The organism is Halochromatium roseum (genome assembly GCF_016653315.1).
Lineage (GTDB): Bacteria > Pseudomonadota > Gammaproteobacteria > Chromatiales > Chromatiaceae > Lamprobacter > Lamprobacter roseus.
The window spans coordinates 1-115,343 of record NZ_NHSH01000049.1 but is presented as its reverse complement, the minus strand read 5'-3'; the positions used below and the strand labels follow the sequence as shown (position 1 = coordinate 115,343).

92 protein-coding genes, 1 tRNA gene and 4 pseudogenes (1 of these 97 running past the window's edge) are annotated in these 115,343 nt (G+C 62.6%); 47 read left to right on the top strand and 50 right to left on the bottom strand.

The features are described 5' to 3' along the window. The 3 genes from CCR96_RS24525 to CCR96_RS08745 form a co-directional block, all read left to right on the top strand. A protein-coding gene (locus tag CCR96_RS24525; protein ID WP_242518762.1) for a PAS domain S-box protein crosses the window boundary here: on the top strand, window positions 1-545 show its 3' portion. It extends 4,543 nt beyond the left edge of the window; 545 of the gene's 5,088 nt are visible here — the last part of the coding sequence; its start codon lies off the left edge, out of view; the stop codon is at window positions 543-545. Window position 546: 1 nt separating this feature from the next. Beyond that, window positions 547-1,482: a diguanylate cyclase domain-containing protein gene (locus tag CCR96_RS08750; RefSeq protein ID WP_201219747.1), complete on the top strand. Its 936-nt coding sequence runs from the start codon at window positions 547-549 to the stop codon at window positions 1,480-1,482. Between the two features lie 207 nt (window positions 1,483-1,689). Beyond that, on the top strand, window positions 1,690-3,963 hold the full coding sequence (locus tag CCR96_RS08745) for a putative bifunctional diguanylate cyclase/phosphodiesterase (RefSeq protein WP_201219746.1): 2,274 nt from the start codon (window positions 1,690-1,692) through the stop codon (window positions 3,961-3,963). 228 nt (window positions 3,964-4,191) lie between these two features. Here the strand turns inward: CCR96_RS08745 and hcp are convergent, their stop codons facing one another. From hcp to CCR96_RS08715, 6 genes are all read right to left on the bottom strand, one after another. Next, window positions 4,192-5,820, bottom strand: coding sequence for a hydroxylamine reductase (hcp, locus tag CCR96_RS08740; RefSeq protein WP_201219745.1), 1,629 nt, complete (start codon window positions 5,818-5,820; stop codon window positions 4,192-4,194). Window positions 5,821-5,928: 108 nt separating this feature from the next. Continuing rightward, window positions 5,929-6,237, bottom strand: a complete 309-nt coding sequence (locus tag CCR96_RS25520; protein ID WP_201219744.1) for a DUF5615 family PIN-like protein — start codon at window positions 6,235-6,237, stop codon at window positions 5,929-5,931. Next, window positions 6,234-6,467, bottom strand: coding sequence for a DUF433 domain-containing protein (locus CCR96_RS08730; RefSeq protein WP_201219743.1), 234 nt, complete (start codon window positions 6,465-6,467; stop codon window positions 6,234-6,236). The genes CCR96_RS25520 and CCR96_RS08730 overlap by 4 nt, the downstream gene beginning before the upstream one ends. Before the next feature lie 171 nt (window positions 6,468-6,638). Then, window positions 6,639-7,406: a Crp/Fnr family transcriptional regulator gene (locus tag CCR96_RS08725; protein WP_201219742.1), complete on the bottom strand. Its 768-nt coding sequence runs from the start codon at window positions 7,404-7,406 to the stop codon at window positions 6,639-6,641. Window positions 7,407-7,610: 204 nt separating this feature from the next. Beyond that, window positions 7,611-7,838, bottom strand: coding sequence for an RND transporter (locus CCR96_RS08720; RefSeq protein ID WP_201219769.1), 228 nt, complete (start codon window positions 7,836-7,838; stop codon window positions 7,611-7,613). Between the two features lie 92 nt (window positions 7,839-7,930). Continuing rightward, a complete protein-coding gene (locus tag CCR96_RS08715) occupies window positions 7,931-8,431 on the bottom strand; it encodes a hypothetical protein (RefSeq protein WP_201219741.1) in 501 nt (166 codons plus the stop codon). A 323-nt stretch (window positions 8,432-8,754) separates the two neighbouring features. Between CCR96_RS08715 and CCR96_RS08710 the strand changes: the two genes are divergently transcribed. Then, entirely contained in the window at window positions 8,755-9,540 is a 786-nt protein-coding gene (locus tag CCR96_RS08710; protein WP_242518761.1) for an HPP family protein, read from the top strand. A gap of 73 nt (window positions 9,541-9,613) precedes the next feature. Here CCR96_RS08710 and CCR96_RS08705 read toward each other — a convergent pair whose 3' ends face one another. Together CCR96_RS08705 and CCR96_RS08700 are read right to left on the bottom strand one after the other, a co-directional pair. After that, complete coding sequence (locus tag CCR96_RS08705; RefSeq protein WP_201219740.1) at window positions 9,614-10,282, bottom strand: thiopurine S-methyltransferase; 669 nt, start codon at window positions 10,280-10,282, stop codon at window positions 9,614-9,616. Window positions 10,283-10,314: 32 nt separating this feature from the next. Beyond that, entirely contained in the window at window positions 10,315-10,899 is a 585-nt protein-coding gene (locus CCR96_RS08700; RefSeq protein WP_207191923.1) for a CDP-alcohol phosphatidyltransferase family protein, read from the bottom strand. Between the two features lie 402 nt (window positions 10,900-11,301). Here CCR96_RS08700 and CCR96_RS08695 point away from each other — a divergent pair, with 402 nt between their 5' ends. Further along, a complete protein-coding gene (locus tag CCR96_RS08695) occupies window positions 11,302-11,766 on the top strand; it encodes a c-type cytochrome (RefSeq protein ID WP_201219738.1) in 465 nt (154 codons plus the stop codon). Between the two features lie 63 nt (window positions 11,767-11,829). Here the strand turns inward: CCR96_RS08695 and CCR96_RS08690 are convergent, their stop codons facing one another. Next, window positions 11,830-12,525: a cytochrome b/b6 domain-containing protein gene (locus CCR96_RS08690; RefSeq protein ID WP_201219737.1), complete on the bottom strand. Its 696-nt coding sequence runs from the start codon at window positions 12,523-12,525 to the stop codon at window positions 11,830-11,832. 218 nt (window positions 12,526-12,743) lie between these two features. Here CCR96_RS08690 and CCR96_RS08685 point away from each other — a divergent pair, with 218 nt between their 5' ends. The 5 genes from CCR96_RS08685 (at window position 12,744) to CCR96_RS08665 (ending at window position 19,218) form a co-directional block, all read left to right on the top strand. Further along, complete coding sequence (locus tag CCR96_RS08685; RefSeq protein WP_201219736.1) at window positions 12,744-13,178, top strand: BLUF domain-containing protein; 435 nt, start codon at window positions 12,744-12,746, stop codon at window positions 13,176-13,178. Window positions 13,179-13,359: 181 nt separating this feature from the next. Continuing rightward, window positions 13,360-15,600, top strand: coding sequence for a 1,4-alpha-glucan branching protein GlgB (gene glgB / locus CCR96_RS08680; RefSeq protein WP_201219735.1), 2,241 nt, complete (start codon window positions 13,360-13,362; stop codon window positions 15,598-15,600). 94 nt (window positions 15,601-15,694) lie between these two features. After that, the gene (locus tag CCR96_RS08675) at window positions 15,695-17,962 is read left to right on the top strand and encodes a glycogen synthase (RefSeq protein ID WP_201219734.1); all 2,268 of its coding nucleotides are present in this window, start codon (window positions 15,695-15,697) and stop codon (window positions 17,960-17,962) included. A gap of 141 nt (window positions 17,963-18,103) precedes the next feature. Continuing rightward, on the top strand, window positions 18,104-18,808 hold the full coding sequence (locus tag CCR96_RS08670; protein WP_338035848.1) for an Hpt domain-containing response regulator: 705 nt from the start codon (window positions 18,104-18,106) through the stop codon (window positions 18,806-18,808). Between the two features lie 11 nt (window positions 18,809-18,819). Next, window positions 18,820-19,218: a response regulator gene (locus CCR96_RS08665; RefSeq protein ID WP_274601092.1), complete on the top strand. Its 399-nt coding sequence runs from the start codon at window positions 18,820-18,822 to the stop codon at window positions 19,216-19,218. Window positions 19,219-19,246: 28 nt separating this feature from the next. Here the strand turns inward: CCR96_RS08665 and CCR96_RS08660 are convergent, their stop codons facing one another. From CCR96_RS08660 to CCR96_RS08635, 6 genes are all read right to left on the bottom strand, one after another. Further along, a complete protein-coding gene (locus tag CCR96_RS08660) occupies window positions 19,247-20,437 on the bottom strand; it encodes an iron-containing alcohol dehydrogenase (protein ID WP_201219731.1) in 1,191 nt (396 codons plus the stop codon). Beyond that, window positions 20,437-20,730, bottom strand: coding sequence for a putative quinol monooxygenase (locus CCR96_RS08655; RefSeq protein WP_201219730.1), 294 nt, complete (start codon window positions 20,728-20,730; stop codon window positions 20,437-20,439). The genes CCR96_RS08660 and CCR96_RS08655 overlap by 1 nt, the downstream gene beginning before the upstream one ends. Before the next feature lie 22 nt (window positions 20,731-20,752). After that, window positions 20,753-21,985 carry an EAL and HDOD domain-containing protein gene (locus tag CCR96_RS08650; RefSeq protein ID WP_201219729.1) on the bottom strand — a complete coding sequence of 411 codons (1,233 nt, stop codon included), beginning with the start codon at window positions 21,983-21,985 and terminating at the stop codon, window positions 20,753-20,755. Then, complete coding sequence (locus CCR96_RS08645; RefSeq protein ID WP_201219728.1) at window positions 21,982-24,723, bottom strand: response regulator; 2,742 nt, start codon at window positions 24,721-24,723, stop codon at window positions 21,982-21,984. Before CCR96_RS08645 ends, CCR96_RS08650 begins: the two co-directional genes overlap by 4 nt. An 8-nt stretch (window positions 24,724-24,731) precedes the next feature. Next, window positions 24,732-26,807 (bottom strand): two-component system response regulator, encoded by a 2,076-nt coding sequence (locus tag CCR96_RS08640; RefSeq protein WP_201219727.1) that lies wholly within the window; start codon window positions 26,805-26,807, stop codon window positions 24,732-24,734. 157 nt (window positions 26,808-26,964) lie between these two features. Beyond that, window positions 26,965-28,089 (bottom strand): FIST signal transduction protein, encoded by a 1,125-nt coding sequence (locus CCR96_RS08635; protein ID WP_201219726.1) that lies wholly within the window; start codon window positions 28,087-28,089, stop codon window positions 26,965-26,967. A gap of 288 nt (window positions 28,090-28,377) precedes the next feature. On the opposite strand from CCR96_RS08635, the gene CCR96_RS08630 reads away from it, so the two are divergent. After that, complete coding sequence (locus tag CCR96_RS08630; RefSeq protein WP_201219725.1) at window positions 28,378-28,584, top strand: hypothetical protein; 207 nt, start codon at window positions 28,378-28,380, stop codon at window positions 28,582-28,584. Continuing rightward, entirely contained in the window at window positions 28,581-29,864 is a 1,284-nt protein-coding gene (locus CCR96_RS08625; RefSeq protein WP_201219724.1) for an alpha-amylase family glycosyl hydrolase, read from the top strand. The genes CCR96_RS08630 and CCR96_RS08625 overlap by 4 nt, the downstream gene beginning before the upstream one ends. Before the next feature lie 71 nt (window positions 29,865-29,935). On the opposite strand, the gene CCR96_RS08620 is transcribed toward CCR96_RS08625, so the two are convergent. The 4 genes from CCR96_RS08620 to CCR96_RS08605 form a co-directional block, all read right to left on the bottom strand. Continuing rightward, the gene (locus CCR96_RS08620) at window positions 29,936-30,637 is read right to left on the bottom strand and encodes a DUF502 domain-containing protein (protein ID WP_201219723.1); all 702 of its coding nucleotides are present in this window, start codon (window positions 30,635-30,637) and stop codon (window positions 29,936-29,938) included. A gap of 250 nt (window positions 30,638-30,887) precedes the next feature. Further along, window positions 30,888-30,964, bottom strand: a tRNA-Met gene (locus tag CCR96_RS08615). An 80-nt stretch (window positions 30,965-31,044) separates the two neighbouring features. Next, entirely contained in the window at window positions 31,045-32,136 is a 1,092-nt protein-coding gene (ychF, locus tag CCR96_RS08610) for a redox-regulated ATPase YchF (protein ID WP_201219722.1), read from the bottom strand. A 78-nt stretch (window positions 32,137-32,214) separates the two neighbouring features. Beyond that, window positions 32,215-33,702 carry a mannose-1-phosphate guanylyltransferase/mannose-6-phosphate isomerase gene (locus CCR96_RS08605; protein WP_201219721.1) on the bottom strand — a complete coding sequence of 496 codons (1,488 nt, stop codon included), beginning with the start codon at window positions 33,700-33,702 and terminating at the stop codon, window positions 32,215-32,217. Window positions 33,703-34,344: 642 nt separating this feature from the next. On the opposite strand from CCR96_RS08605, the gene purD reads away from it, so the two are divergent. Next, a complete protein-coding gene (purD, locus tag CCR96_RS08595) occupies window positions 34,345-35,664 on the top strand; it encodes a phosphoribosylamine--glycine ligase (protein ID WP_201219720.1) in 1,320 nt (439 codons plus the stop codon). On the opposite strand, the gene CCR96_RS08590 is transcribed toward purD, so the two are convergent. Then, window positions 35,631-36,686 carry an aminoglycoside phosphotransferase family protein gene (locus CCR96_RS08590; RefSeq protein ID WP_338035847.1) on the bottom strand — a complete coding sequence of 352 codons (1,056 nt, stop codon included), beginning with the start codon at window positions 36,684-36,686 and terminating at the stop codon, window positions 35,631-35,633. The genes purD and CCR96_RS08590 overlap by 34 nt on opposite strands. Before the next feature lie 292 nt (window positions 36,687-36,978). Between CCR96_RS08590 and CCR96_RS08585 the strand changes: the two genes are divergently transcribed. From CCR96_RS08585 to pdxA, 3 genes are read left to right on the top strand one after another with little or no spacing between them, the layout of a single operon-like run. Beyond that, window positions 36,979-39,486: an LPS-assembly protein LptD gene (locus CCR96_RS08585; RefSeq protein ID WP_201219719.1), complete on the top strand. Its 2,508-nt coding sequence runs from the start codon at window positions 36,979-36,981 to the stop codon at window positions 39,484-39,486. Then, on the top strand, window positions 39,467-40,810 hold the full coding sequence (locus CCR96_RS08580) for a peptidylprolyl isomerase (protein ID WP_201219718.1): 1,344 nt from the start codon (window positions 39,467-39,469) through the stop codon (window positions 40,808-40,810). Before CCR96_RS08585 ends, CCR96_RS08580 begins: the two co-directional genes overlap by 20 nt. Further along, entirely contained in the window at window positions 40,794-41,837 is a 1,044-nt protein-coding gene (pdxA, locus tag CCR96_RS08575; RefSeq protein WP_201219717.1) for a 4-hydroxythreonine-4-phosphate dehydrogenase PdxA, read from the top strand. The genes CCR96_RS08580 and pdxA overlap by 17 nt, the downstream gene beginning before the upstream one ends. 197 nt (window positions 41,838-42,034) lie before the next feature. Here the strand turns inward: pdxA and CCR96_RS08570 are convergent, their stop codons facing one another. Next, window positions 42,035-42,997 (bottom strand): Gfo/Idh/MocA family protein, encoded by a 963-nt coding sequence (locus CCR96_RS08570; RefSeq protein WP_201219716.1) that lies wholly within the window; start codon window positions 42,995-42,997, stop codon window positions 42,035-42,037. 14 nt (window positions 42,998-43,011) lie between these two features. Beyond that, complete coding sequence (locus CCR96_RS08565; RefSeq protein WP_201219715.1) at window positions 43,012-43,179, bottom strand: hypothetical protein; 168 nt, start codon at window positions 43,177-43,179, stop codon at window positions 43,012-43,014. 232 nt (window positions 43,180-43,411) lie between these two features. Here CCR96_RS08565 and CCR96_RS08560 point away from each other — a divergent pair, with 232 nt between their 5' ends. Both CCR96_RS08560 and CCR96_RS08555 read left to right on the top strand, forming a co-directional pair. Beyond that, window positions 43,412-46,642, top strand: coding sequence for an efflux RND transporter permease subunit (locus CCR96_RS08560; RefSeq protein WP_201219714.1), 3,231 nt, complete (start codon window positions 43,412-43,414; stop codon window positions 46,640-46,642). Between the two features lie 244 nt (window positions 46,643-46,886). After that, window positions 46,887-48,698, top strand: coding sequence for an oxygen-binding di-iron domain-containing protein (locus CCR96_RS08555; RefSeq protein ID WP_201219713.1), 1,812 nt, complete (start codon window positions 46,887-46,889; stop codon window positions 48,696-48,698). Between the two features lie 33 nt (window positions 48,699-48,731). On the opposite strand, the gene CCR96_RS08550 is transcribed toward CCR96_RS08555, so the two are convergent. Further along, a complete protein-coding gene (locus tag CCR96_RS08550; RefSeq protein ID WP_201219712.1) occupies window positions 48,732-49,544 on the bottom strand; it encodes a c-type cytochrome in 813 nt (270 codons plus the stop codon). Window positions 49,545-50,108: 564 nt separating this feature from the next. Here CCR96_RS08550 and CCR96_RS08545 point away from each other — a divergent pair. The 5 genes from CCR96_RS08545 (at window position 50,109) to CCR96_RS08525 (ending at window position 56,485) form a co-directional block, all read left to right on the top strand. Next, window positions 50,109-53,084: a ribonucleoside-diphosphate reductase subunit alpha gene (locus CCR96_RS08545; RefSeq protein WP_201219711.1), complete on the top strand. Its 2,976-nt coding sequence runs from the start codon at window positions 50,109-50,111 to the stop codon at window positions 53,082-53,084. 37 nt (window positions 53,085-53,121) lie between these two features. Then, a complete protein-coding gene (locus tag CCR96_RS08540) occupies window positions 53,122-53,325 on the top strand; it encodes a type II toxin-antitoxin system HicA family toxin (RefSeq protein WP_201219710.1) in 204 nt (67 codons plus the stop codon). Between the two features lie 264 nt (window positions 53,326-53,589). After that, window positions 53,590-54,354, top strand: coding sequence for a DUF3298 domain-containing protein (locus CCR96_RS08535; RefSeq protein ID WP_201219709.1), 765 nt, complete (start codon window positions 53,590-53,592; stop codon window positions 54,352-54,354). A gap of 1 nt (window position 54,355) precedes the next feature. Then, the gene (locus CCR96_RS08530) at window positions 54,356-54,907 is read left to right on the top strand and encodes a phosphate-starvation-inducible PsiE family protein (RefSeq protein WP_242518757.1); all 552 of its coding nucleotides are present in this window, start codon (window positions 54,356-54,358) and stop codon (window positions 54,905-54,907) included. Between the two features lie 129 nt (window positions 54,908-55,036). After that, window positions 55,037-56,485, top strand: coding sequence for a ribonucleotide-diphosphate reductase subunit beta (locus CCR96_RS08525; protein ID WP_242518755.1), 1,449 nt, complete (start codon window positions 55,037-55,039; stop codon window positions 56,483-56,485). A gap of 97 nt (window positions 56,486-56,582) precedes the next feature. Here the strand turns inward: CCR96_RS08525 and CCR96_RS08520 are convergent, their stop codons facing one another. The 3 genes from CCR96_RS08520 to CCR96_RS08510 all read right to left on the bottom strand — a co-directional run bounded on the left by CCR96_RS08520 (window position 56,583) and on the right by CCR96_RS08510 (window position 59,733). Beyond that, entirely contained in the window at window positions 56,583-57,569 is a 987-nt protein-coding gene (locus CCR96_RS08520) for a PDZ domain-containing protein (RefSeq protein WP_201219707.1), read from the bottom strand. 134 nt (window positions 57,570-57,703) lie between these two features. Beyond that, window positions 57,704-58,378, bottom strand: coding sequence for a type 1 glutamine amidotransferase (locus tag CCR96_RS08515; protein WP_242518753.1), 675 nt, complete (start codon window positions 58,376-58,378; stop codon window positions 57,704-57,706). An 83-nt stretch (window positions 58,379-58,461) separates the two neighbouring features. Next, window positions 58,462-59,733, bottom strand: a complete 1,272-nt coding sequence (locus CCR96_RS08510; RefSeq protein WP_201219705.1) for an O-acetylhomoserine aminocarboxypropyltransferase/cysteine synthase family protein — start codon at window positions 59,731-59,733, stop codon at window positions 58,462-58,464. 33 nt (window positions 59,734-59,766) lie between these two features. Between CCR96_RS08510 and CCR96_RS08505 the strand changes: the two genes are divergently transcribed. After that, window positions 59,767-60,735: a pentapeptide repeat-containing protein gene (locus tag CCR96_RS08505; RefSeq protein ID WP_338035846.1), complete on the top strand. Its 969-nt coding sequence runs from the start codon at window positions 59,767-59,769 to the stop codon at window positions 60,733-60,735. A gap of 173 nt (window positions 60,736-60,908) precedes the next feature. After that, a complete protein-coding gene (locus CCR96_RS08500; protein ID WP_201219704.1) occupies window positions 60,909-61,127 on the top strand; it encodes a hypothetical protein in 219 nt (72 codons plus the stop codon). 18 nt (window positions 61,128-61,145) lie between these two features. Here the strand turns inward: CCR96_RS08500 and CCR96_RS08495 are convergent, their stop codons facing one another. Beyond that, entirely contained in the window at window positions 61,146-61,934 is a 789-nt protein-coding gene (locus tag CCR96_RS08495) for a transglycosylase SLT domain-containing protein (RefSeq protein WP_201219703.1), read from the bottom strand. A 249-nt stretch (window positions 61,935-62,183) separates the two neighbouring features. Between CCR96_RS08495 and mepK the strand changes: the two genes are divergently transcribed. Further along, window positions 62,184-62,711 carry a peptidoglycan L,D-endopeptidase MepK gene (gene mepK / locus CCR96_RS08490; protein WP_201219702.1) on the top strand — a complete coding sequence of 176 codons (528 nt, stop codon included), beginning with the start codon at window positions 62,184-62,186 and terminating at the stop codon, window positions 62,709-62,711. Between the two features lie 205 nt (window positions 62,712-62,916). Here mepK and gltX read toward each other — a convergent pair whose 3' ends face one another. Beyond that, complete coding sequence (gltX, locus tag CCR96_RS08485) at window positions 62,917-64,332, bottom strand: glutamate--tRNA ligase (RefSeq protein WP_201219701.1); 1,416 nt, start codon at window positions 64,330-64,332, stop codon at window positions 62,917-62,919. Window positions 64,333-64,555: 223 nt separating this feature from the next. Between gltX and CCR96_RS08480 the strand changes: the two genes are divergently transcribed. The 5 genes and pseudogenes from CCR96_RS08480 to CCR96_RS24515 all read left to right on the top strand — a co-directional run. After that, window positions 64,556-65,623 (top strand): ligand-binding sensor domain-containing protein, encoded by a 1,068-nt coding sequence (locus CCR96_RS08480; protein ID WP_201219700.1) that lies wholly within the window; start codon window positions 64,556-64,558, stop codon window positions 65,621-65,623. A gap of 34 nt (window positions 65,624-65,657) precedes the next feature. After that, entirely contained in the window at window positions 65,658-66,311 is a 654-nt protein-coding gene (locus CCR96_RS08475; RefSeq protein WP_201219699.1) for an SOUL family heme-binding protein, read from the top strand. A gap of 104 nt (window positions 66,312-66,415) precedes the next feature. After that, window positions 66,416-67,315, top strand: coding sequence for a sulfate adenylyltransferase subunit CysD (cysD, locus tag CCR96_RS08470; RefSeq protein WP_338035845.1), 900 nt, complete (start codon window positions 66,416-66,418; stop codon window positions 67,313-67,315). After that, the gene (gene cysN, locus CCR96_RS08465) at window positions 67,315-69,225 is read left to right on the top strand and encodes a sulfate adenylyltransferase subunit CysN (RefSeq protein WP_201219697.1); all 1,911 of its coding nucleotides are present in this window, start codon (window positions 67,315-67,317) and stop codon (window positions 69,223-69,225) included. The genes cysD and cysN overlap by 1 nt, the downstream gene beginning before the upstream one ends. A 71-nt stretch (window positions 69,226-69,296) precedes the next feature. Further along, a pseudogene (locus tag CCR96_RS24515) lies at window positions 69,297-69,416 on the top strand (type II toxin-antitoxin system HicB family antitoxin); the annotation flags it as partial. Between the two features lie 11 nt (window positions 69,417-69,427). Here the strand turns inward: CCR96_RS24515 and CCR96_RS24510 are convergent. The 3 genes from CCR96_RS24510 to CCR96_RS08450 all read right to left on the bottom strand — a co-directional run bounded on the left by CCR96_RS24510 (window position 69,428) and on the right by CCR96_RS08450 (window position 74,109). Further along, a complete protein-coding gene (locus CCR96_RS24510) occupies window positions 69,428-70,045 on the bottom strand; it encodes a Uma2 family endonuclease (RefSeq protein ID WP_242518752.1) in 618 nt (205 codons plus the stop codon). A gap of 240 nt (window positions 70,046-70,285) precedes the next feature. Continuing rightward, window positions 70,286-71,461 (bottom strand): Fic family protein, encoded by a 1,176-nt coding sequence (locus CCR96_RS08455; protein WP_201219695.1) that lies wholly within the window; start codon window positions 71,459-71,461, stop codon window positions 70,286-70,288. Window positions 71,462-71,673: 212 nt separating this feature from the next. Next, window positions 71,674-74,109 carry an FAD-dependent oxidoreductase gene (locus CCR96_RS08450; RefSeq protein WP_201219694.1) on the bottom strand — a complete coding sequence of 812 codons (2,436 nt, stop codon included), beginning with the start codon at window positions 74,107-74,109 and terminating at the stop codon, window positions 71,674-71,676. 793 nt (window positions 74,110-74,902) lie between these two features. Between CCR96_RS08450 and CCR96_RS08445 the strand changes: the two genes are divergently transcribed. Further along, on the top strand, window positions 74,903-76,936 hold the full coding sequence (locus tag CCR96_RS08445) for a malto-oligosyltrehalose trehalohydrolase (protein WP_242518751.1): 2,034 nt from the start codon (window positions 74,903-74,905) through the stop codon (window positions 76,934-76,936). 163 nt (window positions 76,937-77,099) lie between these two features. On the opposite strand, the gene CCR96_RS08440 is transcribed toward CCR96_RS08445, so the two are convergent. After that, window positions 77,100-78,920, bottom strand: a complete 1,821-nt coding sequence (locus tag CCR96_RS08440; RefSeq protein ID WP_201219693.1) for a B12-binding domain-containing radical SAM protein — start codon at window positions 78,918-78,920, stop codon at window positions 77,100-77,102. A 350-nt stretch (window positions 78,921-79,270) separates the two neighbouring features. Here CCR96_RS08440 and CCR96_RS08435 point away from each other — a divergent pair, with 350 nt between their 5' ends. After that, window positions 79,271-79,783, top strand: coding sequence for a DUF1640 domain-containing protein (locus tag CCR96_RS08435; RefSeq protein WP_201219692.1), 513 nt, complete (start codon window positions 79,271-79,273; stop codon window positions 79,781-79,783). Between the two features lie 24 nt (window positions 79,784-79,807). Here CCR96_RS08435 and CCR96_RS08430 read toward each other — a convergent pair whose 3' ends face one another. The 8 genes and pseudogenes from CCR96_RS08430 to CCR96_RS08395 form a co-directional block, all read right to left on the bottom strand. After that, a complete protein-coding gene (locus CCR96_RS08430; RefSeq protein ID WP_201219691.1) occupies window positions 79,808-81,361 on the bottom strand; it encodes an ABC transporter permease/substrate-binding protein in 1,554 nt (517 codons plus the stop codon). Window positions 81,362-81,505: 144 nt separating this feature from the next. Beyond that, window positions 81,506-83,092 carry a hypothetical protein gene (locus CCR96_RS08425; protein WP_201219690.1) on the bottom strand — a complete coding sequence of 529 codons (1,587 nt, stop codon included), beginning with the start codon at window positions 83,090-83,092 and terminating at the stop codon, window positions 81,506-81,508. Window positions 83,093-83,196: 104 nt separating this feature from the next. Next, window positions 83,197-83,502 (bottom strand): HigA family addiction module antitoxin, encoded by a 306-nt coding sequence (locus CCR96_RS08420; RefSeq protein WP_201219689.1) that lies wholly within the window; start codon window positions 83,500-83,502, stop codon window positions 83,197-83,199. A gap of 25 nt (window positions 83,503-83,527) precedes the next feature. Next, window positions 83,528-83,806 (bottom strand): annotated as a pseudogene (locus CCR96_RS08415) (type II toxin-antitoxin system RelE/ParE family toxin). A 92-nt stretch (window positions 83,807-83,898) separates the two neighbouring features. Continuing rightward, window positions 83,899-84,693 carry an ATP-binding cassette domain-containing protein gene (locus CCR96_RS08410; protein WP_201219688.1) on the bottom strand — a complete coding sequence of 265 codons (795 nt, stop codon included), beginning with the start codon at window positions 84,691-84,693 and terminating at the stop codon, window positions 83,899-83,901. Between the two features lie 212 nt (window positions 84,694-84,905). Beyond that, window positions 84,906-86,384, bottom strand: coding sequence for a coiled-coil domain-containing protein (locus CCR96_RS08405; RefSeq protein ID WP_201219687.1), 1,479 nt, complete (start codon window positions 86,382-86,384; stop codon window positions 84,906-84,908). A 177-nt stretch (window positions 86,385-86,561) separates the two neighbouring features. After that, complete coding sequence (locus CCR96_RS08400; protein ID WP_242518750.1) at window positions 86,562-87,518, bottom strand: DUF6384 family protein; 957 nt, start codon at window positions 87,516-87,518, stop codon at window positions 86,562-86,564. 234 nt (window positions 87,519-87,752) lie between these two features. Continuing rightward, a complete protein-coding gene (locus CCR96_RS08395; protein ID WP_201219686.1) occupies window positions 87,753-88,928 on the bottom strand; it encodes a cell surface protein in 1,176 nt (391 codons plus the stop codon). 521 nt (window positions 88,929-89,449) lie between these two features. Between CCR96_RS08395 and CCR96_RS08390 the strand changes: the two genes are divergently transcribed. Together CCR96_RS08390 and CCR96_RS08385 are read left to right on the top strand one after the other, a co-directional pair. Next, window positions 89,450-90,811 carry a TrpB-like pyridoxal phosphate-dependent enzyme gene (locus CCR96_RS08390; protein WP_201219685.1) on the top strand — a complete coding sequence of 454 codons (1,362 nt, stop codon included), beginning with the start codon at window positions 89,450-89,452 and terminating at the stop codon, window positions 90,809-90,811. Between the two features lie 266 nt (window positions 90,812-91,077). Further along, window positions 91,078-92,058, top strand: a complete 981-nt coding sequence (locus CCR96_RS08385; protein ID WP_201219684.1) for a LysM peptidoglycan-binding domain-containing protein — start codon at window positions 91,078-91,080, stop codon at window positions 92,056-92,058. A gap of 82 nt (window positions 92,059-92,140) precedes the next feature. On the opposite strand, the gene CCR96_RS08380 is transcribed toward CCR96_RS08385, so the two are convergent. Genes CCR96_RS08380 through CCR96_RS08370 form a run of 3 tightly spaced genes read right to left on the bottom strand, consistent with a single transcriptional unit; the run spans window position 92,141 to window position 96,123 of the window. Further along, window positions 92,141-94,216, bottom strand: coding sequence for a diguanylate cyclase domain-containing protein (locus CCR96_RS08380; protein ID WP_201219683.1), 2,076 nt, complete (start codon window positions 94,214-94,216; stop codon window positions 92,141-92,143). A 3-nt stretch (window positions 94,217-94,219) separates the two neighbouring features. Further along, window positions 94,220-95,473, bottom strand: coding sequence for a uroporphyrinogen decarboxylase family protein (locus tag CCR96_RS08375; protein ID WP_201219682.1), 1,254 nt, complete (start codon window positions 95,471-95,473; stop codon window positions 94,220-94,222). Next, window positions 95,470-96,123, bottom strand: coding sequence for a cobalamin B12-binding domain-containing protein (locus CCR96_RS08370; protein ID WP_242518749.1), 654 nt, complete (start codon window positions 96,121-96,123; stop codon window positions 95,470-95,472). Before CCR96_RS08370 ends, CCR96_RS08375 begins: the two co-directional genes overlap by 4 nt. Before the next feature lie 140 nt (window positions 96,124-96,263). On the opposite strand from CCR96_RS08370, the gene CCR96_RS08365 reads away from it, so the two are divergent. From CCR96_RS08365 to CCR96_RS08340, 7 genes and pseudogenes are all read left to right on the top strand, one after another. Beyond that, entirely contained in the window at window positions 96,264-96,617 is a 354-nt protein-coding gene (locus CCR96_RS08365) for an ArsR/SmtB family transcription factor (protein ID WP_201219680.1), read from the top strand. Between the two features lie 131 nt (window positions 96,618-96,748). After that, window positions 96,749-97,819: a phosphate ABC transporter substrate-binding protein PstS gene (gene pstS / locus CCR96_RS08360; RefSeq protein ID WP_201219679.1), complete on the top strand. Its 1,071-nt coding sequence runs from the start codon at window positions 96,749-96,751 to the stop codon at window positions 97,817-97,819. Between the two features lie 151 nt (window positions 97,820-97,970). Beyond that, window positions 97,971-99,020, top strand: coding sequence for an ArsJ-associated glyceraldehyde-3-phosphate dehydrogenase (locus CCR96_RS08355; RefSeq protein ID WP_201219678.1), 1,050 nt, complete (start codon window positions 97,971-97,973; stop codon window positions 99,018-99,020). 211 nt (window positions 99,021-99,231) lie between these two features. Continuing rightward, a pseudogene (gene arsJ / locus CCR96_RS08350) lies at window positions 99,232-100,452 on the top strand (organoarsenical effux MFS transporter ArsJ); the annotation flags it as partial. 877 nt (window positions 100,453-101,329) lie between these two features. Then, window positions 101,330-102,292 (top strand): permease, encoded by a 963-nt coding sequence (locus CCR96_RS08345; protein ID WP_201219676.1) that lies wholly within the window; start codon window positions 101,330-101,332, stop codon window positions 102,290-102,292. 44 nt (window positions 102,293-102,336) lie between these two features. Beyond that, window positions 102,337-102,531 (top strand): annotated as a pseudogene (locus CCR96_RS24500) (GDCCVxC domain-containing (seleno)protein); the annotation flags it as partial. Between the two features lie 19 nt (window positions 102,532-102,550). Continuing rightward, window positions 102,551-102,805 (top strand): thioredoxin family protein, encoded by a 255-nt coding sequence (locus CCR96_RS08340; protein ID WP_201219675.1) that lies wholly within the window; start codon window positions 102,551-102,553, stop codon window positions 102,803-102,805. 61 nt (window positions 102,806-102,866) lie between these two features. Here the strand turns inward: CCR96_RS08340 and CCR96_RS08335 are convergent, their stop codons facing one another. After that, window positions 102,867-103,832, bottom strand: a complete 966-nt coding sequence (locus tag CCR96_RS08335) for a GNAT family N-acetyltransferase (RefSeq protein ID WP_201219674.1) — start codon at window positions 103,830-103,832, stop codon at window positions 102,867-102,869. 340 nt (window positions 103,833-104,172) lie between these two features. Here CCR96_RS08335 and CCR96_RS08330 point away from each other — a divergent pair, with 340 nt between their 5' ends. The 5 genes from CCR96_RS08330 to CCR96_RS08310 all read left to right on the top strand — a co-directional run bounded on the left by CCR96_RS08330 (window position 104,173) and on the right by CCR96_RS08310 (window position 109,038). Further along, the gene (locus CCR96_RS08330; RefSeq protein ID WP_201219762.1) at window positions 104,173-105,744 is read left to right on the top strand and encodes an AAA-like domain-containing protein; all 1,572 of its coding nucleotides are present in this window, start codon (window positions 104,173-104,175) and stop codon (window positions 105,742-105,744) included. Window positions 105,745-105,858: 114 nt separating this feature from the next. Beyond that, window positions 105,859-106,038: a hypothetical protein gene (locus CCR96_RS08325; RefSeq protein ID WP_201219673.1), complete on the top strand. Its 180-nt coding sequence runs from the start codon at window positions 105,859-105,861 to the stop codon at window positions 106,036-106,038. Window positions 106,039-106,137: 99 nt separating this feature from the next. Continuing rightward, on the top strand, window positions 106,138-106,638 hold the full coding sequence (locus tag CCR96_RS08320; protein ID WP_201219672.1) for a disulfide bond formation protein B: 501 nt from the start codon (window positions 106,138-106,140) through the stop codon (window positions 106,636-106,638). Between the two features lie 231 nt (window positions 106,639-106,869). Next, window positions 106,870-107,451: a Uma2 family endonuclease gene (locus CCR96_RS08315; RefSeq protein WP_201219671.1), complete on the top strand. Its 582-nt coding sequence runs from the start codon at window positions 106,870-106,872 to the stop codon at window positions 107,449-107,451. A gap of 15 nt (window positions 107,452-107,466) precedes the next feature. Continuing rightward, a complete protein-coding gene (locus tag CCR96_RS08310) occupies window positions 107,467-109,038 on the top strand; it encodes an AAA-like domain-containing protein (RefSeq protein WP_201219670.1) in 1,572 nt (523 codons plus the stop codon). 252 nt (window positions 109,039-109,290) lie between these two features. Here CCR96_RS08310 and CCR96_RS08305 read toward each other — a convergent pair whose 3' ends face one another. The 6 genes from CCR96_RS08305 to CCR96_RS08280 all read right to left on the bottom strand — a co-directional run bounded on the left by CCR96_RS08305 (window position 109,291) and on the right by CCR96_RS08280 (window position 115,189). Then, window positions 109,291-109,917 carry a cytochrome b/b6 domain-containing protein gene (locus CCR96_RS08305; protein WP_201219669.1) on the bottom strand — a complete coding sequence of 209 codons (627 nt, stop codon included), beginning with the start codon at window positions 109,915-109,917 and terminating at the stop codon, window positions 109,291-109,293. A 102-nt stretch (window positions 109,918-110,019) separates the two neighbouring features. Beyond that, a complete protein-coding gene (locus tag CCR96_RS08300) occupies window positions 110,020-111,438 on the bottom strand; it encodes a sensor histidine kinase (protein WP_201219668.1) in 1,419 nt (472 codons plus the stop codon). Further along, entirely contained in the window at window positions 111,435-112,091 is a 657-nt protein-coding gene (locus CCR96_RS08295) for a response regulator (RefSeq protein WP_201219667.1), read from the bottom strand. Before CCR96_RS08295 ends, CCR96_RS08300 begins: the two co-directional genes overlap by 4 nt. Window positions 112,092-112,105: 14 nt before the next feature. Then, window positions 112,106-112,441 carry a PepSY domain-containing protein gene (locus CCR96_RS08290; RefSeq protein WP_201219666.1) on the bottom strand — a complete coding sequence of 112 codons (336 nt, stop codon included), beginning with the start codon at window positions 112,439-112,441 and terminating at the stop codon, window positions 112,106-112,108. Between the two features lie 247 nt (window positions 112,442-112,688). Beyond that, entirely contained in the window at window positions 112,689-113,735 is a 1,047-nt protein-coding gene (locus tag CCR96_RS08285) for a rod shape-determining protein (protein ID WP_274601090.1), read from the bottom strand. Between the two features lie 131 nt (window positions 113,736-113,866). Beyond that, window positions 113,867-115,189 (bottom strand): hypothetical protein, encoded by a 1,323-nt coding sequence (locus tag CCR96_RS08280; RefSeq protein ID WP_201219665.1) that lies wholly within the window; start codon window positions 115,187-115,189, stop codon window positions 113,867-113,869. Window positions 115,190-115,343: the final 154 nt, after the last annotated feature.

Here is a 115,343-nt window from a genome sequence, read left to right as displayed (position 1 = left end):
GTTTCGGGCAGCAGCTCGAGAGCGAATTTGCCCCCCTCGCCGAACCACTCGAGCAACCACCTAGGACCACCGAGACAAAGCGTCTGATTCATACCCTGAAAGGTCTGGCCAACACCCTCGGCGCCGAACGCCTGGCGGCGATCGCCACTGAGATCGACCTCCTCTGCCGCCGCGATGCGCCGATTCCCATCACCGCAGGTGAGGAGCTGGCCGAGGCCCTGCGCCAAGCACACACGCAACTGACCGCACTGCCCAACCGTTCCACCAATGGCCTCACAGGCAGCGGCTTCACCAGCGATCAGGCCGGTCAGCAAGAGTCAGGCGCCAGCACGGAAATCATCGACTCGATCCTGCGGGCCCTGTCTGCCGGCGAGTTGATCGACGACGCCTTGATGGATGCGCTCACCGCTCTCATCCGCCAGCATGTCGACGATGCCCTGGCCTTGGAGCTGCGCACCCACATCGAGACCTTCGACCATGATCGCGCCAGCGCGCTGCTGAAACGCGTCGCCGTGCGCATCACCACTCCACACGACGAGGCATGAGGTGACAGAACAGCGCGCCACGCTGCTGATCGTCGATGATCAGCCCGCCAACATCCACGCCCTGGCCAAGCTACTCAAGGACGATTATCGGATCATCACCGCGACCAGCGCCGCCAAGGCCTTGGAGCTGGCGCAGCGCACACCGGCGCCGGACCTGATCCTGCTCGATATCCTGATGCCAGACCAGGATGGCTACGCCACCTGCCGTGCACTCAAGGCCGATGAGGCGACCCACGCGATTCCGGTCATCTTCGTCACCGCCCTTGATCAAGCCCAGGACGAGGCCAAGGGGTTGCAGCTCGGCGCTGCTGATTACATCTCCAAGCCGTTCAATCCGGCCATCGTCCGCGCCCGGGTTCACAATCAGGTCAGCCTCAAGCTCAAGACCGATCTGCTCGAACAGATCGCACTCCAGGATGGTCTCACGGGTATCCCGAACCGGCGCTATTTCGACCGCAAGCTGGTGCAGGAGTGGAACCGGCAGTCGCGTCAACAACAACCGCTCTCGCTGCTGATGATCGACATCGATCATTTCAAAGCCTATAACGACCACTATGGTCATGGGGCGGGCGATGACTGTCTGCGCCGGGTCGCGCAAGCCTTGCAACAGGTGCCGAACCGCTCGGCGGATCTGGTCGCCCGTTATGGCGGCGAGGAGTTCGTTGCCTTGCTGCCCGAGACCGATGCCGATGGCGCTCAGGAAGTCGCCGAGGCGATGCGCGCAGCGATCCATGCCCTCGCGCTTGCACACGCCTATTCGCCGGTCAGCGATCACATCACCATCAGCCTGGGTGGCAGCACCCATCAACCACAACGGCAGCGACCAGCAACGGACGCCGAGGCCCTAAAACACAGCGCCGACCAGGCCCTCTATCAAGCCAAAGCCGAGGGACGCGACCAGATCGTCTGGCGCGATCTCGACTCGACATCGACGTGACGTTTATCAATTAAAACCAGAGCCGCCATCTAGGGCTGGAAAGGTCGAGCGTCTTGACTAGGCAGCAGCCACTCAGGCACCGGGACGAAGCCGCGCACTAGGTCGCGCACCCTACGCGCACCCTAACCGACCCGGTAATGGCAAGCGAACAGGCACCAAAGTGCTGCGTTATACTGGCGCAACGTTAACGCGGATCGTAGCTTTGGCATGCGATGGAACAGCTCCACAGCGTGGATCATCCTGGTCTATATCGCCTTCGGTAGCCTCTGGATCATCCTCTCCGATGGGTTCCTCGGCTTGGTCGCTCGGGACCCGGCTCAGCTCGTGCAATGGCAGCAGTACAAGGGCATCGCCTTTGTTGCCGCCACCGCGCTGCTGCTCTATGGGCTGTTGTCGTACCGCCAACGCCAACTGGCGCGAAGCGAGGCGCGCCAACGGCTGTTCATTCAACATGCGCCAGCAGCCTTGGCCATGCTCGATACCAGGCTACGCTTCATGCTGGTCAGCGATCGCTGGCTCAAGGACTATGGCCTCTCGGGTGAGAACCTCAGCGGCCGCGGCCATTACGAGGTCTTCCCAGAGATCCCGCAACGTTGGCGCCTGGTACATCAGCGTGCGCTGCGCGGCGAGGTGGTGCGCGCCGAGTGTGATTATTTCATCCGCCCCGACGGTCGCACCCAATGGCAACGCTGGGAGGTGCGGCCCTGGTACCGAGAGGATCAGTCGATCGGCGGTATCCTCATCTTCACCGAAGACATCACCCAGCAGAAGGAGGCCGAGCGAGAGATGCGTATCGCCGCCAAGGCCTTCGAGACCCGCCAGGCGATGATCATCACCGATGATGCGCAACGCATCCTCCGCGTCAATCGGGCCTTCTGTGAGACCACCGGCTACCAGCCAGAAGAGGTCATCGGGCAGACACCGACGCTGCTCAAGTCCGGACGCCACGATGCCGATTTCTACCGCGAACTCTGGCAACAGCTGAATCAACATGGTGAATGGCAAGGCGAGATCTGGAACCGACGCAAGAACGGACAGATCTTTCCGGAGTGGCTGCATATCTCCAACGTGATCGATGACCAGGGGCGAGTCAGCCACTATATCGGCGCCTTCGATGATATCTCCGAGCATAAGCAGGCCGAGGCGCAGATCCACAGCCTTTCCTACTTTGATGTCCTGACCAAGCTGCCGAATCGGCGCCTGTTCATCGACCGCCTGCAACAGGCCCTGCTCGGCAGCGCGCGCTCAGGGCACTGCGGCGCAGTGTTGTTTATCGACCTGGATGACTTCAGCGCCCTCAATGATACCCAAGGCCATGATGTCGGCGATCAGGTGTTGATCGAGGTCTCGCGCCAGCTGTTAGCCGCGGTCGCCAGTGACGATACCGTGGCGCGTCTCGGCAGCGATGAGTTTGTCGTCGTCATTGAGCATCTCGACAGCCGCACCGATGCCGCAATGGTGGAGGCCAATCGCGCCGGAGAGCAGCTGCTGGCCGCGATTCGCCAGCCGATTCGCATCGCTGGCAGCGATTACGTGATCACCGGCAGCATCGGCATCAGCCTGTTCAATGGCTCCACCGACCGGGTCGGCGATCTGCTCAAGCGGGCTGATGCGGCGATGGTGCAGGTGAAGAAGATCGGCCGTAACTGCCTGCACTTCTTCGACCAGGACATGCAACTGGCGTTGGAACAGCGCGTCGAGCTCGAGGCCCTATTGCGCAATGCCATCCCGGAACAGCTGCGCTTGCATTATCAACCGCAACTGGATGCTTGCGGCCAGTTGATCGGTGCCGAGGTGCTAGTGCGCTGGCAAGATCCGCACAAAGGACTGATCTCGCCAGCCCAGTTCATCCCCTTGGCGGAGGCCTCGGGGTTGATCCTGCCGATGGGCCAGTGGATTCTGCACAGCGCCTGCGAGCAGTTGGCGCGCTGGCAGCAAGAACCGCTGTTGCAACAGCTCAGTCTCTCAGTGAACGTCAGCCCGAAGCAGTTTCAGCAGGCCAACTTCGTACAACGCGTGCTCGAGGCGCTGAGCGCCAGCGGTGCCGATCCGACCCGCCTGAAACTCGAGATCACCGAGAGCCTGCTATTTGATGATGTGGAACGGGTCACTCAGACCATGACGCAGCTGAAGTCCCACGGGATTCGGTTCTCGCTGGACGACTTCGGCACCGGCTTCTCATCGCTTTCGTATCTCAAACAACTGCCGGTTGATGAGCTGAAGATCGACCAATCGTTCGTGCGCAGCTTGGAGACCGACGACAATGACGCTGCGATCGTTCGCACCATCATCACCTTAGGACAAAATCTGGGGGTCGGGGTCATCGCCGAGGGCGTCGAGACCGAGACCGCACGCGATCTGCTGATCGCGCAAGGCTGCCAGTGGTTTCAGGGGTTCTATTTCGCCAAGCCGATGCCGCTCGATGAGCTCGAGCGCTGGTGGACCCAAGTCGGTCACCAGTCCGCTCGATTGTTCTCCTAACCCGGAGCAGCTGCGCTAGGGTCCACAGGTGCATGGATCTCGATCAACGCAGCTCCATGGAGATGTCGATGCCTTCGAGATAGAGCTAGGCGTTGGTTCCGGCCAGCCCTCGGGTCTGGATGCCGCGCACGGCGATCTTCTTCACCCGCTTCTGGTTGAAGGCATCGAGCGCGTCGAGTCAATGCACGCGGTGATGCTGGTTGCGGTGGGTGAGGGGCTGAACCGCGATCAAGCCGCCGCCATCATCGCCGCCACATCCTCCTCCACGCGACCAATCGGTTTGATGTCGAAGGTCTCGATCAGCACCTTGGCCACGTTCGGCGACAGGAAGGCCGGCAGCGTCGGGCCGAGCCGGATGTGCTTGACGCCCAGATGCAGCAGCGCCAGCAGCACGATGATCGCCTTCTGCTCGTACCAGGCGATGTCGTAGGAGATCGGCAGCTCGTTGATGTCGTCGAGTCCAAAGACCTCCTTCAGCTTCAGCGCGATGAAGGCCAGCGAGTAGGCGTCGTTGCACTGCCCAGCATCGAGCAGGCGCGGGATGCCGCCAATGTCCCCAAGATCCAGCTTGTTGAAGCGGTACTTGGCGCAGCCGGCGGTGAGGATCACCGCGTCTTGCGGTAGCGCTTGGGCGACATCGGTGTAGTAACCGCGCTCGCTGTGCCGACCATCGCAGCCGCCCATGACCACGAAGCGCTTGATGGCGCCGGACTTGACCGCGTCGACCACCTGATCGGCCAACGCCATGACCTGGGCATGGGCGAAGCCGGTGGTGATCTCGCCCTGCTCCAGCGCGGTTGGCGGCGGGCAGGTCTTGGCCTGCGCGATCAGCGCCGAGAAGTCCTTGGCGCCGCCCTCGGGTCGATCGGGGATGTGCTTGATGCCCGGCCAGCCGGTCATGCCGGTGCTGTAGATCCGATCGCGATAGGCGGCCTTGACCGGCGTGATGCAGTTGGTGGTCATCAAGATTGGGCCGTTGAAGGCGGCGAACTCCTTGTCCTGCTGCCACCAGGCGTTGCCGTAGTTGCCGACGAAATGCGGATACTGCTTGAAGGCTGGATAGGCGTGGGCCGGCAGCATCTCGCTGTGGGTGTAGACATCGACACCAGTGCCGGCGGTCTGCTCGAGCAGTTCCTCCAGATCCTTGAGATCGTGCCCGGAGATTAGGATGCCGGGGTTGTTGCCGACGCCGAGCTTGACCTGGGTGATCTCGGGGTTGCCATAGGCGCGGGTATTGGCCTCGTCGAGCAGGGCCATGGCGGTGACGCCGACCGCGCCGCATTCCATCACCAGCGCGGTCATCGCCTCGATGCTCAGCTCACGGGTGGTGGCGGCCAGCGCCTTGATCATGAAGGCGTAGATCTCCGGCTTCTCGAGGCCGAGGATGGCGGCATGATCGGTGTAGGCGGCCATGCCCTTGACGCCATAGACCAGCAGCTCGCGCAGGGAACGCAGGTCTTCATTGGGCTGCGAGAGCACGCCGACGCTAGCGCCCTTGGCGGCATAGGTGGCCGGACTGCCGGTCCAGTTCAGCTCATCGCGATCGCTCTGATAGCCGAGACGCGCCTTGAGCGCATCGCGCTTGTCGATGGTGGCTTGAATCAGCATCTCAAAGCGGGCCGGATCGAAATTGGCATTGGTGATGGTGGCGAACAGGGCCTGGGCGATGAAGGGGCCGATCGCGTCATCCGGCTGGCCTTGACGCTCGGCCTCCTCGGCGACCAGGGCCAGGCCTTTCAACAGGTAGACCAAGAGGTCGTGCTGCACGGCGATGCTCTCGGTCTTGCCGCAGATACCCTTGGTGGTGCAGCCAGTGCCCTTGGAGGCCTCTTCACATTGGAAACAGAACATACTCATTGAAAACGCTCGCTGGAAAGACTCGGTCCGCTGACGGTTGTGGGGTGGCGATGCCAGGATCGACAGGGACAGTCTTCCAGCGGACGGGACGGTGCGACTTGATCATGGTCAAGCGGGTTTTTTGGGCCTTGGATGCCGAACAGCACGACGGCGTTGTGATGGCACAGGCCCGCACCAGCGCCGCGCGCAGCGGACGCCCGAGGCGATCAAAGAGGAAGGACTCGCACTCGGCTCCGTCCAGGCTCGATCAGCAGCAAAGCACCGGACTCCAGGTCGGCGCGGAAGCGGCGTAGTGACTCGATCAGAGGCGGAAGGATCACCGATCTCTGTCCAATGCACCGCCTCGAATCCCGCTTCGGAAAGGATTGGAACCCACTCCGGCGACAGGTTGACGTCGATCACTAGCCGCAGCGTCATGCTGCCGTTAGCTCTTCTTCCCGCTCCTCCAGTCGCCAAGCGGCATAGGCGAGTGCTGCGTCCAGATCCTCAGGCTCGAGGTAAGGGTAGGCAACCAGGATGCGCTCTCGGCTAGCACCCGTTGCCATGAGTCCGAGCACTGTACCCACCGTCACTCGCAGACCGCGAATGCAGGGCTTGCCTCCCATGACGGCAGGGTCCAGGGTAATGCGGTCGATTTGCATGGCCATCGGCACTCGTTAGCGCGGAATCTGATCAGTTGACATCAGGATAGCAATACGCCTGCTCGCTGTCGCGAGCGTCCAGCGACTTGGCGATGGTCTGCATTGTTCCGCAGAGCCAGTCATGATGGAGCGATCGGCGTTACGGCGGAAGGCGTTGGCGCGCCGAGGTCGATCGCGCTAGATCTCGTCGGCCAGCGCCTGCAGGGCGGCGCGATCACGAATCTCGATCCGTTCACCGTCCACGCTGATCACGCCGGCATCGACCAACCGCCGGGTCACCCGCGACCAGGTCTCGGGTTGAATCGACAGGCGCGAGGCGAGCACGGCCTTGGTGACATTGAGCCTGATCACGGACGCCGATGCCTCAGCCTGGCTGTTGCGCAGCAACCAGCGCGCGACACGCCCTTGCGCGGACAGCAAGGTCAGACTGTCGATCTCGGCGATCATGGCATGCAGACGCCGGCTCAGATCGCCCAGCAAGGCGAAGCAGGTCTCCGGCGACTCGCGCAGCATGGCGGCAAAGTCGGCGGCATCGATCGACACCACCTGGGCCTCGGTCAGTGCCGCAGCGCAGACCGGATAACGCCCGGTGCCCATGAACAAAAGCGCCTCAGCGAAGGTCTGACCGGCACGGATCAGCTCGATGATCTTCTCGCCGCCGTCGCTGGAGAGGCGGAACAGACGGATCTGGCCCGAGCGCAGGAAGTAGAACCGTTCCGCCGGCGCTTCTTGGTGAAACAGCATCTGCCCGGCGGTGAGCCGGACCTGACTTGCGCGTTGTAACAGGCGCGCTAGCTGCGCCGGACTCAAGGCCGCGAGCAGTGGCGCTTGGCGTAGATCGGTCGCCAGATCGCGGCTCCCTGCCCCATTCGCTGGCGTCACGTCCACATCGGACTCGCTGCTGGTGTCAGTCAGGGTCTCTCGCTTGGTACTCAATTCAGCCATCAGTCCTCCCCATGCTCAAGCGGTGAATACTCCAGCGCCTCGGGCTTTTCATCGTGAGCGACTCGCAGTCAGCGACTCGCAGTCAGCGACTCGCAGTCAGCGACTCGCAGTCAGCAAATCGCAGTCAGCAACCCGCAGTCAGAGATCGGCCATCGCATGGTGCGGGCAAGTGCGGGCGCAAACCGAGGTCGAGTGATCGATCGCTCAGCGCAGCCGCACCCAGCCCAAGCGCCCGAGCTTGGCCAGCAGCAGCAGCCAGGGGATACCGTGCAGCAGTAGATCGAAGATATCGATCGGCCGTACCAAGGTGCCGTCGGCGAGCATCTTGAGCTTCTCCCAGACATGGGGCTCGGGCACGAAAGGCGCGAGCCCCAGTGTCAGCGCGATGATCAGCAGCAGGCCGAGAGACAGGTGGTCGAGCCAGTCGAACATGGTTGATGGGTTCCTGTAGCTGTTCATGATGGCCTGTCGCGGCCGATTGACTGGATGTCCAGTGGTTGGATGGGTATGGTATCCAGTCTTCATCAATCTTCATCAGTCCTCAACCTCGCGGGCTCCAGCCGTGACCGCGGGGCGGCGGCTGACCGCCCCAGCACCTGCCCAAGCACCGCCTGGGTGCGCTCGGCGATGAAGCGCCGCGACAGGCGCCGATCGGCGAACAAGAGGGTCTGATCGGCCGCGCGATCACGATAGAGTAGCTGGTCGTCGGCGGGCTGAAAGGGCTGGCGACTGATGCGTGCGATGCGCCCAAGATTCACCCCGCGCCCATCGTCGAGCAGGATCAGATGCGGCGCCAGCCCGCGCGCGGGGTCCGGGCGCGGGAAGTCGATCACACCAAGCAGCTCATAGGCCTGATCGGTGAGCTGAACGCTGAGCTGGATCTCGGTCTCACGCAGCTCGGCAAGGTAGATCCGCTCGCCGATCGCGGCCCGCAAGCGCTCGATCTGAGCCTGATAGTCGGCTGAGGGCCAGAGTCCGCCCTCGCCGTCAAAGCCAGATTGCCTATCGTCCGCGGATGTCATCATCGAGGCTCCAAGGGCCGATCCTGCTCGTGATCGAGTGAAACACAAGCTTACTGTGTCAGTATGGGGATGCGGTCGCTGAACTGGTCGTCCAGTAACAACTGCTGCGTGATGCGCTCGAGGTCAAGACTCGACTGGAGGTCTTTCTCAAAGCCGATCTCATGATCAAGGCGTCAATCGGAGCACTGAATATCGGCAAAGCCGATACCAAAATCAAATAACTTTCGTTTGTCTGAACTGAATATCAGAGCTAGCTTAATCGCTAGAGCAGAACAGCGCAGAGCGACTCTCGTAGAGCGACCGCGCCAGCCACAGGAGGACAAACAATGATCGCAGTCAAGGTCTCGATGAAGGCCACGCATAAGCCCCTCAAGCGCATCCCGGCGGCGCTGCAAGCGGTACGGACCTTAGCGGCGTTGACGCCGAGCAGACCACTGCAGACCCCGGACGATCAAGCGTCGCTCACTGCCGCGATCCATCAGCCACAGCGCCACGGCTTGAGGTTGCGTCTAACCAACGCAGTCACTAGCTATCTGCGCAAGATGCGCGGCTCCACACGCGGTGCCACGCCTCGGGTCAGCAACAGCGAGGTACTCTGGTCTTGGCTTGGCAGCTTCCTCGGCATCGCCTTAGTGGCCTGGCTGAACGAGGCGATCAGTACCCAGAGGACCCATGCGTCCGTCTGGCTCGAGTCCATCGGACTCACGCCAACAGACGGCCTGCTCCTCATCGGTTCATTCGGCGCCTCAGCGGTGTTGCTCTATGGCGCCCCACGTAGCCCGCTGGCGCAACCGCGCAATCTGATCGGCGGCCATACCGTCTCGGCGTTGATCGGCGTCTCGGCCTGGCTGCTGCTTGGCCCACTGCTGCCCTGGCTAGCGGCGGCGCTAGCGGTCTCAACCGCAATCGCGATGATGCATCTGACGCGCACCCTACACCCACCCGGTGGCGCGACAGCACTGATCGCGGTGATCGGCTCCGAACAAGTGCATGCGATGGGCTATCTGTTCGTGTTGATCCCAGTGACGCTCGGCGCGCTACTGATGCTGCTGGTTGCGCTGTTGATCAACAACCTGGCTCGTGGACGTCGCTATCCGGAGTTTTGGCTCTGAGATCGACGGGCAGGCAGGGAGCCCGAGTGTTAGCTCGATGTCCAGCAGCAAGCCGCCGAGTATCAGCCCCTCGTCAAGGCTTAGGCGGCAGCCGCCGCAGCTGGTAGACACGCTCATCGAGCACATCAAGTCCGCGCGCCCTGAAACGCGGACTCTCGGCCAGCGCATCAAAAACGCTCAAGGTCTCGACCTGAAAATTTGGTTCGAACAGCGTCCGCACTTCGGGCTCATCCACCGCGAAGGGCGGCCCTTTCATGCGCGACTGATCGTACTCCAGCGTGATGAGCAGCGATCGCACCCCAGGCGGCAGCAGGGTGGCGAGATGACGCACATAGCGAGGCCGCATGTCGGGCGGCAGCGCGATCAGTGACGCACGATCGTAGACAGCGGCGATGCCCGCAACCTGTTGCGGACGCAGATCGAAGAAGTCACCGATCATGACGCTGATCTCATCGACCTGGTAGTACTGAAACGCCCCCCGCACTTCGATGCGCGGCTTGAGCTGATTCTCAGCAAAGAACTGCTCGGCCGCCAATGGACTGATGTCGACACCAAGTACACGATGACCGCAACTCGCAAGCCAGAGCATATCCAGTGACTTGCCGCAGAGCGGCACTAGCACAGCCGTGCCTTTGGGCAACTCGAGGCGCGGCCAATGCTCAGCCAAGTGCCGATTGATCTCGTCTTCGTGCCAGCCAAGCTCACTGCGCTGCCAGCGGTTGAGCCAAAATTCAGGGGTCATCGATTCACCATACTCTGTGTCCAACAACGCACTCAATCAGCGTCGGCACGCGATCTCCCGCGCTGCTGACGCAACACATGCCAAAGACTCACCACATCCGAGCGCTCCTCGCGCAGCACGACGGTAATGGCAAGCTCCTCGAGCGCGGCCAGCACAGCAAGCAGCGCCGCCAACCGAAACGGCCAGACCGAAACGCCGAGCAGCATCAGCAAGAGCCCGACGAACGTCGCCGCCACAGCGACCTTGACCAGCAGGGTGTGATAGCTGGTGAAGCGGCGAAAGCGCAGCAGGCCCGCCAACGCGGGCAGCACAAAACTGACAACCACCGCGGCAACAGCCGGCCATTCGCTACGAACTAACGAAGGCCATAGCCGCCAGAGGGCGATCGCGGTAACCGTGTAGATCGCAACATCAGCCCAGGAGTCGAGCTGGGCGCCAAAACGACTGGTCTGCCCCATGCTCCGCGCCAACACGCCATCGACAGCATCGGTCAGAAACGCCAGCGCCAGCAGCCAGATAAACGCCTCTCGCTGCTCGGAGAGAGCAAGCAACAGCAGCAATGGCGCGGAACCGAGCCGAAGGGCGCTCAACAGATTAGGCAATGTCCAGTGACCCATCGAGATCATCACCCCAACCAAGGCTGACTGAACGGAAAGCCCAAGGTGTTACCGCGCAAGCCCCCTAAGGCTCATAGCGGAGCGCCACCCCGGAACATGAATCGCGTAAGATTCAGGTGAAGGAGAACAGCGCAACAAGAACTTGAACATCGCCGCGACCCGCCAGCAAAGTCGCGAACAGCAGACCTTGCATAGTGCACGGGCTACGGCTGCCCGATCAAGTCGTTCCGGGATCGAGACAGCCTGCCGCAGATGAGCGCGATCGAACCGCAGGCTGAGGCCCTGACGGTTCAGTCCGCAGCCTAATCGGCCTCACTGCCGTGCAGGCATGGCGGCTAACGGCTATCATCTGCCAGCCAACCCCCTCCAACAGCCAAATCCTAAGATTCAGGAGAAGCCACTATGAACATTCGTTTACCTGCCGCCGCGCTCGGAACCCTCGCGATCGCCTTCGTCGGCACCGCCACCGCAGCCGACCTCAAGCCAGAAGAGCAGATCCAAACCCGTCAGGCTGGCTACAGCTTCATGTCTTGGAACATGGGCAAGATCAAGGCAAACCTGGACGGCGACTACAGCCAGCCTCAGGTCGAGGCCGCCGCCAACGCCATCGCCGGCATCGCCAATTCTGGCATGGGCGCGCTCTATGGCCCTGGTACCGACAAGGACATCGGCGACGTGAAGACCCGCGTCAAGCCCGAGCTGTTTACCGATCAGGAAGGGGTTGGCGAGGTCGCCGTAGCCTTTATCGAAGCCGCCAACAACATGGCCGAGACGGCTGCGCTCGGCGATGAGGCTGAGGTCAAGGCCGCTTTCGGTAAGCTGGGCGAGAGCTGCAAGGCTTGCCACAAGAAGTACCGCAAAGACTAAACCCGCAAGCGCTTGGCTGGCTTGGCTGCAGCCAGGCAGCCAAGCGCCTCGGGAGCCAGGGACTCACCAGCTCGGCAGACTACCCGCTGGTGGCGGAGGGGGTGGCGGTGGCAGCAGACCACCATCCGCAATCCACACCGCCGCTGCGCCGAGCAACAGCGCCAGCAGCAATGCCCAGAGAGGTCCGCCCCGCGCCGAACTCGTGCGCGAGCCATCCGGCGGTGCCGGCTTCCAGCCGGTGATCATCGGCCGGATCAGGTTGTTGCGCCGCACCAGGGTATAGAACAGCACGGCCAAGACATGCAGGCTCACCAGCGCGACGATGATCCACAGCCCTTGGCGATGCAGGCTGGTCAGCCAGTCGCTGGTCGCCTTGGACACCAGAGCATAGAGTGGTCCGTTGAAGGCGATGTCATCGTTACTGAACAGGCCGCTTACAGCCTGGAATATGAGCACGGCGAGCAACGCAAGAACGGACAGGGCGCCAAGCGGGTTATGCCCCTCCTCGTGCCAGTGCCCACGCAGATAGGCCAGGATCTTGCGCGGCGTCGGGAAAAACTGCGCAAAGCGCGCGTAGGTTGATCCCAACAGGCCCCAGACGAGCCGGAACACCAGCAGCCCCAAGATCAGTAGCCCGGCGCGTTCGTGCCAGACCATCCAGTTTCCGCCTTGCAAGCCCGTCAAAATGGCCGCTGTTACGGCCACGAAGAGCGCCCAATGGAAGACGCGGGTCGGTAGATCCCAAACCTTGATGCGCATAAACAGAATTCCCGCAACAGTCGAATGCTCACCCACCGCAGCCTGAGGCTGTCGGCCCAAGTGCGCCCATTATGCCAGGCTTGCGCCCACTCGCTTCAGCGACGCGCCTACAGGCGACCGACAGTCCAATGATAGGAGTGCCGACAACCGCGCCATTTGAGCGCACGAACGCGTAGAATCGCGGCATCGATGACAACATGCCACTGGAGTTGTGGGATATGCCCTTTCAACTTTGCTACGCTAGCACCGCGACACACGACTTCACCCGCGATGAGCTGCTCGAACTGCTGACCTACGCCCGCAAGCGCAACGCCGAAAAAGGCATAACAGGACTCCTGTTGTTTCAAGGTGGCCACTTTCTGCAGGTGCTCGAAGGCGAGCCTAATGAGGTGCGCGGCCTGTTCAAGCAAATCGCAAAAGACGAACGCCACACCGATATCGCGCTATTGTTCGAAGAGCTCGTCTCACAAACCCAATATCCGGATTGGAGCATGGGCTTCCAGACCCTTGACGGCAGCGAGTGGATGGAATTCCCTAACGAAGACAGCAACCAGCAGGATCTGCGCGCCCTTGCTCAGACCATGGGTCGGGCGAAAGAGCTGCTCATGTATGTCCGCAAACAAGGCCTTGATCCAGCCAAGGATATTGGCTAAATCCGCTGCTAGAGGTCATCCCGCAGATGTCACGAACGGCCAGTGACACAGCCACAACCAACGCCAGGCACTCGATCACCAAGCGCCCAATGCTTGGGGTGACCGACCGCAGACAACAACACCAACGAGCCCCGCTCCCGCGCGAGCGGCTCGACCCACCCTCCCTGAAGAGGCATCCTGGATGAGCCACGACCAACTCCCCGCTACCCTACGTCAACTCACCGAGGCCACCCACGCCGATCCTTTTGCCGTGCTTGGCCGTCATCAGGACGGGGATCAATGCTGCGTGCGCGCAATCCTGCCGCAGGCAGAGACCGTCTCCATCGCCGAGGTTCAGCAGGAGATGGAGCGCGTCAGTGGCACCGACATCTTCGAATGGCGAGGCCCGGCCGCTCACCTACCCGAGCATTACCGGCTGATCTGGCGCGACCAAGATCACCGTGAGCACATCGCGCACGACCCCTACAGCTTCCCACCGCAGGTCCCCGACTTCGACATGCACCTGTTCGGCGAGGGGCGCCACTGGCACGCCTATCGCCTGCTCGGCGCGCGGGTACACGAGACCAACGGCATTGCCGGAGTGCTGTTTACGGTCTGGGCGCCAAACGCGGCGCGGGTCAGCGTGGTCGGCGAATTCAATGGCTGGGACGGCCGCTGTCATCCGATGCGCGTGCACGGTAACGGCGTCTGGGAGCTGTTCATCCCCGATCTAGCGCCCGGCGTGCTCTACAAGTTCGAGATCCGCTCGCGCGACGGCGCCATCCTGCTCAAATCCGACCCCTACGGACGGCGCGCCGAGGTCCGCCCCAGCACGGCCAGCATCGTCGAGCCACCCAGCCAGTACCGCTGGCGCGACGAGTCCTGGCGCGAAGCGCGTGCGGCATACGACTGGCAGCACAGCCCGATGTCGATCTACGAGGTGCACCCCGGCTCCTGGCAGCGCGGCCCCGAAGGCGAGATGCTCAACTACCGCGAGCTCGGCGAGCGCCTGGTCGAGTACGTCAAAGATCTCGGCTTCACCCATATCGAGCTGATGCCGATCACCGAGCACCCGTTCGACCTCTCCTGGGGCTATCAGACCACCGGCTATTACGCACCCACCAGCCGCTTCGGCAGTCCGGATGATTTCCGCTACCTGGTCGATCACTGCCATGCCAATGGCATCGGCGTCATCCTCGACTGGGTGCCCGCGCACTTCCCGAAAGACGCCCACGGCCTTGGCCGCTTCGACGGCACCGCCCTCTACGAACATGAGGACCCGCGCCTCGGCGAACATCTGGACTGGGAGACCCTGATCTTCAACTTCGGCCGCACCGAGGTGAAGAACTTCCTGATCTCCAGCGCGCTGTTCTGGCTCGAGGAATTCCACGTTGACGGTCTGCGCGTCGATGCCGTCGCCTCCATGCTCTACCTGGACTATTCCCGCACCGACTGGCTGCCCAACCAATACGGCGGTCGCGAGAACCTCGAGGCCATCGCCTTCCTGCGCGAGCTCAACGAGATCGTCCACGATCAGGTACCGGGTGCACTGGTCATGGCCGAGGAATCCACCTCCTGGCCACAGGTCACGCGACCAACCTACGTTGGCGGCCTCGGCTTCGATCTAAAGTGGAACATGGGCTGGATGAACGACACCCTGGAGTACTTCAAGGAAGACCCAATCCACCGTCAGTACCATCAGGACGCGCTGACCTTCAGCATGCTCTACGCGTTCACCGAAAACTTCCTGCTGCCGTTCTCACACGACGAGGTCACGCACGGCAAGCGCTCCCTGCTCTACCGGATGCCCGGCGATGAATGGCAGCGTTTCGCAAACCTGCGCCTGCTGTTTACCTACATGTACACCCACCCCGGCAAGAAGCTGCTGTTCATGGGCAGCGAGTTTGGCCAGGGCGAGGAATGGGATAGCCAGCGCATCCTCGATTGGTATGTGCTCGAATATCCGTTCCATCAAGGCATTCAGCAATTGGTGCGGCGTATCAACCGACTGTACCTGGAGGAGCCACCACTGCATCAGCTCGACTTCAACGGCGAAGGCTTCGAGTGGATCGACTGCCATGATGCGCACAACTCCGTGCTGATCTACCAACGCAAGGGCCAACCCGCGGACGATAACAACGACTCGTTGCAAAGCGACCACCTTGTCGTTGCGCTCAATTTCACCCCGATTCCGCGCCACGACTATCGCGTCGGGGTTCCAGCTGCCGGCGCCTATCAGCAGATCTTCAACTCCGACGCATCGACCTTCGGCGGCAGCGGCGTCGACAACGGCAGCGCACCGATCAGCACCGAGCCGGTGAACTGGATGAACCACCCACAGTCTCTGCTGCTGACCTTACCGCCACTGGCCGGCATCGTGCTCAAGCCCTTGCCCACAGCCGCTGCCGAGGACGACGAGACCGCGGAGGCAGCCGCCGACTAAGCGATTGGCCGGCCTCGGATACATAAACGGCAGGTGGCAGGCCTTGCGGCCAAACCCAGCCCTCGAAGCACTCAGATCGCGCAGGTGAGCAGCGATGGCAAAAAAGCCAACGACCACGAAGAAGACCAAAGCACCCAGCAGCCGCAAGGCCGAAGCGCCCGTCGCACCTAAGGCCAACGCCGAAAGCGCGGCTCCGAAGCCGCAGGTCCCGAATCCTCAGGCCACGGGCACGCCGCCTGCCGACCCCGTAGCTCAGGCAACGGACCCAAGCCCGAAGTCGCCGGCCAAGACGACCGATGCGGAGGCCGCTAGCACATCTGCACCGTCCGCCACCAGCCCAAAGCCTGCGGCCCCGGCTGCAGCAGCGACGCCTGCTGCATCCATAGCCAAGCCAAACACGTCCTCGCCCGCGAGCAAGCAGAAGTCGGTTCGCTCTAGCAACAGCACAAAACCCGCGGCAAAGGAAGCACCCACCTCCAGCAGCCCCAGCAGCCCCAGCTCATCGGCACAGCCAAAAGCCACGCCGAAGCGGAAGCCGACGAGCAGCGAAGCATCAGCATCAGCACAGCCGCCGACCGCCGCTGCGCCCGCGACATCGACTCGCCCCGCTGCCGCGGCCAAAGGCGCGGCCGATCCAGCAGCGCAGTCCAAGGCAGAACCGAAGCCAGCGGCCCCGGCTGCCAAGGCAGCGGCATCAAAACCGCAGCCAGCCCACTCCGTCCCGGAGATCATTGAGGAGCCGCCACAGCCCGAACCAGTCGCAGAGCCCAGGAAGCCCAAGGAGCCGCTGATACAGCCCGTTGCGGAAACGACCGCGGAGCCGCAGCCGGAGCCCATTCCAGAGAGCCCCCCTGAACCACCGGTCGTCCATCATCCCCCGCGCCCCAGCCTGTTCATCGTCCAGATCACACCGGAGATGGCGCCGATCGCGAAGATCGGCGGCTTAGCGGACGTGGTCTTCGGCTTGAGCCGGGAATTGGCCATCCGCGGCAACCATGTCGAGATCATCCTGCCGAAGTACGACAACCTGCGCTACGACCACATCTTCGATCTACAGCCGGTCTACAACGACCTCTGGGTGCCCTGGTACGACGGCGCCATCCACTGCACGGTCTATTTCGGATTCGTCCACGACCGCAAGTGCTTCTTCATCGAGCCGCATTCGCACGACAACTTCTTCAACCGCGGCAGCATCTACGGCTTCCCGGATGACGTCTTCCGTTATGCCTTCTTCTCGCGCGCGGCGATCGAGTTCCTCTGGCAGTCCGGCAAGCATCCCGACATCATCCACTGCCACGACTGGCAGACCGCGCTGGTACCGGTGTTCCTCTACGAGTTCTATCAGGCGCTCGGCATGACCCATCCACGGGTCTGCATGACCATCCACAACTTCAAGCATCAGGGCGTCACCGGCGCCGAACTGCTGCGCGCCACCGGCCTGCATCAGCCTGAGCGTTTCTTCGATTGGGTCCGGATGGGCGACAACCATCACAAGAATGCGCTCAACCTCCTCAAGGGCGGCATCGTCTATTCCAACTTCGTCACCACCGTCTCGCCGCGCTACGCCTTCGAGACCAAAGATCAGGGCCAGGGCTTCGGGCTCGAGTCGACCCTGCACACCCATCACATGAAGTATGGCGGCGTCGTCAACGGCATCGACTACGACGTCTGGAACCCCGAGGTCGACCGCTACATCCCGGTCAACTACGGCCTCGGCAACCTCGACGACAAGTACGAGAACAAGCGCGCGCTGCGCCAGCGGCTGATGCTCGCCGACAATGAGAAGCCGATCGTCGCCTTCATCGGCCGGCTCGACCCGCAAAAGGGCTTGGAGCTGGTGCGCCACGCGATCTTCTCGACCCTCGAGCACGGTGCTCAGTTCGTCCTCCTCGGCTCCAGCCCCGACCAAGGCATCAATAACGACTTCTGGGGCCTGAAGCACATGCTCAACGACAGCCCCGACTGTCATCTCGAGATCGGCTTCGACGAGGATCTCTCGCACCTGATCTACGCCGGCGCTGACATCATGCTGGTGCCGAGCCAATTCGAGCCTTGCGGTCTGACCCAGCTGATCGCGCTGCGCTACGGCACGGTGCCGGTGGTGCGCACCGTCGGCGGCCTGGCCGATACCGTGTTCGACAAGGATCACTCCGACCGCCCGCTGCATCAACGCAACGGCTACCGGTTCGACAACTACGACGTGCCAGGGCTCGAGTCCGCGCTGATCCGCGCCATCGACTGCTACTACCAATACCCAGACCACTTCCGCGAGCTGATGAAGAACGCGATGAATGCGGACTACTCCTGGAACCACCCCGGCCAAGACTACCTGAATATCTACGACTTCATCCGCGATCGCTAAAGCGACTGCCCGCGACTGCTGGAACCGGCTGGCCAATCGCCAGACGGCTTCCGCTATCGCGATCATCAGCCGGTTCGCGGCGCTGCACGCGAGAGCCAGCGCTGATTGACCAGTCGGTCGTGTTAATTAAGGTACCCGTTGGTGAACGATCTCCGGCAACAGCCTCAAAGACGCGCGCTCATCGCCGACAGCGATCCCATGAGCCGCACACAGCTTGGCAAACAGCTCATCGCACTCAATCTGGATGTCACCTCGGTCAGCACCGGTGAGCCACTGATCGAACAGTTGCTGACCGCGGAATTTGATATCGTCTTGATCGACCTCAATTTGCACCAGAGTGGTCAGCTCCTGGACAGCATTCAGTTGGCTCGTGGATCAGGTCAGATCGTACCGATTGTCATCATTGCGAGGCACCTGCCCGAGGCTGAACAAGCGCGACTGAGATCGCTCGGTTGCCACCTGCTGTGGAAACCGTTCGATCTGACCGCCTTAACGACGCTGCTCGAGCAATGCCTGCAAGCCTCGAGTCCAGAGCACGCCTCGGCCAACCCAGCGATCTTAGGCGACGATGAGCAGCGCGCCTTGCAACGCGCCTTCATCGAGATACTGAACAGCAGTTATCTCGACGACCTGAGATCAGCCCTAGAACAAGGTTCCGCGAGCCAGGCTCAGGCGGTACTGCACAAACTCAAAGGGTCCGCGGGGAGTTTTGGCTATCATCGGCTCGGCGCGCTCGCTGCATCAGCGGATAGGTTGTTGCGTCAAGGATATTCGCTCCAGGCTGTCACGATGCAGATCGACCCCGTCATCGCCGAGGCCGAGCGTCTTCTACAACTCAATCATTAGATGGTTACTCGATGCCTTGGTCATGTAATCCCAATGACGTCAGCATTCTGATCGTCGACGATGATCCGATGCTACGAAAGCTCCTGCGCTCAACACTGCAGTCACTGGATCACACAAACATTCTCGAATCAGGCTCAGGTCAAGAGGCCGTGGATCTCTGCCAGAAGAACCCTCTGGATCTTGTCTTTTTGGACATCGAGATGCCAGGCGAGATGAATGGCATCGACGTCCTCAACGAACTCAGGAAGGACAAGCGACAGGTTTCGATCATCATGCTCACCGCGCATAGCACCATCGCCAATGTGCGTCAGGCCGCTGCGAGCAAGGTCAATGGCTTCCTAGTCAAACCGCTGAATCCTGAACGCATCGAAAAGGTCTTGGAGCATTACCATCATAGCCGCTGCGCCTAGCAAAGCGCGGACAACGGATGGCCGCATCCTATTGCCGCACAGCAAGAATGGCGGCAATCTCCTCGTCCCGTAGCACGACGGGATTGGTCTTCATGCTGCTGCCCCGACTATTGGCAACGATACGCGGATGATCGGCGCTGGTGACCCCCCAGGCTGAGAGGCGCTGCAGTTGCAAGCGCTCGGTCCAATCCCACAGCCTGTCGAGCAACGCATCCCAAGCGTCTTGCCGGCTCAAGCCCTGCTCGCCAGCGAACAGGCGGCCAACCGTAGCATAGGCCTCCAGGGCCGGATGCTCGGGCTCGCGCTGCTGCATGGCGCTCAGATTGATCTCTGTGGCCTTGGCGACCAGGGTGCCGCAGGCCATCCCATGCGGAATCGGGAAGAAGGCGCCGAGCGGCGAGGCCAAGCCATGCACCGAGCCGAGCCCGGTCTGCGCAAGACAGATGCCTGAGAGCAGTGACGCATAGGCCATGCCGGCTCGGGCCTCGGCGTTGTTCGGGTCTTGGTAGAGCGGCAAGAGCGCGTCACCTGCCTGTTTCAACCCGTCCAAGGCCAAGGCGGCACAGAGCGGATTCGAGCGCGTCGAGACGAAGGACTCCAGCAATTGCGTGAGCGCATCCATGCCGTTAGCCGCCAGCACCGAGCGCGGACAGGTTTGCAGGAAATCCGGGTCAACCAAGGCATCACGCGCGACCAGGGCCTCGTCGCGAAAGGATTTCTTGTAGCCCCCCTCGCCACGCTGGCTCAGCACGGCATTCTTGGTCGCCTCCGAGCCGGTGCCGGCGGTGGTCGGCAGCGCAACAAAGGGCAGCGCCGGCCCCTGATAGGGACGCTCCGGCCCCACCCCTTCGAGATGATCCAATACCGAGTGGCCAGGACGCAGCAGACCGGCGATGGCCTTGCCGGCATCCAGCGCACTGCCACCACCGATGGCGACCACGACATCGATGTCGGCCTGTTGATAGGCGCGCACCGCGGCATCGATCTGATCTGGGCTCGGCTCATCGGCGATCTGGACCTGCTCCACATGCACCTCCGCCGTGGCGAATGATTGCTCCAATTCCGTCCAGAAGGGCCCGGCCCGCAACGACGTCCCACCGGTGACCAACAGTGCCCGCCGTCCATAGCGAGCGGCGCGGGCGCCAACCGTCGAGCGCACGCCGACGCCAAACGCAATGCGCGGTAAGCGGGCGATCGAGAACGCTGACAGGCCCGCCATTATTCAGCCACCAGCATTTGATAGGCGATGCCTTCGCGCGGGCGCGCCATCATCTCGGCGACGGCCTCCCGCCAGGCCAAGTAATGGGCCGTCTCCTTGTGCGCACGCGCGGCCTCGGCATCGACATAGGCCTCGTAGAGGATGAAATGATTCGGATCGGCCTCCCCTTGCAGCAGATCGAAACGCAGGTTGCCTGGTTCTTGCCGGGATTGACGGCAATTCTCGTGCGTCGCGGCAATGAATCGATCCCGCGCCTCGGGAACCACCTGGATATGGACGAGTGTCGTTGACATTGATTTTCTCTCCTCAGGGATATTAGACAGACGATGGGGGCGGCTCGCTAACCAGCCATTGCTCGGTCCAGGCAACCGCATGCACGAAATCCTCATTCAGCTTCGCCACCACGGCAGGACTGAGACTTGAGAGATCACCGGATTCATGCGCATCTAACACATCCAACAGCTTGCCCATCTCACCCTCGCGCTTTAGCAAGGCATGTTGCATCGGGACGGAAAACGGCATGCCTTGGAGCAGCGTCGGCATCGGCAGGCCCTCGAAGGCATCCAGACGTGAAAACAGACCGAGGGTGAAGGCGGTATTTGGATCGATGCTGCGCACCCGTCGGGCGATGCGAGCCGCCATCGCGGCGCGCGTCAAGAGCATGCGCACCTGTACCGCCTCGACCGGATCATTGCGGCTGAGCAACAGAAAAGACGCGATGGTTTTGATCCGCTCTAAGCCGAGTCTCACCACCGCCTCATGCAGGGATTCGATGCGACGATTACCGCGCGAAAAGGCCGCCGAGTTCACCTGCGCGAACAACAGGACGCAAAAATGCGGATGCTGAGCCAGCAGTGCCTCGAGCTGCTCGAATTGGATCTCGTGCGAGCTGAGCTCGGCCAATAATCGGAGCTCGACGGCACGATTGCTCGAGCGTTTGCGACCGCTCTCCTTGACCTGCTTCGGTGGCAAGAACACGAACCCCATGAACCAATCGAAGGCGCCGGCATGAACACGATCCAGGGTTGCTTGGTCCTCGACAAAGGTCGCCAGTAACCGTAGTCCCAGTCTCTTGAAGTGAGCGGCGAGCTCCATGCAATCAGGGAGTCGACTATCGATCTTGACGAGATCGATCAACCTGATGGGAATCTCGGGGTAACGCTCGAAAACGGTCTGCGGTACGGCAATCAAATAGCCGATGGCGCGCAGGCGTTCGATCGCATCGAGCGCTGTCGGCGATTCGAAAAAATCCAATGTCAACTCCGCGAACAACTGCTCTGCGGGAAGCTCGAAAAATCCTGTATTTTCGATCCATTCCAATGGCGCGGTGAACAAGAGCATGCGATCGCCGACTAGGTTCTCGATACCCACCTCGTAGACTGCCGTCGAATAAGAGCGAACCGTTGCGAGAAAGGGATCATCAAAAGACGCCACATCCGCTCCACAATGCGAGCGATAGAGCAGCTTATCGGCGACATGATGCAGATTGCGATCGCAAATTGGCTGTAATGCGATGCAGTAAGGACTATGGTCGCTGTGTTCACTCATGAATCAGGCCGATATTGCTCAAGTCTGTCCTCGAGCAGAGGGCGGACATGCTGCAAGGTCGCGAATACCGCGTTCACTTGCCTGTCGACATCGGCCCAATCGCTCGGTTGATCGCGACAGCTCTGCTCTAGCACCCAGAACCCCTGTCTTGCCTGCTCCATGCATAGGGTCGCGCAGAGGCTTTTCAGCGTGTGCGCCTCCAGCTTCAGCGATTTTGCATTGCGTTGTTCGCAGGCCGCTCTCACGCGTTGCTCGGCAGCAGGGAGATCGTCTAGGAAACGTGAGAGGAACAGGATCAGCAATTCCTCTTCCGCACCCAATTGCTTGATCGCCTGATCCCAATCAAACTGCTGCGGATCGGCACCTGTCGTGGAGGGCTGACTTGGGGTTGCCGAGTCCAGATCGGCAAACGGCGCTGCGGTCTGGTCTTCTTCATCAACGCCGAGCCAGGTCTCCAGATCTGAAGAGGCTTGAGCTTGCTGCGTTTTGGCTTCATCGCTCGGTGATCGAAGTTCGGCATCGCGCTTGGGCAGCACCCGCTCCATTTCCTCGAACAACAACATAGAGTTGATCGGCTTAGCGACATAACCATCCATGCCCCGCTCAAGATAGCCCTCACGATCCCCTTTCATCGCCTTGGCGGTGAGGGCGATGATCGGCACCGGCGGCCATTGCTGTTGACGCTCGTATTCCCGGATTTGCTCGGTCGCCTCCAAACCGTCCATCGTCGGCATCATGATATCCATGAAAATGAGATCAAACCGTTCCTTGCGAGCCCATTCGACAGCTTCCCGACCATTATTGGCCAAGGTATAAGCCACCTTAAACTTCTTCAATAGCGCGATGATCACCTGCTGATTGATCGGATTATCTTCCGCGACCAGGATATTCAACGGTTGATCGGCAAGTGATGAGCGAGACCGGGTCGAAACGCCATCCGAGGTTTGGTCTTGTCGAAAGAGGAGATGACGCAGGTCGGCAAGCGTAACCGGCTTTGTCAAACACTCTTTCTGTGCAAACTGCCAACAGAGCGTCTCCTTGCCGTTGTAGAATGGACACGTCTTATGGCACGCATGTTGGTTTTGAGCCAAGTAGTCCTGGTCGCGTTCTTCCTCTCCGGCAAACGCCGAAGAACTCAAAATACGAATTTGCGCGGGACAGAGCAAACCCTCACGCAGCACCTCCTTCGCCATCGCGTAGCCGTCCATACCCGGCATGTTGGCATCCAGCAATAAGAGATTGAACGGCTGCTCGTCCTCGATCGCCTTGCGCAGCGCCAACAGCCCTTCCGGCGCACTCACCGCGGTCGCACAGGCAACCCCGAGAATCTCAAGCATGTGATGGATCACGGAACGATTCAGTGGCTCGTCATCAACCACCAAGATCCGATAGGTGGTTGCCGGAAGCGCCTGCACGCGGACATCCTCGACGATAGCCTCAGCGGCTGACTTCAGTGGCAGGGTCACACGGAAACAGGTGCCCTGGCCGACCTCGCTCTCAACCTCGATTGTCCCCCCCATCATCTCGACCAGTTCGCGGGTGATGGTCAGGCCGAGTCCGGTGCCCTCGAATTTGCGTGTCGTTTTGCTGTCGACTTGCTCGAAGGCATTGAAGATCGTCAACTGTTGCTCGGCTGGAATGCCAATGCCGGTGTCCTCGACCTCGAAGCAGGTCCATTGAGCGTTGCTTTCCTGGGACGCATGCGCTGGCCCCTGACAGGGTGACACGATGAGCTTGACGCTGCCCTGATCGGTAAACTTCAGGGCATTACCGATCAGATTCGACATGACCTGGCGTAACCGAGTGGGATCGATCTCAATCCAGCGCGGCAGTGTCGGCTCGACGTCATAGAGCAGATTGAGCCGCTTGCACAACGCATGGGGTACCTGGCTCTTGATCAACGCTCCGATGAACTCGAACAGGTCGGTCGGTTCCGGTTTTAGCTTGAATTTCTTCGCCTCGATCTTGGAGAGATCCAGGATCAGGTTGATGATTTCGAGCAGATGCTGCGCCGACAAGCGCGCCTGGCGGAGATAATCGCGCTGCTGTGGCTGAAGCTCGGTCTCGAGCGTAATGTCCAACATCCCCATCACACCGTTCATCGGTGTGCGGATCTCATGGCTCATATTGGCGAGGAACTGGCTCTTGGCCACGTTGGCCGCTTGCGCCGCCTCGATCTGCTGTTTCAGTTGCGCATCGTGCAGGCAAGCGAGCGCCGAGTACGCCAACTTATCCATTAAGACATTCAACGACAGCAGCAGACTGCGCGAAAGGCTCGGGCCGATCCGTTTCAGGATGAGCACACCGATCTTCGCAAGATAGAAGGCGTAATAGGTCGAGGTGCCAAGCTCGCTCGCGTGCGGCAAAGCGCCAGCTTCGGCCGCTGTCTGCCAAACCGCGAGTTCGGCCTGGTTCGCCGGCAAACTCAATTCGGTGACGAAGTCCTGCAATTCAGACGATTTGCGTGCGGTCTTGGGCACCACATAGAGATCCTTCCAAGTCAGCGCTTCTGCGCGCATTTGCGCCTGCTCTTGCGACGGCTCTCGCGATCGCCCATTCCTGACCTGCGTGTCAGCGTCAGCGCCGTATTGCAAGACCAGGGCAGCCTGACAGTTCAACTGGCGCATGATCGTGCCCACGGACTGCTTGAGCATGGCCTGCAGATCCAGACTGTGGCCAATCGCCAGCGAGATCTCATAGAGGATCTCGAACTCTTTATGCGTGTCCGTTTCAGTCATGACCGCTCTCAGGCTTGCCGAGGGCTCGGCTGGGCATCGGCCTCGTAGGCCCGCATGAACTCAAGCAAACGCTCCGGCACCAGCGGACGGGCGATCAGGAAACCCTGAATCTCATCGATGTTCAGCGCATCGAGATAATCGCGTTGGGATTCAAGCTCGACACCCTCGGCAATGGTGGTCAAACCCAGGTGGAAGCTCAGGGTGCTGAGCGCGGTGACAATCGCGCGATTGCGTTTACCTCGTGTGATCTCTTTGACGAAGGCACGATCGATCTTCAAGGTATCCAGCGGAAATTGCAGCAGATAGGACAGCGACGAGTAGCCCGTGCCGAAATCATCGATCGCGATGCGGAAACCACACTGCTTATATTTGCGCAGATTGAGCAGGGTCTGTTCCGGCACCTGCATCGCGGTGCTCTCGGTGATCTCGAGTTCGAGGTTCTCGGGCGGCAGCTGATAGCCCTTGATCAGTGCACACAAGCGATTGATGAGTTGCGGGTTCTCGACCTGTGCTGCAGCGAGGTTGACCGACATCCGCAGATTCAGCCCCTGTTGCAACCAGTCGACGGCCTGACGAACCGCCTCCTCCAAGATCCAATCACCGACCTCATGGATGAGTCCGGTCTCCTCCAGGATAGGTATGAAATCTGCCGGCGAAACGATCCCGCGTTCGGCGTGGTTCCAACGCAACAGCGCTTCCACGCCCTCAATGCGCTGGGTCGCCAGACACTGCTGGGGTTGGTAGACGAGAAAGAATTCCTGTTTCTCGAGCGCGCGGCGCAGATCGGTTTCGAGAATCACCCGCCCTTCCGCACGCGCCTCGCGAATCTCCGAGAACTGGATGAAGCGCCGACTCGGATCGCGATTGGTCTCTCGCTCCGCCGCTTGCGCGGCCTGAATCAGGCTGGCCGCCTCCTGACCATCGTCGGGATAGATGGCCAGGCCCATGCTGCAATCGATATAGATCTCGCGCCCATTGATCGGCAAGGACAGGATCAACTGGCTCAGCAGCTGCGCTTGGAGCGTCGCGAGATCGGTGCTCTCCAGCGGGATCGCCATGCCGAAACTGTCCGACTCGAGCCGGCACAAGAGGCTATTGGAGGGCAGCAGTTGTCGCAGCCGGTTGGCCAGGGTCACGATGACCTCATCGCCTTGCACCGGACCAAAGGCCTCGTTGATGCGATGCAGGCGATCGATATCGATCACCAGCATGCCAGTGCGCGCCTCGGCATGCCGATCGCGCTCGAGCCGATCCGCGAGCAAGCGGGAAAACAGCCGATGATTCGGCAGATGGGTCAGCTCGTCATGCTCGACCAGATAGAGCGTCTGGTCCTCGAAGGCGCGCAGAGCGGTCACATCCTGAAAGGCGCCAACGATGATGCCATCCTCGATCTGTGGACTGCTTTGCAGCTTGATGATGCAGGCGTTACCGGCGCGCGCCAGCTCGATCTCCAGATCCAGCCCCGCCGCCCGCGTCCCGGCTTGATCGAAGGCCAGCTGTAGGCGTTGGCGCTGATCCGGGCGCGCCTCCTCGATGAGTGCCGCAACGCTGTTCGGCATGGCTGCGGAGCGGCCAAGCAGGGACGCCGCATCCCGCGACCATTGCAGCTGCCCGGTCTCGATCTGGAGCCGCCAAAAACCCAGCTTTGCCAATTGGCAGGCGCTTTGCTGCTCCAAATGGATACGGCGCAGGTGCTGTTCACGCTTGGCACTAGCGAGCGCATAGCGCACCCGCTGGGTCAGGATCGGCAGATTGATCGGCTTGGTGATGAAGTCGGTTGCGCCGGCATGGAAGGCCTTGGTCACTGACTCGTTATCATCAGAGCCCGTCACCATGACCAACGGAATCATCTCGCCCCCCTCTCGCTGACGAATCGCGGCGACGGTCTCGAAGCCATCCAGCTCCGGCATGCTGACGTCGATCAGCATCAGATCGGGCTTGGCGGTCTCGAAGCACTCCAGGGCCTCGAGGCCATTGCTGGCCTCGGTCACCTGATAACCGGCTCGGGTCAAGCCATGCTGGATCAGCAGTCGGATACCCGGGTCGTCGTCCACCAGGAGGATCTTGGCTGGGGTCTCTTGCATGAGTCATTACCGCGGATGCCGCCCAGATGCCGAATCGCTGTCGACGCGGTAGAGGACGATGAACAAGGATTCTGTCAGCGCCTGTGCCAATCAACGCCGTCTCATCATAAGGCTTCTCGTCGAGCCTACCTGGTCGACCCCACCTGGTCGACCCCACCTAGTCGAACAAGATGCTGAACACCGATGTCTTATTATAGAACTCGAGGAAAGCGTCGCCAGTATTGGCAATCTCGCCGAGGGTAAAGGCTCCATTCACGGGCCGCTCTTGCCCGACCGCATTCAGCTCATCGGCGATGCGCTCACCAAGGAAGAGCACACGCGAGATGCAATCGATGAACAGATAGCTTGCCGACTCCTCGCCGCCACCCCCAGGCTGAGCCATCTCGCGCGCCTTGGTCGCAGCGGCGATCAGACTGTCCGGCGTCCCATTGAGCAGCCGTAAAAAGGACCCCTCAGGCACTTCGCCGACGCACACCAGATGGCTTCCGTCGGCGACCATCAGAGGATCGCGCACCACCATTTCAGTATCCAATTTGGTCATGCCGAAGGGATAGGATTTCGCCAGCGAAAAGAACGCCTCCGCCTGCATCACCTGACCGCTGTGTGCCTCCACCATGCGCTTGTAGACATCAAAAGCGGGCTCCCAATCCAGGGTCATGACGACATTGCCCTCAGAGCGAGTGACCTTCATCGGCTCGCTGACCGGCTGCCAACCATGCGTGACGCCGAGATGGCTGCGGATCGGTAGGCGCGCCAGGACGGCGACATCGGCCAGCAGCCCGGCATTGGTGAGGATGCAGGGTTTTTGTTGAAAGCTCAACGAACCCGCGCCACCGCCGATGAAATTGTTCTCCAGACCGAAGTTGGTGAATAAACCATCGACCAGCGCGCTGATCCGGCTCGACAGCCCATCGACATAGACCAGCATCGTGGTCACCTCCGGCGGCTCGGGCCAGTGCTCGGTGGCGAGTTCGACCCGCTCGTCGAAATCCGCCCCCGCGTCGCTCAATCCATGCACACAGGCGATCTCGGGCACGGCGCCAAACGCAATCAACAAGGTGCCGCGTTCGTAGTTCTGGTTCTGGTACGTGACCTGCGGGAAAATCCCTCCGAACAGGGGCATCTCGCAGGCCTGCAGGATCGGATCGAGCTGTTCCGGTTGCCAGCCGTTGGCGTCACAGGCAAGCACCATCAGGCCGCCAATGGCCGCCTCGGCGTTTAGCGCATGCAGCGCGGCGAGCAGACCGTCGGCAGTACCACTGGGATCGAAATGGGCGCGCATGGCTCTTGTCTCTCGTCCTGAACAGGATCTGTATCTCGCTAATGGCGTCCAGTCTATCAGCTTGCGAATCCCTGCTGGACGTTAACGGCTAGGCTCTTAGCAGCTAGGCTGCTCTCAGCAGCTAAATGCTAACGCCCATGGCCGCTTGCCACATCGGAAGATGAATCGTCAGAGCTGAGCCATCGGTGGCACGCCCGAGCGCGCAGAAACAACCCATTGAGGCGCCCACCTCAGCTCCGCAGGTATACTGACGCCTGTTGAAACCAGAAACCGCTATGGCAGCGCTCTATGAAGAAAACGGTTTTCTACGCTCTAACCCTGGTGATCCTACCAAACACTCTGGGTGCCTGCTCCTGGGCCGGTAAGACGACGGGCAAGGCCGTCAACGCCGTGGAGCAAGGCGCTGCGGAATTCGAGCAGAGCTATCAACAAGTCCGCTCGTCGAAAGAACGAGAGCAAGCACGAGAGCAAGCACAAGAGCAAAACGCCGAATGAAACTGTACAACCTGTTTCCGCTGCTCGCCGGCCCGTTCGACCGCTGGACGCCGCACCTGGAGCGTGCCGCCGCGATGGGCTTCGACTGGATCTTCGTCAACCCGATCCAACAGCTCGGACGCTCCGGCAGCCTGTACTCGATCGCCGACTATTTCGCGATCAACCAGACCCTACTCTCCCCCGACTCCAAGCTGGAGCCAGACGCCCAGGTGCAAGCCATGGCCGAGATCGCCGGCGAGCAGGGGCTGTCGCTAATGATCGACCTGGTCATCAACCATTGCGCTGAAGACAGCCCCTTAGTGACCGAGCATCCCGACTGGTTCCTGCGCCACAACAACCGCATCGCGCATCCGTTTTGCGTCGAGGCCAACGGCAACAAGGTGGTCTGGCGTGATCTGGCACAGTTCGATCATCAGCGCGCGCTGCAGCAGGCCGATGATCCCGACGGCTTCCTCGCCTATTGCGTGCGTCTGGTCGAGCATCTGATCGGGCTCGGCTTCCGCGGCTTTCGCTGCGATGCGGCCTACCAGCTCCCAGCCGCGCTCTGGGAGCAGCTGATCACCCAGATTCGCGAGCGCCATCCGGATACCCTCTTCGTTGCCGAAACCTTGGGTTGCAGCCCGGAGCAGACCCGCGAGACCGCCGAGGCGGGCTTCGACGCCATCTTCAACAGCGCCAAGTGGTGGGACTTCAACGGCAACTGGCTGCTCGATCAATATGAGCTGACGCGGCAGATCGCGCCCTCGATCGGCTTTCCCGAGAGCCATGACACGCCGCGGATGTTCGAGGAGTTCCATCAGAATGCCGACGCCCTGCGCCAGCGCTATCTGTTCACGGCACTGTTCGCAAGCGGCGTGATGATCCCGATCGGCTTTGAATTCGGCTTCCGCCGCCGGCTCGATGTGGTCGAGACGACGCCCGACGATTGGGAGACGCCGAACCTCGATCTCACCGACTTCATCCGCCAGGTCAACGCGATCAAGGACGCGGTACCCCTGCTTGATGGCGAAGGTCGCATCGAGCGGCTTGATCACCCGGACCCGGCGGTCTTGGTGCTGCGCAAGCAGGCGGCTGCAGGTCCAGGTCAGGCCCTCTTGGTGATCAACAAGGACCCTTGGGCGCGGCAGCGCTTCTACGTCGACGACCTACGCCACCTGATCCAGTCACCCGGGCCGATCCGCGATCTCTCGCCAGACTGGCCGATGGCCGAGCTGCCGGCCCCGTTCGAGTTCTGGCTTGGACCCGGCATGGCGCGCGTGCTGGTCTCGTCTGATGCCTAACCCAGGTGCCAAGTGACTGCGCCGAGCGCGAAGAAACCAATTTCACCGGGCTGCGGCCTCAGGATGATCCATTAACGCTGCTTCCGCTGCTCGCCAGCTCGTCGACGGCCACCGATCGCCGTAACCCGACTCTGGTGGCCATTGCTGCCGCCCTCCTCATTGAGCGCGCCGCCCGTAATCACCGAGCGCAACGCCTGCTCCGCACCCACGGCAAGCGGCCGCACCCGACTGCGCTCTAGATAGAGCGTATAGCCGCCGACCTGGTAACTCATCGGCAAGTAGACCGCCACGAGATTCTGTTGCTTAGTCTCGGTGTCGACATCAGCAAACGGCAGGTCAGCATGCTCCTGCATCATGAACCCGACCAACTGCACCGTGGCATCGCCAACCGGCAGGGTCACGACAACCGGTCGCCCCAGATCTTGGTCACCGGTACGCGCAAAGAACCGGGCAATGTCCTTCAACCCCTGAAACAGACTCTTGACCAGTGGGATGCGATCCAGCACCTGCTCCGCAACCTCGACCAGCCAGCGCACCAGAAACAGATTCGCGAGCAGTCCAGCGGCCAATGTCAAAACCAAGCCCGCCACCAACCCCATCCCCGGGATATACCAGGCGTCTGGCAGCAGATGCCGAAGAAAACCGCCAACAAAGATCTCGACCGACCGCCCTAGCCAGATCAATAAAGCCAGCGTGATGATCAGCGGCGCGAGCAAGGCGATGCCTTGCAGAAACCAGGTTCGTAGTCGACTCAGCAGCGAGGACTCTTGCATCGAAGGGCTCCAAAAGGCGTGCGTGCGGCGCTGATCCTGTCTGTGACGTTCATAGTTGCTGTCTACCAGCACACTTAGAAACTGTCCATCAACTTCTTCCCGATTTGAGGGCCACTGTTGGGCGATGATCGGGAAGTAGAAAATGGACAGTCACTTAGCTCAGACGAAGCTCTACAATCGAGGGGCGGCATCGCCCACCGAACAGACACAAAAAAGCCGCAATGAAGCGGCTGATTTATATCTGATTTTATGGTGGCTACGGCTAGATTCGAACTAGCGACATCGGCATTATGAGTGCCGCGCTCTAACCAACTGAGCTACGTAGCCAAACAAGCCGCTAAGCATAGCCGCGCATGACAGATTGGTCAAGGTCCGGCGCGCAGCCTTTGCAGCTTACCCGTTGAAGCTTAGACGTTGAAACGGAAGTGGACGACGTCGCCATCCTGCACAATATACTCCTTGCCCTCGCTGCGAAGCTTGCCGACCTCCTTGGCGCCCTGCTCGCCCTTGCAAGCGACGAAGTCATCATAGGCGATGACCTCGGCGCGGATGAAGCCGCGCTCGAAATCGCTGTGGATCACGCCTGCGGCCTGGGGTGCGGTGGCGCCGGCTGGGATGGTCCAGGCGCGCGCCTCCTTGGGGCCGGCGGTAAAGTAGGTTTCGAGGCCCAGGAGCCGATAACCGGCGCGGACGACTCGGTTTAGGCCGGGCTCCTCCAACCCAAGATCAGCCATGAACTCAGCACGCTCGGCCTCGTCGAGCTCGACGATATCGGCCTCAATGGCCGCACAGACTGGCACCACAACAGCGCCCTCTGCCGCCGCATGCGCGCGGATGCGTTCGAGCAGCGGGTTGTCGTCGAAGCCATCCTCGGCGACGTTGGCGATGTACATGGTTGGCTTGGACGTCAGCAAAAAAAACTCACGCAATTCGGCACGCTCATCAGCGCTGAGATCCATGGATCGGACCGGCAATCCTTGATCGAGATGGGCGCTGACCCGCTCGAGCAGCAGCTTGCGCGCGAGCTGGCTCTTATCACCCGTTTTGGACTGTTTGGTCGCCTTATCCAGCGCCTTGCTAACAGACTCCATATCCGCCAGCGCCAACTCGGTATCGATCACCTCGATATCGCCAATGGGATCGACGCGCCCGGCGACATGCACCACATCGTCGTTCTCGAAGCAGCGCACCACGTGCGCGATGGCGTCGGTCTCGCGGATGTTGGCGAGGAACTTGTTGCCGAGCCCCTCGCCCTTGGAGGCCCCGGCCACCAGCCCGGCGATGTCGACGAACTGCATGGTGGTCGGGATCACATTGGCCGATTTGGCAATGCCGGCAATCACATCGAGCCGTTCGTCTGGCAATGGCACCACGCCGACATTGGGATCGATGGTGCAGAACGGATAGTTCTCGGCGGCGATGCCCGATTTGGTCAGCGCATTGAACAGCGTCGATTTGCCGACGTTGGGCAGTCCGACGATGCCGCATTTAAAACCCATGCTGGTGCCCCGCTGGCAAAAGCCGCCGATAGTAGCCGAAGCCAGCCGGCGCGGCCAGTGGCGAGCGCGGCCGCTCGCTCAACAGCCGCTGTCGCCGCCGCGATCGTAGAGATCGTCAAAACGCACGATGTCGTCCTCGCCGAGGTAGCTGCCGGATTGCACTTCGATGATCTCAAGCGGGATGGTGCCAGGATTTTCCAGCCGATGGGTGGCACCCACCGGGATATAGGTCGATTGGTTCTCGGTCAGGAGGAAGGTCTTGTCATCGTTGGTCACCTTCGCCGTCCCCGAAACCACGACCCAGTGCTCGGCCCGATGATGATGCATCTGCTTCGAGAGCGCTTCACCGGGCTTCACCGTCAAGCGCTTGACCTGGTAGCGACCGCCCATGGTGATCGACTCGAACGCGCCCCAGGGGCGGTGCACGCGCTGATGATGGCGGTGCTCATTGCGCTGCGAATCGCTCAAGAACTTGGTCACGGCCTTCACGTCCTGCGCGCGCTCGCGATCGACGACCAAGACCGCGTCTGGAGTCTCGACCACGATCAGGTTATCGACCCCAACCGCAGCGAGCATTCGGCTCTGGGCAATCAGCAGATTGTTGTGCGACTCGTGCACGAAGGCATCGCCATCGAGCACGTTACCCTCGCCATCCTGCTCGCGCACCTCCCAGAGCGCAGACCAGGCGCCGACGTCGGACCAACCAGCATCGAGCGGCAGAACGATGGCCGGATGCTCGGGCGCGGCATCGGCCTGCGAGAGTCGTTCCATGACCGCGTAATCGATCGAATCGCTCGGGCAGGCCTTGAACGCCGCGGTCTCAAGCCGGCGGAACTCGCCGTCAGCCCGACCCGCTTCCATCGCCAATTCACAGGCCTCGGCGATCTCGGGGCGGAAGCGCCGGATGAGGTTCAGCCAGACCGAGGCGCGGAGCATGAAGATGCCACTGTTCCAGAGGTATTCGCCGCTCGCCAGGTAGCGCTCGGCGGTCTCGCGATCGGGTTTTTCGACGAAGGCATGCAACCGATACGCGGCGCCATTCAGCGCGGCGTCGGCATGCTTCTCGCCCTGCTGGATGTAGCCGTAGCCGGTCTCTGGCTTAGCAGGCACGATACCGAAGGTGATCACGGCGCCCTGCTCGGCCAGCGCCGCGCCATCGGCGACCGCGCTGCGGAAGGCTTCGCCATTCGCGATAGCATGATCGGCTGGCGCAACGAGTAAGATCGGATCATCTGCGCTAGCCGCCGCGAGCGCGGCCAGCGTCAGCGCCGGTGCGGTATTGCGACCGAATGGCTCGAGCAGGATCGCCGCCGGCGAGCGCCCGAGCAGCCGAAATTGCTCGGCAACCAGGAACCGATGCGCCTCGTTGCAGACGATGATCGGGTCGCGCAGCAGGAGGCCCAGACGCGGATGTTCATCCACCAGCCCGTCGAGCCGCAACGCGGTATCCTGCAGCATGGTCTTGCTGCCGGTCAGGGGCAGGAACTGTTTCGGATAGGCCTCGCGGGAGAGCGGCCAGAGCCGGGTGCCGGAGCCTCCGGATAAAATCACAGGCTGCAAGTGCATGACGTTTCCTCTAAAGCAATCGATGGGGCGTCCGCGTCTCTCGACTCTGTCCCGAGTCAGCGCAGGGCTTAGTGTAGTGACCTAGTGTAGTGACCTAGTGTAGTGACTTAGTGGCTGACCATTTTCTACTTCCCGATCATCGCCCACCATGGATCCTCAAAGCGGGAAGAAGTTGATGGACAGTTTCTTAGTGCGATTACTCAGTACGGTTAATTTGGTTGAGCGATGGCAGTATATACTGACTGATTCCGATGGCTCATGGCCTGATTCCGATGGCTCACGGCAAGCTTGGTCGATAACCTTCTCGACAGCCGTCTCGACAGCCGTCTCGACAGCCGTCTCGACAGCCGTCTCGACAGCCGTCTCGACAGCCGTCTCGACAACCAGCGATGCCGTCTCAACCTGGCGTCGGTATCATGCTGGCTGTGGAAGTCGTTGCGCTGATTTGGCAAACGCCGCTTGCGTCACAGAGCGCTCGCGCCAGCTCGCCAGCCTTAACCTGAATCTCAAACGATTCTTTATCCTGGGGACGCCGCGTCATCTGCGTTAGGCCTGATGGCGGCGAGCGGCTCCCACGCATTCGTGGCAGCCATCCTCGGTCAGCCATCCTCGGACAGCAATCCTGATTCGGTAGAACATCTCATGAATATTCTTATCATTGGCTCCGGCGGCCGCGAGCATGCCCTGGCCTGGAAGATCGCCCAATCGCCAAAGGCCTCCCGGGTCTTCGTCGCCCCTGGCAATGGCGGCACCGCCACTGAGGCTGGGGTCGAGAATGTCGACCTAGACCCGACTGACGCCGCCGGTCTGATCGCGTTTGCCAAGGATCATCAGATCGAACTCTGCATCATCGGCCCCGAGGCGCCTCTTGTCGCTGGCGTGAGCGATGCGCTGGTCGCGGCCGGCCTGCCTTGTTGCGGTCCTTCACAACGCGCCGCGCAACTCGAGGGCTCGAAAGACTTCGCCAAGGCCTTCATGCAGCGCCACGGCATCCCCACCGCGGCCTATCGGACCTTCAGCGATCGCGAGCAGGCGCTAGCCTATCTGGACCAAGTTGGGGCGCCGGTCGTGGTCAAGGCCGACGGTCTGGCCGCCGGTAAGGGCGTGGTAGTAGCTGAGACCTTGGATCAGGCGCGCGCCGCCGTCGAGGCAATGCTCGGTCAGGGGCAATTCGGCAGCGCCGGCCACCGCGTCGTCATCGAGGACAAACTGCTCGGCGAAGAGGTCAGCTTCATCGTGCTGGTGAGTGGCGAGCAGGTGCTGCCACTGGCGACCTCGCAGGATCACAAGGCGCGCGATGAGGGTGATCGCGGCCCAAACACCGGCGGCATGGGGGCCTACTCGCCAGCACCGATCGTCACGCCCGAGCTGGAGCAGCGGATCATGCGTGAGGTAATCGAGCCGACGGTGGCCGGGCTGCGTGCTGAGGGCCTGCCCTACGTTGGGTTCCTCTACGCCGGGCTGATGATCGGCGCCGATGGCACCCCGCGCGTGCTCGAGTACAACTGCCGTCTTGGCGACCCCGAGACACAGCCGATCTTGATGCGCCTAGAGAGCGACCTGCTCGAGCTGTGCCTGGCCGCAACCGAGGGTCGGCTGGCTGAGGTCGAAGCCCAGTGGTGCGATCAGGCCGCGCTTGGAGTGGTGATGGCCGCGGGCGGGTATCCGGGCGACTATGCCAAAGGCCATCCGATCAGTGGACTCGAGACCGTGCTCGCCGACGCGGATCAGGCCGAGACAAACAGCGCAAGCGCGGCCAAAGTCTTTCATGCCGGGACCAAGCGCGATGGCGAGCAAACGCTCACCAACGGCGGCCGCGTGCTCTGTGTTACGGCACTCGGCGCTAATGTTGGCGCGGCTGCGGCCAAGGCTTATGCGCTGGCCGAGCGGATTCAATTCGAGGATGCCTTCTATCGGCGCGACATCGGTTATCGCGCGCTCAAGCGCGGCACGACGCGTTGACGGATGAGGATGGCGAGCGGATCTAGGGCTGGATACAGCGGCCCTAGCGCCTGCAGATAGCCCAGGGTGCGCGGGAGATCGGCGAGATAACCCCGCTTGCCGTCACGCACCGCCAAGCGCGCGAAGATACCCGCGGCCTTGAGATGGCGCTGGGCGCCCATGAGGTCGAACCAGCGCACGAGCTGGGGCCGTTCGGCGGCGCTCAGCAATCCGGCGGCCTGCGCCTGCTCGGCGTAGACCTCGACCCAGGCCAGCACCCGCTCGCGCGGCCAGGCGATGTAGCAATCCTTGAGCAACGAGGCGAGATCGTAGCTAAGCGGCCCGGCGACCGCATCCTGCAGATCGAGGATGCCGGGATTATCGGCTTCGGTCAGCATCAGGTTGCGGCTGTGGAAGTCACGGTGCACGGCGACGACCGGTTGCTCGAGCGCGTTGTCGATGAGCAGAGCGAAGATCCGCTCAAGGTCTTCTGCCTCGGTCTCGGAGAGGTCGAGCTGCAACAGATCGGCAAGCAGCCACTGGCGGAAGAGCTCGAGTTCGCGGCGCAGGAAGGCGGCATCGTAGACCGGCAGCTCGTCGGTCGGCAGTCCACGCTGCAGCTTGATCAATGCTGTGATCGCATCGCCGTACAACCGGTCATCCTGAGCTGTGGCCGGGGCTGCTGACACCTGAGCTGATCTCGGGTCTGAATCTTGCGCAGGCGTCTGCACAGCTGTCAGCGCGTCCAAATAGGTTCGCGAGCCTAGATCCGAGACCACCAAGAAACCGCGCTCATGGTCCTCGGCCAGCACCTCGGGGGCATTCAGCCCAGCGCTGCGGAACGCGCGCGCCAAGCGCGTAAAGCGAGCGCTATCCTCATGCTCGGGCGGAGCATCGACGGCGATCAGGCTGCGCCCTTGATCGAAAAACCGCCAATAGCGGCGGAAGCTCGCGTCCGCCGAGGCCGGCAGCAGCGGGCCAACCCCTGCGCCGAGCACCATCACGAGCCATTGCTCCAGCAACATCTGTCGTTCGTCGGGCACCGAGCCTCCTCCAACATCAACGCATTGATCGTTCTATCGTTCATCGAGCGGGCTGCAAGCGCTTGTCCGACGCATGCCCTGCTCAATCCGGCTTGCGGATCTCGCCACCAGCTTCCGCCGTCGGCTAGGTCCTGGGCAGCGCCTGAGTTTGCCGCATCGCGGCGGATGTGCGACCTTACATGGATTTTGCCGACTGTGGTGCGAGAGAAGCGCACCGGCGCGGTTCTTTCTGCTCGCCTCTTTCTGCTCGCCGTCACCGCAACCGCCCAGCATCGAACCCAGCATCGAACGCATGACCGCTTTGGACCGCAGACGAATCTCCGCGAGGGCCTTCAGCCTCTTGCCCTGGGTCTTGATCGGGGCGCCAGGCCTGCTGTTCGCCCAGACACTGGCCCAGGAGCTGGCACTGGAGCAGACGCGCAGCCTTGCGCCCGTGCCACCGCCAGCCTCACAACTGCGCTCGTCCCTGCTTGAACCGGCGCCTGCATCAGCATCAGACACCCAAGCCAGAGACACCCAAGTCAGAAACCCCGAAGCGGGGGTTCAAGCCGAGGCGGCGACCACTGCCGAGACAGGCCAGCAGCCCGCAGGCATCGCGCAACCGACAGCAGACCGCGACACACTACTCCACGATGGACTGGATTGGGCTTTCTGCGGTCCCCGTCCCGCTCGACTCGGCTCAGTGCCGGTGGCCGCACCGCTCGCAGCGGATACGCCGATCGATATCAACACCGGCGCTGTCGCGTATCAGCAAGATACCGGCATCCTAACGCTCAGCGGCGGTGTCGACCTGCGCCGGGCAGGGGAGCGAGTGGTCGCAGACACCCTCACCTATGACCGCAACACCGGCGACATCGAAACCCAAGGCGCGACCCTGATGGAACGGCCCGGCTTGAGGATGATCGGCGACCGAGCCCAACTCAATCTGGAAACCTACCAGGGCCAGATGCACAACGTCAGCTATCGGTTTTCCGACGCCGCCAATCTGCGCGGAACGGCCGATCTCGCCGAACTGCTCAGCCCATCGCAGACAGGCTACCGCGGCTTGGTCTACTCAACCTGCCCGCCGGGCACGAATGCTTGGTCAATCAAAGCGGCCAAACTCAAGCTCGATCAAGAACAAGGCATCGGTGTTGCTCGCGACGCTCGCCTACGCATCAAAGGCGTGCCAGTGATCTACACGCCCTACCTGCGCTTCCCGATCGACGACCGACGCCGGAGCGGCTTCCTGATACCAACGGTCGGCACCTCGGACCAGAGCGGCCTCGAGCTGGTTGTGCCCTACTATTGGAACATCGCACCGAACCTGGACGCGACCATCTCGCCCCATTTTCTCAGCGAACGCGGCCTGCTGATGGGGACCGAGCTGCGCTACATGACGCGCAACGACAACGGCCGGATCGAAGCGGAATTCATCCCTAACGACGCGAAGTACGAAGGCAACGACGCCCGCTGGGCGCTGAATCTGGAGGAAAGCGGTACCTGGCTTGGTCGCTTCAACACCCTGGTCGAGTTCAGCGCAGTCTCCGACGATCGCTATCTCCAGGATTTCGGCAACGGACTCGATATCACCAGTACCCGCCAATTGTTGCAACGTGGAACAGTGAGCTATTTCGGCGATGGCTGGTCACTGCAGACGGCGCTGCAAGGCTATCAGACCGTCGATCCCGAACTCACCCCCGAGCAGCGACCTTATGGCCGGCTGCCGCAGGTGATCTTTAATCTGAGCCCAGTTGAGATTGGGGCGGGTCTCGTCACCAGCCTCAATGCGGAATACGATTACTTCGATCACAACCACATCGTCTACGGTCAACGCCTCGCGATGCAGCCGAGCCTGAGCCTCCCACTTCGGCGCAGCTATGGGCACCTGATCCCGACACTCTCACTCAACCTGAGTGGCTATGATCTGACCAACACGGCGCTAGGCCAGCCGACCTCGCCGAGTCATTCGATCCCCACGATTGAGGTCGACGGCAAGCTCGTCTTGGAGCGCGAGGCGAGCTGGTTTGGCACCGCGGCACTGCAAACCCTGGAGCCTCGGCTCTATTACCTCTACACCCCGTACGAGGATCAATCAGCCACGCCGGTGTTCGATAGCTCTGACCTCGCGTTCAATTTCGCCAACCTGTTCAGGAGCAATCGGTTTACCGGCCGCGACCGAATTGGTGACGCCAATCAGATCACCACCGCCCTCAGCTCACGCTTCCTGGATGCGCGTACCGGCGCGGAAATGCTGCGTTTGAGCATTGGCCGCATCCTGTACTTTGCCGATCGGCGGGTGCAGATCTTCGGACCCACTGAGGACGCAAGCGAGTCGCCAGTGACCGGCGAGATCTCGGCCCAGTTGTTCGACCGCTGGCGCGGACGCGCTAGCTTCGAATGGGACCCGGCAGAAGAGACCGACCAATGGGGCCGACGCACGCTGCAGCTCCAGTACCTGGAGCCCGGTGCCAAGCGGCTGGTCAACCTTGCCTATCGCTTCGATGCCGGCAACAACATCGACAATCGCTTTGAAACCACTGATCTTTCCTTCCGATTGCCGGTCTCAAACCAGGTCAATGTCGTCGGCCGCTGGCTCTATTCCCTCGAGACCGAGGAAACCAGCGACGCTTTCGCCGGCATCGAGTTCGGCCAGTGCTGCTGGAAGATCCGCGTGCTCGGCCGCCACTTCAAGAACCGCGCCGACAGCCCAGCGAATACATCAGTCATGCTACAAGTGGAGCTCGCCGGCCTCGGCGCCTTTGGCAGCTCCGTGGACAGTTTCCTGCAACGAGAAGTCTATGGCTATCAAGTCGAATAAAGACCTAAGGCACCACAGGGCACCAGCACTGATCATGCTCCTGACCGCCTGCTTGGCGAGTGCTTGGGCTGGCAGCAGCCTAGCCCAGGCCCAGATACAACCACTCGACGCGATCGTCGCGGTGGTGAATGATGACGTGATCGTCCAAAGCGAACTCGATAGTCAGATCGAGCTCTTGATTCCCGAGCTGCAAGCGCGCGGCGCGACCATCCCCGACCCGACAACCCTGCAAGAGCAGGTACTCGATCAGTTGGTCTTGGAGCGACTGCAGATTCAACGCGCCAAGAACCTCGGCATTGAGGTTGATGAGGCCACCCTCAACGAAGCACTGACCAACATCGCCGCCCGTAACGGCATGGGCTTGATGGAGTTGCGCGAGGCCCTCGAGGCCAACGAGGTCTCATTCGACGCCTTTCGCGAGGACACCCGCAACCAAATCATCACCTCGCGACTGCAACAAGAGGAGGTGGTCAAAGAGGTCCGTGTGAGCGAACAGGAGGTTGATCGCTTCGTCGAGACCGAACGTGACAGCCTGATCACCCGCAGCGAGGTCCGACTCAGCCACATCTTGCTCGCCTTGCCCGAGAATCCAAGCTCAGCACAGGTCGAACAGGCCAGAGACGAGGCCCAGGCCCTAGCCAGACGCATCCGACAGGGCGAAGACTTCGCGAGCCTGGCACGCGCCAAGTCAGACGGCGGCCGTGCGCAGGAAGGCGGCGACCTCGGCTGGTTCGCGATCGGCGAGGTCCCGAGCCTGGCCGCGCAGCCGGCGCAAACCCTGGCCCGTGGCGAGGTCACTGACCCGATCCGCAGCCCGAGCGGCTTCCATCTCATCCGGGTCAGCGATATCAAAGGGGACACGCCAAAGCCGATCACCCAAACCCAAGCACGTCATATCCTGATCCGCACCAGCGAAGTCGTATCGGACCAAGACGCCGAGCGGCGGCTCGAACAGTTACGCATGCGCATCATTGGCGGTGATGACTTTTCGACCCTGGCCCGCTCGCATTCCGACGACACCGGCTCGGCCTTGAACGGGGGTGACCTCGGTTGGGTGAGCCCTGGCGACACGGTGCCGGCCTTTGAGCGCGAGATGGACGCGCTTAGCCCCGGTGAGATCAGCCAACCCTTCGAGAGCCCATTTGGCTGGCATATCCTGCAGGTTACCGAGCGCCGCGAGCAGGACACCGCTGACGAGCTGCTCAGGTTGCGCGCCAAGGATGCCCTGCGCCTGCGCAAGGCCGAAGAGACCAAAGAACTCTGGCTGCAGCGGCTGCGTGACGAGGCCTACGTGGAGATTCGACTCGATGAGTTCGAGGACTGAGACGCGCCGGCTGGCGCTGACACCGGGCGAGCCAGCCGGGATTGGCCCCGACCTCTGTATCGCGGCCGCGCAGCAGGCACAGATGGAGGAGCTGGTCGCGATCTGCGATCCTGAGCTACTAGCGCAGCGGGCAGACAGGCTCAAACTGCCCATAACGCTGGAGCCCTTCGACCCAGAGCGCCCGCCGGCTCCATCAGTCCCCGGCAGGCTCCTGTTCGACGCCGCAGCCAGGCTTGCGGCCCCCGCTCAAACCGGCGAGCTGAACCCGGCGAATGCCGCCTACGTCTTGGACACCCTGCGGGCCGCCTGCGACGGCTGTCTCAGTGGACGCTGGCACGCCATGGTGACCGGGCCGGTGCACAAGGGCGTCATCAACGACGCTGGCCTGGCCTTCAGCGGACATACGGAGTTTCTGGCCGAGCGCTGCCGAAGCGACGCTGAGCCCGCGCCAACCCCGGTGATGCTGCTCGCAACGCCAGGACTGCGGGTCGCCTTAGCGACCACCCATCTCCCGCTCGCGGAGGTACCCAAGGCCATCACCGAGCCGCTTCTCGAGCGCATTATCCGGATCATGATCGAGGGCCTGCGCGAGCGCCTCGGCATCCCTCACCCGCGTCTTCTGATCTGCGGCCTGAACCCACACGCTGGTGAAGGCGGGCATCTCGGACACGAAGAGGAGGCCGTGCTGATCCCGGTGATCACCCGCCTGCAGGCAGAGGGCATGGATCTGCAAGGGCCATTACCAGCCGATACGGTGTTTGTGCCGCATCGGCTGCAGCAGGCCGACGCGGTGCTGGCGATGTATCACGATCAGGGCCTACCAGTGCTTAAGCATCTCGGATTTGGCCGCGCGGTCAATGTCACCCTCGGCTTGCCGATCATCCGCACCTCAGTCGATCACGGCACGGCCTTGGATATCGCCGGGACTGGGTGTGCGAACCTCGGCAGTCTGAATGCGGCCATCGCCCTCGCCGCCGAGATGGTTCAGACAACGCATCAGACAACGAATCAGAAGACGCACCTCTGAAGAGGTCGCCGAAAAGGCGCTGAGGTTCCATCGGCTTTCAGCCTGATCGCCCAACCTGATCGCCCAACCTGATCGCCCAACCTGATCGCCCAACCTGATCGCCGGACAGCATCAGCTGGAAAAGCGCAGGAGTCATGTGGGCGTTGGCTGCGGGCGTTAAGGCAGATGGCGACAGGAAAACGCTGATCGAGTCTGTCTTAACCGAGCACCGCGTTCTGCTGGTCAGCAATGCTGGCTTGCACCTGCAAGGCGACCTCAAGCGCACGCAGCCCAGTCCGGCCATCGACGAGCGGCCGGGTTTGATGCGTCACGCAGTCGATGAAGGCCTCGATTTCCCGATCAAGCGGTTGCACCGGCTCGACCATCACCCGCGAGCGCTGGATCTCAGGGCGCTCGCCGGCTTCGCGTTGCCGCGGCACGGCGCTATCCAGGGTCTGGCCGATGAAGTCGAGCGATAGATAGCCTTGCGGCTGGAACACCCGAATACGCCGCGTCTTCTTGTCCGAGACACGGCTCGCGACGGCATTGGCGACGGTTCCGTTGCTGAACTCAAGGCGTGCGCTGGCGATGTCGACGCGTGGCGTCAGCACCGGGGTGCCAACCGCTCGCACATCGACCAACTCGGCATCAACCAGCGCCAAGATGATATCGATGTCATGGATCATCAGATCAGCGACCACGTCGACATCGGTGGCGCGCTCGACGAAGCCACCCATACGCTGCGCCTCGATGTAACGCGGAGCATCGATGCGCGCCGCCAGCGCCATCACCCCGGCGTTGAAGCGTTCCAGATGACCAACCTGCAAGACCGCGGCCTGCTGCTCGGCAATCCGCACGATCTCGGCACCCTCGCACGCATCCACCGCGAGCGGCTTCTCGAGCAGCACATGGATGCCCTGCTCGAGATAGGCGCAGGCCACCGCATGATGGGCACTGGTCGGCACCGCGATACTCACCGCATCGACGCGTCCGATGAGGCCCAATGGATCATCCAAAGCCGCGCAACTCGCCTCCGCGGCCACACTCGCCGCACGTTCGGGGTCGGTATCGCAAACACCAACCAGCTCGACCTGCGCAAGGCGGGAATAGATGAGCGCATGGAAGCGTCCGAGATAACCGACTCCGACGACCCCAACCTTGAGTGGATGCGGGCGGCTCATGCAGTCAGCACCGTTTAGCCATCAATGATCGGCGGCGCAGGCGTTCGCTCAGCCATCGGCTGGACCTGGCCGACGTGGTACAGGTTAATCTGGTAGCCAAGCGTTAGGGTCATCCCAATCGCTAACGTGACCACGAGGACCTTGAAGAGATCGGGTTGGCGGCCGCGGCGCTTCGGTGACATGTGCTCGGTGGACTCGCTCTGGCGGTAAAGTAGTGGTGCCCCTTGGATGATCCTTGGGGACAAGGCTGAACCGTCTGTGCTTGACGGTTCTTTATTATCCACGACCATCGCCCCGATGTCTGCGGACTAGATCACATTAGCCTGATGCGCGCGCCTTAGGCCCCGCTCGGGAGAGCGGCTAGCGCACCCGCCGCAGGCTGCCCATCGACCGCTTGTCGCTTCGGAATATGCAATGAATTCAGGACTTTCAACTTGGTCTGTCCGACATCCAATCGGCGTCGTCATGATGACGCTCGCGGTCATGGTGCTCGGCGGTTTCGCGCTCAACCAATTAAATGTCGACCTGTTGCCACAGATCACCTACCCAGACGTGCGCGTCCGCGTCCTCGACCCTGGCGTGCCGGCGACCGTGATGGAAGACGAGATCACCCGCCAGCTCGAAGAGCAGCTGGCGATCACCGAGGGCGTGATCGCGATTCAGTCGCGCACGAGCGAGGGCCGCTCCGCCATCGACCTCTCGTTTCGCTATGGCGACGATGTCGACCAGGCCCTGCGCGATGCCAGCGCGCGACTCGATCGCGCCAAGCGCTTTCTGCCCGACAGCATCGACCCGCCGATCATTTACAAGCGTGATCCGTTCCAATTGCCCGTGGCCGAGTATGTGGTCGGCTCAGCGCTGCGTGACCCCATCGAACTGCGTGATCTGGTCGACTACGATCTCGGGCGCCAGCTGCTGACCCTCCCCGGAGTGGCGGCGGTCGAGGTCGGCGGCGGACTCGAGCGCGAGGTCAGCATCATTGCCGATCAGTACCGGCTCGCCGGTCTCGGGCTCGATGTACTCGATCTGCAGGCGCGGCTCCAAGCAGCCAACCAAGACGTCCCCGCCGGCCGGCTGCTGATGCGCGATGGCGAGATCAGCGCGCGTACCGGCGGGCGTTTTGACTCGGCCGAGCAGATCGCCGCGCTACCGCTTGGAGACGCCGCCAACCGCGGTGCCGAGCAGCTACGGCTCGGCGAGGTCGCACAGGTGCTCGATAGCGGCGCCGAGGAGCGCCTGCGCATTCGGCTCGATGACGCCCCTGGGATCAAGCTCTCGATCCAGAAGCAGCCACTCAGCAACACGGTCGCCGTGGTCAACGCCGTCGATGCGGAGCTCGCCCGGCTTGAGGCCGCGGGCCTGGTGCCCGAGGATATCCAGATTGCCAAGGTCGACGACCAGGCCCGCTACATCCGCCAGTCGCTGAACAACGCGATCCAGGCCGCCCTCGGCGGCGCCCTGTTGGCGATGCTAGTAGTCTACCTGTTCCTCGGCAGCCTGCGCCGAACCCTGATCATCGGCAGCGCCATCCCGATCGCCATCCTGGTCACCTTCATCCTGATGGCCGCCTTCGGCCTCACCTTCAACATCATGACCCTGGGAGGCCTGGCACTCGGTATCGGCATGCTGGTCGATAGCACCATCGTGATGCTCGAGAATATCCATCGTCATCAGCGCCGCGGCGAGCCACCCCTGACGGCAGCAAGCAACGCCGCGCGCGAGGTCAGCGGCGCGATCATCGCATCCACCTCGACGAACCTGGCCGCCGTGTTGCCGTTTCTGTTTATCGGCGGCCTGATCGGACTCTTGTTCCGCGAGCTGATCTTTACCATCTCGGCGGCCATCATCGCCTCCCTCGTGGTCGCACTCACCCTGGTACCGGCCTTAGCGCGGCAGCTGCCCGCTGGACGCGATGGCCCCTTGCGGCGAGCGGTCGACCACGCCATGCAGGCGCTCGAGAACGGCTATCGGTGGATACTGCGGCGCCTGCTCCCGAGACCCTGGCTGCTGTTGCCCCTATTCATCGTCGCCCTCGTCGCCAGCGTGCCGAGTCTGTTCTCGGCGACACCCGCCTTCCTGCCTGAGCTCGACGAAGGGGATGTGCGCATCAGCTTGACCGCGGATAACGGCGTCAATCTGGAACAGATGGATGCGCTGACCCGCCAAGTCGAGGCCATCGTTGACGCCCAACCGGAAACCCGCTCGATCTTTACCACCGTCGGCGGCTTCGTCTTCGGCCGCTCGAGCTTCGAAAACAGTCATCGCGCCAGTCTTCAGGTCCAGCTCGCCCCACTTGCCGAGCGTGACCTCGGCACGGCCGAATGGATCGAGCGCGTCAAAGCCGAGATCAAGGCGGCCGCGATCCCCGGGCTGCGCGTCTATCTCTACACGCGCGGCATCCGCGGCATTCGCTTCAATCGCGGCGATGATGATCTCAGCCTGCGCCTCAAAGGCCCCGAACTCGACACCCTGATTGCGCTCGCCGACCAGATGCTCGAACGACTCCAGGGCATTGAGGATCTGCGCAATCTGCAACACTCCAACCAAGAGCCAACCCGCGAACTCTCGATCGAGGTCGACCGGCAACGCGCCGCCAGCCACGGGCTGGACGTGGAAGACATCGGGCGCGTGCTCCGGCTCGCGCTCGAGGGTCAAGTCATCACCGAGCTGATCGAGGGCGACCGCAGCATCGATGTGCGCCTGCGCTTGGACCGAGACGATATCGCCGCCCCCGGGGATCTCGAGTCGATCATCCTCTTCGGCCGCGAGCCAGGAAATCGCCTGATGACGACGGACAATGCCAGCGATGACGCCAGAACGCGGGGCGCACGACGGCCGATCCGACTCGGCGACCTCGCCCAGGTCAGCGTCCTGCTGCAGCCCGAGACCATCATGCGCGATCGCCAGCAGCGGATCGTCGAGATCAGCGCCTCGATCGGCGGCGATCTGACCCTGGCCAGCGCCATCGAGCAAGCACTGGCGGCCGCCTCCGAGGTACCGCTGCCGCCGGGTTACAGCCTCTACGAGGCCGGCAGTCTCGAGACCCTGCAGCAGGGGCAAGACATCGGTCGGCTGTTGCTGGCCTTGGCGGTATTTCTGGTCTTGGTGGTGATGGCGGTGCAGTACGAGTCCGTGCGCAACCCGTTGATCATCCTGCTCTCAGTGCCCTTCGCACTGATCGGAGTGGCGCTCGGGCTGAGCTGGACCGACACCGGTCTATCGATGCCGGTCTGGCTCGGCATGATCATGCTGGCCGGCATCGTCGTCAACAACGCGATCGTGCTGGTCGAGTTCATCGAGCTGCGCCGTCGGGCTGGCGATGCGCGCGATGAGAGCATCATCGAGGCGGCGCGTTTGCGGCTCCGACCGATCCTGATGACCACCCTCACCACCGTCTTCGGCATGCTGCCGCTGGCGCTCGGCATTGGCGAGGGCTCGGAGATGTTGAGCCCGTTGGCGATCACCATCGTTGCCGGACTCAGCTTCTCGACCCTGGTCTCGCTGCTGCTGGTCCCGAGCATCTATCGTCTGCTCGGCGCCCGAACGGCGCGCGCGCCAGCCGAAGCGGCGAGCCCTCCAGTGGTCCAAGCGGTCAATGCCTTGCGCTTAGATGCCACCGTCGCAAACGATCAGAAGAAGCCATAGACCAATTGCTCCATTCGCTCCATTCGCTCCATTCGCTCAGGAGAGATCCACTGAAACTGGTTGCAGAAGTCGGCCGCGCGGGCGCAGTCTCGGTTACACTGAAGTAACTGCGTACGCTAGGCAGACGCGAGTAACATGCAATGGGCCTGAAGCACTGACTCATGCCCCTGTAAAGTGCGTCTGGCAACCACGGAAGCCCTCCTTCAGCCCGGCAGCGGACGCCGCTTAATCGATCCAGCGAGCAATGCCAGCGACACTCGAAACCCTCCGTCACGCCGACACCGGCCACGCAATCGAAATCGCAGAGCGCGTTTGGTGGGTCGGCCATGTCATCCCCGAAGACAAGTTCCAGTGCCATGTCTACCTGCTCGAACAGGGCGACCAATCGGTGTTGTTCGACCCCGGCTCGCGCCTCACCTTCGCCCACACCCTGCGCAAGGTCGAGGAGGTTGTCCCGCTCAGCGCGATTCGCTACTACGTCTGCCATCATCAAGATCCAGACATCGCCGCCGCACTGCCGCTGATCGATGAGCTCAACACCCGCTCGGACGCAGCGGTCGTCACCCATTGGCGCGCCGCGACGCTGCTCAAACACTACGGTCTGAAGATGCCGTTCTGGCTCGTTGACGAGCACGACTGGAGGCTCGAACTCGAAGATCGAACGCTGGAATTCATCTTCACCCCCTATGCGCACTTTCCGGGCGCCTTCTGCAGCTTCGACCGCAGCACCGGCGTGCTCTTCTCGAGTGACCTGTTCGGCGGCTTTACCGAAGTGCCCCAATTGATCGCACTGGACGAATCGCACTTCGACGCGGTGCGCCCGTTCCACGAGCATTACATGCCGAGCAGCGACATCCTCGATTATGCGCTGAGCCAGATCGAGCGCTACCCGGTGGAGATGATCGCGGCCCAGCACGGCTCGATCATTCCGCAGCATCTGGTCGGGTTTATCATCGACAAGCTGAGGCACCTGGAGTGCGGCCTCTACCTGCTCGGTCAAGGCGACACAGATATTCGGCGGCTCTCACAGCTCAACCGGACCCTGCGCGATATCACCGAGACGATGCTGCTGTATCGCGACTTCCGCGACATCGCGACGCGACTCCTCGAGGTCGTCCAGCGCAGCCTGCCTGTGACGCATATCGACTACTACGCAGCGCTGCCCGACGGTCAGGTGCTGACACTCGCCGCTAAGGCACGCTTTGTCGGCATCGTTGATGCTCAAATCCCAGACACCTGCAAGTTTGTGGGGCGCACACTCAGCGACTGGAAGCGCGCGCACATCGAAGATTCCGCGCCCTCAAACCACGACCTCCATGCCGAGGGCTTTTGCTTGCAACCAGAGACCCCCTCGGGAGGCGCGACGATCGCGGTTCCACTCACGGCCCAGAACAGCGAACAGATCGAAGCGATGGCTATCCTCGCATTCGACAGACGCCCGCTGATCACCTCAAGCACCGCGCAACTGATCGTGCAGATGATCGAGCCGTTGAAGATCGCGCTCGAGCGCGAGGTGATCTACCGGTCGATCGACCTCGAGCGCGAGCGCGCCTATCAACGCTCGATCCGCGACCCGCTCACCCAGCTCTTCACGCGCGTCTATATGCAAGACGTGATGAAACGCCACTTGGCCCTGCAGGAGCGCGACATGGCTCCATCGGTCGCAGCGGTGATGCTCGACCTTGACCATTTCAAGCAGATCAACGACACCCACGGCCATGGTGCTGGTGATCGGGTGCTCGAACAGGTCGCCGAGCTGATCCAAAGCGAGTGCCGCAGTGTCGATGTCCCGGTGCGCTTCGGCGGTGAAGAATTCCTGGTACTGGTGATCGGTCAGACGCTGAGTGGCGCGACCAAGCTGGCCGAACGGCTCCGCGCTGGGATCGCGGAACATCCATTCGACATCGATGCGGACAGCCCATTGAAGGTCACGGCAAGTCTCGGCGTTGCCCAACGAAAGCCCGACGAATCACTCGAAGCCCTGATCCAACACGCCGATATGGCACTCTACGAGGCCAAGCGCGCTGGCCGAGATCGCTTCAGCATCGCCGAATGAGGTCAAGGCCGAGAGCGCTGCCGCTGCGCTCGTCTACCGCGGCGGCGCTGCCTCCTCCGAGTCTGGCGGCGCTGAGGGCGCAAGCACCGCTGGCGGCGGCACCTTCAGTCCCATCGCATCACGCAAATACTGGGGAAAGTCGGGGTTACGCCACCCCTCCGCTGCAATCTTGTCGGCCGCTGGACGCAGCCTCGCCGTATAGTCCAGCAACGCTGACTGCTGCTGCGCGTTGATGTCCCTGATCTCATCGGTCATCTTCGAATCCGCATTCTTGCGCTCGCCGCTGCGGATGGCATCGAACTGCCGCATCAGATGGGCGTAATGCTGCCCAGCCAGGGCGGGAATGTGCTCAGCCTCGTCACCCTCGCCAGCCGCACCGTGGCAATCGGCACAGTGCTCGCCATAGAGCCGCTCGCCAAGCACCAAGTCGGTGCCTGGCCCGAACCCATTGTTGGCCGTCATCGGCAATGTGGCGACATAGGCGGCAACATCCGCGATCTCCTGCGGACCGCCCAAGATCTCCGGCACAGAGAATGGATACATGAGCGGATTGTCGCGATTGCCGGCACGGAAGTCGGCAAGCTGCTTGATGATCACTGTGCGCAGTTGACCCGCAATCTGCGGATAGATCCCATCGACGCTGCCCCAGCCTTCCGGTAAGTGGCACACGGCGCAAGTGAGGTAGACCCTGCGCCCGCGCTCGATATCCGGCGTCAGCGTCAAAACCTGATCGTACTCACGCTTGGCAATCTCAGCTGGGGTCTCGACCAGCGTCTCAGCCAGCGACGGCATTACCAGCGCACAACCTAGTAGGGTTATGCAGGTGCGCAGCATCGTTCGGCTCATACAGTCCTCCGTTGTGCCGTCCAGGTCATCACCGCGGTTTCTTCGCCCTATCTTGGCTTAGCTCTGACGGCGCCATTTGGTGTTGTTTCAAGTATGCGCCGCAACGCCCCGACTGGGCGAATGGCGAGGGTTGAGTATAGCGCTGCCGGTGCCGTCTTGGCCCAAGCCAACAAGGGCAAATTGCAGGCTGCGGTTATCCACAGCAAAACCCCTCAACGGCGCTCTCAAACGCCGATCCAGGGAACGTTATCCACAGCTCACGCACAGGGGACCCACGCAGTTAATCACAGCTAAACCACAAGATGTAGTGGTTGACAGCCATTCTGATACGTATATATTGGGAACCCTCAACGGGAACCTTCGATACAGTCGTGGGGCCACGTCTGTTTTCCACAGACGCTAACTGCCGACGAAAACCGCCGACTCAAGAACCCGATCGCTCAGGCGCACAGCGGCTCAAGCCTGCTGTCGCTCAGCCGTAGGCCCAGCCGCAATCGCCGGGCTTGGACCGATCAACGGTCCCTCTTGCTTTAGCACCAGACCACGTCAAACGAGGACTAAACCATGGCCGCTGTCTCCAAGAAGACCGACGCTACTGCGCAAACACTCACCCCGCATCAGCCTCGTGTCGAGCCGGAGTCTCAGCCCGCCAGTTCGGCTACCGTCTCGACGCTGAGTTCGAGCAGCGAGGTCGCAAGCCATCGGCCAGGTCAGGTGCAGGTGATCCGCCGCAACGGCAAGGTGACGCATTTCGATCCGAGCAAGATCAAGGTCGCAATGACCAAGGCCTTTCTTGCCGTCGAGGGCAGCAGCGCGGCGGCGTCCAGCCGCATCCATCATCTGGTCGATGAGCTTGCCGAGCAGGTGGTCTCGGCACTCACCCGCCGGCTGCCGGGTGGCGGCACCGTCCATATCGAGGATATCCAGGATCAGGTCGAGCTGGCGCTGATGCGCGCCGGCGAGCATAAGGTCGCGCGTGACTATGTGATCTATCGCGACGCGCGCGCCCGTGAGCGCGCCGAAAAGGCCGCCAGCGCGACGACCACAGCAACAGGTGAAACGGCTGGAATCCATGTCACCCTCGCCGATGGCGGCACCAGGCCACTGGACGTCGAGCGCGTGCGCCGACTGACACGCGAGGCGGCCGCCGGGCTTGAGGGGGTTGATGACCAGTTGATCATCAACGAGACGCTGCGCAACCTGTTCGACGGCGTCAAGGAGGCCGATGTCGGTCAGGCACTGGTGATGTCGGCGCGGGCGATGATCGAGCGCGAGCCGGCCTACAGCCAGGCGGCGGCGCGTCTGCTGCTGGACCTGTTGCGGCGCGAGGCGCTCGGCGAGCTGGGCATGGCGGTCGGGGTCGAGACCCAGGCCGATCTCGCCGAGCGCTACGCGGACTATTTCAGCGCCTATATCAAGACCGCCGGCGACCTGGAGCTGCTCGACAAACAGCTCAGCCGCTTCGATCTCGCCCGGCTCGGCGCCGCGCTCAGGCCCGAGCGCGATCTGCAGTTCACCTATCTCGGGCTACAGACCCTGTATGACCGCTACTTCATCCATAAGGCCGAGGGGCCGCGCATCGAATTGCCGCAGGCCTTCTTCATGCGCGTGGCGATGGGGCTGGCGATCAACGAGATCGACCGCGAGGAGCGCGCGATCGAGTTCTATGAGCTGCTGTCGAGCTTCGACTTCATGAGCAGCACGCCGACCCTGTTCAACTCCGGCAGCCTGCGCCCGCAGCTCAGCTCCTGCTACCTGACCACGGTGCCGGATGATCTCGATGGCATCTATGGCGCGATCAAGGACAACGCCCTGCTGAGCAAATTCGCTGGCGGTCTGGGTAACGACTGGACCCGGGTGCGCGGCATGGGTGCGCATATCAAGGGAACCAATGGCAAGAGCCAGGGTGTGGTGCCTTTCCTGAAGGTGGCCAACGATACGGCGGTAGCCGTGAACCAAGGTGGTAAGCGGCGAGGCGCGGTCTGCGCCTACCTCGAGACCTGGCATATCGACATCGAGGAGTTCCTGGATCTCCGGAAGAACACTGGCGATGAACGGCGCCGCACCCACGACATGAACACCGCCAACTGGGTGCCGGATCTGTTCATGAAGCGCGTCGCCGAGGATCAGCACTGGACCCTGTTCTCACCCGACGAGACCCCAGACCTGCACGACCTGACCGGCCAAGCCTTCGAGGAGGCCTATCTCGGCTACGAGGCTCGCGCCGAGCATGGCGAGCTGAAGGTGACCAAGCGCATCAAGGCCGTCGACCTCTGGCGCAAGATGCTGGCAATGCTGTTCGAGACCGGTCATCCCTGGATCGCGTTCAAGGACCCCTGCAACCTGCGCTACACCAATCAGCATGTCGGTCAGGTGCACAGCAGCAACCTCTGCACCGAGATCACCCTGCACACCAACGATCGGGAGATCGCGGTCTGCAACCTAGGCTCGGTGAACCTGGCCGCACATGTCAGCGAGCGCGGGCTCGACACCGCCAAGCTACGCAAGACCGTGCGCACCGCGATGCGCATGCTCGATAACGTCATCGACTACAACTTCTACAACGTGCCGCAGGCGCGCAATTCCAACCTGCGTCATCGGCCGGTCGGCTTGGGCCTCATGGGCTTTCAGGATGCGCTCTACGAGCTGCGCATCCCCTATGCCAGCCAAGACGCGGTGCGCTTCGCCGATCACAGTATGGAGGCGCTGAGCTACTACGCGATCGAGGCGAGCAGCGAGCTGGCTGCCGAGCGCGGGCGCTATCAGAGCTTCGATGGCAGCCTTTGGAGCCAGGGCATCCTGCCGATCGACAGCGTCCAACGCCTAGCCGAAGGCCGCGGCGGCTATCTGGAGATGGATACCAGCACAACGCTGGACTGGAACAGCCTGCGCGAGCGGGTCACGACAATCGGCATGCGCAACAGCAACTGCCTGGCGATCGCCCCGACCGCGACCATCAGCAACATCGTCGGCGTCAGCCAATCGATCGAGCCGACCTATCAGAACCTGTTCGTCAAATCGAACCTCTCCGGCGAGTTCACCGTCGTCAATCCCTACCTGGTGCGCGATCTCAAGGCGCTCGGACTCTGGGACAGCGTCATGGTCAGCGACCTCAAGTACTACGACGGCAGCCTGCAGCAGATCGACCGCATCCCCGATGAGCTAAAGGAGCTTTATGCCACTGCGTTTGAGGTCGACCCACGCTGGCTGGTCGAGGCCGGCAGCCGACGCCAGAAATGGCTGGATCAGGCACAGAGCCTGAACCTCTATATGAGCGAGCCGAGCGGCAAGAAGCTCGACAACCTCTACAAGCTGGCCTGGGTGCGCGGGCTGAAGACCACCTACTACCTGCGCTCGATGGGCGCCACCCATGTCGAGAAGTCGACCATGGCGGATACCAGCAGAGCGAATCGCCTCTCGGCCGTTGGGGGCTCTTATCAGTCACCGGGAAAGGCAAAGTCAAACGGCGGCGGCAAGCCTGTCGACCCAGCGCCCAAGGCCTGCTCGATCGATGATCCAGAGTGTGAGAGCTGCCAGTGATGAACGTTTCGTTCAAGCACACAAGTAAGGTTCATCAATGCCGCAGAAAATTCGTGACCTGCTGACAGCACTCAAGAAATCAGGCTTTGAAGAGATCCAAGGTGCAGGCAAAGGCTCCCACCGGAAACTTGTGCATCCAAAGTATCCGGGCGTGGTGACCGTCAGCGGCAAACTCGGCGACGACGCGAGACGTTATCAAGAGAAGCAAGTCGCGCAGGCAATCGCAACGGTGAGCAAATGAAAGATTTCGATCAATACCACAAGTGGGTGGAGTGGAGTGATGAAGATCAAGTGTATATCGGGAAATGCCCTGACCTCATCACTGGAATACATGGTGACGACCCAGTCGCGCTCTATGCTGAGCTTTGCGAGGTCGTGCAGGATGTCGTGAATCACTTCAAAGCAGAGAATCGCGTACTCCCAGCGCCAAAGATCCGCCCTATGAGCGAGGTTGCCTAAGATGAACCTTTCGACCAAGCCCCAAAGAGCAACATCGAGCAAACCGGTGACAGCACCTGTCTTTTGGCGCACCGCGCTTGCCGCCCTGCTTCTGGTCTCGGCCAGCGGCAACCTCAGCGTGGCCACAGAGATCGGCCCGATCGAGATCACACACGAGGATGGCCTGGTGCGCCTGACCCAAGATGGGCCGAAGATCGAGATCGCCGCGCAATTCGTTCAGCTGAGCGACGCGGAGGGCGAGTCCACTGCCGCTATCACCGCGGCCAACCGTCTCATCGAACAACAGGTGCTGAGTCAGGTCGACGCCTTTCGCGACGAGTACCAAAGCTTTCTGGCCGGCAACGACGGGGAGCATCTCGGTCCGCCCTGGGGCCTCTCGATCACCGGCGAACTGCGCTACCAAGGCCCGGTCTTCTGGACCCTTGAGCTTGAGACCTACCATTTCACCGGCGGCGCCCACGGCGGCACCGAGAACCAGGCCTTGGTATTGAGCCGCCAGAGCGGTGAGCCGATACCGGTGTCCGCGCTCTTCAAGCCAGACAGCGACTGGCAACAACGCCTTTCCGAGGCCAGCTACCAGGCGCTGATCCAGCGCGAGTCGTTCGTGCCTGATGACGAATGGTTGGTCAGTGGCACCGCACCTGAACCTGACAATTATCAGGTGCTTCTGCCGATTGCAGAAGGTCTTGAGGTGGTCTTCGGCCTGTATCAGATCGGCCCCTATGCGATTGGCATCACCCGTCTACTGCTGCCCTACTCCAGCCTCAGCGCCGTGCTCAATCCGAAACTATTCCCGAATCAGGAGCTGTGACTTGATCGACAACGCTAATCAGACCAGCGACCAGAACAGCACTGGTCACGACGAGCTACCGACCAACGAGCGCGACCCGATCCTGCGCTGGCTGCATCGGATCATGCGCGTCGCTGCCTATGTGCTCGCGATCGCGATGGTGTTCGTGATCCTGGTCGGCGTGATCAGCGTGCTCCACACCATCTACCTTAATCTGATCCAGCCGCCCTATTTCCTGATTCCGGACATCATCAAGACCTTTGGCGCCTTCCTCGCGGTGCTGATCGCTTACGAGATCTTCTCCAACATCAGGCTCTACATCCGCTCTGATGTGTTCCCGATGAAGCTGGTGGTGGCGACCGCGATCATGGCCATTGCGCGAAAGATCATCATCCTCGATATGGCCGAGTACAGTGCGCTCGACCTCATCGGCATGGGTGTCATCGTCGTCGGCCTTGGTATCACCTACTGGCTGATCTCGCTGGCCGACCGCGCTGCCGAGGCCAAAGATCAACCACCGGTCGCGGCTAGCTCACTCTTACCTGGCAGTAAGACCAAAGCGAACACCAACTGATCCAACGCGGACCTGGCTAGCATCGAGATCCATAGCAAGCCCAATCAGCTGCGTCAGATCTCGCCACGGCTTCAACCAGGCCCGCTTACAGCCTTTATCCCACAGACCACCACCACGGAGTACCACCGCATGCTGAACTGGGATGACCCCCTCGCCAACGCCAGCCCAGCGCCCGCTGCGCGCAAACGCCGCCCTCTGCAGGATCACGAGACTGCATTCAAGGCCAAAGGTCTGTTCGATTCGGATTCAGATTCAGATTCAGATAGCGATGACCAGGTTGTTGACAGCCCCGCGCCACGAGACGACGACTTCGCACTACCCAGCGCCGCGCCCGCCACAGCCTCAGCCGCGAGTTCCCTGGTTCGGCCCGGTCGAGGCATCGTCTCCAACGAGGCCCTGATGGCCACCGCGGGTCAGGCCCCCATGGTCAACCCGAACCCCACGCCGATGCAGCCAGCGTTGCTCGACGACGAGACCATGCGCACGCAACCAGCCGCGCCGGCATTCGACCCCAATGCCGAAGGCGGCGCCACCGGCCTCGAGAGCCTGGAGATCGGCGCCGGACGCATTCGCGTCGATGACAAGCGCATCATCAACTGCCACGCCGATCTCAACCAGTTGGTGCCTTTCAAGTACGACTGGGCCTGGCAGAAGTACCTCGACGCCTGCGCCAATCACTGGATGCCGCAAGAGATCAACATGAACGCGGACATCGCGCTCTGGAAAGATCCCAACGGCCTCACCGACGACGAGCGCACCATCATCAAGCGCAACCTCGGCTTCTTCTCGACCGCCGACTCGCTGGTCGCCAACAACCTGGTGCTCGCCGTCTACCGCCACATCACCAACCCCGAGTGCCGCCAGTACCTGCTGCGCCAGGCCTTCGAGGAGGCGCTGCATACCCACGCCTATCAATACGTGGTCGAGTCCCTAGGGCTGGACGAAGGCGAGATCTTCAACATGTATCGCGAGGTGCCCTCGGTCGCGCGCAAGGCCGAATGGGCGCTGCCGTTCACTCAATACCTAGCTGATCCGCATTTCCACACCGGCACGCCGGAACACGATCAAAAGCTGCTGCGCGAGCTGGTCGCCTTTTACATCATCTTCGAGGGCATCTTCTTCTACGTCGGCTTCGTGCAGGTGCTGAGCATGGGCCGGCGCAACAAGATGACCGGCACCGCCGAGCAGTTCCAATACATCCTGCGCGATGAATCGATGCACATGAACTTCGGCATCGATGTGATCAATCAGATCAAGATCGAGAACCCGCATTTATGGACAGATGCCTTCAAGCAGGAGCTGATCACCATGATCCGCGACGCGGTGCAGCTTGAGGCCGAGTATGCCCAGGAGACCATGCCACGAGGGGTATTGGGACTGAACGCACCGATGTTCGAGGAATACCTGCAGTTCATCGCCAACCGCCGCTGCGCGCAGATCGGCCTGCCGGAGCAATACCCAGGCGCCAGCAATCCCTTCCCTTGGATGTCCGAGGTGCTGGACCTGAAGAAGGAAAAGAACTTCTTCGAGACCCGGGTCACCGAGTATCAGACCGGTGGGGCGCTGAGTTGGGATTGAGGGATCACCAAGGACGCTGCTTTGTTTAAGGACCAACGCGGTATACGAGTCGCCCAGCCTTACATAATTTTAGCGAGGCTGATGTCGATCTCCGCGATCAGCTATTCGGGTCCACGCGCGCGGCATCGAGTCGGATACCAATCGGCCCGCGCGGCAGCCAGACCTCAATCATCTGGCCGCCGCGGCGGACCTGGACCGGCACCAGCTCACCGCGTGTGCCGGCACTGGTTGCCGAGCGCAAATCGTTGAAGTCCAGCACCAGCTCATCGCCGTAACGCTCGATGACATCACCGGGCATCAGGCCACTCTGGTCGCCAGCCGAACCGGCGATGACCGAATCGACACTGACCCGATTGGTCTCACCGGTTTCGTAGAGGTAACGGTCGTAGGCTTCGACGTCGAGCTCGTCGCGCAACGAGACACGCTCGGCATTCAGGGCGCGGATCTCCTCTCGATAGCGGTCGGACCCGAGCCAGCCCTCGCGCAGGGCCTGATCGCGCAGCTCGAGCCGATCCAGCTCCACCTGCGAGCGGCGCCAAAGGATCTCGTCGGCGGTGCCGGCCGCGACACCCGCGCGAACCAGGGCCTCGCGCTGCTCCTGCGGTGTGCGCGGCCGTGCGGCGTCGGCAAGACCAGCCGTTGAGGCATCATCCGCCACCGGCACTGGACGGCGCTCCAGGCTGACGACCCGCTGCTGCAACGCAACCAACTCGGCTTGCATGCGGCCCCAGCCCTGCGAGAGTTCTTCCAGGCGCGCCAACAGGATTCGTTGCTCTTCCAGCTGAGCCTGATCCTGAGCCTGCGCCTGCGCTTGGCCTGGCTCAGCAACCTGAGCCGCCCTTTCAGCGGCGGCGTCGGCTTCAGCGGCGTCGGCGGCTTTGTCGCTGGTCAGCGCCAGCGCGGAATCGACGGCATCCGAGGGGTCCAGGTCCGTCACAGGGGTTTGGATCTCAGCCCCAGCCGGCGCGTTCTCGCGCTCCTGATCGGCCAGTTCGCCAGAAAAGACCCAGGCGCCTGTGGCCAGGCCGATCGAGAAGGTCAGGATCGGAGCAAGGGTCGCTCTGAGCAGGTTGCGCTTGATCATCGGCAGCTCTCTCTTAGGTCGATATCGACAGCGCCGGCGGATAGGCGCTGTGCCATGGCGCCTTAGTCCGCCAATTGGCCCCAGGCGTTCCAGCGGCCGGGGCGCGGAAGCGGCGGATATTCAACACCCCATCGTCAGCCAGCGAGCCGATCGAGCAACACCTCCAGCACCCGCGCCGTCTCTTCATAGCGCACCGGGGATACCGCGAGCATCTCGTCCGCACGCTGCACGAAGGCGTCCGGCACCAGCTCATCAGCGCAGTGGCTACAGAGTGTGTGCAAGCTGGTTGGCGTCATCTCGAGATGGAACTGTAGGCCAAGGATGCGGCCATCGACGAGAAAGCCCTGCTGGGCGCAGGCCTCACTCTCGGCCAGGTGCAGGGCATCAGGGGGCAACGCAAAGGTCTCGCCGTGCCAATGCAAGACCTGTTGCTCGGCGGGGAGGTCTTTGCAGAAGGGGTGCGCACGCGCCGTCTCAGTGAGTCGAACCGGAAACCAACCAATCTCCTTCGTTGGATTTTGGCTCACCGGCGCACCCAGCGCCTCGGCGATCAGCTGCGCGCCGAGACAGATGCCGACCAGAGACCGGCCGGCATCGATCGCTGAGCGGATCAGCGCCTTCTCGGCACGCATCCAGGGATAGCGGTCGGCGTCGCCAACCCCCATCGGCCCGCCCATCACCACCAGGCGATCGAAGGCGTCGAGTTCCGGCAGCGCATCGCCCGCGAACAGATGGCTGAAGGCGATCGGATGACCACGGCTCTCGGCCCAGTCAGCGATCCGCGCGGGCCCCTCGAAGGGGACATGCATCAAGCAATGAATCTTCATCCACCGAGCCTCTCTGGTGAGCACGATCGCTGTTCGCCAAGGTGCCAGCGCTGCTGGAACGGCCGCTAAGCCGCCAAGGCCTGATCAAGATCGGCGATGATGTCATCGATGTGCTCGATGCCGATCGACAGCCGCACCAGATCCTCGCTGACCCCGGCACCGGCCAGCTCCTCGGGCGAGAGCTGGCGATGCGTGGTGGTCGCCGGGTGGCAGGCCAGGGTCTTGGCATCGCCGATGTTGACCAGTCGCACCGCGAGCTTCAACGCATCGATGAAGCGCGCACCACCCTCTCGGCCCCCCTTGATCCCGAACGAGAGGATCGAGCTGGCCTTGGCGCCGTCCATGTACTGCTGCACCAGCGGATAATCCGGGCTGTCTGGCAGCCCGGCATAGCGCACCCATTCGACCTTCTCATGGCCCTTGAGATACTCGGCCACCGCGATCGCGTTCTCGCAATGCCGGTCCATGCGCACTGGCAGGGTCTCGATCCCTTGCAGGATCAGAAAGCTGTTAAACGGCGAGATGGCAGCGCCCATGTTGCGCAGCGGCACCACGCGGGCACGACCGATGTAGGCCGCCGGCCCCAGCGCCTCGGTATAGACCACGCCGTGGTAGGAGACATCCGGCTCATTGAGCATCGGAAAACGCTCGGCATGCTCGGCCCAGGGGAACTGGCCGGAGTCGACCAGCACGCCGCCGATGGTGGTGCCATGGCCGCCCATGTACTTGGTCAGCGCATGCACGACGATGTCGGCGCCGTGCTCAAACGGCCGGCAGAGGTAGGGACTGGGCACCGTGTTGTCGCAGATCACCGGTACGCCATGGGCATGGGCCATCTCGGCGATCGCCCTTAGATCGGCAACATTGCCGGCCGGGTTGCCGATCGATTCGCAAAAGACCGCCTTGGTCTTGGCATCGATCTTCGCCGCCATGGTCTCGATGTCGTTCGGTTTGACCAGCCGCACCTCGATACCGAGTCGCGGCAAGGTGTGCGCGAACAGGTTGTAGGTGCCGCCATAGAGGGTCGAGCTGGCGATGATGTTGTCGCCGGCCTGCGCCAGGGTGAAGATCGCATTGGTCACCGCCGCCATGCCCGAGGCCAGGGCCAGTGCCCCGACCCCACCCTCCATCGCCGCGACGCGCTTCTCGAGCACATCGCTGGTCGGGTTCATGATCCGGGTGTAGATATTGCCCGGCACCTTCAGATCGAACAGATCGGCGCCGTGTTGGGTGTCGTCGAAGGCGTAGCTGGTGGTCTGGTAGATCGGTGTCGCCACCGCCTTGGTGGTGGGGTCCGGCTCGAAGCCGGCATGGATGGCGAGTGTCTCGAGCTTCATCGTCTCCTCCTCAGGTGCAGAGCGGCTGCAGCCATGTTTCTGGTATTTCTGATGCAAAGGGCGCGCGGGCTGGATAGCATAGCGGAATGCGCTGGGAATCCCACCAAAAGCAAACGCCAGCGCTTTCGCCAACTACTGGAGGACAGCATGGTCGAGATCAAGCACAGAGAAAGCGGTGAGGTATTGGCCAGCATCGAAGGCGATTCGCTGGTCGGAGCGGATCTGCGCGATATGCGCTTGAACGGCGCCGATCTGCAGGGAATGGACCTGACCGATGCCAATCTCGAGTTCAGCGACCTGGTCGGCGCCAATCTACAGGGCGCAACACTGACCGGCGCTAATCTGCTCAGCGCCCACCTGAACGACGCCAACCTCAGTAGGGCGAATCTAGCCCGGGTCCGCGCCGGCACCGAGCGCCCGGCCAGCATCGCCGTGCTCAATGGCGCCGACCTGACCGATGCTAACCTAGAAGGCGCCGATCTGCGTAAGGCCGAGATCCGCTTCGCCACGCTGGAAAGAGCGCTTTTGACCGGAGCTGACATGCGCGGCGCCGACTTTTGCCATAGCAACCTCAGCCAAGTGACCGCCACTCGCGCACTGTTCATCCAGGCCAACCTGCGCGAAACTGACCTCTCATCGGCTGATCTGCGGGATAGTCATCTCAACGACGCCAATCTTGTGAAAGCCAATCTTGTCCAGGCTAACCTGACCAGCAGCGAAGCCAATGGCTTCTCGGTGCTCAGCCTCGCCAACCTAGAGGGTGCAAACCTGTCGGGAGCCCGGCTGCGCAATGTTTCGGCGCAAGACGCCAACTTCCGCAATGCCAACCTGACCGGGGTCGACTTGACCAACGCCGTCCTCGGCGGCGCCATCCTGCGCGGGGCGATCGTCACAGACGCGGATTTCAAGGGCGTGCAATTGGCCAGCGTGACCATGGAGTTCGCCAACTTCTCGGCCGCGAGAAATGCCAAGATCCCGAGCTACAAGAAGAATTTGCGCTAATCGAGGCGCCGCCACTCGAAACAACCTTGGCCGAATCAACGCCAAGGCCTCGATTGCCACGACCTCGCCCCCATCTGAGGGGCCATTGAACACCCTTCGTCACCAACCCGAGCTGAACGAGCCTCCGCCGCGTGCGGGCCACCGGCCAGTCAGCCAAAATGGAATCTTGAGGAATGCCGTACTTCGTCTACAAGATCACGCCAAACATGCACTTGACTCATATTGAGACCCAGGAGCGCTATCAAGACGCCCGGACCACGGTGCGTCATCGACGAGCAGAGCGCGCCGAAGGCGACGACGCTGATTATCGGATGATCTTCGCCAAGCACCAACTCGAGGCCGAGAAGCTACTCTCCAAACCAAAAGATCATCGCGTTATCGGCGAGGACTGACCCGCAGCAAGGGGCTGCTCAAGACTGTCGCGATTCCTCTTCGGCCCAAAGGAACTGCAGCACCTTGCGCACGTAGTTCTGCGTCTCCGGGAAGGGCGGTATCTGGTTGCCGTAGCGTTTGACCGCGCCCTCGCCGGCATTGTAGCCCGCTAACGCGAGCCGGATATCGTTATCGAATAGATTAAGCAGGAAGCGAAGGTAGGCGGCACCGCCTTCGATGTTCTGCGCCGGGTCCCAGATCTCGGTGACCCGGAAGCGCTCTGCTGTCGCCGGCATCAGCTGCATCAGCCCGCAGGCTCCAGCGTGCGAGAGCGCGTCCGGCTTGTAGGCTGACTCCGTGCGGATCACCGCATGTAAGAGTTCCGGTAACAGCCCGTGGCGCCGAGCAGCACTTTCGATAAGCGGCTGATAGCGCGTCCGGCGCGCCCACATCGATCCACTCACCGGAGCCACCGGCCGCTTCTTGTAGACCTCTGCAGCGGCGGCCTCGGCCTCCGAGAGCGCCTTGAGTCGGGCATTCACCTCCGCTTGTTTGCGCCGAATCGACTCCGACTGCTCTCGGTTCTGGGCCGCCAGCCGGGTCGCGGTGCGCTTCCACTCGAGTTTGAGGCCTGCGCTGGTCAAAGGCTCATCAGAAAAGAAGACATTGCCATGTTGGTCGACGTACTTGAAGACATCCGCGCTGACGGACTCCGTCGCCAGCACGACGACCAGACTGCTCGCGACCAGCCCAACAGCCGAACACCAACGCCCAACGCCGCCGACGCATGCCTTGGCTGACAACCGGGGCCTGGTCTCAGTGGCCATTGCCTTTGCCGCCACCTCGCGCGACAACCTCTCCGGAAAACGCGAAAACCGGGCCGAAACAGCGAATTGGGTCATTCGAGGGCGCACTCGATTTCTTCAGTTCAAACGGATGCTTAACCATTGTCTTTGATGTAGTTTAGAGCACGAGCCACAAACGTCAACTCATCGCCAATCGGCTATTGCTTTTATCCCACCCCCGCCTATACTCGAACTGCACAACAATATGATCGTTTCCTAGGGGGAAAACTCGTGAACCGACGAATCTTTCTTGGCGCAGCCTTGACCGCGGCGTCAGCGCCTGCCTTTGCCCGCCGCAACCTTGACACGCCTCGCATTCTCTCTCTCCATCATCTCCACACCGACGAACGCCTGACACTGACCTACCGCAAGGGCGATCACTATCAACGCAGCGCGTTGGCGCGACTCAACAATTTCTTACGAGACTTCCGCACCGGCGACATCGCCACCATCGATCCGCAGCTGTTCGACCTGCTGTACGACATCAAGCAGTCGCTTGGCCACACCGACGCCGTCTTCGAGATCGTCAGCGGCTACCGCTCCCCAAAGACCAACGCGATGCTCAGCAGAACCTCAAGCGGGGTCGCAAAACGCAGTTTGCACATGAGCGGCAAAGCCATCGATATCCGCCTCAGCGATATGCCAACACGCAGTATCCGCGACGCAGCCCTGCGGCTGAGCAGAGGTGGCGTCGGCTATTACTCGCGCTCCAATTTCGTCCATCTCGACACAGGAACGGTCAGGCAGTGGGGGGCCTAGGCCGATCTCGGCATCGATTTTGATCCAAGCCCTAGCGCTCATGTCACGGCGCCACCCAGGAACAGGTATCGCGTGACATTCACGTTCACCGACGCGCCTTAGATGTTTGCCGAGCCCGCCTTTCGCTCTGCTTTCAAACGCAGACGCGGAGCGGGCTCTTCAGCGGCCTCATGCGGGCGCCAACGGCTTGATCTCTTGCTGTTCGTCAACCATTCGCGGCACGCGCATCGATAAAGGCCAAGGCCCGATCGATGCGGCGCAAGGCCGCCGGCTTGCTGACCAACTGCAGGGTGATATCGATGCCAGGCGATGCAGCGCGGCCAACGATAGCCACTCGCAGCGGCTGGGCCACCTTCCCCATATTCAGCTCAAGCGCCTCGGAAACCCGCTCGATCACGCGGTGCAGCGTCTCCGGCTCCCAATCCTCGAGCGCCAACATATCCAGTTCGGCGCGCAGCCGCTCGAGCACCGGTCGCGCGACCGGCCGCAAATGCTTCTTTGCGGCAGTCTCGTCGTAGTCGTCGAAATCTTGATAGCAAAAGGCGCTGATGCGCGCCAACTCAGTCAGCGTCTTGGCTCGCGCAGCCTGCGCCTCGACCACGGCAACCAGGTCCGGCCCCTCGGTGGGATCAATCCCGATCTCGCCCATGTGCGGACTCAGGAGCCGCGCGATCCGCAGTGGATCAGCGTGCTGGATGTAGTGCTGGTTGAGCCAGTCGAGCTTGTCGACGTTGAAGGCCGAGGCGGCGGTGTTGACGTCGGCAATATCGAACAACGAGATCATCTCATCGAGTGAAAAGACCTCTTGGTCTCCGTGCGACCAACCCAGGCGGATCAGATAGTTGAGCAGCGCCTCGGGCAGATAGCCAGCGTCCCGATACGCGACCACGCTGACCGCCCCATGGCGCTTCGACAATCGCTTACCATCCGGACCCAGAATCATCGGCACATGCGCATACTTAGGCGGCTCGTGGCCCAGCGCCTTGAGGATATTGATCTGGCGCGGGGTATTGGTCAGATGGTCATCGCCGCGGATGACGTGGCTGATCTGCATCTCGGCATCGTCGACGACCACGGTCAGGTTATAGGTCGGCGAGCCGTCGCTGCGGCGGATGATCAGATCATCCAGCTCGGCATTGGCAAAGGGCACCCGGCCGCGGATCAGATCCTCGACGATCACCGCGCCATCGACCGGGTTCTTGAAGCGCACCACATGCGGTTGCTCGGGATCGATCTGGCGGCCACGGCAATGACCGTCGTAGCGCGGCTTCACCCTGGCCGCCATCTGCTTGTCGCGCAGGCGCTCGAGCCGCTCCTTCGGACAGTCGCAGCGATACGCAAGGCCTTTGTCGAGCAGCTCATCGATCACCGTTTGATAGCGCTCGAAACGTTCGGTCTGGAAGAATGGCCCCTCATCGTAGTCGAGACCAAGCCAGGTCATGCCCTCCATGATCGCGTTTACGGACTCCGCCGTAGAGCGCTCAAGATCGGTATCCTCGATCCTGAGCACGAATTGCCCCCCATGCCGGCGTGCGAACAGGTAACTGAACAGCGCTGTGCGGGCTCCGCCCACATGCAGGTAGCCAGTCGGAGATGGGGCAAAACGGGTACGAACGGTCATCGCGCTGCTCTCAGGTCTGTTGCAACATGCCAAGGTCGGCGATGATAGCAGAGGCGCTGCCCGCCGTTTTCCACTTGCTTGGCGGCCCGCCGACCGTCACTTGCTAGAAGCCGCCAGCCAAAGCGCTAAGCCCGCAAGTCGAGCAAGCGCAAGGCGCTGGTCTGACACGCGCGACAACACGCTCGAATAACACGCACAAACAACTTGGACCCGAGGAGACTTCATGAAAGCCAGTCGCCCCATCGCCATCGGCATCGCCGTGCTGGGACTCATCCTGCTGATCGCCGGCCCGCTCATCCCTGGCGGCGAGCGGCTGGTGCGCAACGCACCCATCGGCAGCGGCCATATCACCGATCTCGCACGCGCCGATGACGGCTCCATCCTGGCCGGCACCCAAGACGGTGAGCTCTGGCGTTACGCCAGCGATCTTTGGACCCGCGTTAACGTGAATCTGGACGGCCATCCGGTCACCGCGCTCTCAGCAGACCTCTCCGGCGACGCTTCGAAGGGCCCGATCGGCACCGGCGGCGGCCTCTACAATGTCCCAGCCGGCATGCCAGCACTACCGGTACGAGTGCGCGACGAGATCCTAGCCGGCGGCCGGCTCTTGGTCGGGACTGGCAACGGACTCTATGTGCAGGGCGACGGCCAATGGCTGCAGGCGCTCGAAGGCACCAGCATCTATCGGCTCGAAACCCAGCAACGAGCCGATGAGCTTTGGCTGCACATTGGCAGCGTCGGTGAGGGGGTCTACTCTGCCAAGGCCACTGATCTGCTCAGTTGGCAGCCCAACCGCGAGGGACTGCCCGAGGGCATCAACATCTTCAGCTTCGTCATCACCGACGGCGGTCGGCTGATCGCCGGCAGCGACAAGGGCCTATACTGGCAGCCAGAACCGCTACAGCCCTGGCAGCGGCTGAAGGTCGGCCTCGAGAACAGCCGCATGCTCTCGCTCTATCTTGAGCCCGCCAAGTCCAAGCAGGCCGCGCGGCTGTGGATCGGCAGCGATGATGGCCTGTTGCGCGTCGAGATCGATGAGTCAGACGACGCCCTAGAGGCCAAGGCCTTTGCCGAGCTGATCCAGGCGCCACCGAACCATGTGCAGTATGGGGTGAGCTGGATCGTACCCTTCGGCGACGGTGTCATGCTGAGCGCCGGCTCGGTCTATCAGTTTGGTCCGATGGGGCTTAAGGGCTGGTACTGGATCTCGCTTGCCGGCCTGATACTGTTGATCCTTGGTGGCTTGTTGATACCGAGCCGAAACGACGCCGATGCCGACAAGACCGCCTAGAGCCAAGGCGACCACCATTGAACGACCCTCTTTTATGAAGCTTTTTATGATCCTGCTCGGTAGCGCCCTGTTGATTGGCATCATTGCGATGCTGGTCTTTGTCTACGTGATCCAGAACGTCGAGAAGCCTGAGTATCAGGCCATCGTTCAAGATGGCGATTTCGAGCTGCGCGACTACCCACCACTCGTCGTCGCCGAGGTCAACGGCAGCGGTAGCCGCCAACAGAGCTTGAGCAGCGGCTTCGGCCCACTCGCTCGCTACATCTTCGCCAAGGAGCGCGGCGGCGAGCGCATCGCCATGACCGCGCCGGTACAACAACGCAAGCTTGCGGCCGATGAAAAGATCGCAATGACGGCGCCGGTAACTCAGACCCCAGCGAACGATGGTAACTGGACCATCCAGTTCATCATGCCGTCCGAGTATGGATTGGATGATCTGCCGCCACCCAGCAACGAGCAGGTTCGCCTGGAGCACATCCCCGCGCGGCGCGTTGCCGCCCTGCGCTTCAGTGGCAGGACCACTGACCAGGCCATCGCTGAGCAGCAAGCCCGGCTCGAGACTTGGATGGCTGAACGCGGGCTCGAGCCGCGCGGCGAGCCGATCTATGCCTACTACAACGATCCCTTCACACCCGGACCGCTGCGTCGCAACGAGGTCATGTTCGAAGTCTCACTCCAGCAACCTTGAGCCAGCACAACGCAGCAGCAACGGCTTGCTGCGCCTGGCTATATCGGCCCTGCGCCTGATGAGCCCCAGTCACGATCAACCCTCGCATAGGAGAGCGCTTGCCAATGAAGTCTTTAACCCACCTCGAGCGTCTCGAGGCGGAGAGCATCCACATCATGCGCGAGGTCGCGGCCGAAGCCGAAAAGCCGGTGATGCTGTACTCGGTCGGCAAGGATTCCGCGGCCATGCTGCATGTTGCGAGAAAGGCCTTCTATCCATCGCCGCCGCCCTTCCCGCTCTTACACGTGGATACCACCTGGAAGTTTCAGGCCATGTATGAGCTGCGCGAGCGCGCCGCCCGCGAGGCTGGCATGGAACTGCTGGTGCATCAGAACCCCGAGGCCAAGGCGCGCGGTATCAACCCGTTCGACCACGGCAGCCTGCATACCGACCTTTGGAAGACCGAGGGCCTGAAGCAGGCACTTGATCATTACGGTTTTGACGCCGCCTTTGGCGGCGCAAGGCGCGACGAGGAGAAGAGCCGCGCCAAGGAGCGCATCTTCTCCTTCCGCTCCGCCAACCACCGCTGGGATCCGAAGAACCAGCGCCCCGAGCTCTGGCGGCTCTATAACACGCGCAAAAACAAAGGCGAGAGCATCCGCGTCTTCCCGATGTCGAACTGGACCGAACTCGACATCTGGCAGTACATCCATGTCGAGGGCATCGAGATCGTCCCGCTCTACTTCAGCGCGCCGCGTCCGACCGTCGAGCGTGATGGCTTGTTGCTGATGGTCGATGACGAGCGTTTTCGGTTTCGGGATGGCGAGCAGGTCGAGGAGCGCTGGATTCGCTTCCGCACCCTCGGCTGCTACCCGCTCACTGGCGCCGTCGAGAGTCGCGCCCAGACCCTGCCCGAGGTCATCCAAGAGATGCTGCTGACCACCACCTCCGAGCGCCAAGGCCGCGCCATCGACCATGATCAGTCGGCCAGCATGGAGAAGAAGAAACAAGAGGGGTACTTCTGATGAGCGCACCGGCCGAGCCTGTCTACCGCACCGAGGCGCTGATCGCCGAGGACATCGACGCCTACCTGGAGCAGCATCAGCACAAGACGATGCTCCGCTTCATCACCTGCGGCAGCGTCGATGACGGCAAGTCGACCCTGATCGGGCGCCTGCTCTACGACAGCAAGATGATCTTCGAGGATCAGCTCGCCTCGCTGGAGGCCGACTCCAAGCGCGTCGGCACCCAAGGCGAGGCAATCGATTTCGCCCTGCTGGTCGACGGCCTCGCTGCCGAGCGCGAGCAGGGCATCACCATCGATGTCGCCTATCGCTTCTTCGCCACCGAGGCGCGCAAGTTCATCGTCGCCGACACCCCGGGCCATGAGCAGTACACCCGCAACATGGTCACCGGTGCCTCCACCGCACAGTTGGCGGTGATCCTGATCGATGCGCGCAAAGGGATACTGACCCAGACCCGTCGCCATAGCTACCTGGCCAAGCTGGTCGGCATCCGCCACGTCTTGCTGGCGATCAACAAGATGGATCTGGTCGACTACCAGCAGTCGGTATTCGACGAGATCGTCGCCGACTATCGCGCCTTCGCCCAACAGATCGGCATCGAGGACTTCGTCGCGGTGCCGGTCTCGGGCCTGATGGGCGACAACATCATCACCCTGAGCGAGGCCACGCCTTGGTATCAGGGTCCGACCCTGCTGCATCATCTGGAGACGGTCGAGATCGACGAGCAGCTTCTCGCGGCTCAGCCGTTCCGCATGCCGGTGCAATGGGTCAATCGGCCGAACCTGGATTTCCGTGGCTTCTCCGGCCAGATCGTCAGCGGCACGGTGCGCCCCGGCGATGCCGTGAAGGTCCAACCCGGCGCTCAAGGCTCCACCATCGCCCGCGTGGTCACCCTGGATGGCGACCTGGATGCCGCGCACGCCGGACAATCGGTGACACTGACGCTCAACGATGAGATCGACTGCTCACGCGGCCAGGTCATCACCGCCGCCGAGCAGCCGGTCGAGGTCGCTGATCAGTTCGAGGCCACCCTGGTCTGGATGGCCGAGGAGCCGATGCTGCCGGGCCGTACCTACCTGATGAAGATCGGCACCAACCTGCTTACCGCGACCGTCACCAGCCAGAAGTACCAGATCAATATCAACAGCCTCGCCCATGAGCCCGGCAAGACGCTAGAGTTGAACGGCATCGGCGTCTGCAACATCGCCACCGATCGCGCCATCCCGTTCGAGGCCTATGAGCAGACTCCGGATCTGGGCGGCTTCATCCTCATCGACCGTTTCACCAATGCCACCATCGGCGCCGGGATGATTCACTTCGCGCTGCGCCGCAGCCACAACCTGCCCTGGCAGCACATCGAGGTGGACCGCGCTGCCCACGCGGCGATGAAGCAGCAGCAACCGAGATTGGTCTGGCTCACCGGCCTACCGGCGGCGGGCAAATCGACCATCGCCAACCTGGTCGAGAAGAAGCTGCACGCGCTCGGCCGTCATACCTTCCTGCTCGATGGCCGTAACGTCCGCCATGGCCTGAGTCAGGATCTCGGCTTCACCAAGGCCGATCGGGTCGAGAACATCCGCCGCGTCGGCGCCGTCGCCCGGCTGATGACCGACGCCGGTCTCATCGTCATCTGCGCCTTCATCTCGCCGTTCCGCAGCGAGCGCGAGCAGGTGCGGCAGCTGATGCCCGAGGGCGAGTTCATCGAGGTCTTCATCGATACGCCGCTCTCGGTCGCCGAGGCGCGTGATCCGGAAGGGCTCTATCAGCGCGCCCGCGCTGGTGAGTTGAAGAACCTGACTGGTGTTGATAGTCCCTATGAGCCGCCGGAGCATCCGGAGCTGCATATCGACACGACAGCGCTATCGGCTGAAGAGGCTGCTGATCAGATTGTCGCGCACTGCCTAAACTGAGGCCGACGTGGACTCAACGGTGATCGAAAATCAGGTTCGCCATCGCGCAATCAAAGCGCTTGAGGTAGCCAATGAAATACAAAGTGTCTCTGCGAAGAACTGACGAGGGCTTTAGCGTTTCCTGCCCAGGTCTACCTGGCTGCTGGTCTCAAGGGAAAACAGAGCAAGAAGCGTTAGAAAACATCGCAGACGCGATCACCGACTACATCGCAGTCTCGACGGATCTAGCTGCAACGGAAGAGACCTCGGGCGCCTTGCCAAACAGGTCAGCGACCGACAGCCTCAGGCCCGGCAACATGGGCTCAGCGGTGAGCGTATCACCCGCGCCGCGCAACTCTAGCTCCGTGGGACTGCGATAGCAGCTCACCCGTCGGCGGCGCGGGTCCAAGATCCAGACCAGCTCAACCCCAATACTGAAGTAGTCATCCAGCTTGGCGGTGATCTCGGTCCAACGATCGTTCGGCGAGATGATCTCGACGACCAGTTCCGGCGCAACATCCAAGTATCCGCTCGGCGACGCCCGAGCGAGGCGATTTTGCGAGACGAAGGCGAGGTCAGCACCGCGCAACGTATCAGGATCACGCCGGATGATAATGCCAACCTCGCCTGTCAGCACGACGCCGACTGGGTTGGCGTCGACGTACTGCTGGAGCTTGCTGGTCATCCGGGCTTCGATGGATGCGTGCGGCCAGCCGGTTGGCGGCATCGGAAAAAACCTCCCGTCGATGAGTTCCCCAAGACTGTCGCCCACAGCATCAGGTAGCTCCTCGATGGTGAAAAGACGATGCGATTCCGGCTGGTAAGCGGTTGCGATAGACATCGGCATGGATGATGAGGACAAGATTGCTCATGCATTGAAGGTCAATATTAGCCCGCCCTGTTTATCCATGCCATCTTGGACTACCTTGGGCACTTTGGTCCACGTGCGGCGGAATCTTAAGAGCTCAACGCCCTATTTTTCCTTTGTCAGTCTGGAACACCTACCGCAGCCGCTAGCTCGGTTGATACTTGCAGACGGCGGCCTGCGCGTCATCCCGAAATTGATCCCTCAATGACAACCTCAACCCGAGCGACCCGGCGGCTCCGTACCACGACTGATGATCTCGATATAGCGGGCGTAGCTGAACAGCCGATTGCGCTTCTGCGCCGTCAACTCCTTCACAATGCCGAGCTGTTCTAAGTGGCCAAGCGCCTTATTGACGGTCGCTGGAGTCAGACTAGTCTCCTCCACCAGCGAGCCGGAGGTCGCGATGGGATGCGCCATCAGTGCTCGGTGAACCCGCAAGCTGGATGCAGCCGCGCGACCAAGCATGCTGATCTTGTCACGATCCTGGCTTGTCAGCGCGAGCAGTTGCTGGGCGGTCTCCACCGCTTGGGTAGCCGTGACGATCACTGCCTCGGCAAAGAACGCGAGCCAGGCTTCCCAGTCACCGGTCTGGCGCACGCGGTTGAGCAGTTCGTAATAATGCTGGCGGTGCGCCTTGAAGTAGAGGCTGAGGTAGAGCAGCGGCTCGCGCAAGACCGACTCCGAGCACAACAGCAGCGTGATCAGCAAACGCCCCAGGCGGCCATTCCCATCAAGAAACGGGTGGATCGTCTCGAACTGCACATGGGCGAACGCCGCCTTGAGCAGCACTGGGGTCGGTTCCGGCTGGTCATGCAGGAACAGCTCAAGCTTGCTCATGCATTCCATGACGGCATCGGCCGGAGGTGGGACGAAGGTCGCATTGCCTGGCCGGGTACCGCCGATCCAGTTCTGGCTGCGTCGGAACTCGCCTGGGGTTTGGCTGCTGCCCCGCCCCTTGCTCAGGAGCACGCCATGGATCTCGCGGAGCAGCCGCAGCGATAATGGCAGCCCCTCTTCCAGCAGTCGCAGGCCATGATCGAGGGCAGCGACATAGTTGCTGACCTCCCGCACGTCATCCAGCGGCACTCCAGGCTCCTGTTCCAACTCGAACAGCAGCAGGTCCGACAGGGACGATTGGGTTCCCTCAATCATGGATGAAAGCACGGCCTCCTTGCGGACATACATGTAGAGGAACAGCGAGGTGTCTGGCAGCAGGGTCGAGACGCTGTCCAGTCGCCCGAGCGCCAGCAGTGCCTGGTCGAATTTGCTACGCAGATCAGGCGTCCAGTCGATCGGTGGATGCGGCGGCAGCGGCGCCGGCACGAAGGCATTTGCCTTCTCGCGTACTGTCGAAATGGTCACATAGCGGCCTTGGCTGTCTCGCTTCATTCGGCCTGCCTCTGGCCTCCCTAAAATAAGGTTCGACTTTATTTTACCTTAAGCCATCATTGTAAAATACAAGCCGAGCATCTTAAAAGCTCGCTTGGGCAGTCTTGATAGACACGGTAAAGGCATGTGAGCCTCACCGACCGAGAGCGATGCCGGGATCACTTAGGCTCATCCGCGGCGAGAGAGGCGCGATTGGTTGGCCGATCGGTCACCTATGCAGAAGCAACAGCGGCCAAGAGACGACTGGCGATTGCCTCACCACTGAGCCAGGCGCCTTCGATGCGGGCGCCGTTGCACCAGTCGCCACAGGCACCAATTCCAAGCGCCGGGTCCCAGAGGCAGCCTTCCTCCAGCGGCGTCTCAACCAGCGAGTAGAGCCAGCTGTGCGACTGGCGCCAGTTGATCCTCGGCAGTGATCCGCCGGCCACCTCGACCAGGGCCGCAAAGGCCTCGAGCAGAGCGGCCTCGACCTGCTCGGGCGGATCATTCAGATGCTTGCGCGTCCATCCCGGCTCCGCATGCAAAACCCAACGCTCGCCGCCCCCTCCTTGCGTATCTTTACCCGCCCGTTCCCGTCCCGGCTTGCTGCTATCACGTGCAACCCAGCGCAATGGACCCTGATTGACGAAGATGCCATCGAAGCTGAGAGGCACCGGCGCATCAAAACCGAGCATGAGAGTCCAGCAAGGCGTGTAGTCGACACAGGCTGCCTGAGCCGCGAGCCGGGGGGCATCCGACAGTAGGTCGGCGCTTTGCGGCGCCGGAGCGCTGACCACCACCCGATCAAAGCGGCCGAGATCATGACCGGCATCGTCGCTGAGCTGCCAACCACCTCGGCACCAGCGTGGCGGGCTGACGCGAGTCTCCAGCTGCAGGTCAAGACCGGCCGCCAGCTCCCGACCGAGTGCGCTCATCCCTGGGACGCCAACCCAGCGTGTTGTTTCGCTGCCCGCGGGCACCAGTTCGGCACCGTCAAAGGCCCCGATGCGAGCGTCCCAGGGCGCGACGAGACCGCGCTCGGCCCAGGCTTGGACGCGGCGCAAGAAGCGTGGGTCCCGGGCCGTGAAATACTGGGCGCCATGATCGAAGCCGAGGCGCTGGCCGCTCGGATGCGCGGCCCTCCTCGTTGCGGCCCGACCACCACAGCCGCGAGATTTCTCGAACAGGCTGACCTGATGTTGCTGATCGGCCAAGACGCGCGCCGCTGCCAGCCCGGAGAGCCCGGCGCCAATGACCGCGATGCGAAGCGCCCGCCCGGTCGTCGGCGCTGTCACTCGGCGCCCGTAGCCGTCGAGATCGAGCCGCCTAGCATGCGTTGCGGTCGACCGCTCACGCAGGCGACCTGTCACCGCGCGTTCCGGTTGGAAGGGGCGATCGAACACACCCAAGGTCCAGAGCAGACCGCCATAAGAGTTTGGGTCGCAACCGTCTAGCGCATGCCGATGATTCAGGTCGATCAGGGTCGCCAATGCTTGCTCCGGCGAGCCCCGCCAGTGCGGGATCGCCTTGGCCCAGGTCATGCGCAGATTATTGTGTAGCTCGCCCTGCACCAGCAGCGAGGTCTGGGCGAGATCCCAGAGCCGGTCACCACTGCGCCCGCGCGCCAGACTCTCGAGATCGATCAGCTGCTCGCGCGGATCATCGGCGTGATCGGCCAAGGTCTGCCGCGCCCAGACGGGCAGCACGTCGAGCGATTCAGGATCGCGGCTGAACGCGCAGAGGTTATGCGCCAGCTCGCGCCAGATCAGCAGCTCATCGAGAAACTTTTCAGCGCCCTCACCGCCCGTCTCCCAAGCCTCGCGCGCGATCCGAAACGGCGCGACATGGCCATGATGCAGATAGGGCGAGAGCCGACTCACACCCAACGGCCAACGTTCGGCTGCATCATTGCGGCGGCGGTGATAGCTCGCCAGACCCTCGCGACGAAACGCCTCCCAACGCCGATAGCCGGCCTCGGAGCCACCCGGAGTATGAGCAATCGCCGGCAGGCTATGGTCGATCTCGCAGGCGGCGATGAGGCTGTTGAGGTCGGCCCCAGCGAGATCGACAGGCGTGAACGGCAATACGTCCTCAAAGGCTGCGGGGAGTCGTTCGATCTCGGGCCAGGGCTGCGGGACCCGCTCGGCGTAGGCCTGCTGATTGTGACGCCGAAACTCGAACGCGCGAGCGAACGCCTTCGGCTGCAGGCGCATCGGCAGGATGCAGCAGCTATCGACTGCCCAGATCGGCGCCTTGGTGCGCTTTGCCAGGCGCTCGGTCCAAGCAGGAAATGGCGGTGCTGGGAAATCCTCGGTCACCACCAGTGCAGCGCGCGCCGCCAGCTCAGGCAGTGGCGAGGGCGCGCTAGGGTCCGTCGGCAGATGGAAGACCGCACGTATACCACGCCCGGCCAGTTCCGCATGCGCGTCGCGCGCGCCCTCCAAGATGAAGGCATGGTGGCGATCGGCATTGAACCGATGTGCTCCCGCCAGACCCTGATACACCAAAAGGGGCAGACCAAGTCGATGAGCGCAGCTCAGCGCAACATCCAGCGCTGGGTTTGCGTGACCGCGCACCGCATGATGCATCCAGTAGAGCACCAGCTCGCCTTCGACCTGTGGCGCACGCGCCGCGACCGGCCAGACGCGTTCCCGCAAGTGCGCTGGCATCTGATCCGCAAGCGCGGCGCGTTCTCGGAAATCACAGTAAACACCGTGAGGTGCACCGACGACGGCTGCATGATCAGACGTAGTGAAACTATCGGAACGAACAATAGCCATGGCCACCGCGACGACTTGGCAAACGATCTGAGACCGAGGCCAGCCAAGAACGTTCCGGCACAAGCCGCTGTGCTAGGTTGCGCCGTCACACGGGCCTGTTCCGGTCCTGGACGCTACCCTCGCTCCTTAGGCGATTTCAGCCATGACACATACCGTCCGGCTCGTTCTCGCCCGCCTTCTTTTTCCCACCAACCCCGCATAGAACGACAATGCGAGGCTTGGCGCTTCGCGAAGGTTAGCGAGAATACGGCGCCATGCGGTACGTTTCATTACGGCAACCGCCTCTGGCCTGCCCATTAGTGTTTGCTGCAGAGTCTAACGCGGACATACAGGCTCCCTGGCCTTGATATTCCCGCATGATCCTGTTCTTTGGGACGACAAAGAATTTGCCGGTTTCGAAAGCTCGAGCAAGTTCGATTGCTACGTCTTAGCCGAGGGCCGGATCGACAGCCGAGCACCAGTCGGCCTGCGGACGCGTTGGTTCCTGTTCCGTGAGATTATGGTTGAGAAGAAGGTCAGGCTTAGGTCAGCCGAAGTGCGGACGGCGAAGATGCTCGGCTCTATGCATCCGGTCTCTAGCTTTCATGCTGCCTTCAGCTGTCATGCCTGTGAGGCTAGATGTTCCATCGGTTGGATGCATCAGTCAGGTTGAACGGCGACAATCGCAAGATATCCAGCACCCATGTCCGTCCACTATCGCCATAGCATGCCGTTCGGCACCGAGATTAGCGCCGGCGGCGGCACCAGCTTTCGGCTCTGGGCGCCCAGCGCGAAGCAGGTCGAGCTGCTCTGGAGCACCGACCCAAAACAGCCAGAGCGCTCAGCCAGGATGCAACGCACCGACGACGGTTGGCACGCTCTCGAGCTCGTGGAGGCGCGCACCGGTGACCGATACCGCTATCGGATCGACAACGGCCTTGCAGTACCCGATCCGGCGTCGCGCTTCCAGCCCGACGACGTCCACGGGCCGAGCCAGATCGTCGACCCGCTCGCCTTCGACTGGGGCGCGGCCGAGTCTGCCTGGCACGGCCGGCCTTGGCATGAGGCGGTGATCTATGAGCTGCACGTCGGCACCTTCAGCACCGGCGGTGACTATGCCAGCATTGAGTCGCGCTTCGATCATCTGCTCGAGCTTGGCGTCACCGCCATCGAGCTGATGCCGTTGGCGGACTTCCCGGGCCAGCGCAACTGGGGCTATGACGGCGCCCTGCTCTACGCACCTGATGCTTGCTATGGCCAACCCGATGAGCTGAAGCGGCTGATCCGCGCCGCCCATCAGCGCGGCCTGATGGTGCTGCTCGATGTGGTCTATAACCACTTCGGCCCCGAGGGCAACTATCTGCACTGCTATGCCCCTGCCTTCTTCCATCCAGACCGCCACACGCCTTGGGGCGCCGCGATCGATCTCGATGGCCCACAGGCGCATTGGGTGCGCGAATTCTTCATCCAGAACGCCCTCTACTGGCTCGAGGAATACCGCCTCGATGGCCTGCGGCTCGATGCCGTCGACCGCATCCTGGATACGAGCCAGCCTGACCTACTCGATGAGCTTGCCCAGCGCGTGCAGGCTGGCCCGGGTCGCATGCGGCAGATCCATCTGGTCCTGGAAAACGATCACAACGACGCCCGGCGTTATGAACGCACAACCAAGGGACAACCACACCACTTCACCGCCCAGTGGAACGATGACCTCCACCACGCGCTGCACCATCTGGTTACCGGCGAGACCGATGGCCCGTATCAGGATTTTATCTCGGACGCTCGCTCAAGCCCCGACTCCAGCTCCGGCTCAGCCCCAGACTCAGTCTTAGAGCCAAACGCTCGTTTCGAGGACAGGACCACGCAGCTCGTTGCCCGCGCACTCACCCAAGGTTTCGCCTATCAGGGCGAACCATCCGCGTTTCGCGATGGTCATCGCCGCGGCACACCGAGCTGGCATCTGCCACCGGCAGCGATGGTCAATTTCTTGCAGAACCATGATCAGGCCGGCAACCGCGCCTTCGGCGAGCGCCTGCATCAGTTGATCCCGACCGAAGCCCTAGACGCCGCCTTCGCCCTTATCCTGCTCGCGCCCTCCCCGCCATTGCTCTTCATGGGCGAGGAATTCGACGCCGACAGCCCATTCTTATTCTTCTGCGATTTCGGCCCCGAGCTCGCCGATGCGGTGCGCGAGGGTCGGCGCCGCGAGTTCGCCCGCAGTTCAGGATTCACCGACGCCGCCAGCCGCGCATCGATCCCGGACCCCAACGATCCCGGGACCTTCACCCGCTCGCGGCTCGATTGGCGCTGGCGCGACCATCCCGGCAAAGCGACAGGTATCGACAGGCGTTACCCTGACCTGTCGCAACAACGACGCTTCTCCCTCTGCCGCCGACTCCTCGCCCTGCGCCACGCCCAGATCGCACCGCTGATCCCGCTGATCGAACAGGGCGGCAAGGCCCTGGTCTTTGGTCGTGGCCGCCTTTCCGCGCACTGGAGCACGAACGATCACCGCCAGCTTCGACTGATCGCCAACCTCAATGGCGAGCCCGTCGAGCGGCCCAGCGAGATCGAGCTACCCTGCCGATCCGGCCTAATCCTCGACCATCGGCCAGGGACTGAGCCGACAACGGCCTCAGAAACCTCTGGGTCAACTGCTCGCGTACCGATTCGCGAGCGTCATCTCGCACCCTGGTCGGTCCAATGGTGGGTCAGCGTCACGGTCAGAAAATCCTGAACTTTACCGCGCGACCTCTGCCGGCATCTTGGTGATGGGCATGGGCGATGAGGCGATGCGGGTCATCAATCCCGAGGCACTTGCTAAGTAACGGTCCATTTTCTAACTCCCGATAATCGCCCTACAGCGGTGCTCAAATCGGGAAGAAGTTGATGGACAGTGTCTAAGCCGCATTGACGTTCGCGAACATCTCCAGCCGTTGCCGCTCATCGACACTAACCGGCTGCATCGCGGTATCGGTATAGGCCAGCGGATCGGGCTCCGCCATGACGCGTTCTAAGATGCGCCGATAGTGACGATGCATCTGATAGGCGCCAACATACTTGATCACAAAGTCCCACGCGAACTTCGGATAGAACAGCAGCGGATGCTCGATCGGCAAGCCCGGCCGGCGATCACGCCGCACCTTGCGCCGAATCAGCCCACCCTCGAGCGGATGCATGCGCTCATGGACGATCGGCGCATGAAAGGCGAACAGCTTGGCCAGCATGTTCTTTGGGTCATAGCCCCAGACCCGGCAGCGGCGCAGCACCGTCGCTACGTGCTCATCGCTGTAGTAGAGATCCCAGACCTCGCGATAGATCCCCTCCCAGTCGGCGCGCGACATCCGTGGATGGGCCATGGTCACATGCTGGGTGTCGTACTGGTTCATGTCCGGCTCCAGCTCGACGCCCTGCTGCACCAGCTGCTGATGATCCTTCGACCCCGGTAGGGGCGTCAGGATGAAGAACTCCATGATGTCGATCGGCAGCTCGCGCTGGATGATCTGGATATCGCGGCGGATGCTCTCGGGGGTATCGTCCGGGAAGCCGATGATGTAGCCGGCATAGGTGAGCACCCCGACCGCGTGCCAGGCCTGTAGCAAGGCGCGGTAATCGCCAATCTTGTTCTGCCCCTTTTGCGCGCCCTTCAGTGACGCCGGGTTGATGCTCTCCAGACCGATGAAGACGCGGTTGACCCCGGCTGCGGCCGCCTTCTCGATGAAGCCCTTGATCCGATGCGTCTGGGTATCGGCTTGGATCACCAGATGGATCTGCACGCCCGACTCGCGCAGCGCGATGATGCGATCGAAGATCGCCTCCCAGTTGCGGTTGCGGGCGAAATTGTCATCGGTGATGAAGAAATTGCGCGTGCCATCCGCGGCATTGGCGCGGATCAGCGCCTCGACATCATCGGCGCTGCGATGGCGCGACTTGCGCCCCTGGACGTTGATGATGGTGCAGAAGCTGCACAGGAACGGGCAGCCGCGGCCGGCATCGAAGCTCGCGCGCTGCCCCATGGTGCGCTTGATCCGCGCTGCCGGCAGATAGGGCGCCGGCGCACCGGTCAGATCCGGCAGATCGCTCAGATAATTGTAGATAGGCTCGAGCTGGCCAGCCGCAGCGTCCAATAGCAGCCGATCCAAACGCCCTTCCAGCTCACCGGCGAAAAGGCTGATACCTTCATCCAGGGCTGCCTGCAGCTCGCTCGGCCGGTGATCGAGCATCGACAGACAACCGCTGACATGAAAGCCGCCGATCACCACCGGCAAGCCGGCAGCCTTGAAACGTCGCGCCAAGTCGAGCGCGCGCGGATACTGATTCGATTGCACCCCGACCAGCCCGACTAGGGCACCACCGCCTCCGCTATCGCTTCCGTTATCGCCTCCGCCATCGCGATCGCTATCGCCGCCGCCATCGCCATCGTTTTCGCCTCGGCCATTGCGATCGATGCCGCGCCGTATTTTCCGGATCAAGCCTGCCGTATCAATCCGGGTGTTGGTCTCGTCGAGCACCGTCACCTCGATCTCGACATCCTCGCCGAGCACCCGGCGCTCGGCCGCGTCCAGCGCATTGCCATAGACCGCAGCCAGGCTGTTCGACGGGATCGACGAGCGCCACCACTGGATCACATAGCCATCGTCATCGTAGTGCGAAGGTTTGATCAGTAGTAGGTGGAAGGGTCGGCGGACGGGCGGACGTCTGAAGAACGAGGGGAACGCCATAAACCTGACCATTTAACTGAGGTGTAGGCTCTCTATCATACAGTGGGCCGTGATCTCAGCTCGAACCACACCACCCAGTACTTGGCCAAGCTCGAACAGCCCTCGAACCGTCCCTAAACGGCCGATGCGAGCAATGCAGTCAGCAGCGCCAGGCTCGCACGCGGCCGGCTCCAGAAGCCACAGATCCCTAAGAAGCCGTCTGAATCCCAATCGCTGCGGCAAAGTTCCGTGCTTGAGAGACGTCTAGGGCGGCCAACGCAGCATTTCCAGTAGCTTCTAAGCCCCAACTAGACAATGGGCCAAACAAGCACCACTCTATTGGAACAGAATCGAACCGGAGTCCGCAGAAAATGGGTGTTGCCGTCAAGCTCTACGAGCAGCTCGCCGAGGCGGTTGATGATCAAACGCGCATCCGGCTGCTGGCTGAGGCCATTGGCCAACTCGAACGGATCTGGCCGTCCGCCGATGAGATTCCGCAGCGTCATGACCTGCGTGAGATGGAACTCCGGCTGCAGAAGGAGATCGAGATCGTTCGCAAGGAGATCGAGATCGTCCGCGGTGAGAATAAGGATATGGAGCTGCGCCTGCAGAAGGAGATCGAGGGTGTGCGTAAGGAGATCAAAGATCTCGAGCTGCGCCTGCAGAAGGAGATCGAGATCGTTCGCAAGGAGATCAAGGATCTCGAGCTGCGCCTGAGCAAAGAGATCAAGCAGGTTGAGCTGCAGGTGCAGGAGGCCCGTATCGAGATCAAGGCGACCGAGGCCAGCCTGCGCATGGCGATCCACCGTCAGACGCTCTGGGTAGTCGGCGCGGTTGGGACCGTCGTGGGGTTGATTCGGGTGTTAGAGTGGCTACTGCCTTAGCGGCATCCGGATGGCAACCTGCTGCTACACTGCCGCCGGCCGCAATCTGAGCCCACGCGGCACCACCCAACGCTCACCCAGCTCAAACAGCCACTGAAAGGCCAAGGCCAGTAAGGCCGCCGGCACCGCGCCCTGCATGATCAGCGCCGTATCATCGAGCCGAATGCCGGTCAGGATCGGCTGGCCATAGCCGCCAGCCCCGATCAGCGCCGCCAGGGTAGCCGTGCCGACATTCAGCACCGCCGAGGTCTTGATGCCGGCCAGGATCGCGCGCGCCGCCAGCGGCAATTCGACCAGGCGCAGCCTCGCATTCGGCGTCAGCCCAATCACATCGGCCGACTCACGGATCGGTCGCGGGATGTCGCTCAGCCCAGCATGGGTATTGCGCACAATCGGCAGCAGACTATAGATGAACAACGCTGCAACACTCGGCAGCCAGCCGATGCCGAGCAGCGGAATCAGAAACACGAACAACGCCAGCGAGGGGACGGTCTGCAACACGCCGGTCAGCCCGAGCAATAGCTGGCCAAGGCGCGGACGGCGCGCGGCGACGATGCCGAGTGGCACCGCGACCAAGATCGCCGCCGTCAACGAGACGCTCACCAAGCCCAGATGCTCCAGTGTGCGCTCAAGCAACCGCTGCCAAAGCCCCTTGCGCTCGACCTCAACCTCGCGACCAAACCGATCGGCCAGCAGCTGCGCCGCCGCCTCCTGTTCGCTCGCGCCATCCAGCTTCACCATCCCATTCAACCCGGCCATCACTGGCTCGCTGATCGCGCCCTCGAAGCGCTGCAACAAGGCCACCGCATCAGGCAGGCGCTGCGCCAGATCGCTGCGATAGAGCAGCACCGCCTGATAGTCGTCGAAATAGCCGAGATCGTCGGCCAGCTGCACCAAGCCGTAGCGCTCGATCTCGGCATCGGTAGTGTAGACCACGGTGGCGTCGATGCGACCGCTGGCAATACCGCGATAGGCAAGATCATGGTCTAGCCCCTGCACTCGCGTCTGCGGCAAACGGTAGCGACGCTTCAGCCCCGGCCAACCATCACCGCGATCCAGAAACTCGTTGCTAAAGCCAAAGCGCAGCTCGGGATGCGCACGCAGATCGGAGATGCGCTCCAGCCCCAACCGCTCAGCGGTCTCCGCCGTCACCGCGAGCGCATAGGTATTCTCGAAACCAAGCGGCGCCGACAGCTCGACCCCGCGCGCTGCCAGCGCGGTGCGCAACGCATCCCATCCATCCAGCCTCTGATCGGCCAAGATCTCTCGCAGCAGCGTCCCCGAGTACTCGGGATAGACATCGATCTCGCCCGCCAGCAGCGCCCCCCAGAGGATACGGGTGCCACCCAAGGCGGACTGATGCTTGACCTCAAAGCCGGCATCGGCCAGCAGCAAGGTCAGCGCCTCACCCAAGATCACCGACTCGGTGAACTTCTTCGAGCCGACCGTCAGGGCGGCGCCGGCCGCCGAACTGAGTGAGGCCTCGACCGGCTGTTCGGCGAGTGGCTCGACCAACGCTTCGGCTAGCGTCGCGATCGGCACGACCAGTACCACGACCAAAAGCAGGAGTCGGGTCATCAAACACCTCTGAGGAAAGAGCCACCAACCAGAAACCATCCGCCGCCTCGTCCTGAGCAACTGTCTATTCACTGCTTCCCGATTTGAGGACTGGTATGCGGCGATGATCGGGAAGTCGACAATGGACAGCCACTCAGCCACTGCTCACTGAGACAACAGCGCCGGGGGCCGTAACGGCCCAAGCACGGCATCGACAGCCTCGAACGGCCGCGACACCCCGATGGGCAGGTACAGCATCCCAGTCGCATGGAACTGCTCGCAGCCATCATGCTTCAACATGACCGCGATGGGCTGAAACTGGCCATCCTCTGAGGTCGGCACAAAGGGCCTAGTCACGAGCGCGGTAAAGGGTGTAGGCCAGGAATCCGTGATCACCATCCAGGGCCACTGCAGGCTATAGGGCTCATTGTCACCAAAGGGAATGCAGGCGGTGTCACCGCGAGCGACGATGTCCTGCAGACCACGCACGCCCGTCCACCAAGCGGACGACTTTGCTAACAGCAGCATCAACAATGCCACGCCGAGCATGCGCATCGCGGTGGTTGGCAGACTGCCGCAGGCAGCGCTTAGCCCTGCTGCCTTCCGCACGCCTCGCTCTGCTTCCGCTTCCCGCTGTAGGCTTTGCCCTGCTTCCCGCTGCAGGCCAGGCTCTGCTTCCCGTTGCAGACCTTGCTCTGCCTCCAACGGCAAACTTTGCCCTGCTTCCCGCCGCAGGAGGCGCCCCTCCTCCCTCCAAAGCACAAGCCAGATCATCGCCGCCATGCCCAGCAAACCGACGCCTAGCGTCATGGCCGACTTGAGGACGATGCCCTCGCCCAGAAGATACTCAGCACTGACCCAAGCAGCGATGAGCAACACGAGCCACAACAACAACAGCAGCGCTCGAGACGCCCAGGATGGCAGCTGGCGGCGATGCCACACCCAAACGCAAAGCAGCATCACGCAAACCAGCATCGCGATCAGCAGATGCTGTGCAACCGTCTCACCAAACAGATAGCCCAGCGCACTCGCGGGGGCAAGCCGCCCGCGCTCGTAGTCGTTGAGGCCGAAGGCCGTCCAAGCGAGCCGCGCTAGCCCGTTAGCAACCAACCAAAGCCCGATTCGACGCCAAACAAGGCGCTCTTTGACGGCAACCCAAGCAACCCGGCCACCAGACGCCCACGACAGCAGCCAAGCCACCAGCCCCAGTCCGAAGCAGAAGATGAAGGCCAAGGGATGCAGGAGGAGCAACAGCGGCCCCCAGACGATGGCCAAGACCATCACCCAGCGACGCTGAGGCATGAGCAACATCGCCAGCAGCAGGGGCCAGGTCAGATAGAGCCCCGTCAGCAGCTCCGAGACACCGGAGAAGTTCAGCTGCATGGCCAGAAACGACGGCAACACCAGCAGCAGTAGCGCCGGCGCACGACGCCGTAGCAGAAGCCAGGAGCCCACCAAGGTCGCCAACGGAATTGCCATGTAGGCGGCCGAGAAGATCAAGCGGCCCCAGGCCAAATCCGCCCCCAGCGAGACAGCCATCACCGCGGGTAACTGCGGCAGCACGGCGGAAAACCGGAGGTTCGGCACCACCGCAACCTGCTCAGTCACAATCGTAAAGAAATAGAACGAGCCATCCTCAAACAACGGCAGGCCAACCGCGGCGGCGACCAAGTAGCCACAGACGGCAAGCGCGACAGCGAGATCACCCGCGCCGCGGAGTACGTCGCTGTCGTCGGGGGTCCAATCTTTCAATCGCGTTTGCAGACCCACTGATTAAGCTAGTCAGTCCGAACTGTACCGGATGCTCAACACCAGCGTGAGCGATGCCGCTTGACGATGGGCGCGGGGGCGTGACATCAGGCCGCTTGTCGCGGAACCACCTCGCGCTCGATGCGCGCCGCCGCGGCCATCTCCACGCGGCGCAAATCGAAGCCCGACTGCAGGTTCAGCCACGACTGCGCATCGCCGCCGAAGTAGCGCGCCAAGCGCAGCGCGGTATCCGGCGTGATCGCCCGGCGCTCCTTGACGATCTCATGCAGGCGCGTTGCCGGCACCCGCAGCGCGAGCGCGAGTGCGTTCACGCTCATCTCCAGGGGCTCCAGGAAATCCTCGCGCAACACCTCGCCCGGATGAACCGGACGCATGCCGTTGGTTGTGTTCATGGGGTTTCCTCCTCGGGTTTCCTCCTCAGTGATAATCCGCGATCTCGACATCGAATGCCGCTCCATCGCGCCACTTGAAGCACAGCCGCCATTGGTCGTTGATGCGAATGCTGTGCTCCCCGGCGCGATCGCCCTCGAGCTTCTCAAGCCGATGACCCGGTGGGCTACGCAAGAACTCAAGCGTGGTTGCCGCTTGTCACTGCGCCAGCTTGCGTTCCGCCACTCGCTGAAAGGCGCGGAATTGACGCGGCGACTGCCCGGCGAACAGAGCCTCGGTGTGCTTGCAGCGAAACGACTTGATCACCTGGAGAAAGATATTACGCTGCGCGTAATATTTCAAGCGGGAAAGCGGTTGACGGCCCGATCAAGATCGGCGAGATGAGTTTTGATCATCACTCAACCATGGCCCTCAAATCGGGAAGACGTTGATGGACAATTTCTTAGCTCCTGCGAGATCAACACCCGCTGCGGCTCGCGCTGGGCATTGACGAACTCGGCGACAAAAGGCTCGGCTGGCGATTGCAGCAAGGCTTGAGCCGAGCCCTGCTGGACGATGCGCCCAGCACGCAATAACACCAGCTGATCGCCGAAGAACACCGCCTCGGCCAGATCATGGGTCACCATCAGCACGGTCTTGTGCAGGCGCTGGAAGATCGCCGCCAGCTCGCGCTGTAGCTCGACCCGGATCATCGGGTCCAGGGCGCCGAGCGGCTCGTCAAGCAGGATCAGATCCGGGTCCAGCATCAGCGCGCGCATCAGCGCCGCACGTTGGCGCTGACCGCCGGACAGTTCGAGCGGGAAGCGGTCTAAGAGCGCCGCTGGCAACTGCACCAGCTCGGCCAGCTCAGCCAGTCGCTCGCGCCGCCGCGACGCCGGCCAGCCCAGCTCGCGCGCCATCAGCTCGACGTTAGCGCGCACGCTCAGATGCGGAAACAGCCCGCCTTCCTGGATCATGTAGCCCATGCGCAGACGCGCCGCGCGCAGGTTCTCGGGCCCGAGCGGCGCGCCCTCGAACCAGACCTCGCCGGTATCGGCGCGAATCAGCCCAGCGGCGAGCCGCAGCAAGGTCGATTTGCCGCAGCCGCTAGGGCCAATCAAGACCGTGGTGGCCGCCTCGGCGCAGTCGAGATTGATGCCGTCGAGCGCGAGCTGGCCGCCATAACCTTTGGAGACGCCGATATAGCTCAGCATTTAACGTTGCTCAGCATTCAGCCCTGGCCTTCAGCACCATCGCAGAAATAACCACTTGCCTGTCCATCCACGCAGCCTGTTATCGAATTCACGCTGATGAGCGTCAACGACAAACGACTCAAGATTCAGCGGTTTGGTTGATTGCCATCGTATGGCCATCGTATGGCCATCGCAGCAGTCACTGCTTGGTCGGCCTGGCGATCTTTCATGACTCAGAAGCCACCACCCGTTCGGAAGCCACCGCCGCCAAAGCCGCCACCAGTCCCAAATCCGCCACCGCCGAAGCCACCTCGTCCGGATGAGCCCCGAGTCGTACCTCCAGATGGGCGCCCGATTGATCCAGGATGAGAACGTCCGCCCCATGGCGAGCCGCGACGATAACCACCAGAGCCGAAATCCGGATCAGTGCGCGGCGGCCGATAGCGATACTGCTCCTCGAGCCCGCGCAACAGCCCTTGCCGATCGAGCAAGCCCTTGACGAAGTTGGCCAGCATCATTGCCACCAGCGCCTTGTCCTCGAATTGCGAGCCTGGGCGGTCCATCCGGCGCTTGCGCAGCTCATGCTGGACCTGCAGCAACTCCCGCAGCCGCTCTTGCTGCTTGCCGCGCGCGGCCTCGGTCTGCTCGCGCATGAACGCCAGCCGGCGCTCCTCGCGCTCGAGCTCGATCAGGGTCGCAACCAACTGGTCGTCCTCGCGCATCGGCGTGGCGCGGGCGGCGCGCTCAAGCTCGACCAGCTCGCTGGCGCCCAAGGCCTCCGCCAAGCGCTCGACCGCCGCCCGGCTCTGACCATCCTGGCCGGTGGCAAAGCACGCCCGCTGCTCGAGCAACGCCTCGAGACGCGCCTCCTCCTGATCAATCCGTTGGTCAATCGCATCAACCGCCTGCTGCTCGCGATCCCGCGCTTCCTCGAGGGCAGGGATGCCGTCGGCCGCGCGGGCGGCCTCGTCCAGGGCCGTCAGGGCCAGGATCTCGGCCTCGGCACGCTGCCGCATCTGCTCGGCATGGGTGCGCAAGCGTGGGGCAATCTCCAGCAGACGCTGGTAGGACAGGCGCGCATCGGGATAACCGATCAGCCGCGCGACCTTGCCATCCAGCCGGGCCGTCAAGCCCCGCCCGCGATAGGCGTCACCGCCATAGTCGCGTTGCCAGAGATACATGAACAGCGGATCGGCCTGGTAGGCACTGGTCTTGCTGGCCTGCTCCTGCTCGCGCTCGCTGGCCTTCTCGGCCGCGTACAGGGCGATGCGCTCGGCTTCTTGCGTCTGCTCCAATTGCGCCTGATAGTCGGCGTCGGCCGCCAGCCGCGTCTGGGTCGCCGCTTCGGCGCCATCCAAGGCATCGGCCGCCGACTGCAATCGCTCTAATTGCGCGCCGCGGGCCTGCTCCAGGGCATCGAGCCCGGCCTGCACATCGATGATCTCCTGCTCCAAGGCCGCGGACGCGGCATCGCGCTCATCGAGCAACCGCGCCGCCTCCGCTTCCGCTGCGTCTAGAGCGCCACTGGCATCGCGACCAAGCAGCTCGACGCGTATCCGCGCCAACGCCTTCAACTGCTCGGCGCGCTCGTGCAGCAAGGCCTGCTCCTGACTGCGCAGCTCGGCAAGGCGCGCGTCGAGCGCATCAAGCGCCTGCTGCTGGCCCTGAGCGGCCTGGCTGACCTCCGCCATCGCCTGTTGGCCGCTGATCATCGATACCCCCACTGCAGCTGTCCAAGGAACCGTTCGGATAGGTGGTCGTTACCGCTGCGCTTGCTCCAATCGACCTGCCTCCAAGGTCCCGGGGCCGATCGGTGCAGCCGCTGCGCTGGGTCCACTCGACCGGTGTCAATCTGCTTTCTGTGCTGATCTGGCATGGGACGCATGCTGCTACCACTCCGTAATCGCCGCACCGCTGGTCGGTACGCGGTAGTCCGGCTCCAGCGCGCCTGGCGCCTTACTGCCGAGGAGATCGTCCTGGATGATGCCATCGTCTTGTTTATCCGCCGCCACACGCTCGAAGGTCTGTTGATCGACCCGCAGCCCCCAGCGCTCGACCCGCTCGATCTTGCCGGTCTCTTCATTGCGCACCGGCACCGAAATCGGTCGCCCGCCGGCCCCGATCGCCTCGACGATCAGATAATAGTTGCGCGCATCGGGATTGGCCTCCGGGATGCGCCAGACACCACTGCGCACACCGGGCTGATTCACCACCCGCAGCTGATAGCCCACGGCCAGCTGATCGCGCAGCTGCTCAAGCTGGGCAAGCTGATCGCGAGCCTGCCCTGTCTTGCCCTCTCTGAGCGCTTGCTGGGCCGCCGCCAGGAGCTGATCGGCCTGTGCATCCAGCGTCTGCGATCGCGCCAGTTCGCGCACCTGCGCATGGCGTTCCTCAAGCTCACCCGGCAAGGCCTGGCGCGGCATGACGACCAGCAGGTACCAAGCCGCGAACAGGAGCAACAGCAGCGCCAGCCCGCCCAGCAGCCAACGGCCCCAGGTGCCACGGCTGACATAGATCCGCGCCAAACTGACGGCAAAGGAGGGCGCCGGCGGCTGATAGACGAAGCGATCCTCGCGCAACGCCCGCACGCCTTCTTCCAGCACCGCCTCGCTGACCTCGATGCCTTGGGCCTGATACACGCGCTGCAGCCGCACCTTCAAGGCCGCCTCGCGCTGGCCGCTGTCGAGCTCCTGTTCGACCAAACGCTGCTGGCGGCGCAGGGTGTCGACCACGTCCATCGCCAGCATGATGTCATCGAGCGGAGCAGCAGCGGTTGCCGCCCGCACCCCGCTGGGCTCTGGGTTTCGCCGCTGTCTATCGGGTTGTTCTTGGCTGTGGTCGGGCATCCCGTTCGCGTCCTGATCCGGTGACGAACAATGAATGAATACTTCGCCTCGATCATGGTTCCATCCGCCGCCGCCGGCGGATGCGTCATCAGGCCAGCTTGGCCGATCAGACTCCCTGCTGTAAACCCTGATCAAGCAAGCTTCACCAGCGACTCGAGTCGAGCGCTATCAGGTCCAACAGCAGGCCGCAATCGGCTGCCTTCGGATGTGCTTGCGGCTGCTGAACGCTCAACCCTAGGCCGCCGCCAAGCCATGCCCCAGCTCGGTCAGCCGCGCCATGCGCCGCTTGCCATCCTCGACCGCATCGCGGATCTCCTCGGCGTTGCGGGTCGCGGCGATGCGCATCTCCTCGATGATCTCGCGCGAGTGGGTCTGATAGTTGACCACCGAGTCGACCAGCTTCTTCACCGATTCAGCCCGGATCGTCGGCCCATAGCCGGCCTTGATCGCCTCCTCTTGAACCTTGCCGCCGATATCCGCGAGCACTTCAAGAGACTGGCTGATCCCATCCTTCATCGCATTGACCGTCTCAGTGGTCTCGGCGAGGCCGAACATGCCCGTGAACGAGGCACTGAGGGCGGTCAGCACGGTCTCGTTGGTGGTGAAGAAGCTGATCGCCTGCTGATAGAGTCGCTCCTTGGCGTTGGTGGTCTGCAGCAGCCGCGCCATCACCACCTCGGAGGTGTTGTAGGAGACGGCCAGGTTGTCGGACAGGTCCTTGGCAATCTGATACCGCTTGTCGACATTCTGCAGCGCCCGCACCTGCTCATCGCGCGCCATCTCCAGCCGGGCGCGCGCCGCCGCATCCTCGCCACTGAAGGCCTCGACCTGCTGCATCGCCTGGTCGACTGCGGCACGCGCCGCCTCCAGCTCGGCTTCCGCCTTCTTCAGCACCTCCAGTGCCAGCACCTCGGATGATTTGAGCGCGCCGCGGAAATCCTGATAGGCCTCCAGGATGCGCTGCTCGCGCTGGATCTGATCGTTGGTGGTTTCCGTGACCTCCAGGTAGCTGGCCTTAATCTTATCGAAACGCTTCGGGATGTCTCCGCGCGTCACCCGCATCCACACATTGGCCGCGCGCTCAAAGGTATCGAGCTGACCATCCTCGAGCTGATCGACCATCACCTTGGCATCGTGACGGATGCTGTTGAAGGCGTTGGTGATCTCCTCGAAGCGGTTACCAACCTCCATCGCCTGCACCTGCTGACGGACCACGGTGTTGAAGGTCGAGGCCTGGGCCAGCGTGCGGGCAATGGCGGTCACCCGCTCCTCATCGAGCATGGCGATGGCTTCCAGCAACGGGATCATCGGATCATCCTCGCTGCGCTGCTTGCTGGGCAGTAGGCCCATCTCATGCAGGGTATTCATCGCTTTATCCAACTGCTGCATCGGGGCTGCGGTGGTGCTCATGGCGGGTCCTCTTAACGCACGTGCTGTCGAAAGGGTGTCTTAGAAAATCAACAGGGAGTCATCAGGGGGCCCAGTCGCCCCAGGCAAACAAGCCGTAAGGTCTGCCGGTCAGCTTAGCACCGGTTAGCTTGCGCCGATCAGCCTGCCACCCGTTAGCCCGCGACAGTAACGCCAAGCTCTGACGTCGACAAGCAAGGGTCGACGATCAAGATCGACATCAAGCTCGACGATCAAAAGAGTTGCGCCAGCGCCCTTCAGCCAACACCGATAACCTGGCACACTTGCCGACGCCGCAAGCACTGGCCAGCGATCGCCAGTCGCGCTAGCGGCGAACGTGCCATCGCACCGATCGCCATTCACCCTGATGGCTGGCTGATAGCGGGCTGATTGCTGGCTGATAGCTGGCTGATAGCCGGATTTGACGAACCACAGAACGCAAGCATTCTAGCGGTCTGGCCTGCCGCAGCCGGCGATCAGAGAGAACGGCCACAAAATACGACTGGGGAAACCGAGAAACGATCATGTCCGACAGCGTCAAGTACCTGCTCGACGAAGAGCACCTGCCCAAGTTCTGGTACAACATCAATGCCGACCTACCGGAGCCGATGGCGCCCGTGCTCCACCCCGGCACCAAAACGCCGATCACGCCCGATGACCTGGCGCCGATCTTCCCGCGCGCCGTGATCGAGCAGGAGATGAGCACCGAGCGTGAGGTCGAGATCCCCAAGCCGGTCCGTGACGTCTACCGGCAATGGCGCCCATCACCCTTGTTCCGCGCCCGCCGACTCGAAAAGGCGCTGGATACCCCGGCCCGGATCTACTACAAATACGAGGGCGTCAGCCCCGCCGGCTCGCACAAGCCGAACACCGCGATCGCACAGGCCTTCTACAACAAGATCGAAGGCGTGAAGCGCATCACCACCGAGACCGGCGCCGGTCAATGGGGCTCGTCACTGGCACTGGCCGGCACCTTCTTCGATCTCGAGATCGTCGTCTTCATGGTCAAGGTCAGCTTCAACCATAAGCCGTACCGCCGCGCCTACATGGAGACCCTCGGCGCCGAATGCATCGCTAGCCCGAGCGACCGTACCGAGTCCGGGCGTGCCATCCTCGCCGAGCATCCAGACAGCACCGGCAGTCTCGGCATCGCCATCAGCGAGGCCGTCGAGCTGGCGGTCCAACGCGACGACACCCGCTATGCGCTGGGCAGCGTGCTCAACCATGTGCTGCTGCATCAAACCGTCACCGGACTCGAGTCGATCGAGCAGATGCAGATGGCCGATGATTATCCCGATATGGTCATCGGCTGCACCGGCGGCGGTAGCAACTTCGCCGGTATCGCCTTCCCCTTCCTGCACCAGGCGATGCGCGACGACCTGAAGACCGAGTTCATCGCCGTCGAGCCATCGGCCTGCCCGACTCTGACCAAGGGCGCCTTCGCCTACGACTTCGGCGACACCGCGCATCTGACCCCATTGGTCAAGATGTACACGCTCGGCTCGACCTTCGTGCCACCCGGCTTCCATGCCGGCGGGCTGCGCTACCATGGCATGGCGCCACAGATCAGCCATCTGGCCAAGCTCGGCTTGATCAAGCCGCGCTCCTACAACCAGCTCGAGTGCTTCGACGCGGGCATCCGTTTCGCCAAGGCCGAGGGCATCTTGCCGGCCCCGGAGGCCAACCACGCCGTGCGCGCCGCCATCCACGAGGCCGAGAAGTGCCGCGAGTCCGGCGAGTCAAAGGCGATCCTGTTCAACCTCTGCGGCCATGGACACTTCGACATGCAAGCCTATATGGACTACAAAGACGGCAAGCTCGATGATCTGAGCTATGACGAAGGCGAAATGGCAATGGCCCTAGCGGGATTACCCGGCGGCTGTTAGTCGCGACGGTCCGCTGCGCCCCGACGCCACCCATGGCGTAAGCGGACCTGATCGCAATCTGCCGGTTGAAACCTTTCCCTTCAGGGGCATAATGCCGCACGGGAGAGGTCTAACCTCTTCCGTGCCCTAACGCCCGGCTTGATCGGGCGTGGATCGAAACGACTAGAACGATTGAAACCGCCGCGGAGATTGCAATGCCGACCCCCTCTGCAAGCCAGCGATCGAGTCACCCATGGTTAGCGCGGCGGTGCATTGCTAGCCGCTGGTTGGCGCTGAGCGCGAGCGGACTCCTGCTCGGCGCGGCCATGGTGCTGGCGGACGATGTGCTAGCGGACGAAGAGACCAGAGCAACCACTTCCGCCGCTGACACAGCAGCGCAAGCGAGTTCCGATGACGCTAGGCAGCAGGCTGAACTCGAGCAGGTGCAGGAAGCCGCCGAGCAAACCCAAGCGCAGGTCGCTTCACTGCAGTCGCAGCTCACGGCCGTCGAAGCCGAAAAGGCGCGGCTGAGCTTGCAGCTCGACCTGCTGAACCGCAAGCAGGCGGACCTTGAAGCCCAAGCCCGCGAGCTAGAGCGCGTTCAGCAGCAGCTTCGCCACAGCCAGACCGCCGCCGAACGCGCCGAGGTCGAAGCCGCAGCGCTCCGAACGGAGATCCAGCAACTCCGGCAACAGCGCGAACTCGAGGCGCAGAAACACACAGCACAACTCACCGCGGCGGAGCTGCGACTGCGAGAGCATAAGGACCGGCTCGGGGGCACAGACGCCCGCATTCAGGGTCTCGAGCAGCGACTCGCTCAACGCGAGGCGCAAATCGCACGCTTAGAAGCCGCGGATACACGACGCACTGAAGCAAAGCAGCAGCTCGAAGAGCGCATCGCCGAGCTACGCGCCCGCCTGCCTGCGCCGGAAGGTGGCACGCTGACGACCGCCCAGGCCGAGGCCCAAGCAAGGCGAGACGCCGAGGTTCTCGCGCGCCTCATCCGCGAAGGCCAAGGCGTGCAAAACCCACAACTTTGGCAGCAGATTCAAGAAACGGAAAACGCCCTGCATCGCAGTCAATACCTGCTTGCCCGTGCCGAAGGTAGCCGCACCGTCTATCGGGTACGTCCAGGCGACTCGCTCGCTCGTATCAGCGCCATGTTCTATGGTGATGATGAGGCCTGGTCGCGCATCTTCGAGGCGAATCGTCACCTGCTCGATGATCCAGATCCCGTCCCACCGGGTCTGACCTTGGTGATTCCCTGAACCCGCCATGCTGACCGACTCCATCGGATCGGCCAATGCTGCTTCTTTGGCACCAAAGCCACAGGACTGAGGCAGGGACGCCTCAGCGAGGCTCGCCCACGAGATCAGCCTCAATGTCGTCCTCATAGAGATGGACTCGAGCGCGACCGCCTCGCTTAGCGGCATAAAGCGCAACATCAGCCGCCCGCGATAGCTCCTCGAACGCACTGCCATGCTCGGGATACAGACTGATGCCGATCGATAAACTGACCGTCAGCAATTCCCCTTCCAGCTCGACCGGCCGAGCCATGGATGCCAACAGTTTTTGACCAACGGCATAGGCCGACGCTCGATTCGTTTGCGGCAGCAGCACGACGAACTCATCACCGCCGAAGCGCGATACCGTATCGGCCTTGCGCACAACCGAGCGGAAACGGCGCGCGACCTCCCTGAGTAGTCGATCACCGGCCGCGTGTCCGAGTCGGTCGTTGATCTCTTTGAACCGATCCAGGTCGCAGAACAGCAGCGCGAGAGACTGCTGCTGCTCGGTCATTTGCGCCAAGGCGATCGTGGCTCGCTGCCCCAGCAAGGTGCGGTTGGGCAGATCCGTCAGTGGATCATGATGTGCCAAGTGGTGAACCCGCGCCTCGGCTTCGCGACGCAGGGTAATATCGGCGAGGACAACCGCAAAGAATCCGGGCATCGGGCAATAGGCGTAGACATCCAAGACCTTGCCCTGCGCTGCCAGCTCGGTCTCGAAATGGACCGGATGTCCGGTGCGCGCCGCCTCCGCGCAGCGCTCGAGATAGACCCCACAGACCATTGGCGACACCTGGCCATAGCAACGGCCGATGAGCGCATCGCGAGCAACCCCAGCCAGCCGCTCAAAGGCGTGGTTGACATCGACGAAGCAGTATTCATCAGCCCCGCTGCTGGCACGCTGACGGACCTCATGCACGACGAAGCCCTCTTGCATCGCCGTAAACAGGCTTCGATAGCGCGCTTCGCTCCGGCTCAGGCCCTCCAACGCCTGAGCCCGCGCCATGGCCATGGCGCAGAGCCCGAGCATCTGCAGCGCCAGATTCTGATACTCCAGCCGATACCGCGGCAGCGCGAACCCCTCAAGCACGAAGATACCCAGCACCTCCGCGCCATGCTGCAGCCTGAGCATGAAACCGTCACCGGATGCGGTATCCGCACTCATCGCCTCGCCCCGCGCAAACATCCGTGCCTCAGTGAGCACAGCGTCCGCGAGCGACAGCTGCTCGCCGAGACTCACCGGCGACACAACAGAACCGCTGTCGGCATCCACTGGCACATAGCAGAGCCGGCTCGGCGCAAACAACGCCCGGAAGATGTCGAGCATGCGGCGAATCACATCCGCTTGATCCGTCGCACTCGAGAGTTCGCCCAGCAGGTCCATCGCCATCGCCGCCTCTGCCGCTTGGCGTTGGGCTTCGGACACGCGTTCCGTGGCCTGCATCCGCGCCTGCCGCAGCGCCGCTTGGGTACCGATCTGGGTCAGCTGCAGTCGCAGATACCCTAAGCCGACTGGCTTGCGGGCGTAAGGCCGATCGACATGAGCCGCAAAGGCCTCGAGTTCGGCCAGCAAAGTCGGAGGCGTCGAATCAGCCGCGTGAGTCGACTGCTGAGCTGCCTCTGTATCGAGCAACACCAGGCAGCGCACGCTATCCGCGAACAACGCACGCGCCATCGCCGGCTCGGCCAGGCCGAGCGCCTGCAGGTGCTTGCGCCAATTCGCCAACCATCCCGGGCTGCAGAGGTAACTGCCAGCACGCAGTTGGTCATCCACCAGGTCGGGATCAGCGAGCAGATGGAAGCATTGGCTGAGCGGGTAAACCGCGGCCGGCCGCTGAGCCGCGGCGCGATCACAACGCCCGCCCGGCACGCACAACCGCGCCGTACAGACACCGCCCACCCAGATCACCGGCTCAGCCGCCGGCACGCCCTCCATCAGGCGCGCCACCTCATCCTCTTGTAAGGGCGGAGCGCCGCAGCGGGCTGGAAACGGATGCAAGCGCAGATGGCCCAGCCGGGCAACACCCTCGATGGCAGCCTCGGCCTCACGGATAAACTGCCTACAGATAAAGAGATGAACAGGCGTCTCGGACTCACCGCCGATGTCTCGGTTCCATGGATGCAGCGCCGAGCTGGCCATGTCTTAAGGAACGTCGGTCCGCGCGGCAGAGCGGGCGGCAGAGACAGCCAGAGGGCCAGCATCGCCATCGGTGTTGGCAGCGCCAGCGGTATCAGCAGCGGCATCGGTATCAGCAGCGCCCGCGGTATCAGCAGCGCTAGCGGTTTCAGCAGCGGTATCAGATTCAGGAACGCCAGCACGAAGCGCCTCCGCCCGAGCCGCCTCATCGCACCAGTCGAGCGGATAACGTCCCCAGCGCTCGTTGGCCTCGGCAATCGCCAGCAGCACCTCCTCGGGAACCTGCCAGGGGATCTCGCCATGATTATCAGCGAGCGCGAAGCCGCCGCCGGGCGCCGCCGCGGCCAGCGCCGCCTTCACCTGCTGCTCAGCCTGCTCCGCACTCCAGTGGCGCATCTCGATGCCATTGAGGTGACCAAAGAGCGCGATCCGACCACGGCTGGCCTGTTTCAACTGCCCCAGATCCTCATGACAACTGACGCCCAACAGCGCCGCCCCAGTTGAGGCAAGATGATCGATGATCGGCAGCCCCTCGCCGGAGGCCAGATGCAGCGCAACCGGCGCCTTGATCTGCTGGATGACCCGTTGCGCAATCGGATGGCCGGTTTCCAAGAACAGCTCCGGCGGCACCATGCTCGATGAGGAGAGCGGGTCGAAGTAACAGATGGCATGGGCGCCGGCGGCCACCTGCGCATTCGCCCAAGCCACGCAGAAGGCCTCGTTCAACCGCATCAACCGGTCAAACAGATCGCGCCGATCATGCATGAGATCCAGGTAGGCCTCGAAGCCGAGCTGCATCACCGGCAGCGAGAAGGGCGCGATCGCGACACCGATGATCGGCACCTCGCCGCCGGTTTCAGCGGCCAGCAGGCGGGTGGTCTCGAGCACCCGACGCAGGCCTGGCGCGTCTTCGATACGCGGCGGACTGAGTCGCTGAATGGCCTCGAGATCCGAGATCAACGGCGCCCCCGCATTCGGCGGCCCGTCATCGCGGAAGATCGACTCGCCGCCCCAGGCCTCGGTCTCGATGGACGCATAGTAGAAGGTATAGAGGCAGTCATGGCGGTAGCGCTGGCGCATCCGTAACTGCCCCTGGGCGACCAGCGCCGGGTCGCTGAAATAGGTATCGATGGGGACCCCAAGCTCGCGCGCACCATGCAGCGTTGGCAGCAACAGCAGCGGCACCCGATCCGGCTCCTGATGCCCAACCGCGGTCAGCACGCGCTGCATCGAGGTCATCGCCGGCCTTGTTTGGCTCATCGCGCACCTCGCTGTAACTGCTCGACGAGACCGACGACCTCACCCGCATTGAGTCCAACCGCATGCGCGCCAACCTCGCGCCAGAGTCGATCATCAAACCGATAGGGCGCACCGCCCACCACCACGCGGGTGCTGGGTGCCTCATCACCGAGACGCCGCATCAGCGCCTCAACCCGCAATGCCGCAGGCAACATCAGCGTCGAGACCAGCAAAATATCGATCTCATCGAAACAGACCTTCTCGACCAGGTCATCAACGGTTTGGCGGCCATAATCACGGACTGAATGCCCAGAGCTCCGCATCACGGTGCGCACGATTTGCTTACCCAACAGGTGATAATCCTCGAGCACGACGATGGCCAGCCGAGGCGAGTCAGCCGCCGGTGTGAGATCAGACGACGACGGTCGGGTCGGGTCGCCAAGCAGCTGGTCCAGTAACTCCTCGCAGATACGCCCACTCATATAGACCTGAGACAAGGCGCAGCCGCCGCGATCCCAGAGATCGCCCACCTGCTCCAGCGCCGGCCGCACCAGATCCTCGACGACCTTGAGCGGAGCCATGGTCGCAGTCGCCGCCTGCAACAGTTGCAGGGCACGGATTCGGTTCAGCGTCAGCAGCGCGTCGCGCAACGCTGCGGCTTGGATCGACATCGCTGATTTTCCTGTATGCTCGAAAGATTGGCCACCGCCAGACATCACTTCATCGTATTGGCCTTAGCGCATCAACGCCGAATTATAATGACTGATTGCGTAGCTCGCCGTGCGCAGATCTCAATCCTGACAGGGGCCACATGAGCATCGACCCCAGCGCCTTCTATGGCGCCCTCGCCCACCCCACTCGGCTACGCGTCCTGATGCTGCTCGGACAATACTCTGAGCTCTGCGTCTGCGAGTTGACCTATGCGATTGGAGTGAGCCAACCGCACATCTCTCGTCATCTAGCGCAGCTCCGAGAGCAAGGACTGGTGACCGATCGGCGCGCCAGCACCTGGATCTACTACCGGATCAATCGCAGCTTGCCAGCCTGGGCCCAAGCCGTGCTGCGCGAGACGCAAGCCGGCCTCGAGTCCAGCCAACCCTTCGTCGACGACGCCACGGCATTGAGCACGATGCCAAATCGCCCAGACGCACCCCGCTGCGCCTGAGCACGCACCACTGACGCCAAACGGGCATCAGCCGCTCGTCATGATTCCGTAAACATTTGGTCATCCATATATTCGAGGAACGCTATAGACTAGGCCGACCGCTGAGATCCACCTGCACCCCGGAGACCAGAATGCGCCTGCCTGTTCCATTCGCGATCACTGCCTCGGTATCTGTTCTTTGCGTCTCCCTGCTCGGCGGCTGCCAGCCGCAACAGGATGACACCGCCGACCAGCCTCCAGCGACGACCAGCGCGGATGCGGTCACCGCCGCCGGCTCCTCATTCGCAGCCCCGCTGTTCAATCAATGGCTCGAGGTCTACGGCACTGAGCATCCAGACCTCAGCCTAAGCTACGACTCGATCGGCAGCGGCGCCGGCATCGAGCGCTTCCTCGCCAGCAGCGTCGATATCGTCGCCACCGATGCGCCCTTGCTCGGCGATGAGGACAAGCAGTTTGAAGGCCACTTCGCGCAACTCCCCATCACTGGCGGCATGATCGCCATCGCCTACAACCTGCCGGGCGTGCAGGGGCCGATCAACCTGCCGCGCGCTGTCTACGCCGACATCTTCCTCGGCAAGGCCTTCCGCTGGGATGATCCACGCCTGGTCGCCGCCAACCCTGGGATCAACCTGCCGCCGAAGCTGATCCAGGTCGTCGGCCGCCGCGATTCGAGCGGCACCACCTTTGCCTTCACCAACCATCTCGCCGCGATCAACAAGGACTGGGCCGCCGGCCCCGGCGTCAGCAAACGCATCGACTGGCCGGGCGGCGCCATGGAAGCGCGTGGCAACGAAGGCGTCGCCCAGCGCATCAAGGTCACCGAAGGCGCTATCGGCTACGTCGAGGCCGGCTTCGCGCAGCGCCTCGGCCTCTCACTCGCCTGGTTGGAGAACCAAGCCGGCGGTTACGTGCAGCCCAACGTCGAGACCGGGCGCCGCGGCCTCGCCGATGGCTCTGATCACCCCCCAAGCGATCTGACCCGCACCATCCCTGATCCACAGGGTGCCCGATCCTATCCGATCGTCACCTACACCTGGGCGTTGGTCCGCGATGCCTACGAGCCCTCAAACAAGACCAGGGAGGTGCACGATCTGATCCGTTGGACGTTGACCGACGGCCAGCAATACGCCGAGGCATTACGCTACGTGCCGCTGCCAGAGAATCTCGTTCAAGCAGCCCTTGCCGAGCTGGATCGCCTCTAGCAAACGCCTCACGAGACGACTCACCTAACACTCATGGCGCAGCGCCACTCCGGAAAATGAATCGCTTGAGATTCACGTTAACGCTCATGGCGCGGCGCCACCCCGAAAAATGAATCGCATGAGATTCACCTTATCTCCCGGAGGATGACGCTTGATCACCCGCATCGGCATCAACGGCTTCGGCCGCATGGGCAGACTGGCACTGCGCGCAGCCATCGACCGCCAGGCAAAGGCAGCCACCAAGCACCAGCACCCAGACCACAACCTGGAATTCATCCGCATCAATGAGATCGCCTGCGACGCCGCTGGCTCAGCCCATCTGTTGCAATTCGACTCGGTCCATGGCCGCTGGAGCCAGGATTGCCGCAGCAGCCAAACCGGCAACGCTGAGCAGATCCGCATCGACGGACAAACCATCGCCTACAGTCAACACAAGACCATCGCCGAGGGCGACTGGTCCGACTGCGACATCGTCATCGAGGCCACCGGCAAGCACCACAAACAGCCAGAACTGCTGCAGGGCTACCTCGATCAAGGCGTCAAGAAGGTCTTGGTCGCCGCGCCGACCAAGGGCGCACTCGACATCGTCTACGGCGTCAACCACCAGCACTACGACCCCACCGCACACCCGATCGTCACCGCCGCCTCCTGCACCACCAACTGCCTCGCGCCCGTGGTCAAGGTCATGCACGAGCAGGTCGGCATCCGCCACGGCTGCATGACCACCATCCACAACATCACCAACACCCAGCGCATCGTCGACCTCGGCCACAAGGATCTTCGCCGCGCCCGCGCCTGCGGCCAATCGCTGATCCCGACCACAACCGGCTCCGCCAAGGCGATCACCAAGATCTTCCCTGAGCTTGAAGGCAAGCTCAACGGCCACGCCGTGCGCGTGCCGCTGCTCAACGCCTCGCTCACCGACTTCGTCTTCGAGGCCGCGCGTCCAGTGGCCGCCGAGGAGATCAACAGCCTGCTAAAAAGCGCTGCCGACGGCGAGCTGGCCGGCATCCTCGGCTACGAAGAGCGCCCACTGGTCTCAGTGGACTACCTCAACGACCCCCGCTCATCGATCGTCGATGCCCTCTCCACCCTGGTCATCAACGACACCCAGGTGAAGCTCTACGCCTGGTACGACAATGAATGGGGCTATGTGAACCGCATGGTCGACATCGCCGAGATGCTAGCCGCCTCTCTCTGACGATCCCCACCCCCCATCCCAGGCATCGAAGACGGGATCGGGTGGCACTGCGCGCGGGTGTGCGCAGCAGGGAGCTGCGCCAAGCCTCCAAGGACGGATTCACGGCGTCCCGCGCGCAGCGGTACCCGATCTCGTCCTGCGACGACGCCAGAACCCAAGCGCCACAACCCCTCGCGCAGACTAATCCACGAGCGCCGATCAAGACCCCGTCATGGACAAGAACACCCGCAACTACCTCACGGTCACCGCCGGCTACTGGGCCTTCACCATCACCGACGGCGCCATCCGCATGCTGGTGGTGCTCTACTTCCACCAGCTCGGCTACTCGCCCTTCGAGGTCGCGATGCTGTTCCTCTTCTACGAGGTCTTCGGCATCATCACCAACCTGGTCGGAGGCTGGCTCGGCGCGCGCATCGGGCTCAACCTCACCATGCACATCGGCATGGGCCTGCAGGTCATCGCGCTAATGATGCTCACCGTGCCCGACGCCTGGCTCGGCGTGGTCTATGTGATGGCCGCACAGGCGCTCTCCGGCATCGCCAAGGATCTGAACAAGATGTCGGCCAAGGCAACGGTCAAGACCCTGACTGGCGACGGTCCAGCAGGCGAGTCCAAGCTGTTCAAATACGTCGCGATCCTGACCGGCTCCAAGAATGCACTCAAGGGCGCGGGCTTCTTCGTCGGTGCCGCGCTGCTGCAAGGGTTTGGTTTTCGCAACGCGTTATTCATCCTCGCTGGCGGGCTGTTCCTGGTGATGGTCATCACCATCGCGCTGTTGCCCTCGGGCGTCGGCAAGCTGAAGGAAAAGGCCAAATTCACCCAGGTCTTCTCCAACACCCCGGCGATCAACTGGCTCTCCGCGGCGCGCTTCTTCCTGTTCGGCGCCCGCGATGTCTGGTTCGTCGTCGCGCTGCCGGTCTACCTGTATTCGGTGTTGAACTGGGAATACACCGCAGTTGGCGCCTTTCTTGCGCTCTGGGTGATCGGCTACGGCTTCGTCCAGGCCGGCGCTCCAGCGCTGATTCGGCCAAACAAGCAGGGGCATGGACCAAGCGGACGAACCGCGCTCCTCGGCGCCTTGCTGCTGGCAGTAGTCCCGGCTGGCATCGCCCTCGCGTTGAGCGAGGGACCAGCACTGGCCTGGCAGCCGGCGCCGGTCCTGATCGTCGGGCTGATCCTGTTCGGCATCGTCTTCGCCATCAACTCTGCCGTCCACTCTTACCTGATCCTGGCCTATGCCGATGCAGACAAGGTCGCCCTCAATGTCGGCTTCTACTACATGGCCAATGCCGGCGGCCGACTTGCGGGCACCCTGCTCTCCGGGCTGATCTACCAAATGCAGGGGCTTGAAGGCTGCCTCTGGTGGTCAACCGGCTTTGTGCTCGCCGCCGCACTGCTCTCGCTCTGGCTGCCGCGCACGCCCCAAGCCGCGGCGATCAAAGCCGTCGCGCCACAGCCTGGACAGGTTCAGGTCGACGGCGTCGTCGAGCCGACCCGGCGCGCCGAGCTCTATGCACCGATTGACGGGCGGCTGCAAGCCTGCACGGTGCGCGAGGGTGATCCGGTCCATGCCGGTCAACGGCTGCTCAGCATCGTACCGACCGCCGATGAGCTGGCCGAACAGCCGATCGAAGCCCCCTGGGACGGTCGCATCGCGCGTCTGCATGCCCGTGTCGAAGGGCGGGAGATCGCGGCGCAGACACTGCTGGTCGAACTCTTCGATCCAAACAGCCTGGTGCTGCGCTTTGCCGTTGATGGACAGCAGGCGATCGGCCTAGGCGTCGGCCAATCGGTGCAAGTACAGTTCAGCGCCGCTCCAGACAGCCTCATTGAGCTCAGGATCACACGGACATGGCCGGCCCTTGAGCCGGAGACCGGCCAGCGTGTCTTCGAGGCCTGGATTCCCCCGCAAGCCGATCTCGCCATAGGCATGAAGGCGCAAGTCCGGGCCAATCCCGCCATCAGCTTGCAACTGCCAGCGAACAGCCTCGATGGTCTAGCGAGCCCCTCCGGTATCCTGGCTGCCCATGGATCAGGCCCTCAAGCCCAAGCCTAACGCGCATGGCAGCGGGCCAGAGCCACCCTGGCAGATGCATCATATGAGATTCAGATTCACCTGCCTGGGGCCGCATCACTCCGGCAGATGAAGCGCGAGAAGTTCATATTAACGAGCTTTAGCCGCACTAGGTGACACCTTGGTTACATGCGGTTAATCATATATACGAAATCACAGATCTGCTAGGCTTGCTGATCCTTGGCCGCATCCGAGCGAGCCGCCGGCCACAGCAACCCCAGTCTGGAGCACCCGCATGCCCGACCCCTTCGCCTGGCTTGGCGACCTCATCGCCTACTCGTTATTTGGCCTAAGCCAGGACTCAGCGATGGGCTCGGCATTGCAGTTCTTCGTCATGGATGTGGCCAAGATCTTCGCGCTCTTAGTCATCATCATCTATCTGATGGGCCTGCTACGTGCGCTGGTCTCACCGGAACGGGTGCGCGAGTTCGTGCGTGGCAGACCAGACTGGCAGGCGCGCGGCATGGCGGTAGGACTGGGTGCGGTGACGCCCTTCTGCTCCTGCTCCTCGGTGCCACTGTTCATCGGCTTCGTCGAGGCCGGCATCCCGCTCGGCGTGACCTTCTCGTTCCTGATCGCCTCGCCGATGATCAACGAGGTCGCCGCAGTACTGTTGATCGGCATCCTCGGCTGGAAGCTGGCGCTGCTCTATATCGGCGCCGGGCTCATCGTCGCCTGGTTTGGTGGCATCATCATGCAGCGCTTCAAGCCAGAGCGCTGGGTCGAGGACTATGTCTGGAAGATCCAGATGGGCGCGCTGGCCATCCAGCGCCCGGATACCAGCCTGCTTGGCCGGCATCGGTTCGCGGTCGCCGAGGTCAAGGAGATCCTGCGCCGGATCTGGAAATGGGTGTTCATCGGCATCGGTGTCGGCGCCCTCTTCCATGGCTTCGTCCCGGAGCAATGGGTGGTCGACAACCTGGGTGATGGTCAGTGGCTCGCGGTGCCGGGCGCGGTGTTGATCGGCATACCGCTGTATTCCAATGCGACTGGCGTGATTCCAGTCGCCGAGGCGATGCTCGGCAAGGGCGTCGCGGTCGGCACCGTGCTGGCGTTGATGATGAGCATCGCCGCACTCTCAGTGCCGGAGATGCTGATCCTACGCAAGGTCATCCGCTGGCAGGCGCTGGCGTTGTTCGCGGGGGTGCTCGGTGTGTCGTTTGTGCTGGTCGGCTGGAGCTTCAATCTGATCGCCTGAGGCACCTGAGCGATGGCGATCAAACTCGACAGCTCGACTCCAGAATGCACTGTCGGCACTGCGGCTTCAGTCGCACCGAGCAGATGCCCACCGACGCCTGTGTCTGGTTCTGGTTCTGGGAATGCCCTGAATGCGGGGCGCTAATGAAACCGAAACCAGGCAACTGCTGCGTCTACTATTCCTATGCAGACACCCCTTGTCCGCCGATTCAGACAGGCGACGGGGCTGCTGCCAATCCAATCACGAGGCGAATCAATCATGAAACAGATCAAGGTTCTAGGCTCCGGCTGCCGAAACTGCGAGGTCACCGCCAAGGTCATCAGCCAGGCCGCAGCCGAGGCCGGTGTCGAGATCGAACTGGACAAGGTCACCGATATCGGTGAGATCATGGGCTATGGCGTCATGTCCACGCCTGGTGTCGTCATCGATGGCGTCGTCGTCCACTCGGGCGGCGTGCCAGGACCCGATCTGGCGCGCGAATGGGTTCGGGGGAGTACCGACGGCGCCAGCTGATCAGAGGCACCCTATCCACCGCCGTTGTCGTTCCACCGCCGTCGCAGAGCGCTTATCCGGCTCATGACAAGGCCTCCCAGCTCGGGTAGCTGAGCCCGGGAATGCGCGGAGTGCGCACCGGCAGTCCGTGATGCTCGGCATAGGCCTCCCAGAGCTGGATCTTGTGCGCCAACCCCTCCGGCATGCCGGCGTCCATCCAGCGCAGTCGGTCCGCCCAGGTGCGCTCGCTGCGAATCAGGGGCCAGCCGTGCGTCGCCAGCCAGAGTGCTAGCGTCGGCTCCCAACCCTCGGTGGCCCTGTCTTCGCGGTCTTCGCGCTCTGCGGCTGTGCGATGGTCGTGCCAGCCTAGCCGATCGCCGTCGCGGGTCGCGCTCAACAACGGGCTCTGGTCGCAGCCGCGCAGCAGTTCGATGCGCGCCTGCTGGACCCGCACCCGCGGTGTTGGACGCTCGCGCCAGCGCACCAGGCTCAGCGCATGCTTCCAGTTGACCACCGCGAACCCGCCATCGAGATACAAGCGCACCGCCGGCGGCCAAAGCCAGTCCGTCTCCAGCCGCAGCGCGGACAGCCCCACCCGCTCCACGGCGGCAAAGAGTCTGCTCAGCAACCGCTTCGCATGCCCCTGTCGGCGGCGTTCCGGAAAGACATACAGGCTCGCGAATCCGAGGTGCGGCCCAGCCCAGCCCCAATCCCAGACCTGCAACGCAATCGTGCCGATCCGCTCGCCATCGACGAGAATCCAATAGGATCGATACCAGTCAGACTCACGCGGGTCGCTGATCCGTTCCCCGGGTAGCAGCAGGCGCGAAGACCAGGCGTCGATGTCGCTAGCGGTCATGGCACGCGGGTCCAAGGGCATGGCGGGGTTGTCGACCCGGTGATCGAGAAAACTGCACAGCTCGCAAGCCCGCCACAGGGTGCGGGCGGCGGCATCATCCAGGTCGAGCGGCTCCACCGCGGGCATCCCTGCTCGCAGTGGCTCGGCCACTTGCCGATGCAAGTCTTTCAGTTCGTCTTCACTCAACATCGGCAGCTCCCCAGTTGGTCATTCAGGATGTTCAGCGACACCGGTCGGATCGGGACTGAATTCATCTGAGTGCAGCGAGCGATGGCGAAGGATGCGCGCGGCGAGGTCTCGGAGGCCAGCCCGAACCCTTCGGTGCATGGTAACTTGACCGCTGGCTTGGCCGCTTGGCTTGACCGCTTGGCTTGACCGCTTGGCTTGACCGCTTGGCTTGACCGCTGGCTTGGCCGCTTGGCTTGGCCGCTTGGCTTGGCCGCTTGGCTTGGCCGCTTGGCTTGGCCGCTTGGCTTGGCCGCTGGCTTGACCCCGGATTGTCGCCTTGACTCCTGCCGAAGGTACCCTGATGCGCTTCTTCAACACCGAAGGCCCGATCCGCCCCGAGGACCATTACAACCTGCCACCGTTGACGCGCTGGGATCTTGACCAGGTGCTCACCCTGATCGAACAGAAGAAGTACTTCCTGCTCCACGCCCCGCGCCAGACCGGCAAGACCTCCTGCCTGCTCGCGCTGATGGCGCATCTGAATCGCGATGGCCGCTATCGGGCGGTCTATGCCAACCTGGAGGGTGCCCAAGCCTGGCGCGAGCACCTCGCCGACGCCATGGCGACCATCGTCACCGATATCGCCACCTCGGCCCAGGTCTGGCTCGGCGATGAGGAGCGGCCAAATCATGCCCGGGAGGTCTTGGCCAGCACCGCGCCCGGCTCGGCATTGAGCGTGTTTCTGAGTCAGTGGTGTCAACGCAGCGCCCAGCCCCTGGTGCTGTTGCTCGATGAGGTGGACGCCCTAGTCGGCGACACCCTGCTGTCCCTGCTGCGCCAACTGCGCGCCGGCTATCCGCAGCGCCCGACGGCCTTCCCGCACACGGTCGTGCTCTGCGGCGTGCGCGATCTGCGCGACTACCGCATCCAGGCCCGTTCCGAGCGGGAGGTCATTACCGGCGGCAGCGCCTTCAACATCAAGGCCAAGTCGCTACGCTTGGGCGACTTCAACGCCGAGGAGACCCGCACCCTGCTGCTGGAGCATACCCAGGAGACTGGACAGGTCTTCACCCCGGAGGCGCTGGAGCAGGTGTGGACACTGACCCAGGGCCAACCCTGGTTGGTCAATGCGCTGGCCTATCGCGCCTGTTTCGAGCTACCCGCCGGCCGTGACCGCAGCCAGCCGATCACCCGGGCGCTGATCGATCAGGCCAAGGAGCAGATGATCCTCGAGCGGGTGACCCATCTCGATCAGCTCGCCCATCAGCTGCAAGAGCCGCGGGTGCGGCGCGTGATCGAGCCGATGCTTGCAGGAACCGCGCTCGCTGATGTGGCCGATGACGACATCCAGTATCTGCTCGATCTGGGCTTGTTGCGCCTGCAAGATGGTGCACTGATCGTCGCCAATCCACTCTACCGCGAGGTGTTGCCACGGATGTTGGCCTTCACCCCGCAGGCCTCCCTACCCCAGATCGCGCCGACCTGGCTCAAGGCCGATGGCAGCCTCGACCCCAAGCAGCTGCTCGACGCCTTCCTCGCCTTCTGGCGCCAGCACGGCGAGCCCTTGCTCAACAGCGCCCCCTATCACGAGATCGCCCCGCATCTGGTGCTGATGGCCTTCCTGCACCGGGTCATCAACGGCGGCGGCACGCTGGAGCGCGAATACGCCATCGGCTCTGGTCGCATGAATCTGTGCCTGCGCTATGGCGCGGTGACGCTAGGGATGGAGCTGAAGGTCTGGCGCGATGGGCGCCCCGATCCCCTTGCCGAGGGGCTGAAACAGCTTGACACCTATCTGGCGGGATTGGGGCTGAACAGCGGCTGGCTGCTGATCTTCGATCGCCGCGCTGGGCAGCCGCCGATTGAGGTGCGCACCGGCAGTGAGCAGATGACGAGTCCCGGAGGGCGGGGGATCGTCTTAATGCGCGCCTGAAAGGGCCAGATCAGGCTTGGGCTTGGGCTTGGGCTTGGGCTTGGGCTTGGGCTTGGGCTCGGCCTGCCACATCGGCCCCAGCCGGCGCGGGTCTGGTCTCCGGCGGCCCAGTCGTTGGACGGCCAGAACGGCAAGATGACCGCCGAGGTGATCAGTCAGGCCGCGGCCACGGCCGACGTTCAGAGCGGATTGGAGAAGGTCACTGACAGCGCCAAGATCATCCGCTATGGTTGCGTTGTCGACACCTGGCGTTCTCGTCGATGCCCTCGTCGTCTATTGCCGTGGCAAACCTGAACCCAGGCGGAGGCGCCGATCGGTCAACAGCTGATCAATCCGATCAAACGAGACCGCTCGACCTGAGCCGATCACCGCCAATCAATCACATCTGAGACCATGACGCTCCCCGCAACCCGAACCTGGTGGCTACTCATCGCCGGCGGCAGCGCGCTGCTGGCTCTCGCGAGCATCCTGCTGACCGAATGGCTGGCGCTGCAGCCCTGTCACCTGTGCATCTTTCAGCGCCTGATTTACATGCTCATGGTGCCGTTCGCGCTGATCGCGGCGTTCAGCAGCGGGCTTGGCCAGCGCATCAGCGGCGCACTGGTCGCAGTCAGCGCCGTCGCTGGCGCGGTCACCGCGACCTATCAGACCTGGCTGCAGCAACAACCCGCCGGCAGCGTCTCCTGCGTCGGCGCCCAGATGGGGCCGTTCGAACGGTTGGTGGAATGGCTTGGGATGCAACAGCCGATGCTGTTCATGGCCACCGGTTTCTGCGAAGACCAGGGCCTCGTGATCCTCGGTCTTGCCTTGGCGCAATGGGCGCTGATCTGCTTCCTGCTGGCGCTACTTCTAAGCCTTTGGCTGCTCGTGCGATCGCGCGGGGAGCGGCGTTGAGGAGACCAATCTCAACACCAGAGCCAAGCCCTTGATTCCCTTAGGAAGTGTCCATCTTTTACTTCCCGACGCTGCTGCGACCGATTGCTGCAAAACCGGGAAGCAATTTCTGGACAGTCACTTAGAGTCGATAGGTGATACCGCTGATGAATGGCTGCGGAAGCGACTGCTAACCTGACCAATCTATACTACAGTGCGTCATCGCTAAACGATCTCAGCGGAAGCACCCCCATGGCAACCGTTCTGAACGCTCACTTCGTTCCCCTCGACGACTATTTCGCCTTGGATTCCGAGACTGCGGGCGAGCGTTGGGAGTGGCGCAACGGCGATGTCTACTGCATGACCGGCGCCCAGCCAGAGCACAATCTCTGTTGCGCCAATCTCATCGGCGAACTGCGCGCCGGGCTGCGCGGTTCTGGTTGTCGGACCTTCCCCAGCGACCAACGCGTCAAGGTCCAGGCGGGGAGTCCGTACCTGTATCCCGATGTCACGGTCGCCTGCGATCCGCGCTACACCACCATCAATGGCCTGCGCACACTGCTCAACCCGGTGCTCATCGTCGAGATCCTCTCGCCCAGCACGGCTCAGGACGACAAGGGCACCAAGTTCATGCAATACCAGACGATCGAGTCGCTGACCGATTACCTGCTGGTCGACTCCAGCGAGGTCGCCGTGCTCCATTACCGCAAGCAAGGCGAGGTCTGGACGCCGCGACTGTTCGAGCAGGCCAGTGACTCGATCGAGCTGTCGGGATTGGGCATCGCGTTACCCTTGGCCGAGATCTATCTCGATACCGGCCTGCTGCCGGGCTGAGGCCGAACGAACCCCATGCGCTTCTTCAACACCGAAGGCCCGATCCGTCCCGACGACCATTACAACCTGCCACCGCTGACGCGTTGGGATCTTGACCAGGTGCTCACCCTGATCGAGCAAAAGAAATATTTCCTGCTCCACGCCCCACGCCAGACCGGCAAGACCTCCTGCCTGCTGGCGCTGATGGCGCATCTGAATCGCGATGGGCGCTATCGAGCGGTCTATGCCAACCTTGAGGCGGCGCAGACCGCGCGCGAGGATGTCACCCGCGGCATGGCCGCCATCTGTAGCGTCCTCGGACGTTCGATCAGGCTCTACCTGAACGACCCGCGTTCTGACCAATGGCAACGCAGCGAGGGTGCGACCTTCGCGCCCGAGGATCGGCTCTCGCGGCTGTTGGAATTCTGGACCGGACTCGATCCGCGCCCCGCCGTATTGCTTTTGGATGAGGTCGACGCCCTGGTCGGCGACACCCTGCTCTCCCTGCTGCGTCAACTGCGCGCCGGCTACCCGCAGCGCCCGACGGCGTTCCCGCACACGGTCGTGCTCTGCGGTGTGCGCGATCTGCGCGATTACCGCATCCAGGCCCGTTCCGAGCGCGAGCTGATCACCGGCGGCAGCGCCTTCAACATCAAGGCCAAGTCCCTACGCTTGGGCGACTTCAGCGCCGAGGAGACCCGTACCCTGTTGCTGGAGCACACGCAAGAGACTGGGCAGGTCTTCACCCCCGAGGCGCTGGAGCAGGTTTGGACGCTGACCCAGGGTCAGCCTTGGTTGGTCAATGCGCTGGCCGATCGCGCCTGCTTCGAGTTGCCCGCCGGACGCGACCGCACTCAACCGATCACCCGGGCGCTGATCGATCAGGCCAAGGAGCAGATGATCCTTGAGCGGGTGACTCATCTCGATCAACTCGCCCATAAGCTGCAAGAGCCGCGTGTGCGGCGCGTGATCGAGCCGATGCTTGCGGGAACCGCGCTCGGTGATGTGGCCGATGACGACATCCAGTATCTGCTCGATCTGGGCCTGCTGCGCCTGCAAGACGGTGGCCTCAGGGTGGCGAACCCGATTTATCGCGAGCTGTTGCCACGGATGTTGGCCTTCACCCCGCAGGCCTCCCTACCCCAGATCGCGCCGACCTGGCTCAAGGCCGATGGCCGCCTCGACCCCAAGCAGCTGCTCGACGCCTTCCTCGCCTTCTGGCGCCAGCACGGCGAGCCCTTGCTCAACAGCGCCCCCTATCACGAGATCGCCCCGCATCTGGTACTGATGGCCTTCCTGCACCGGGTCATCAACGGCGGTGGCACGCTGGAGCGTGAATACGCCATCGGCTCTGGTCGCATGGATCTGTGCCTGCGCTATGGCGCGGTGACGCTAGGGATGGAGCTGAAGGTCTGGCGCGATGGGCGCCCCGATCCGCTGGCCGAGGGGCTGAAACAGCTCGACACCTATCTGGCGGGATTGGGGCTGGACAGCCGCTGGCTGGTGATCTTCGATCGCCGCAGCGGACAACCACCGATTGAGGTGCGCACCGGCAGTGAGCAGATGACGAGTCCCGGAGGGCGGGGGATCGTCTTGGTGCGCGCCTGAAAGGGCCAGATCAGGCTTGGGCTTGGGCTTGGGCTTCGGCTTCGGCCTTAACTCGACACCTTGGCAACGGGCTCAACGCCCTGCGCTTGCTCAGGTTCAAGTTCGACGTTTTTACCGGAGGCAGTGAAGGCGACCGAGGCGCTGCGCGGGTAATCGGCGCCGACTCGTCTGACGCCGGATCGGCAGCGAGCAGGACGCTAGGGAGCGCAAGCCCGCTCATGGCGATCAGAACGATGGCGCTCGGTGCGTTCATCAACCTCCCCTCCGCTTGAAGCCGCTGATCATCGAGCCGATGAGGTTTTCTCGATGCGATAGGCTGGAGAAGACCACGCCAAGGATGTGCAGCACGATCAGGGCCAGCGTGAAATTGGCCAGCAGTTCGTGGGCCTCTTCCAACACCTCACCCGAGGCGGCCGGCAGCCCGCTCATCAGCCCCGCCAGCGGCCCCGAGAACTCCTCGGCGCCATAGAGCGCCATCCCGGTCAACCCGGTCGCGGCCACCGATAGCAGCAAGGCGATCACCATCGCCCCGCCGGCGGGGTTGTGGCCGAGGTAACGCGGAGCGCGAAACCGCAGGGCATCCTTGATATAGGCCAAAACCTGACCAGGTCCGCGCACGAAGTCGCCGAACCGGGCATGCTCGGTGCCGATGACACCCCAGACCAGACGGATGGCGATCAGGATCAGCACCAGGTAGCCAGCCCAAACATGGACGCCGAGCAGGTCGTCCTCGACGATGAAGGCGGTCGCGAAGCCAGCCGCCAGCGACCAGTGGAAGATGCGGACCAGCGGGTCCCAGACGCGGACCCGCGTGCTGGGGGTGGCTGTGTCGGTTTTGAGTGAATCGGCCCCGGGCTGGACTGCAGTCTGCGTCGTCATTGGTTGGCTCCCCTGATGGACGGTTGGTCAGTCGGTCACGATGGGTCGCGACCTTGGGAGCAGGTTAACGAGGTGACGCTGACCGAACCCTGCACGCCACTGTCAGCGAACGGTCAGGTTCTGGTCGCGCATGCTTGCTGAGGCGGCCGGCAGACTGAGCCGCACCTCAAGCCCGCCAATCGCAGCGCTCCCGAACGCCAAGCTGCCGCCGTAGGCATCGACCACATCGCGCACGATGGCGAGTCCGAGTCCGCTGCCCTCGGTGCGTTGGTCCAGCCGCAGACCGCGCTCGCCGAGCCGAGGCCATTCAGCGGCCGGCACACCGGGGCCATCATCGCTAATCCGGATCTGGATCGGATCAGCGCTCTGCACCTGGATCTCGACCCGCGCCGCCGCCCAGTGCGCGGCGTTCTCGAGCAGGTTACCGAGCAGTTCCAACAGATCGCCGGGCATCAGCGCAGCCAGTGCCGGCTGCGGAGCATCCACCGACCAGTCGATCCGCTCGCCGAAGGGCGTGCGGCGCAGGGTGCGCAGCAGGCGCTCGATGGCGTCCCTAACCTCGGCCTGGGCCTGATGGCTGGCGGTGCCCGAGCGCAAGCGGGCGCGGATCAGCTCGCGATCGACGCGGCGACGCATCGCCTCGGCGAGCTGGTCCAGATCGCGAGCGAGTGCCTGGTTGCCCTCGATGCGCAGCCGTTCGGCATCGGCGCTCAAGGCCGCGAGCGGGGTCTTCAGGCCATGCGCCAGATCAGCGGTCCAGGCGCGGGCGCGCTCGACCGCTTGCTCGCGCGCGGCGAGCAGCGCATTGACCTCGCTGACCAAGGGCATGACCTCATCTGGATAGGTATCGGCGAGCCGCTGCTCATCGCCCGAGCGCACCGCGCCCACGCCACGACGTAGGGTCTCGAGCGGCGCTAAGCCGGCGCGGATCTGGGCCAGGGTGGCCAGCCCGAGCAGCAAGGCCAGTAGTGCCAGATAAGGCAAGATGTCGGCGGCGAATGCATTACGCGCGCGGCTCAGCTCATCGGCATCGATGGCCGTGATCAGCCGCAGCCGGCGACGGCCACTGTCGTGCTCGAGCAGGATCAAACGCTCGCGCACCAGCACCGCCTGGCCATTCGGCCCACCATTGGGGCCCGCAAGCCGGTGAGCATGGACGGTGCCGGGCTCGGGTTCATCCAGCGGCAAGCGCAGCAGGCTGTCCCAGAGCGACCGAGAGCGGGCGATACCGAACTGGCGGCGCTCGGGCGCGGTGTCGTCATCGATCTGCCAGTAGAGCCCGCCAAGCGGATGCTCGAAGCGCGGATCGACCGGTGCTGGAACAACCTCCAGCTGCCCTTCTGCACTGATCTGAATGCTGGCCGCCAGCTGATCCAGCTGGGCCTTGAGCTCAGCGCCGATGCGCCGCTCGACATGACGCTCGAACAGCGCGACCAGACCAGCGGCGGCGACCAGCAGGGCCAAGGTTATGGAGATCGCGGCCGCCAGCCCGAGTCGAGCGCGCAGGGAACGGCGGGTCATGGCTCGATCAGATACCCAAAGCCACGCTGGGTCTGGATCAGTTCGCCGCCGAGCTTGCGCCGCACCCGGCCAACCAAGACCTCGACCGCATTGGATTCACGCTCAAAATCCTGCGCGTAGAGCTGTTCGGTCAGTTCCAGCTGGGAGATCACCCGTCCGGCATGCTGCATCAAGTAGGCGACCAGCCGGTATTCTTGTGGCGAGAGATGCACCGGCACCCCATCGCGACTGACCTGCATCCGCCGGGTATCCAGGCGCAGACCACCGATCTCGAGCAGCGACGAGGCCTGGCCGGCCGAACGGCGCACCAAGGCGCGCAACCGCGCCAGCAGTTCTTCCATCTGGAACGGCTTCGGCAGGTAGTCATCGGCGCCGGCGTCGATGCCTTCGACCCGCTCCTGCCAGTCGCCGCGGGCGGTCAGGATCAGCACCGGGAAGCGCTGACCAGCACCGCGCCAGCGCCGCAGCACCGAGAGTCCATCCATGCGCGGCAGCCCAAGGTCGAGGATCACCGCCGACCAGTGCTCGGTATCGCCGCGAAACCAGGCCTCCTCGCCGTCGCTGACACGTTCGCTGACGAAGCCGGCCGCGTCCAGTGCCGCACCGAGACCGACCGCGAGGCGGTCATCGTCTTCGACCAAGAGGATACGCATGGGTTGGCCTGCCGTTAGCGATGTTCCTGTTCGACCTCGATCAGACTCGCATCGCTAGCATCCATCTCGACTTCGAGCAGGCGGCCATCGGGGGCAATGATCTTCAGCTCATAGACCCAACGCCCGCGCTCCTGCTCGAGTTCGATCTCGACCACATCACCAGGGACCTCGGCGCTGACCTTGGTCAGGATCTCGGTGACGGGGAGAATCTGGCCGGCTTCGAGTGCAGTCCTCGCTTGATCATGATCCTTAGGGCTGGCCTGGGCGTTAGCGCCAACAAGCAGCGAGCCAAACAGCAGGCTGCTAGAAAGGAAGGTCGCGGCGGTGGTGATAATCGGGCGTTGAGACATGGCGGGATTCCTCGATAGCTCGTGGGGGCTGACTGTGGAGCCAAAGTCTGCATCAACCGAGCTGACGAAAGGCTGACAGGTTGACGAGGGTATGAGGGTATCGAGCTGAAGCGGTTTTCTGGCCGCCAGCGCGACCGATCTATAATGCAGTGAGTCATCACTCAAAGCTCTCAGCCGAAGCAACCACATGGCAACCGTTCTGAAAGATCGCTTCGCCACTGCGCACGGATCACCACTATCACCCGTGCTACTCACGACTCAGGAGATCGATGCCGCGCCGATCGATCTGCTCGAGCACCTTGCCTCCACCACGCGCCACGCAGGTGAGCGGATCTTCCGCAACCACCACTGGCAGACAGGTCTCCTCGGCAATCAGGCGATCGATATCGCGCAGGAGCGCGCCGCCACCCGTGATGACAATGCCGCGCCCGGCAACATCCGCCCCCAGCTCCGGCGGCGTCTGTTCGAGCGCCTGTTTAACCACCATCACAATCCCCATCAGCAGCTCCTGCAAAGCGTCCAGGACTTGTTGGCTATTGAGCGTGAAGCTGCGCGGCATACCCTCAGTGAGATTACGACCCTTGACCTCGACCTCATTAACCTCGCTGCTCGGAAAGGCTGATCCAATACTGTGCTTGATGTGCTCGGCTACCGCCTGGCCGATGACGCTGCCGAAATGGCGGCGCACATAACTGATGATGACGTCGTTAAAATTGTCACCGCCAATTCGAACTGACTGGGAGAACACAATCCCATTCAATGAAATGACCGCAACCTCCGAGGTTCCGCCGCCAATGTCCAACACCATCGAGCCGCGCGGCTCATGCACAGGCAGCTCGGCGCCGACCGCCGCCGCCATCAACTCGTCAATCAGATAGACCTCACGTGCACCCGCCCCGATCGCCAGCTCCTTGATCGCGCGTCGCTCAACCTGAGTCGAGCCGCAGGGCACGGAGATCAGCACACGCGGGCTGGGACGAATCATCGACGACTCGTGCACCTTTTGCAGAAAAAACTGCAGCATCTTCTCGGTGATGGTGAAGTCAGCGATCACGCCGTCCTTCATCGGCCGGATCGCGGTCAGATTCTGCGGTGTTCGCCCGAGCATCCGCTTTGCCTCAGCCCCGACTGCGACCAGCATCTTGCGACCAGTCGCGCTATCCTGACGAATCGCGACCACCGAGGGCTCGTTCAGCACAATCCCTTGCCCACGGGTATAGATCACCGTATTCGCCGTTCCCAGGTCGATCGCCAAATCGTTGGAAAAGAGTCCTCGAAAGCGCCTCAACAACATCAAACGTTTCCTCAACAGCAGGGAACACTACCCTAGCGCCCCCTAGAATCATCGGCCTGACAAGCATCATCGCCCTAACGCGCACCCATGGCGCGGCGCCACTCCGGCAGATGAATCGCATGAAATTTACGCTAACACCGCGGCACCCTGAGACGACGATGCGCAAGCTCACCACCGCAGGGCTGACCTTGCACCTCGACCAGCACGCGGCCGGAATCATCGCTCAAGCACCAATCAGCGATACCGATCTCCTCGCTGATAAAGAAATGCCGCACCGCCAGCCGCTGCGGGCGCAGCAATGGCATCCGATGCAGCACACGGTTATCAAGGCTTAGCCGCAGTCCGCCAGCCGCCGCCTCGATCCGTCGCCGCAACGGCCGTTGCACACCGAGTACCGGATCGTAAACCCGCTCGGACCAGTCTAGCCGAAGACTCTCCGCCGGAAAACGCCGCTGCCGCAGCGCCCCATCCTGCTGCCAACAGACCTCGACATAGCGTAGCGCCTGGCTGCCAGGATAGGTCTGCAGCACCAGTGCCTCGCTCGTCTCCGGCTTGGGCACAAACAAAAAGTCCCAGCCCTGCAACGGCAACGGCCGAATCCCGAAGCTATGCTCGGCATAGCCGCTCGCGGCCTGCCAAGTCACCGCCTGCGCGCCAGACGCAACACGCGCCCGCAATGCGGCCGATGCGTAGCAGGGATTGCTGCCGCCTGGCGCCTCGGCACATCCGTCTAGAAAGCCGGGCTCGAGCATCAGCTCGCCCTCGGACCAGGCCATCGGCGATGGGCATTGAACCCGCCAATGCGCGCTCAAGGCCCGGCCAAGCCAGCCATCAAGACGCGTATCGACCGCATTAGGCAAGGCCGCTCCTTGCACACCAACATGCGAAAGGCGCAGCTTGAGTCCCTGCCCCGACTCGACGACGAGCGATGCCTCCGCGCCACTGGTTTGGCGGAGCTCGAGACAGCAGCGGGCGTCGCCTGCGCGCACGCTAACCCGAGGCGAGTCTGGTCCGGACGGATCGAAGGCGCAGGCCTCAGGCGCAAACAGATGCATCCAGCACAGCTCCGCCGTCTCGCCACCAAACAGAGGGCCGCTCTCGTTAGCCGCGGCAACCGAGCACGGCAGCCGCGGACGATCCACGACGCCAGCAATAATCAACAGCAGGCCACCCTCAGCGATGCGCTGAAAGCGACGCTCGGGATTCACCAGCGCCAAGCCGACGATGCCGTGAAACGCCGGCGATAGCACCGCAAAGTAGCGCCACTCGACGAAAGACCCCCGTGCTAGCCCGAGCAGCGAGGGCGGCGCGATCGGGATGGGACTCGCCGGCTCAGTCGCCGCTATCGAGTCAGATCTTGGGTGAACTCGATTGCGTGCAAGCACGCTCGCTGACAAATACTCTTGATACAACGGCCACTGCCACTGCATCACCTGCCACCTATCAACGCTCACTCGTCCGGCCTCTGACGCCGATCAAACTAGACTTGTGACTAAATAATATTTTTTTATTTTTCAGTAACCTGACGAGCATTCTTTCAGTAAGCTTTTTCAAAACAACAGCTTAACCTTGAAAAGTTATAATTCGACCCTATTAATAATTGAATGG

What these genes read in the sequence shown, in the direction of transcription:
- CCR96_RS08745 (WP_201219746.1), top strand. Translation starts at nt 1,690, where the DNA reads ATGCGATGGAACAGCTCCACAGCGTGGATCATCCTGGTCTATATCGCC.
- hcp (WP_201219745.1), bottom strand. Translation starts at nt 5,820, where the DNA reads ATGAGTATGTTCTGTTTCCAATGTGAAGAGGCCTCCAAGGGCACTGGC.
- CCR96_RS25520 (WP_201219744.1), bottom strand. Translation starts at nt 6,237, where the DNA reads ATGACGCTGCGGCTAGTGATCGACGTCAACCTGTCGCCGGAGTGGGTT.
- CCR96_RS08730 (WP_201219743.1), bottom strand. Translation starts at nt 6,467, where the DNA reads ATGGCCATGCAAATCGACCGCATTACCCTGGACCCTGCCGTCATGGGA.
- CCR96_RS08725 (WP_201219742.1), bottom strand. Translation starts at nt 7,406, where the DNA reads ATGGCTGAATTGAGTACCAAGCGAGAGACCCTGACTGACACCAGCAGC.
- CCR96_RS08720 (WP_201219769.1), bottom strand. Translation starts at nt 7,838, where the DNA reads ATGTTCGACTGGCTCGACCACCTGTCTCTCGGCCTGCTGCTGATCATC.
- CCR96_RS08715 (WP_201219741.1), bottom strand. Translation starts at nt 8,431, where the DNA reads ATGATGACATCCGCGGACGATAGGCAATCTGGCTTTGACGGCGAGGGC.
- CCR96_RS08710 (WP_242518761.1), top strand. Translation starts at nt 8,755, where the DNA reads ATGATCGCAGTCAAGGTCTCGATGAAGGCCACGCATAAGCCCCTCAAG.
- CCR96_RS08705 (WP_201219740.1), bottom strand. Translation starts at nt 10,282, where the DNA reads ATGACCCCTGAATTTTGGCTCAACCGCTGGCAGCGCAGTGAGCTTGGC.
- CCR96_RS08700 (WP_207191923.1), bottom strand. Translation starts at nt 10,899, where the DNA reads ATGGGTCACTGGACATTGCCTAATCTGTTGAGCGCCCTTCGGCTCGGT.
- CCR96_RS08695 (WP_201219738.1), top strand. Translation starts at nt 11,302, where the DNA reads ATGAACATTCGTTTACCTGCCGCCGCGCTCGGAACCCTCGCGATCGCC.
- CCR96_RS08690 (WP_201219737.1), bottom strand. Translation starts at nt 12,525, where the DNA reads ATGCGCATCAAGGTTTGGGATCTACCGACCCGCGTCTTCCATTGGGCG.
- CCR96_RS08685 (WP_201219736.1), top strand. Translation starts at nt 12,744, where the DNA reads ATGCCCTTTCAACTTTGCTACGCTAGCACCGCGACACACGACTTCACC.
- glgB (WP_201219735.1), top strand. Translation starts at nt 13,360, where the DNA reads ATGAGCCACGACCAACTCCCCGCTACCCTACGTCAACTCACCGAGGCC.
- CCR96_RS08675 (WP_201219734.1), top strand. Translation starts at nt 15,695, where the DNA reads ATGGCAAAAAAGCCAACGACCACGAAGAAGACCAAAGCACCCAGCAGC.
- CCR96_RS08665 (WP_274601092.1), top strand. Translation starts at nt 18,820, where the DNA reads ATGCCTTGGTCATGTAATCCCAATGACGTCAGCATTCTGATCGTCGAC.
- CCR96_RS08660 (WP_201219731.1), bottom strand. Translation starts at nt 20,437, where the DNA reads ATGGCGGGCCTGTCAGCGTTCTCGATCGCCCGCTTACCGCGCATTGCG.
- CCR96_RS08655 (WP_201219730.1), bottom strand. Translation starts at nt 20,730, where the DNA reads ATGTCAACGACACTCGTCCATATCCAGGTGGTTCCCGAGGCGCGGGAT.
- CCR96_RS08650 (WP_201219729.1), bottom strand. Translation starts at nt 21,985, where the DNA reads ATGAGTGAACACAGCGACCATAGTCCTTACTGCATCGCATTACAGCCA.
- CCR96_RS08645 (WP_201219728.1), bottom strand. Translation starts at nt 24,723, where the DNA reads ATGACTGAAACGGACACGCATAAAGAGTTCGAGATCCTCTATGAGATC.
- CCR96_RS08640 (WP_201219727.1), bottom strand. Translation starts at nt 26,807, where the DNA reads ATGCAAGAGACCCCAGCCAAGATCCTCCTGGTGGACGACGACCCGGGT.
- CCR96_RS08635 (WP_201219726.1), bottom strand. Translation starts at nt 28,089, where the DNA reads ATGCGCGCCCATTTCGATCCCAGTGGTACTGCCGACGGTCTGCTCGCC.
- CCR96_RS08630 (WP_201219725.1), top strand. Translation starts at nt 28,378, where the DNA reads ATGAAGAAAACGGTTTTCTACGCTCTAACCCTGGTGATCCTACCAAAC.
- CCR96_RS08625 (WP_201219724.1), top strand. Translation starts at nt 28,581, where the DNA reads ATGAAACTGTACAACCTGTTTCCGCTGCTCGCCGGCCCGTTCGACCGC.
- CCR96_RS08620 (WP_201219723.1), bottom strand. Translation starts at nt 30,637, where the DNA reads ATGCAAGAGTCCTCGCTGCTGAGTCGACTACGAACCTGGTTTCTGCAA.
- ychF (WP_201219722.1), bottom strand. Translation starts at nt 32,136, where the DNA reads ATGGGTTTTAAATGCGGCATCGTCGGACTGCCCAACGTCGGCAAATCG.
- CCR96_RS08605 (WP_201219721.1), bottom strand. Translation starts at nt 33,702, where the DNA reads ATGCACTTGCAGCCTGTGATTTTATCCGGAGGCTCCGGCACCCGGCTC.
- purD (WP_201219720.1), top strand. Translation starts at nt 34,345, where the DNA reads ATGAATATTCTTATCATTGGCTCCGGCGGCCGCGAGCATGCCCTGGCC.
- CCR96_RS08585 (WP_201219719.1), top strand. Translation starts at nt 36,979, where the DNA reads ATGACCGCTTTGGACCGCAGACGAATCTCCGCGAGGGCCTTCAGCCTC.
- CCR96_RS08580 (WP_201219718.1), top strand. Translation starts at nt 39,467, where the DNA reads ATGGCTATCAAGTCGAATAAAGACCTAAGGCACCACAGGGCACCAGCA.
- pdxA (WP_201219717.1), top strand. Translation starts at nt 40,794, where the DNA reads ATGAGTTCGAGGACTGAGACGCGCCGGCTGGCGCTGACACCGGGCGAG.
- CCR96_RS08570 (WP_201219716.1), bottom strand. Translation starts at nt 42,997, where the DNA reads ATGAGCCGCCCGCATCCACTCAAGGTTGGGGTCGTCGGAGTCGGTTAT.
- CCR96_RS08565 (WP_201219715.1), bottom strand. Translation starts at nt 43,179, where the DNA reads ATGTCACCGAAGCGCCGCGGCCGCCAACCCGATCTCTTCAAGGTCCTC.
- CCR96_RS08560 (WP_201219714.1), top strand. Translation starts at nt 43,412, where the DNA reads ATGAATTCAGGACTTTCAACTTGGTCTGTCCGACATCCAATCGGCGTC.
- CCR96_RS08555 (WP_201219713.1), top strand. Translation starts at nt 46,887, where the DNA reads ATGCCAGCGACACTCGAAACCCTCCGTCACGCCGACACCGGCCACGCA.
- CCR96_RS08550 (WP_201219712.1), bottom strand. Translation starts at nt 49,544, where the DNA reads ATGAGCCGAACGATGCTGCGCACCTGCATAACCCTACTAGGTTGTGCG.
- CCR96_RS08545 (WP_201219711.1), top strand. Translation starts at nt 50,109, where the DNA reads ATGGCCGCTGTCTCCAAGAAGACCGACGCTACTGCGCAAACACTCACC.
- CCR96_RS08540 (WP_201219710.1), top strand. Translation starts at nt 53,122, where the DNA reads ATGCCGCAGAAAATTCGTGACCTGCTGACAGCACTCAAGAAATCAGGC.
- CCR96_RS08525 (WP_242518755.1), top strand. Translation starts at nt 55,037, where the DNA reads ATGCTGAACTGGGATGACCCCCTCGCCAACGCCAGCCCAGCGCCCGCT.
- CCR96_RS08520 (WP_201219707.1), bottom strand. Translation starts at nt 57,569, where the DNA reads ATGATCAAGCGCAACCTGCTCAGAGCGACCCTTGCTCCGATCCTGACC.
- CCR96_RS08515 (WP_242518753.1), bottom strand. Translation starts at nt 58,378, where the DNA reads ATGCATGTCCCCTTCGAGGGGCCCGCGCGGATCGCTGACTGGGCCGAG.
- CCR96_RS08510 (WP_201219705.1), bottom strand. Translation starts at nt 59,733, where the DNA reads ATGAAGCTCGAGACACTCGCCATCCATGCCGGCTTCGAGCCGGACCCC.
- CCR96_RS08505 (WP_338035846.1), top strand. Translation starts at nt 59,767, where the DNA reads ATGTTTCTGGTATTTCTGATGCAAAGGGCGCGCGGGCTGGATAGCATA.
- CCR96_RS08500 (WP_201219704.1), top strand. Translation starts at nt 60,909, where the DNA reads ATGCCGTACTTCGTCTACAAGATCACGCCAAACATGCACTTGACTCAT.
- CCR96_RS08495 (WP_201219703.1), bottom strand. Translation starts at nt 61,934, where the DNA reads ATGGCCACTGAGACCAGGCCCCGGTTGTCAGCCAAGGCATGCGTCGGC.
- gltX (WP_201219701.1), bottom strand. Translation starts at nt 64,332, where the DNA reads ATGACCGTTCGTACCCGTTTTGCCCCATCTCCGACTGGCTACCTGCAT.
- CCR96_RS08480 (WP_201219700.1), top strand. Translation starts at nt 64,556, where the DNA reads ATGAAAGCCAGTCGCCCCATCGCCATCGGCATCGCCGTGCTGGGACTC.
- CCR96_RS08475 (WP_201219699.1), top strand. Translation starts at nt 65,658, where the DNA reads ATGAAGCTTTTTATGATCCTGCTCGGTAGCGCCCTGTTGATTGGCATC.
- cysD (WP_338035845.1), top strand. Translation starts at nt 66,416, where the DNA reads ATGAAGTCTTTAACCCACCTCGAGCGTCTCGAGGCGGAGAGCATCCAC.
- cysN (WP_201219697.1), top strand. Translation starts at nt 67,315, where the DNA reads ATGAGCGCACCGGCCGAGCCTGTCTACCGCACCGAGGCGCTGATCGCC.
- CCR96_RS24510 (WP_242518752.1), bottom strand. Translation starts at nt 70,045, where the DNA reads ATGTCTATCGCAACCGCTTACCAGCCGGAATCGCATCGTCTTTTCACC.
- CCR96_RS08455 (WP_201219695.1), bottom strand. Translation starts at nt 71,461, where the DNA reads ATGAAGCGAGACAGCCAAGGCCGCTATGTGACCATTTCGACAGTACGC.
- CCR96_RS08450 (WP_201219694.1), bottom strand. Translation starts at nt 74,109, where the DNA reads ATGCCAGCGCACTTGCGGGAACGCGTCTGGCCGGTCGCGGCGCGTGCG.
- CCR96_RS08445 (WP_242518751.1), top strand. Translation starts at nt 74,903, where the DNA reads ATGTCCGTCCACTATCGCCATAGCATGCCGTTCGGCACCGAGATTAGC.
- CCR96_RS08440 (WP_201219693.1), bottom strand. Translation starts at nt 78,920, where the DNA reads ATGGCGTTCCCCTCGTTCTTCAGACGTCCGCCCGTCCGCCGACCCTTC.
- CCR96_RS08435 (WP_201219692.1), top strand. Translation starts at nt 79,271, where the DNA reads ATGGGTGTTGCCGTCAAGCTCTACGAGCAGCTCGCCGAGGCGGTTGAT.
- CCR96_RS08430 (WP_201219691.1), bottom strand. Translation starts at nt 81,361, where the DNA reads ATGACCCGACTCCTGCTTTTGGTCGTGGTACTGGTCGTGCCGATCGCG.
- CCR96_RS08420 (WP_201219689.1), bottom strand. Translation starts at nt 83,502, where the DNA reads ATGAACACAACCAACGGCATGCGTCCGGTTCATCCGGGCGAGGTGTTG.
- CCR96_RS08410 (WP_201219688.1), bottom strand. Translation starts at nt 84,693, where the DNA reads ATGCTGAGCTATATCGGCGTCTCCAAAGGTTATGGCGGCCAGCTCGCG.
- CCR96_RS08405 (WP_201219687.1), bottom strand. Translation starts at nt 86,384, where the DNA reads ATGATCAGCGGCCAACAGGCGATGGCGGAGGTCAGCCAGGCCGCTCAG.
- CCR96_RS08400 (WP_242518750.1), bottom strand. Translation starts at nt 87,518, where the DNA reads ATGCCCGACCACAGCCAAGAACAACCCGATAGACAGCGGCGAAACCCA.
- CCR96_RS08395 (WP_201219686.1), bottom strand. Translation starts at nt 88,928, where the DNA reads ATGAGCACCACCGCAGCCCCGATGCAGCAGTTGGATAAAGCGATGAAT.
- CCR96_RS08390 (WP_201219685.1), top strand. Translation starts at nt 89,450, where the DNA reads ATGTCCGACAGCGTCAAGTACCTGCTCGACGAAGAGCACCTGCCCAAG.
- CCR96_RS08380 (WP_201219683.1), bottom strand. Translation starts at nt 94,216, where the DNA reads ATGGCCAGCTCGGCGCTGCATCCATGGAACCGAGACATCGGCGGTGAG.
- CCR96_RS08375 (WP_201219682.1), bottom strand. Translation starts at nt 95,473, where the DNA reads ATGAGCCAAACAAGGCCGGCGATGACCTCGATGCAGCGCGTGCTGACC.
- CCR96_RS08370 (WP_242518749.1), bottom strand. Translation starts at nt 96,123, where the DNA reads ATGTCGATCCAAGCCGCAGCGTTGCGCGACGCGCTGCTGACGCTGAAC.
- CCR96_RS08365 (WP_201219680.1), top strand. Translation starts at nt 96,264, where the DNA reads ATGAGCATCGACCCCAGCGCCTTCTATGGCGCCCTCGCCCACCCCACT.
- pstS (WP_201219679.1), top strand. Translation starts at nt 96,749, where the DNA reads ATGCGCCTGCCTGTTCCATTCGCGATCACTGCCTCGGTATCTGTTCTT.
- CCR96_RS08345 (WP_201219676.1), top strand. Translation starts at nt 101,330, where the DNA reads ATGCCCGACCCCTTCGCCTGGCTTGGCGACCTCATCGCCTACTCGTTA.
- CCR96_RS08340 (WP_201219675.1), top strand. Translation starts at nt 102,551, where the DNA reads ATGAAACAGATCAAGGTTCTAGGCTCCGGCTGCCGAAACTGCGAGGTC.
- CCR96_RS08335 (WP_201219674.1), bottom strand. Translation starts at nt 103,832, where the DNA reads ATGTTGAGTGAAGACGAACTGAAAGACTTGCATCGGCAAGTGGCCGAG.
- CCR96_RS08330 (WP_201219762.1), top strand. Translation starts at nt 104,173, where the DNA reads ATGCGCTTCTTCAACACCGAAGGCCCGATCCGCCCCGAGGACCATTAC.
- CCR96_RS08320 (WP_201219672.1), top strand. Translation starts at nt 106,138, where the DNA reads ATGACGCTCCCCGCAACCCGAACCTGGTGGCTACTCATCGCCGGCGGC.
- CCR96_RS08315 (WP_201219671.1), top strand. Translation starts at nt 106,870, where the DNA reads ATGGCAACCGTTCTGAACGCTCACTTCGTTCCCCTCGACGACTATTTC.
- CCR96_RS08310 (WP_201219670.1), top strand. Translation starts at nt 107,467, where the DNA reads ATGCGCTTCTTCAACACCGAAGGCCCGATCCGTCCCGACGACCATTAC.
- CCR96_RS08305 (WP_201219669.1), bottom strand. Translation starts at nt 109,917, where the DNA reads ATGACGACGCAGACTGCAGTCCAGCCCGGGGCCGATTCACTCAAAACC.
- CCR96_RS08300 (WP_201219668.1), bottom strand. Translation starts at nt 111,438, where the DNA reads ATGACCCGCCGTTCCCTGCGCGCTCGACTCGGGCTGGCGGCCGCGATC.
- CCR96_RS08295 (WP_201219667.1), bottom strand. Translation starts at nt 112,091, where the DNA reads ATGCGTATCCTCTTGGTCGAAGACGATGACCGCCTCGCGGTCGGTCTC.
- CCR96_RS08290 (WP_201219666.1), bottom strand. Translation starts at nt 112,441, where the DNA reads ATGTCTCAACGCCCGATTATCACCACCGCCGCGACCTTCCTTTCTAGC.
- CCR96_RS08285 (WP_274601090.1), bottom strand. Translation starts at nt 113,735, where the DNA reads ATGTTGTTGAGGCGCTTTCGAGGACTCTTTTCCAACGATTTGGCGATC.